Here is an 88,268-nt window from a genome sequence, read left to right as displayed (position 1 = left end):
GTCTGGGGCCTGCGCTCACCAGAACCGGGCGAGCGAGCTCTCCTGGAACGGCAGGGGCGAAATGCTCAGGTCCCCCACGAAGGGGCGGTCCAGGACCAGGACCAGCAGGAGGCTGAACCCGATGAGTGCGGCGACCGAGCTGACGAACAGCATCCGGGCGGCCTGGCCGGGGACTCTGTACAGCAGGGCCAGCAGCAGGATCACCAGCGCGCCGCCGACGACCAGGACCCACAGCAGTCCGGGCAGTTCCTCCTGACTGGCCTCGATCCGGGCCCGGCGCTGCCCGACGGCGTCGTTCAGGCTGTCCAACGCCTTGGCGTAGAAGGCCTGTTGGGACTGGCTCCGGGGCTCGTAGGCGCGCAGCGCGGCGTAGATCGCGTCCACGTTCTGGCCGGTCGCTTCGAAGGTGCCCCGTCCGGTGCGCATCAGCGGCCACTGCTGCTCGACCACCGCGTGCACATAGCTGCCGACGGCGTCGTTCACGGCGGTCCGGGCGCTCGGTGGGAACGCCTCGGTGTCGCGGACGACCTGGGAGATCGAGGTGGCCTCCGCCGACACGACGTGTCGGGCGTCCTGCAACTGCGTCCAGAGGTTGACGATGACGAAGGCGAGGATGATCCCGTAGATCGCGCCGAACACCCCGAGCACCACACCGACCATCTCGTTGTTCTCACCGGACGCCAGCGAGGGGAGGCGGCGGTGCGCCAGCACACTGCCCGCCACGGCCGCCGCCGTGACCCCGCCGACCACCAGCACGGTCAGCACCACGGTCGGAAGGTGCTCCAGCAGCCACAGTCCCACGACAGCCCCGGCCTCTCCGTCGGCGTACGCTCCGGCTGCCTGCCGGACCGGTGCGCTCAGGGGAATCGAAGCAGACGACCCGCCCCGCTCCGTGGACCGTCACCCGCCGCGTGGTGCGGTCGCGGGGCGGGCGGGGACCGCCACCGCCCGTCAGGTCCGCGCCGGAACCGAGGCCGTGGAGTACCGCCTCGGCGAGGTCCGAGAAATCGACACCAGCAGATCGTGCAGGAATGTCCAAAAGTCCGAGGCACGCCCTGGGCACCCCCCGATGGCTTGCCCGCGGGCCGATCGTCGCGTTCTGATGAATACCCGGAGCCGCCGGGTCCCGAACGGAATGCGGAAAGCCATCGGCTGGGCATTTCCGGACGCATCGACCGGCGGGCCCCGAATTCAGAGAACCCGGGCCGTTCACGAGAACGCCCGAACAGAACACGGAACGAGGAAACACCATGAGCCTGACCGACCTGCGCACCCTGGGCTTCCCGGAGCTGGACGCCGCCGAGGCCGAGGCAGCGACCGGCGAGGGACTCAACGCGGCCCAGTGCGCCCACATCAAGGCGCTCAGCTTCACCAGCGCGGTCTTCTCCTGCGGCGGCAGCCCGACCGACTACATGGCCATCTACAACCGCGAGTGCAAGGGCAAGTAAGGCCGCCGGCACCAACCAGGGGACAAGGGGTTCCGCGGCCGGCCCGCACGGCCGGCCGCGGGGCCCCGGCAGAGGAACCAAGCAGTGAACTACCGGCGATTCCACACCCACCAGAGCGGCGACACCGACTGCGGCCCCGCCTGCGTACGCACCGTCCTGCGCCGACACGGTCGGCTCGTCGACACCGCGCTCCTGCGCGACTCCGTCGGACTGGGCCTGCGCGGCTCGAACCTCGCCCGCCTGCGCCGCGTCCTCGCGGAGTACGGCGTCGAGTCCGACCTCCTGCGCCTCGACGCCGGCCAGCTCGCCCGCGCCCTGGCCGTCGCAGGACCGGCGATCATCCGCGTGCACATCGACAGCCGCCCGCACTTCGTCGTCGTCCACGCCGTGGACGGCACCCGATTCACGGTCAGCGACCCGCTGTTCACCGGCCCCGTCACCATCGACGCGGCGGACCTCGCCGAAGTCTTCACCGGCCACGCCCTCGTCACCGGCCGTCCGCAGGCCGGCTCCTCCCGCCGGGAACGTCGGCGCGGGCCCCGCCCGCAGCCGGTCCTGCGCCCGTTGATCAGATCGCACTGGCCCGCACTGGCCGGTCTGCTGGCACTGACCACGACGGTGTCGCTGGTCGCCCTGCTGACCAGCCTCTTCCTGAAGGTCGGTGCCGACCTGGTGCTGCAGGAGGACTCCACCCGCTCGCTCGACCTGCTCGCGGCCGTCCTCGCCCTGGTGGTCATGGTCGCGGCCGGGGTCAACCACCTGCGCGGACGGATGAGCGTGCGGCTCGGACAGTCCCTCCAGCGCCGTCTCTCCGAGGACTACGTCCGCCGGCTGCTGCGCCTGCCGCTCGGCTTCCACCAGGGGCGGCGCGCCGGGGACCTGGTGAACCGGGTCGACGACATCGGGGAGATCCAGTCCCTGGTGGCGTCCTCCACGGTCCGGTCGACAATCGACCTGGGTGTCGCGCTGCTGACCGGCGGCTACCTCGCCCTGGACGACCCGCCGGTCCTGGGCGTCCTGGCGGTCTCCGCCGCGCTCAACCTCTGCTCCTCCTACCTGCTGTTCCGTCCGATCCGCACGGCTGCGGAGGAAGCCCTCCAACGCGACGCGACGCTCAAGGCGGAGCTGTTCAACGTCCTGCGCGGCTACGAGCACGTGGTGGCCCTCGCGGCCCGGGACTTCGCCGTGCGCCGCGTGCTGGAGCGGCTCGAACTGCGGATCGCCGCCGAGACGCGGCTGGGCCGGCTCGGCAGCACCAACACCGTGCTCAAGAGCCTGAACCTCGGTCTCACCACGCTGTTCGTGGCCTGGACGTGCCTGCACCAGAGCCACGCGGGCGCCCGGAGCGTGGGCGAGATCCTCGCCACCGTCGCCCTGTCCGGCTGCTTCCTCGCCGCCGTCGACTCACTCGCCACCCTCCAGGTCACCTTCCAGCACCTGGCGGCCGCCATCGGCCGCTACCGCGACGTGACGCAACAGCGTGAGGACCCCCGGCTCGCCGTCGCGCCCGACCCCGGCCGCCCGGCGCTCCAGGGCGCGGACGTGGACGTCCGCGGCCTGAGCGTCGCCTACCCCGAGCAAACCGCGCCCGTGCTCCGGGACTTCGACCTCACCATCGGCCCCGGGCAGCGGATCCGGCTGGCCGGGGCCAACGGACAGGGCAAGAGCACCGCGCTCAAGGCCCTCGCCGGGTTCATCGAGGACCACGGCGGCACGATCCGCATCGGAGGCCTGGACCTGGCCTCGCTGGGCGACACCGCACTGCGCGAGCGCGTCCTCTACCTGGGCGAGACCCCCCTGCTGCTGGCCGCGAGCCTGCGGGAGAACCTCGACTTCGGCCGGTCCGCCGACGACCGGGCCCGGATGCTGGCCTGTCGCACGGCCGGCTTCGACGAGGTCCTGGCAGGTCTGCCCGAAGGGCTCGACACACTGGTGCGCGAGGACGGCAGCGGACTGTCCCGCGGCCAGATCCAGCGCCTGGCCCTGGCCCGGGCCGTCCTGCGCCGGCCCGACGTCTACCTCCTCGACGAGGCGTTCAGCGGCATCGACCGCGCCACGGTCCAACGGATCTGGGCCAACCTGGCCGAACTCCCCGCCGCCAAGGTCGTGGTCTCGCACACCGCCGCCACCGACCTCGCCTTCGACCACGTCATCCGGCTCCCCGCCCGCGACAGTCGGGGCCCGCGTACCGAGGAGCGATCGGCGTGCTGATCCACGACCTGCTCGGCCCGACTGGCCACCCGGGCCCGCTGCGAACGGACCTCGCACTGATCGCCGGGATGTCCCCGGACCTCGCCTGCCGCCCGCTGCCCGCCGACACCGGACGACGGCGGGCTGCGCCCCGGATCACCGCGGTCGTCCTCACCCACGACGAGGAGCACGCGATCGGCGCCTGCCTGGACGCCCTCACCCGGGACGTCGACGAGGTCCTGGTCGTCGACTCCGGCTCCTCGGACCGCACCCTGGCCGTCGTGGCCGCGCACCCGCTGCGCACCCGGGTCGTCCACGCCCCCTGGCAGGAGGACTTCGCCCGCCAGCGCAACCTCGCCCTCGACCACGTCCGCGACGGCTGGGTCCTCATGGTCGACGCCGACGAAGTCCTGGACCCCGGCAGCGCCGGGACGATCCGCCGAGCCGCGGCCCTGCTGGACCGCCTCCTGCCCGGGACCGAGCTCGCGGCGTGCCCGCTGATCGTCGACGACCACGACCCCGGCGGCCGCTACCCGGACCTGCCGCGCCTCCTGCGGGCCCGCACGGCCCTGCGCTACCGGGGTCGTGTCCACGAACGCCCTTACGACACCGGCGGCAACGCACCCCCGACCGTCCACCTCACCAGTCTCCTGCGCCACCACGGCTACCACCCCGACGTCGTGAGCGCGAAGGGCAAGCACGAGCGCCACAGCAGGCTGATCGCGCTGAGCCTGGCCGAGGAGCCGGACAACCCGAAGTGGGCCTTCTACCAGGCGCGGGCCGAACTCCCCGGCTGCACCGGCCCCGACGCGGCCCGCTCCCTCTTCGGGCGGCTCGCCGCGGCAACGGCTCCCGACGGCCCCGCCGCCTGCGACTACACCCACGAACGCCGCCAGGACACCTGGGCCCTGCTGTGCGAACTCGCCCTGCGCTTCGGCGGAACGGACGAGATCGACACCTACACCGGGCTCCTGGAGGCCGGCGGGCGGGGCGCCGAGGCCGCCTACTACCGGGTCTTCGTGACGATGAGCCGCAGCCTGCGGGTGCTCGCCCGGCTCACCGACACCGCGGGCGGCGCCGTGCAGCGGGCGGCCCCGGCGGACGTCCGCACCCGTGGCCGCCTGCACGAACTGCACGGGCTGCTGGCCCTCGCGGCCGGCCGCTACGAGCACGTCCAGGCCGCCCTGCGGGCCGCATCCGGGCACGGCGCGGGGACGTACCTGGCGGCCGAGCTGGAACGGCTGCGGAAATCGATCGGCGCCGAGGCGCCGATCCACTGAGACCCGGCGCCGCGTCCCTCCGGCAGGAATCGGGAAATGCGCCGCCGTAGCATGGAAGAAATCAACGAAAAGGAGATATCGATGACGATCGGACCGGGCCTCGCCGGAATGCCGATGGATGAATGGAAGATCCGTACGGCGAAGGGAAAGGAATACGCCTTCGACACCGAGCAGGAAGCCCGTGAGGCACTTCCGGAATACGGAGAGGGAAGCACTCTCTGGAAGCGGAAGGCCTACCGGGGACTGGCCGGCATCACCATGTCCCCGGGCGGCTGGACCCAGGTCGATTGACGGACCGTGCGCACCGGTGCGCCTGCCGCACCGGCGGCGGACCGGTCCACAGGCGGTGGTGCGTCACGGCTCGGACCGCCCGTACAGGAGATCCTGGATCTCCGGTACGGGCAGCCGGCCGGCGTGCGGGGCCAGGAGGTCCCGGAACCGGTCGGCGACTCCCGGCGGCAGCGTGCCGGCCCGATCGACGGCGCGGCGGACGGTGGCCACGGCCTCCTCGATCCGGTCGGCGGCCAGCTGGGCTTCCACGACCAGGCACAGGTCGATGACCGCATAGGGAGTCGGGGGCCCGTCCGCGGAGGCGCCGTCGCCCGTCAGGGCGCCGAAGCAGGACAGCGCGCGCGCCGGCTGCCCCAGGTGCAACCAGGCGTGGCCGCGCGAGACGGTGAGGAAGCCCTCGTCGATGCTGCCACCCGTGGGCTCGGCTTCCGGGTCCCACTGCCGAGGGGCCGCGGCGAAGGCACGTTCGGCGTGCTCCAGGGCTCTCAGGCCGGCCGCGGGTTCGGCGAGCCGGGCGAGGGCCAGCGCCCGATGGGTGTGCAGGAGGACGGCCAGGCGGGGGGTGGTGCGGGAGACGACGGTGCGGGCCGCCCGGAGCAGGGAGAGCACGTCCTGGGGGCGGCCGCGGTGATGGTGCCTGAAGCAGAGCTGGGTGAGGAAGGCGGCGGCGTGGTGGGAGGCCCCTGCGGCGCAGGCGGCTCGGATCGCCGCCAGGTTGTAGCGCTCCGTCCGGGCCTCCTCTCCCAGGACGTAGCTGGTCCAGGTGCACAGGGTGGCGGTACGGGCGGCGAGCAGGAGCAGCCGGGTGCCGGTGGCGCGGTCGTACCCGTGGCGGGTCAGCAGGTCGCTGATCAGCCGGTGCTCGGTGCGCGCGGCGAGGTGGAGCGCGTCCGGGGGGATGGTGGTGCCCGCTTCGAGCTCCTCGAGGGCGCGGATGCGGCCCTCGGCCCAGAAGAGCGTTTCGGGGGCGATGCGGGGGCCGTCGCGCTCCGGCGGGCGTGAACCGCTGTCGAGGGCCGCGACGGCGCCACGGATCACGGTGTCGAGGGACGGTCCGGTGGCGATCGGCCCGGAGCCGCGCTCCGCCGCCGTGTCCGCGGCGGAACGGGAGACGGCAATGGCACCGCGCGGGGTCCACGGCTGCCGGAGGAGGCTGTGGTCGCCCGTGGCGGCCGTCAGCCACTGCGGCCAGCCCAGGCGGAGCACCAGCCCGCTGTCCACCTGGTGGATGCGGGCGATGGCGAGCTGGGCGCTGAACTCCGGGGCGATCCGGCCGGACTCCCAGCGGGACACCTTCTCCCTCCGCGCGGCCATCCGTCCGTGGCCGAGCTCCGCGTGGGTGCGGGCTATCAGTTGTGCGTAGGCGGCCTGCGAGAGGCCGGTCGAGGCTCTCAGCGCGGCGAGGGGGTGTGCTGCCATCTCGGTCCATCGGGTCTGCGCGCCACGCACCTCAAGAGAAGGTCGGCGATTGGTGAAGGTTTTGTAAAGACTGATGAACATAGCTGGCAGAGCCCGGGGCGTCAACGCGGAGCGGCCCGGACGTGGTGGTCATGGTGCCGGATGCCCACAAGGGCGTCGGGTTGTCCGTCGGGCAGGGTCCGGCGCAGACGCCGGGAGGGGTGGAAGGCGCACAGGTCGAGGACGCCGGGCGGCTCGGCGAGGCCGGGGCCGCCGGCCTCGACCCAGGCGGTGATGTCGCGGGCGGCGTCGGGATCGTTGACCGGGCCGAGCCGGACCGGGCGCCCGCCGGCCTTGCGGCCTTCGGCGCTGGGCCGGACGACGATCACGGTGGCCCGCTCGCAGGCGTCCAGGCAGTTGACGGGCCGCACGACCGAGCCGGCGACCGGGGTCGGCATGGAGCAGTCCGCCGGCTCCCGCCAACTGCGGTTGCTGCGCAGATTCCCGCTGCCCGGCGTGACTCGACCGGTGACCGGGCGGACGCTACGCCGAACCTTCCACCGCCATGACGCACACCACCGGAACAACGAGCACAGCGACGTCAACACGGACTACGGTGCCACGGGGGTGCTGCCTGAGCGGACCGAGGCGCCGGCCGCCGGGGTGACTGTCAATGCCTCACGATGTGTCAGGATCCTTGCGGGTCAGGGCAGTCGGCCGTTTCGGTGCAGCCGGTGCAGAGCCAGCGCCAGGTGGAGGCGGCTACGACCTGGTGCGGTCTCCGGTGGGAAGCCCAGCGCTGCCGTCAGTTGCGGCAGCCGCGCCTGCAGCGTCGAGTGGTGGACCCGCAGGGCCGCGGCGGCCTGCCTCAGGCTGCCGTACTCCGCGAGGGCGTCGAGGGTGGCGAGCGCACCGGGCATCTGGCGCTCGGCCTCTCGCAACGCCCGCACGTCGGGGACCAACGCCTCGTCGGGACTCAGCCGTTCCGTCAGCACGGTGAGTCCGCCCAACTCGTCGTGGCGCAGTTGCCGTGGCCCGGGTTCGGCCGCGGTGCCTTCCGCGGTCAGCCGCAGTGCGGCGAGCGAGCCCGCCCAGGACACCGGGAGCTCGTCCAGTGTGACCACCGGCCCCAGTCCGGCTCGTGCTCGGCCCACCGTCGCCCAGCCGGTTGTCCCGGGCACCACGGCTGCCGTGACCCGACCGATCCGCGCCCGCCACCGCCGCAGGGCCGTCGTCGGCTCGCCGGTCGGCTCGTCCAAGGTCGCCAGCACCCGCAGCGGCTGGTCGACGGGCAGAGCCAGCCGGTGTGCGGTGCGGCGGCGTATGGCGGAGTCGGCTTCCGTGCCGAGCAGCAGCTCGACGGCCGCCGGGTCGAAGGCAGGAGCCCGGCCGCGGGTGCGGTCCAGCACGACGCCGACACCGACGGCCAGACGCTCCAGCACCAGTGAGTCCAACTCGCCCGCCGGTTCCTCGCGTTCGATCCACACCCGGCCGTCGGAGGTGTCCCGTAGCAAGACGGTCGGCCAGCCGGGAGTGAACGGCGTCGGGTCCAGCCGGTGTCCGTCGGGGTGGATCCGCAGTTGCAGGTGCCGGTCCGGATCGTGCAGTCCGGCGGGCCGCCCGGTGAGTACGGCCGCGGCCCGCACGAACGGGTCCAGGCCGGCCCGGCCCGCCAGCAGTGCGTCGAAGTAGGCGATCGCGCGCACCGCGCTCTCGGCGCCAGGGTCCAGAGCCGAGAGGCGCTCCAGGAGTTGTTCCATCCCGATCCTTCCACTGGGCTGCCCGGCCCGGTGACTCTACCTCGGCCCCCGACCGCCGGATGGCGGGTGACCTGCATGGACTTCCGCCGGACGGCGGTTGGCGGGCTCGGTCGGGCGGGCCAGGATGGTGCCCGCCGAACGACGACCGCCCCGCGGCGTCCGTCCCGTTCGGGACCCGTTCCAGTCTGTCCGAGCCCGTCAGGAGAAGAGCACCGTGACCAGCAGTGAGTCCATCCGTCCGCCCTACGACCCCGAGCTGGGCGCGGTGCTCGCCTCGCTGCCGCCCGCCCTGCGCGCGGTCTGCTCCATCCGGCCCGAGGACATCCCGGTCTTCCGGGTGGTGAACAGCTCGATGCGCCCCGATCCGCTCGCGTTGGCCCGGGGCGGCGCGGTACGCGTCGAACAGCGCACCGTTCCGGGGCCGCCCGGGGCACCCGACCTGCCGGTGCTGATCCTGCGGCCGACTCGCGGGCCCGGGCCCTGGCCGGCCGTCTATCACGTGCACGGCGGCGGAATGGTCTCCGGGGACGAGTGGGAGCTGGCCGACACCCTCGCCGAGTGGGTGGACCTGCTCGGCGTGGTCGGCGTCGCGGTCGGCTACCGGCTGGCGCCCGAACACCCGCACCCGGCACCGGTGGAGGACTGCTACGCGGGGCTGCGCTGGACGGCCGAGCATGCCGAGGAGCTCGACATCGATCCGCAGCGGCTACTGATCTGGGGCTCCAGCGCGGGCGGGGGTCTTGCGGCAGCGACCGCACTGCTCGCCCGCGACCGCGGTGGCCCGGCGCTGGCGCACCAGATCCTGCAGTGCCCGATGCTCGACGACCGCGCCCGTACACCGTCCAGCCGGGAGCTGGACGGCGAGGGGTTCTGGGACCGCACCTCCAACGAGACCGGCTGGCGGGCCCTGCTGGGTGCGGCGGCCGGCGGCGTGGACGTCTCCCCGTACGCGGCCCCGGCGCGCGCCGCCGACCTGGGTGGGCTGCCGCCGGCCTTCATCGACGTCGGCCAGGTCGAAACCTTCCGCGACGAGGCACTGGAGTACGCGGCGCGGCTGTCCCGGGCCGGTGTCCCGGTGGAACTGCACATGTGGCCGGGGGCCTGGCACGGCTTCGCAGTGGCCGCGCCACAGGCCGCGCTCTCCCAACTCGCGATCGCGGCACGTTTCGCGTACCTGCGCCGAGTCCTCGGCTGAACGCGGCCCTACGCATACGGGGCCGGCCGACGAGCCGGCACGGGCACCGGAGCCGGCGGGCAGGCCCGGGCAGATGCCTGGCCAGTGCCCTGTACCTTGCTGCGGAACAGCTCGTGGTAGGCGGTGAACTGCACCGCCGGACCATCGAGGGCCGGAACCTCGACCACCAGCTCAAGGTCCGGCACCGTCATCACCGGTGTCCGGCCGCGCTGGTGGGTCCGGACTCTCCCCCAGCAGCACCAACGTCGAAGTCAGCGCGGACAACTCCACCCCGGCAGGCTGGTTACGACATGGTCGCGGCCACACTCGCGAGCATGATGATGGTATCCGGTCGCCCGAGGCGCCGGTGACGAGGACTCCGCCGTCTGCAGTGACAGCAGCGCGTGCGCCGACGGGCAGATCGAGGGGGAAGCGTTGCGTGGTGGGTACGGTGGCGTTCTTCATCGTGATGAGAGCGCTGACACCGCCATGGCGACGGACGCGGGTTGCGACATCGGCAGGGGCATCCGGCCGGTGTGGACGGTCCCGACGGCGGTGGGGCGGCCGGTGACGACCAGGCGGTGGAGCTGGTCGGCGAGCTGAGCGCGGTTCAGACGACACGGCGGCTTGCGGCTCCGCCTCGAACTCTGGTCAGGCCTCCGCGGACGACCTCGCGCGGGACCTTGCCGAGCTCGCCGCCGACTACCTCGCCGCCGGCGACCCCCCCCGAGGCCGCCACTGCCTGTCCTCGCGCGACCTGCTCCGGATTCACCAAGGGCCCGTCCCCTCACCGAGGGGGCGGGCCCCGGTCGGCGCCGGCAGCGTGACCACAGGGGGTGACGACGGGAGCCGAGGAGCTATTCCAGTGCCTGCCGGGGCGATCTGCAGCTGGAGCCCCCACGAGAATCTCGTGGGGGCTCCAGCGTCCAAACGTACTGGCATCCAGACGGAGGGACTGTCTGTCAGTGACAGCGGGAGAGGCTGTCCTGGCGAATGGCTTATTTCCCGCCGATACCTGGAGTTTTTCCGTAGTAGGGGCGGACGGTGCCGGCCAGCTTCCGCTGGATCGACCGAAGTGTCCTGATAGTCGACTCATCACTGAGTCCCGTGGTTGTCGACCATTCGACGCCGGAACCCATGAGGTCGCTTACGAAGACGATTTCAACAGCCAGGAGGATGCGAGCCCAGTCCGCCGGAGCGATTGGGGAATCATCCTTGAGTGCAGTCCGAAGCCTTCGGCATTGATCGAGCAGGTCCTGTACGTTCCCGAAGCCCATACCGGCGGCGAGTTGGTCACTGCACCAAGCTGGCCCGCCCCATTCCAGGAGCGCTCGTCCCAGGAGTTCAATTTCGCTCTGTTCGAGCAAGCTTCGCGCTGTGGCGTCAAGTTGTTGCATCAATTCAGCGTACTCCAATATTCTTCCAGCGTTTCCGGGTTTCGACGGAATATGGTACCGCCATCCGGGTGCATCGGGTCATGGATGACGATGGTTGTGCCGTCCTTTCCGAGGAAAGCCTTTCGGCCGCTTCCCAGTTCCTTGGTTCGTGCAGGATTCTTCATGACGCTCTCCGTGAGCTTGTGAAGATCGTCGACCGACAGCCCTGGGGTCTTGGTCGCATCCTCGACGGTTTTTGCCTGCTTTGCGATCGCGCGGAGCTTGAGGACCTTTCCGGCGGGGAAGGCCCCTGCGGCGATTTCTGCATAGGCACTGACGTTCTTCTGCTTGATGCACTCTTCGAAGCTATCCACGCCGGCAGCTGATTTGAAGAACTGCATCAGGCCCTTATTGAACTCCTCCTTGGTATCGATGACTACGGCCTTGTTTCCTCCCTTCATGAAGACGCACGCCGTCGTGGCTCCGGGGGCTGAACGCGCCACCGCTGTGGCAGGCGTTCTTCTCCTGACCCTTCGCGTCCTTCGCAACCTGCTCCAGATGTTCCCTGAGTACCCTTTCGAACTCCTTCTTGGCCTCCTCCTCGACCTTCTTGGCCTCGGCCTGGATGCCCGTTTCCTCAGCCTTCAGTGTGGAGAGCCCGGCGGTAGTGGGGTCACGGGTACCGGACTCCATGGCTTCATCGCTCTTGATCAGATGGCAGGCCTGGCTTGCTGGGTATCCCGTGGACGGACTGCCCGGTCGGGGTGGATGATCCGGTCATGCCGACTGAAGAAGAGCTCGATTCCATGGAGGTGCGCATCGCGGCCGCATCCATGGGTCCGTGGGTTCCCGTGCTGGAGACTCGCGGTGCAACCGGCGGGGCGAGCTGCATCCAGATCGCTCCGGCCACTGCCGTGGATGACGATGAGATGTATCTCAGTCGGTTCATCAACGGAGAAGGGGTTCAGGCCAGTCCAGACTCGCAACTGGATGCCGATCTTGATTTCATCGCTTCCGCGCGACAGGACATGCCCCGCCTGGTTGCTGAGGTGAGGCGATTGCGAGGCCTGCTGGAGGGGGACAGCGACCGGCGGCATGCTGCTTTCGTGGCGCTCCGTGAGCTCGGGCGAAGCCTCGACTACCGTGACCGGGCTGATGCCGGTCGTGGCCTGGCGGCCTTTGCCGAGATGCAGGAGGCCCTCGGGCCGCTGCTGGAGCTTGTGCTCGACCCGGGTGACACCTTCGTCACCCGGGTGACCGCGGAAGCCGTGCTTCGGCGAAAGGACAGGGCCGGGCTGACGATCGTCGCCTCCGCGATGGCAGTCGCCGACGCGAATCACAGCGATTGGATCCACAGCGCAATCGTGGATGTGTTCAGCGTCTTCTCCGAGGACCGGGACAAAGCGATGCAGTTGTGCGAGGAGATGCTGCAGGACACCGACGACCGCGTTGCCCTGGGGGCCCGTCAGCTGCACGACATCCTGGCCGAGATCGACCCCGTTCTTCGCCCCGCGTAGCTCGGATCAGCCTGCCGGAGCTGCGATCTGGGCTTCGAGGTCGGCGACGCGGCGGTTTTGGAAGCGGAGGTTGGAGCGGGCGGCCTTCTCCGTACCGACTCCGGAACACGACAGACATCCCGGTCCCGGTCGGTAAACGAGCCCATGACGTCCAGGTCACAGGCCCAGACGGACATCACGAACAGCACAACTCACGGTCGATAAAGAGACGATGGACCTCGGCGTTCATGACGACCCGGAGACCCGGACTGGCACGGCCGAGCGACGGTGTGGTGAAGGCGATCGCGGCCGGCTCCGGAGGCACCCAGATGATCCTCACCCGGTGGCCGCCCGAACCACTCGCCGACCGATCGCATCCAGGACCGGGGCCGGACTCGAGTCCAGGCCCGGTCCTACGCTCCGGCACAGCCACCAGCCGGAGGATCCTCCCGACGACCGCGCCAGGGTGACCGATCCCACAAGTCCTCGGGCCATGAGGCGGAACACGCAGGCCCGGGGGGAGACCCGTGCGGTCTAGCGGCGCCGGGTGGATTGGCCCCCGGCGGGTATGCCGCCGGGGCGGTCCTCCTACTCGCCGACCAGCAGATCAGCCAGCGCGGTCAGCGAGTTCACGGTCCAGTCCGCACTCGGCGCGCTGGTCGTGAGACCGATCGGGCCTCGGCGGAGGTGTGCGGCACGCAGCCCGGCGGCCTGGGCCGGTGCGACGTCGTTCGCGGGGTGATCGCCGACATACGCGATCTCGTGGGGCGCACCGGGCGCCCACTCCTTCACGCGTTCGAAGAAGGCCGGGCTCGGCTTGGACAGCCCCCACTCGCCGGAGGTGGCGATCGCGTCGGCCGGCAGGCCGAGGTCGCGTAGCAGCCCTGAGACCGCCGCGTTCTGATTGCCGGCGATTCCCACCCACATTCCCGCTGCCTGCAGCCGGGCCAGAGCGGGGCGAACGTCTGGGTACAGGTCGGACTCGTCGAGTGCGTCGCCGTGGCCGGTCGCCTGCCGGGCCTGCCACTCGGCGGCGACGTCCACGCCGGGCCTTGCGATGCGGATGGCGTCCGCGTTGTCACGGCCCTGCGCGAGGACTGCCCCGACCAGGGCAGACATCGTGTGTGTGGGTACGTCGAGCCAGCGGGCCCAGTCGCCCCAGTAGCGGGTGTCGCTGGTCAGGGTCTCGCCGATGTCGAACACCACGGAGCGCATGACGGCGAGCCTACGCCTGGCCGTTGGTCGCCCATGAGCCCCCAGGCGCACGGGTACGTGCGCGCGGTCGACCGCTGGCGGGACAACCCACCGCGCGGCATCGGACTGCGGCCTCGCCTCACAGACGTACCGGTGCTCGCGGTGCGCGTGTCGGGTCAATGTCCGGTCTACGTCGTGGTGGGTGGGCGCCTTCGACATGAGGATGGGTCTCCAGCAGGCCCGGCCGTCGGGGCCGTTGGCCGCAACCCCCTGGTGTCGCGCTTCGATGTCGGGGCCGACCCCTTGGGGGAAGCATGCACAAACATGGTTCGCCCCGTGAGCCAAGCCTGTACCCACTGCGCTCATCCTCTCGCCACCAGCGCGCAGTCCCCCAACATCCGCTTGCTGTCTTGATCCTCACCGCCATAAATTCCCGGTCGGTGTGTTGCCGGTAAGCGTGTGAGTGTCGTTCCCGGTCGCTAAGGTGCGGCGCATGCAATCGCTGATCACCGCCATCTACGAACACGCCGACGCCGCCCGTTTCCTCGCCTGGCCGGGCGACTTTGACCTCGACCGGGGAGACCACGGCGAGGACGTCCACCTCGCGTCGGGCGCGGCCCTGGAGGGCTTCGCGGGTGATGGAGCAGGAGGCACGTACTTCTTCTGTGGCGATGGCGGGGAGGAACGTCCGGTCCTGTACGCGGATTCCGGAGGTGGCGCGGCTCTGGTCGCGATCGGCCTGCCGGAACTCCTGCGGCTCCTCCTAGTCGCGCCCTGGTGGCGCGACTGCCGAGCGTTCACCGCGGAGGAGAGCGGTGAGCTGGCCGCCGAGTACGTGGAAGACATGCCCGACCTGGCAGTTCGGCGGGACCGTGCGGCCGAAGCTCTCGGCCTTGACCTTCCCACTGAGGCCGACGTCCTGGCCCGCCTGCGCGAGGTCGCGACCGATGCGGGCCAGGACTTCATCCTGATCCTCACGCCGGAGGATGAACCCTACGACCCGCTGATCAAGATCTGAGCGGCACGCCCGTCATCGCCCCGACCACATGCGACTCGGTTCTCAGGAGATGATCACTCGCCACTCGAAAAGCGGGCTGCGGATGGTGCCTCCCTGCCGCGCTCAGCCCTACTCGTGACCATCCCGCCCTTGTTCCTCGGCGCGTGCCGCGAGGTACTCGGCCCAGTCGCGTCGGGCGTAGGCGACCCAGCGGATGGCAGTGTGGCGGTGCATGCCGGTCAGATCGGCGAGGATGGGGCTGGGGAGGTCGGCGGCGAGCGCGGCGAGGGCGGAGTTTCGGGCCGCGCGGACCGCGATTCCGTGGCGGTTGAGCTTCTGCGTCATGGCGTGGGTCGAGATGGGCTTCCCAGGGACCAGGCCCGGGAACAGCAGCCGGGGCCTGGGCGAACAGGGACCGTGCGCCGGGCAGGGGCTCTTCCACCATCTGGTGCAGCAGACCGGCCAGTTGCGGGGGCAGCAGCGAGCCGGCCGGGCCGTCATCCTGCAGTTCGACCGGACGGAGGAGGCGACCGCCTGACCGCCGTGCTCCGCTCCTGCCCGTCCGGCCGCGCGAATCCGGAGAAGTCCGGGACGCGGGAGCCGGTGGGGCGCCAGGGTGGTGGCCATGACGAACGAGAGTGGGCTCGCAGGGTTCTCGGCGGCGCCGAACGGCTGGCGGGTGGCGATCGCCTCCCCCGAGGATTGTCAGATCATGGTCGTCCCGGTGATCGGCTGGGTGCCGATCGCCGAGGACTCCGGCTCGATCGCGGGCTCCTCCCTGGAGCCGGTGGTGCTCTTCGACAACGCCGGGGAACCGATCATCTCGACGGTCCACGCCTCCCTCGCCGCTTGGGACGACGGCTCCTCCGTGCACCAGGTGCTCGCGCCGGGCTTCGAGGTCCGCGAGCTTCCCGATGGCTGGAAGGCCGTGGAGTACGGCGACGACTGAATCCGTGGTCGGGGGGCTGGAACGGTGAGGATTCCTGTAGTTGGTCCCTGCCACAAAAGGCCAGGTCAGAAAGCATATAGGCCTGCCGTCAGGGACTGAAGGGACTCAACTTCCCAATGGTGATCAGCACTCTCAGGAACGTACCTACGCGCGCCTGCATACGAGCAGCACCCCCGGTAGCGCAAAGAACGCTTATAACGAGGAAGTTGAGTCCCTTCAACCCCTCGCCAGCAGTCAGAATGGCTTCTGAGCTGCGAAAATCAGGCAGGAATCGAAGCTGGATTCGGAAGGGACCCAAGGTCGACGGCCCCTCCCTTCCCACACGACAGTCCCTGTCGGCGAAGATCTCCCGCAGAGACTGCCGCCCCGGGGGTTGCGCTCATCGTCCGCCGGGTGGAAGCCGACCTCGGCCCCGCCGATCTCGACCCAGGCGTAGACCGCCCCGGTGTCGCTGACGTCCAGCTTTACAGGGACGTCCAGGAGCTCACCCCACCACCGGGCCGACGCCTCGGGGGCTGCGGCGAAGGTCATAACGGTACGTGCAGCCTTGAACACCGGACCACCTCCAGTAGTCCTGCACGCGGAACAGGGACAGCCGGATTCCCCAGCCGAGGAGCCCGGCCGCCGCCATGTCGGCCGTCCCCGAACGACTGCTTCTCATCCTTCCGGACGGCCTGGAATGTCAACCGCAACGTGCCCGCACCCCCGTCCACCGGTCCGGGCCCGCTCGGTGGCGCGAAGCCCGAGTGCCACGGTGGACGGCCGTGGCAGGATCGACATGGTCACGTTGAGAGAGGATCCCATGACTCCTGGCCATGACGAGTGGACGGTGCTGGAAGCTGCCGCCGAGGACTCCGACTGGCTGACCGGGAAGCTCCCATGGGAGCACCGGACTGCGGAGCACGGGTGCGCGCGTCGGCTCGTCAGGGCGAAGGTGTGCGAGCTCGCCGATCCCGAACAGCTCGACGCTCTCGCCGTCGGCGGAGGCCGGTCTCCTACCCGGGGTGGACGCCGACCTGCTCGGTGCGGCCCCGGACCGGGCGCGCCCGACGGAGGGCTCCAGCCGCCACAGCGTGGACGTCACCGGAGCCGAGCTCGTGGTGATCCTGCGGGTGTTCTCCCTGGAGTCCCTGCGCGGCGGCACGGCCGGCTATCACCGTGTCCTGCGTTCCTCGCCGCCGGCCGGCGCGTTGAGGCCCGACCGGGTGTCCCGCCCGGAGCCCGGGGTCGTGCGGGCGCACGCTGCCGGCTCCATGGTGCCGGCCGGCTGAGCTGACGGTCCGCCTGCGTCTGATCCGATAGTGCCTTGACCAGTAAGGAGCCTTGCCATGTCCGCCGAGCCATTCGAGGTCAGCATCACCGAAGCCGAGATCGCGGACCTGCGCGACCGATTGCGACGGACACGGTGGCCCGAGCGCGAGCCGGTGGACGACTGGTCACAGGGTTTGCCGCTGGCGTATGCGCAGGAGCTTTGCCGCAGCTGGGCCGAGGACTACGACTTCGGGTTCGCCGAGCGGCTGAACGTGTTCCCGCAGTACCGCGACACGATCGACGGGCTGGGCATCCACTTCCTGCACGTCCGCTCGCCGGAGCCGGACGCGTTCCCGCTCGTGCTCACGCACGGGTGGCCGGGTTCGGTGCTCGAGTTCCTGGAGGTCCTCGGCCCGCTCACCGACCCGCGCGCGCACGGTGGCGACCCGGCGGACGCGTTCCACGTGGTCGCGCCGTCGTTGCCCGGGTACGGCTGGAGTGACAAACCGTCGACAACCGGGTGGGGCATCACTCGCACCGCGCGCGCCTGGGACACGTTGATGGTCTCGCTGGGTTACGAACGGTACGGCGCGCAGGGCGGTGACTGGGGTTCGGCGGTGTCCGCGGTGCTGGGCGATGTGGCGCCCGGGCGAGTCGCCGGCGTGCACCTGAACCTGGGATCCGTGGCGGCGGGCACGTTCGACGACCCGACGCCCGCGGAGCTGGCGAATCTCGAGGCCGAGAAGGAGATGCGGCGCACCGGTCGGGGGTACTCGGCGATCCAGGCGACCCGGCCGCAGACGCTCGGCTACGGCCTCACCGACTCCCCGGCGGGGCAGGCCGCCTGGACCGCCGAGAAGTTCTGGGCGTGGACGGACAACGACGGCCATCCCGAGGACGCGTTGTCGCGGCAGACGATCCTCGACGAGATCTCGGTCTATTGGTTCACCGCGTCGGCCACGTCGTCGGCACGCCTGTACTGGGAGAGCTTCGCCGACTTCCGGCACAAGGTGACCGCGCCATCCGGGCTGTCGGTCTACCCGCGCGACATAACCCGCCCGTCGAGGCGGGAGGCCGAGCTGCGATTCACCGACCTGCGCTGGTTCGAGGAGCTACCGCATGGTGGCCACTTCGCCGCACTGGAGCAGCCGGAGTCGCTGGTCAAGCAGGTACGCGGGTTCTTCCGCCTGTTCCGCTGACTGTCCGTGCCACCCCTGGGAAGCCCGCGCCCAGGGGATGGTCCTGTCCGTCCCCGGGTCTTCTCGATCGCCACATCCAGCCCCACCGGCTTCTTCCCTGCCGTTCGCCCGGGCAACTCGCGGTAAGCCCTCGGCCAGACCGCCGACCGCAACGCCCCTGCGGACCGAGACCCGGGAGAAGCACGCCGCGACTACGCCCTCGGCCACGGCCTCGTCCGCCTCACCTGGCCAACCACCCCGAACATCCACGCCCTTGAACACCGCAGCCGCCTCATCGGCCGGACCGAAACCTACGACCACGACAACACGGTGCACAGCGCACGACACCGGAGCCATCTTGGCGGGTTTCCGGTATCGGGTGTCGACTTACCAGTGGTCCTCAGCCCGCCGGGTCTTCCAGAGTGGACAGCGAGCGAGCGCCGGCCCTTCGACCTCACGGCCGGCGCCGCGACGTACGCGCTCGGCGCGTACCGACCACTGTACGGATCATGAAGGGCTCGCACGCATGACTGAGACCCACGGCGACACGGCCGTCGTCATCATCGGGGCCGGCGTCGCCGGTCTGACTCTCGGAAACCTCCTGCTGCGCAACGGCGTTGACTGCGTCGTGCTGGAGAAGCACCCTCGCGCCTACGTCGAGAAGCGCCAGCGCGCCGGAACGATCGACACCTTCGGCGTGCGCCTCCTCCGCGAATGGGGCCTGGAGGAGGTCCTCGCAGGCGACCCCATCCCGTACAGCGAGGGCGGCTTCTACATCGACGGCCACGCGGTGCCGATCGACGTGGACGAGGACGACAACGAGAGCATGTACTGCCCGCAGCAGGTCCTGGTGCGCAACCTCACCGAGGTCTTCCTCCGCGAGGGCGGTGACCTGCGCTACGAAGCCGCAGACGTCACCCTGGAAAACCTCGCCCAGGGCCACCCCGTGGTGCGCTACCGGGACGCCGACGGCGCGGCGCGAGCCATCGACTGCGACTTCATCGCCGGCTGCGACGGCTTCCACGGCGTCTCCCGCCGCTCCATCCCCGCCTCCGCGCTGACCGAGTACTCCCACGAGTACGGCTACTCCTGGCTCAGCGTCCTGGCCGCCACCGAGACCAAGCCCTCGGGCATGGCGATCCACGAACTGGGACTGGCCGGGATGATCCCCCGCGGCCCCGAAGCCAGCCGGATCTACTTGCAGTGCGCGGTCGACGACACCCCCGAGCAGTGGCCGGACGAGCGGATCTGGAGCGAGCTGGAGGCCCGCTTCGGCACGCCGCCCTCGCGTGGGCAGATCCTGTCCAAGCAGATCGTTCCGCTGCGCAGTGTGGTGTTCGACCCGATGAGCTACGGCAACCTCTACCTCCTGGGCGACGCCGCGCACATCGTGCCGCCGATGAGCGCCAAGGGCATCCACCTCGCCCTGCACGACTCCGAGGTCTTCGCCCGTGCAGTGATCCGCCATGCCAAGGAGGGCGACTCCAGCCTCCTCGACAGCTACTCGCAGACCTGCCTGCCGCACATCTGGAACTACCAGGCGTTCGCGACGTGGATCACCGACGCCATGCACAACGCAGGCTTCACCGGCTACGAGGGCGAGTTCAAGAAGCAGATCGCCCGCGCCGAGCTCCAGCGCCAGTTTGCCTCCGAGGCGGCGAACAAACTGTTCAGCGAGCTGACCTCCGGCACCAACTAGTGCCGCATCAGACTGCGTTCGCCTCGTCGTGCTGGGCTGCTCGGTTGCCGCCCGGCAGCAACCGAGCGGTCAGAACGATCACGAGGCAGAGCGCGTGAGAGTGAGGCACCCCGATGACGGCGGGTGTGTCCGGTGGATGGCGCTGTCCCGTAGTCGGTGGTGACGAAGCGTCACCGGCGTTGTCGGCAGACCATTCGAGATGCCAACACGATGGTGGGGACGGTGTTCTCCGGTCTGTCGCCCCTGGTGAGCGGGAACGTGCTGGATGAGGGTGCGGCGATCCGGGCGGTGGCCCGGACGATGGACGGGCCGGTGCCCTGCCCGGTGTGCGGGGCACCGGCGGACCGGGCGCCTGGGTCCGAGTGGACCGGCCCGGGCAGGCGACACCGCTTCGAGCACCGCCCGCCCGGGCGGTGCATGAAGTGGAGGTGCGGGGGTAGCCGGAGGTCCGTGGGCAGGGCAGGCGGCGCGCGGGTTACCCCCCCGGACCCGGCGCGCCGCCCCCGCCCCGCCCCCGCCCCGCCTCCGGCCGGTCTCGCCGTCGCGAGGCCGGCCCCCCACGAGGTGGACGGCTGGGGCTACTCCGCCCAGTGGTGGCACCCGCCGGGCGGCGACGGGAAGGACTACTCCGCCCTCGGCATCCACGGCCAGTACATCTACGTCGACCCCGTCACCCGGACCGTGGTGGTCAAGCTCAGCGACTACGGCGACGAACAGGACGAACAGGAGACCTTCGACACCATCCGCGCCATCACCCGGGACCTGGACGCGTCGCACCCCGGATAGCGCGGCGTGCCGCGGACGGCACGTGCCTCACTCCGGCGGGACGCGGCCTTCGGCCAGCCGGGCCTCGTAGGCGATCAGCGCGGCCTGCGTGCGGTTGGCCACGCCCAACTTGGCCAGCAGCCGGGAGACGTAGGTGCGCACCGACGACGGGCTCATGTGCAGCGCGCCGGCGATGTCGTCGTTGGCCATGCCCCGGCCGATCAGGCCCAGGACCTCCCGCTCGCGACCGCTCAGCAGGGGGATCCGCTCCCGCTCCGCGGCGAACAGCCCCGGCGCGGTCTCCTGCACACGGGTCACCAGCCGGCGCAGGACGGACGCCACCAGCACCGCGTCCCCGGTCGCCGCCGAGCGGACCGCCGCGACCAGCTGCGCCGGGCGAACCGACTTCACCAGGTAGCCGCCCGCTCCGGCACGCATGGCCCGCAGGACGGAGGCGTCGTCCTCGAAGGCGGTGAGCACGAGCACCGACGGCGGATCCTCCAGGGCCCGGACGAGTTCGGTGGCCCGGACCCCGTCCATCCGCGGCATGCACAGGTCCATCAGCACCACGTCCGGCCGGAGCCCGCGCACCAGCCGCAGGACGTCGAGGCCGTCGGCGCCCTCCCCGACGACCTCGATGCCGCCCGCCTGTTCCAGGATCGCCCTGGTGCCCGCGCGCACGAGGTCCTGATCGTCGACCAGTACCACCCGGATCCCCGGGCCGGCCTCAGTCACCGGTTCCGGCCGGGAACAGGGGGAGTTCGGCCCGCAGCAGGTGCCCGCCGTCCGGCGTCGGCCGCGCCGTGAGGGTGCCGTCGAGGGCGGCGATGCGCCCGGCCAGCGCCGCGAGCCCGGTGCCGGTGCCGACACGGATGCCGGGGCCGCCCGGCGCGGTCGGACTCCGTTCGGGTGGAGCCGAGTTGAGGACCTCGACGACGAGTGTCCGGCGGTCGCGGTGCTCGGCGCAGTCGACCCGGGTCAGGGCGCCGGCGGCGTGGCGCAGCACGTTGCTCAGGCCCTCCTCGACCGACCGGTACGCCGCCTCCTGCACTTCCGGCGGCACCACCCGGCCCGGCGGCCAGTCGCACCGGAGATCGATCTCCTGCTCGTGCAGGCGGTAGACGTCCACCAGGGCGCCGAGGTCGGAGAGGCCCGGCCGCCCGGTCCGCCCGGCCACGGCCGACGGGCCTTCCCCCTCCCGCAGCACGCCGACCACCTGGGACAACTCGGCCATCGCCGCCTGCCCGGCCTCGAACACGACCCCGCAGCGGGCCCGGACGGTCTCCTGGCCGGGCCCCGCCGCCGACTCGATCGCACCGACCTGGAGCAGCATCAGGCTGATCCGGTGCCCGACCCCGTCGTGCGCCATCTCCGCGAGCCGCAGCCCCAGCCGCTGCGCCCGGTCGCGTTCGGCCAGCGCACGGAGTTCCTCCCGGGCCGCGGCCAGCTGCTCCTGGCGGTTGGCCAGCAGGGCCGCCAGCACCACCATGACGGTCTCGACCACCCCGTGAGCCACGTTCGAGGCCAGGGCGTCCGGCAGCATCAGCACGTTGACCCGGTCGTTGAGCAGGCCGCTGAGCGCGAGGAGCAGAGCCAGCGCCGAGCCGGTGCGGTACCGGCCGGAGCGCAGCAGAACGAAGATCGCCGGCATCAGCGGGAACGACACCCCGGACAGGACCGCGGCGGCCGTGGCCGCCCCCGCGAACGCCCAGTGGCGCCAACGGCCGAGCACCAGCAGGCCGGTGGCGATCGCCAGGGCGAGCATGGGCGGCCACTCGGCGCCGGGCAGCAGCAGGACCTCGTGGTGCTCCTGGAGGACGGCGTACGTCGCGGCGAGCAGGGCGAGGCTGAGCGCGAACGCGCCGACGCGGCACAACCGCACGTCCCCGTACCGCTCCGCGACATTCATGTTCGGTCCCCCACTGGTTCGGCCCGGCGTCGGTGCCTGTCCAGAATCGTGCCGGTTCGTCTCGATATCGACACGACACCCGACGAGTTGGGCAACGAGTGGATCACGTACCGGCCACGGTGCGACCGTGATCCGCTGCGGCCGAGCCGCCCGCGCCGCGGTCGGGCGATCACGCGGCTCCGGCGAGCGGCGCCGACGGCCGATCGTCAACATCCGTCCACAGCGGGGCCGATCCCGTCAACACCGGGCGACGAAGCGGGACCGCCGGGCCGGACAGACTCGCAGGCCTCGCAAGATCCGGATCCCCGAAGGAGCCCCTGTGATACGTCGCCACCGCCTGCCGGTCGTCCTCGCCGGTGTCGCAGCGCTGTCCGTCCTCGCGCTGCCCGCGCGGGCGGCGGCCGCCGCCGGACCGACCGGGCCGGCACCGACCGTCCCCGCTCCGGCGGACTCCACGGCGGCCGCGGTGGCGGCGGTCGTCGAACGGGCCACCGGCACCGCGGCGCTGGCCCCCGCTGCCGTCGGCCTGGCCGGGGTGCCGGAGAGCTCGGGCCGGCCCGCGACCGCGGTCGGCTCCACCGGCGTCACGGTGTCCATCGACCTCCCGGACACCCGGGACGTGCCGGGCGTCCGGGCCGGCCGGGGCACCACCGTGTACGTCGGTGCCGCCCCGGCCACCGACCTGGCCGTCCAGGCCACTGACGGCGGCGGCATCCGCGCGCTCACCGTCCTCAAGGACGCCACCGCCCCCCGCGAGTACCGCTACGGCATCGGCCTGCCCGAGGGTGCGCGCCTGGTGCCGCTCGACGGAGGCGCGGTGGCCGCCGTCGCAGCCGACGGCAGGACGGTCCTCGGCGGATTCGCGGCCCCCTGGGCCGAGGATGCCGACGGCCGGACCGTACCCACCAGATACCGCGTCGAGGGCGACACGCTCGTCCAGACCGTCGACGTCGGCCCGGGCACCGCCTTCCCCGTCACCGCGGACCCCTGGTACAACCCGCTGTCCTGGAAGCTGCCCGACTACGCCACGTGCGTCTCCAAGGAGGGCATGGCCGGGATGGCGACCGGGATGGTGGGCGGCGCCTTCGTCGGTGGCATCGGGGCCGGGCCCGGGGCGTTCGTCGGCGGGCTGAGCGGCATGGCCGGCGGCCTGGTCAGCTGCTGACGCCGTGAAGGACCGCAGGGAGACCATTCAGGCATTCGCCGGCGTGGCCGTTGGCGGCGTGGTCGCAGGGTTCCTCTCCACCTGCACCTCCGATCCTGTCCTGGCCTTGGCCATGGCCGTCGGAGTCGGCCTGCTCGTCGGCATCACGCTGTGGGTGCTCCAGGGGGCGAAGCGGCGGAGGTGAGTCGGTACAGGTGAACTGCCGGCGCCTCGTCGCCCGCTGCCCCGCGGTCGGCACCGCGGGGCAGCGGGCGTCGCCGGTGGTCGTCGCCGGTGGTCGTCGGCCCGGCCGGCGGAGGGCGCGCCGGTTCCACCGGGCCGGAACGGTCACGGGGGAGCGGCTCAGGTGCGGGGTTCCCAGCGGAAGCGGCGGGCCGCGATCCAGGCGAAGACGGCGGTCCAGGCCAGGGAGAGGGCGATCCGGGCGAGGGTGTCGAGGGCGGTCAGTTCGCCGGACCATCCGGACCGGACGAGGTCGACGGTGGCCGACAGCGGGGCGAAGAGGAGGAGGTCGCCGAGCGGGGCGGGCAGCACCTCGCGCGGCAGGTAGACGCCGGAGACCATCGGCAGCACGAACAGGGCGGGGAGGGTGGCCACCATCACGGACTCGGCGGTGCGGCAGAGCGCGGCGGTGGTCGCCGCCATGGCGGCCATCAGGGCGCAGCCGGTGAGCAGGCCCGCGAGCGCGGTGAGCGGCTGTCGGACGCCGGTGCCGGACATGACCGACACGGCGGCCGCCACGGCGGCGATCTGGGCGATGGTGACGACCACGTACATGGAGGCGCCGCCGGTCAGGATGGCGAGGTCGGAGACCTGCCCGGTCCTGAGCCGCTTGAGGACGAGTTCCTCCCGGCGGGCCACGTACAGGCCGGTGACGGACGAGTAGAGGGAGAAGATCAGCAGGATGCCGGTGGCCGTCGCCGCCATCACGGGCGCGGCGTTCAGGCCGTGGGCGGCGAGGTCGAGCTGATCGTGGACGAACCGCATCGCGACGATGATCATGAGCGGCGCGAACACGACGAAGACGTAGTTCCCCTTGATGCGCCGGAACAGCTTCCACTCGATGCGGAAGAGGGTCTTCATGTGCGCGAGGTCGACGCTCTTCACGTCAGGTCAGCTCCTGGTCGTCGTCATCGTTCCCGTGGGCGGCGGCGATGCGGATGAAGGCCTCCTCGAGGGAGGCCGGCCGCGCGGTGAAGCGCTCCAGGGTCACCCCGCGGGCCTCGGCCCAGGTCAGCAGCCGGGTGGCGTCCCGTTGCAGGTGTCCGGTGGCGAGGGTGATCCTGCCGTCCGCCGTCCCGGGCGGCGCGGCGGGGGACAGGCCGGGCGGAAGCTCCTCCCGCAGCCCGGCCGGCAGGCCGAAGGAGAGGGTCGCCGGGTGGTCGGCGACGATCTGCCCGACGGTGCCCGCGGTGGCGATGCGGCCCCGGTGCATGATCGCGAGCCGGTCGGCGAGGGTCTCGGCCTCGTCCAGGTGGTGGGTGGTGAGCACGACGGTGGATCCCCGCTCCCGCAACTGCCGGATCAGACGCCAGGTGGCCTGCCGGCCCTCCGCGTCCATGCCGGTGGTCGGTTCGTCGAGGAACAGCAGGTCCGGCTGGGCGAGGGTGGCGACGGCCAGGTCCAGCCGGCGGCGCTCGCCGCCGGAGAGGTTCTGCACCAGGACGTCCGCGCGACGGCTCAGTCCGGTCAGCTCCATGGCTTCGGTGGCGGCGCGGGAGCCGGCGGTGAGGTCGGCCCACATGCCGACGGTCTCGGCCACGGTCAGGTGGGAGATGAAGCCGCCCTGTTGCAGCATGGCCCCGGTCCGCGGACGGATGGCGGAGCGGTCGGCGACCGGGTCCAGGCCGCCGAACAGCCGGATGGCCCCCCGGTGCGGGCGGGCGAGTCCTTCGAGCAGTTCGACCGTCGAGGTCTTGCCCGCGCCGTTCGTGCCGAGCAGGGCGAACAGCTCGCCGCGCCGCACGGTGAAGCTGACGCCCCGCACGGCGTCGAACGCCCGCTTCCCCTGCCCGTAGCGGCGCCACACGTCCTGGACCCGAATGCAGTCCTCCGGGTCGTCCCGGGTCATCGGTCCCCTCCTCTGGATCGGCCTCCGGCGGCGTACCCGTCGAAACTATTGCCTCTTCTTGGGTTTGCCAACCCTTGGTAATGCAGTGGTAAAATGTGGCGCAGGTCACATGGATTTAGTTTGACGTCGTATCATTTGGCTGACTAGCGTCAAGGACCACACGGCGAGCCGCGTTCGGTGATCGAGGCGGGCGGATGCCGTGTCAACGGGGTGGGTCGATCATTTCCCTTCGGGGCTGCTTTCCCCGTTCCTGCGCGGCGGTTCCCGCCCCCGGCCTTTTCCGGGCCGGGCGGACGGCGCGGTTTGCTGAGGCCTGTTGCAGGCCGTCGTAGATTCCTTCAGGACCATTTCCATGGGAAAGGAACCAGCAATGTTCTTGCAGAAGATGAATTCCGACCCGTCGTTGACCGGGGCGCTCCGGCCCGGTTCGGCCGCGGGGGGCGTCGCACCGGTGATGGCCACGCCGGCCATCTTCGCCACGCCGGTCATCGCCAAGGCCGCGGGCGCCGTCGTCGGTGCGGGTGCCGTCGCCGGCGCGGCGTACGCCGCCTACAAGACCGCGGGCGGCTGACCGCCCCGCCGACAGCGCGGACGTACGGAAGCACGGAAGCACGGAAAGCGCGGACGGTTCGGAAGTCCGGAAGCGCGGAGAGTCCGGAAGCGCGAAAGGCGCGGGGCCCGTGCGGGTCTCGACGCCGGGCCCGGGCCTGGGCCGCTCCGGCCACCTGTGGACGCGGTGTCGGCAGACAATGGAAGTGTCTGCCGACACCGTGCCCTCCCCGATATACCAGATCAGTGGAGGAATCACGTCATGTCGGTCCTCATCGACAAGATCAACGCAACTGAGATCCCGGCGACCGGCGGCGCGTACGCGCCCGTCCTGGCCACCCCGGCAGCGTTCGTGGCGGGTGTGGTGGCGGGCGCCAAGGTGAGCGGCGCGCTGGTCGCCGCCGCCGGTGTCGGCGCGGCCGTGGCCTCGGCCAAGAAGTAGTGGCCGACCGGCGGGGGCGACGCCCTGTGGGAGGTCGCCCCCGCCGCAAGGTCAACAGCCGCGCGATCAGAAGGACATGATGCTGTCACAACTGCGCAGACTGACCCGGTCGGCGTGTGCGAACCCGCTGAGCACGGCCGAGCGCCTGTCCGCCGTCACCCACCTGCTCTCCAGCGTCGAGTACATGGTGCGCGGGACCGACCGCCGACGCGGCGGTCTCAACGACTGGACCCACACCCGGGCCCAGGTGCCCGCCAAGTCGAAGCCGCTGCAGGCCGTCAAGGACTTCGTCGCCCGGGAGCCCGTCACCCAGGCGCTGCACTGCTCCCGCGCCCTGGCCGCCGCCGTCCTGGTGTCGCCCGTGCGGCACAACAGGGTCCGGATGGCCGCCGACGCCTACCTGGCCGGCACCCAGATCCTGGTCTACCCCCGGCACCTGTTCGGCACCGACGGCTCCGACCAGGTCTCGTTCCTGGTGCAGACGGCCGCCGCGCTGGGGCGGGCCGGCGGGACCGACGCCTCCCGCAAGGCGGCCGTCCAGTTCATCGGCGCCCAGACCGTACTGGCCTACGGCGCCTCGGGCTGGGCCAAACTGCCCGGCGAGACCTGGCGTTCCGGTGACGCACTCGTCAAGATCATCCGCACCGAGACCTACGGCGACAAGTGGCTCTACCAGCAGCTCGAACGGCGCCCCGAGGCCTCCCGGGCGCTGTGCCACGCCGTGCTGGCCCTGGAGTGCTCCTTCCCGCTGCTGTTGCTGGGGCGCGGACGCCACCTGGACGCCGGCCTGCTGGCGATGGGGGCGTTCCACCTGGCCAACGCCCGGTTCATGGGCCTGTCCCGCTTCGCCTGGGCGTTCCTCGCCACGTACCCGTCGGTGCGGGCGCTCGCCCGGGGAACGGGGGAGGCCGGATGAGCGCCCCGACCTTCCCCCGCCTCGTCATGGCCGGGCTCGGCGCGTGCCTGGCCGCGGGCCTCGCCCACCAGGTCTACGCCACCGTCGCCACCCGGGCCGGCCACCAGGGCTTCGAACGCCGAACGGTGCGGTGCTCCAGCGGCAACCTCCTCACCGTCCACCTGCGCCCCGGCACCCCGGGGCGCGGCACGCTCGTGTGCGAGGCCGGACTGATGAACACCTCCGCCGCCTGGCTGCTGGTGGCCGACCACCTCGATCCCGGCCTGTCGCTCGTGCTGTACGACCGGGCCGGGTACCGGAGTTCCCTGCGCCGCTGCCCCGAGCAGTACTCCCTCCACGAGTCCGTGCAGGACCTGGCCGAGGTCGTCGGCGGTACGGTCACCGACTCCGGGCCGTGCGTCCTCGCCGGGCACTCCCTCGGGGGCCTGCTCGCCCACCGGGCCGCCGCGGTCTGCGACCGGGTCGACGCCGTCGTGCTGGTCGACCCGACCCACCCGGCCGAACTGATGAACTCCGCCAAGCAGCGCGCCGGTTCCCAGGGGATCGACATGACGATGAAGCTCGGACCGTGGTCCGCCTTCTTCGGGGCGGGGCTGCTCATCGACAAGGACGGCCTGTTCGCCTTCGCCGAGGGCAGTCCCCACCGCCGCACCCTGCGGCTGGAGAGCTCGGCCCCCACCACCTGGCGGGCGGCCCGACGGGAGTGGGGCTACTCCTACGCCCACATGCTCGACGCGGGAGGCCGGCCGCTGGACCGGCTGGGCGTTCCGGTCTCCGTCCTCGCGGCCGAGTCGACCCTGCGGGACACCCCCGAACACGCCGCGCTCTACGAGGAGTTCCTCGCCTCGGGCACCGGCGGTGAACTCGTCACCGCCCCGGGCAGCAGCCACCTGTCGATCACCTGTGGGCCCGAGTGCGCGCCGTTCACCGGCGGCTTCCTCGCCGAGGCCGTCGCCGGGGCGGTGCGCCGGAACCCGCAGTCCGCCCCGGGGCGCGGTGGACGAGAACTGGAGGAAGCATGAACGGCCCGTCCGTGCTGAGGAGTTGTGCGGCCCGGGCGTCCACGGTGGCCGGTCACGCCGTCCCGGTCGTGCTGGCCGGCTGGTTCGTGGCCTCCGTCCTGGGCCAGCACCCCGACCGCAGCTACGACAAGGTCCGCACCCTGGACCGGACCGGCGCCGGGATCCTGATCCCCAACTGGCGCTTCTTCGCGCCGAATCCGGCCGTGCAGGACCAGCACCTCGTCTACCGGCTGGCCAGCGCGGACCGCACCCGGCACACGCCGTGGCGCGAGGTCTACACCGTCACGCCGCGCCGGCTGGTGCACGCCTTCTGGTTCCCGGGCCGGCGCATGGAGAAGGCGATCTTCGACGTGGCCTCGACCCTGCTCCACAACCAGGGCGCGATGACCCCGCTCCACACCGACGCCAAGCAGTCCGCGTACCGGCTGGTCAACGAGTTCGTGCGCAGCAGGATCGTCGGCGAGCCGGACTTCCCGCTGTTCCAGGTGATGCTGGTCCGCTACTCCGGCCACGACCACAGCGAGGACCCGGTCTACGACATGGTCCTCGACTACGAGGAGGTGGCCGGGTGAACGCGCCGCCGCAGTACGGGACGGCCGTGGCCTCGGTCTACGACTCCCTGATCGGCTCCGCCGTCCCCGTCGGGCAGACCGTCGAGCGGCTGCGGCCGTACGTCACCGGCGCCCGGGTGCTGGAGATCGGCGTGGGGACCGGCCGGGTCGCCCTGCCGGTCTCGGCCCTGGCGGCCCGACTGGTCGGCCTGGACAACTCACGACCGATGCTCGACGAGTTCCGCCGCAAGGCGCCGCCGGCGAACGTCTCGCTGGTGGAGGCCGACTTCGGCCGGCCGCTGCCCCTCACCGAGCAGTTCGACACGGCCTACTCGACCATGGGGTCCCTCGCCTGCGTCCGCACGCGCGAGGAACTGACCGCCGCCCTCACCCACATCCGTGCGGTCCTGGTACCGGGCGCCCGCCTCTGCCTGGAGTACTACGCCGCGGAGGCGTACCGGCCGCTGGCCGAGCAGGGCACCTTCACCGTCCCCACGGTCAACCACCGCGGCTCGACCACCACGTTCACCGTCGCGCTCGACGCGGCCGACCTGCTCACCATGGACAGCCGGGTGGTCGAGCCGGACGGCACCTGCGTCGAGTTCACCGAACGGGTCCTGCTGATCGACCGTACGGAGGTGAGCAGGTGTCTGGCGGCCGCCGGGTTCGTCGTCGACGGCATCCGACCGGGTGGGGGCACGGACCCCTACGACTGGTACACCGCTCACCTCACCAGCTGACCGAGAAAGGCAAGCACTGATGCTGACCGCAAATCGAGTGGCCTGGTTCGCCGCCGCCTTCGTCTTCGCCGTCCCCGCGATGGTCCTCCTGTTCCGCTCCGAGAACGGACTGGAACCGGCGGACTGGGCGAAGGTCCTGCTGTTCTCCGGATCGATCGCGGCCGTCGTGGCGATCGTGCTGGGCAAGGGCAAGTAGTGGACATCGCCACCCTCGTCCGGCGGCACCGGCTGCTGCTCGGCCTGGGCGTCCTGCTGGGCCTGGCGGGCACCGCGGCGACCCTCCTCCAGCCGCTGCTGATCGGCGAGTTGATCGGCGCGGTGGCCGGCGGGGAGAGCCTGAGCGGGCCGATCCTGTGGGCCGGAGCGCTCTTCGCGGCGGACGCCCTGCTGGCGGCCGGCCACTTCTACCTGATCGGCCGGGCCGGCGAGAACATCGTCCTCGACCTGCGCACCACCCTCACCGGCAGGCTGCTGCACTCGCAGCTGAGGGCCTTCGACCGGCTGGAGCACGGCGACGTGTTCACCCGCAACGTCGCCGACACCTCGCTGGCCCGGGTCGCCCTCTCCTCGTCCGTGGCGCAACTCGTCACCGCCGGGTTCACCACCCTCGGGTGCATCGTGGTGATGGCCTGGATCGACTGGCAGTTGCTGCTCGCCACGGTGCTCTGCCTGGGCACGGCCTCCGCGCTGGCCCTGCTCGTCGCACGGTCGCTGCGCGCGGCGGCGGTCGCCAACCGCGAGGACACCAGCGCCTACGGATCCGCTCTGCTGCGCGCGCTCGGCGCCCTCACCACGGTCAAGGCCTCCCGGGCCGAGGGCCGGGAGGCCGAGCGGCTGCGCGGGCTGGCCGACACCGCGCGGCTCAGCGGGATCCGGGTGACCCGGCTGTCCGCCCTGCTCATGCCGGCCATGAACGTCGGCACCCAGGTCTCCCTGGCCGTGGTGATCGCCTGGGGGATGGCCCGCACGGCCACCGGCAGCCTGTCGGCCGCGGACCTGACCGCGTTCATCATGTACCTCTTCTACCTGGTCTCCCCGCTCGTGATGTTCTTCATGGCCCTCGGCGAGCTCCAGCAGGGCCGCGCGGCGATCAGCCGGGTCACCGAACTCGCGGCCATCGAGCAGGAACCCGAGCCCGGACCCCGGGAGCGGTCGGCCACGGCCCGGGTCACCACCGGCCCGGCCACGGCCGGGGCCACCACCGGCCCGGGCACGGCGATCGCCTTCGAGGACGTCACGTTCGGGTACGACCCGGCGGCCCCCGTCGTGCGCGGGATCTCCTTCGAGCTGCCCGCCACCGGGGTCACCGCGATCGTCGGACCGTCAGGAGCCGGCAAGACCACGCTGTTCCACCTCATCGAACGCTTCCACACCCCCACCGGCGGCACGATCCGCCTGGCGGGACAGGACACCGCCGCACTGGCCCTGGGCGACCTCCGGTCCCGCATCGGCCTCGTCGAGCAGGAGGCGCCCCTGATGCGCGGCACGATCCGGGACAACCTCACCTACGCCCGCCCCGACGCCACCGAACGGCAGCTGGCCGACGCGCTCGCCGCGGCCCACCTCACCGGCGTCGTCGACGCCCTCCCGGACGGCCTGGAGACCGAACTCGGCGAAGGCGGCACGGGACTGTCCGGCGGCCAGCGCCAACGGCTCGCCATCGCCCGGGCGCTGCTCACCGAACCCGACCTGCTGCTCCTGGACGAGGCGACGTCGAACCTCGACTCCGACGCCGAGACCGCCCTGCGCGAGGCGCTGAAGGAGATCGGCACCCGGTGCCAGGTGCTGACGATCGCCCACCGGCTGTCCACGAGCGCCGGCGCCGACCACATCCTCGTCATCGAGGGCGGCCGGCTGCGGGCCCGCGGCACCCACACCGAGCTGATGGCCGGCGACGTGACCTACCGGCGGCTCGCCGACCGCCAGCTCAGCCCCGTGGGAGCCGGCTGATGAGCGACGCCGCGGTCGTCGGCACCGGACCCAACGGCCTGGCCGCCGCCGTGACCCTGGCCCGGGCCGGACTGCGGGTCACGCTGTTCGAGATGGCCGACACCGTCGGCGGCGGCCTGCGCACCGAGTCGCTCTTCGACAGCGAGGTCGAACACGACGTGTGCGCGGCCGTCCACCCGATGGCCGTCGCGTCCCCGTTCTTCCGCCGCTTCGACCTGCCGGCCAGGGGCGTGCGCCTGCTGCAGCCCGACATCCCGTACGCCCACCCGCTGCCCGACGGCCGGGGCGCGGCCGCGTGGCGCAGCCTCAGCCGCACCGCCGAGCAGCTGGGGCCGGACCGGAAGCGGTGGACCCGGCTGATGGCGCCGCTGGTCGCCCGGTCCCGAGGGGTGGTCGACCTGCTGCTGTCCGACCTGCGGACCCCGCCCGGGGACCCGGCGGTGCCGCTGCTGCTCGGGCCCCGGGTGCTGGCCCACGCCCTGCCCCGCAGCCCGTTCGCGACCCAGGAGGCCGCGGCCCTGTTCACCGGGGTGGCCGCGCACGCCGTCGGCCGGCTGCCGACCCTCGCCTCGGCGGCGGTCGGGCTGCTGCTCGGGCACGCCGCGCACGCCACGGGCTGGCCCCTGCCGGAGGGCGGCAGCGGCCGGATCGCCGACGCCCTGGCCGCCGACATCACGGCCCACGGAGGCGTCTTCCACACCGGCCACCGCATCCGCGACCTCGCCGAACTCGACCGCTTCCCCCTGGTGATGCTCGACCTCGGGGCCAAGGAGTTCCTCGCCGTCGCGGGCGGCCGGCTGCCGTCCCGCTACCGCAGGGGCCTGGAGAACCTGCGGTACGGGCCCGGCGCGGCCAAGGCGGACTTCCTCGTCTCCGGCCCCATCCCCTGGCGCAACCCCCTGATGGGCCGGGCGGGCACCGTCCACCTCGGCGGCACCCACGACGCGATCACCCGGCAGGAGACCACCGTCGCGGGCGGCGCCCCCGGCGGCGTGCCGTTCACCCTGGTCGTCGACCCGGCGGTGACCGACCCCTCCCGCGCCGCCGGGGGCAAGCGCCCGGTCTGGGCGTACGCGCACGTGCCCCACGGGGACACCCGGGACCCGGTCCCGATGATCCTCGACCACATCGAGCAGTACGCGCCGGGCTTCCGGGACACCGTGCTCGCGGCCCGGGGGCGGCCGGCCGCCGCCTACGAGCGGTACAACCCCAACTACGTCGGCGGGGACATCGGCGCGGGCGCGATGACCGTCAGGCAGTCCCTGCTGCGCCCCACGGCCCGCTGGGACCCGTACCGCACCCCGCTGCCCGGGGTGTACCTCTGCTCGGCGGCGACCCCGCCCGGCCCCGCCGTCCACGGCATGTGCGGCTACCTCGCGGCCCGTTCGGCCCTGCGCCACCAGCACGGCATCCGCGTCCTCCCCGACCTCGGGCCGCAGGCCGGAGGCCCCATCGGGCGGCACCCGTCCGCCGCCGGCGGCAGCCCGGCGTGAACGGGCCGTGACGGCGACGGGAGCGGCACCGCCGGGCCCCGGGGCCGGGCCGGGGGAGTCAGCAGGTGGATCGGTAGGGGAGGCCCGGCGCGTAGGCGGACCAGTCCTGCGCGGTGAGGCCGCCGGCGGCGCGGGTGCAGGCGAGGGCGTGGGCGTGGGCGCGGAGGTCGTCGAGGGCGGTGAGGTCGTTGAGGTTGACGATCCTGTCCTCGGCGGCGGCGAGGAGGGTCCTGCCGTCCGGGGTGACCGCGACGGCGGTGATCGAGCCGGTGCGGGTGCTGGTGCCGCCGAGGTCGTAGGGCTGGACCGGGTTGGTCACGTCCCAGAGGATCACCGTGCGGTCGGCGCTGCCGGAGGCGAGGGTGTGGCCGTCGGGGCTGAAGGCCACGGTGCGGACGCCGCTGGTGTGGCTGGTCAGGGGTTGGCCCAGGCGGTGGGTCTCGGCCGGTCGGCTGGTGTCCCAGAGCATGACGGTGGCGTCCAGGCTGCCGGTGGCGAGGGTGTGGCCGTCGGGGCTGAAGGCCAGCGCGACCACCCAGTTGGTGTGGCCGTCGAGTTGGCGCAGTTGCTGGGCGTGGGCGGGGTCCTCGGTGTTCCAGAGGATCACCGTCCCGTCCCAGCCGCCGGTGGCCATGGTGTGCCCGTCGGGGGTGAAGGCCACGGCGGCGACGGTGTTGCGGTGGCCGGTGAGCGGCCGGCCGAGCGGCCGGGGCTGGGCCGGGTCGGTGGTGTCCCAGAGCTGGGCGGCGCCGTCGCCGCCGACGGTGCCGAGCAGGTGGCCGGTCCGGGCGAAGGCGAGGGCCTGGACCCCGCCGGAGTTGGCGGTGAACTGCCGTAGCTGCCGGGGGTGGCGGGGATCGGTGACGTCCCAGAGGATCACGGTGGCGTCGAGGCTCCCGGTGGCCAGCAGGTGTCCGTCCGGGCTGAAGGCCATGGCGTCCACCGAGGCCGACTGCCCGGTGAGGGCGGGGGAGAGCATGACCGGCTTCTCCCGGTCGCCGAGGTCCCAGAGCAGGGTGGAGCCCTCGGCGCCGCCGGTGGCCAGGGTGCGGCCGTCCGGGCTGACCGCGAGGGAGGCGACCGTGCCGCTGTGGCCGCCGAGGCGGCTGAGCAGCTTGGTCCGGGAGCCGGCTCCCTCGGCGGCCCAGAGGATCACGGTCCCGTCGGTGCTGCCGGTCGCGAGCAGTTGGCCCGCCGAGCCCTGGCGGCCCTGCGGGTCCGCCTGGTCCGCCGCCCTCATCCGGCCCCCCTGGTCCGACGGGGAGCTGAAGGCCGCCGCGAGCGACCAGTTGGTCCGGCCCAGGGTGGTGCCGCCGATCTGCCGGGGGTTCGCGGGGTCGGTGGTGTCCCAGGTGCTGGTGGTGTGGTCGCTCTCGGCGACGCCGATGGTGTGGGAGGTCACGCTCATCGCCCGCACCGGGGTGTTCCGGTCCGGGAGTTGGCCCAGGGGGCGGGGCGCGGCCGGGTCCTCGGTGTTCCAGAGCTGGACCTGGCCCCAGTCGTCGCCGACGGCCAGGCTGTGCCCGTCGGGGGTGAAACCGAGCGCGGTGACCTGGTCGCTGCGGCCGGTGAGCGGTCCGCCGAGGGCCCGGGGGGCCTTCGGGTCGCCCACGTCCCAGAGCAGGACGGCGGTGTCCGTCCCGCCGGCCGCCAGGACCCGGCCGTCCGGCCGGAACACCAGCGCGGCGACCTGGCCGGTGTGCCCGGTCAGCGGCTTGCCGAGGGACTGCGGCTGGTCCGGCCGGCCGACGTCCCACAACCAGACGCCGCCGTCGCCGCCACCGGCGGCCAGGGTGCGTCCGTCCGGGGCGAAGACGAGGCAGGCGACGCCGCTGGGGCCGGTGAGCGGGGCGCCGAGCGAGCGGGGCCGGTCCGGCGCGCCGACGTCCCAGAGCAGGACGCGGCCGTCCGCGCCGCCGACGGCCAGGGTGTGCCCGTCCGGGCTGAACGCGACCGCGTAGAGCCCGTTCGGGCTGACGGTCAGCGGCTCGCCGAGCCGGGTGGGGTGGTCCGGGTCGGCGGTGTTCCACAGGGTCAGGGTGCCGTCCTCGTCGGCGGCGGCGAGGAGCCGGCCACCGGGGGCGAACACGAGGCCGACGACCGTGCCGCGCGGGCCGGTCAGGGTGCCCGTGTACGGGGTGAGCAGGGTGCTGAGCAGGTTGGCGGTGCTCTGCGGGGTGTGGTGCAGGGCGTCGGCGGCGATGCCCAGCCGCAGGGCCAGCTGGGGGGAGTTGCCGCGGGCGGTGTCCGCCTGGCTGAGCAGGGCGAGCGCGGTGGCCTCGCGCTGGCGCTGGAGCGCCTTCTGCTGCCCCTGGTAGGCGAGGCCGGCCGCGATCAGTGCGATCACCGACAGGAGGGCCAGCGCCCCGGTGATGCCCGTGCGGATGCGCCGTCGGCGCTGGTCCGCGCGCACACTGGCGGCGAGGAACTCCCCGGTGAGACGGGCGGTTCCGCCGTTCGGCGCGGGGTCGCGCCGCTCCCGGGGGCCGACCGGTTTCCCGGCCGCCGGGCCGCCGTCCAGGCGCCGGGCGAGTTCGAGCGCGGCACCCCGGTAGAGCGCCCCGGCGTCCCGTCCGGAGCGCTGCCACTCCTCCGCGGCCTCCAGCAGCTTCTGTCGGACCAGCAGGTCGGCCCGGCCGCTGTCGATCCAGCCGCGCAGTCGCCGCCAGGCACGCAGCAGTGCCTCGTGGGTGATCTGGGCGGTGTCCCCGTCCAGGGTGATCAGGCGGGCCCGGGCGAGTGCGTCGCGGGCGGTGGCGATCGCGGCGGCCTCGGCCGGTGGGCGTTCGGCGCGCAGCGCCGCGAGGTCGAGGCGGCGCCGGGTGTCCTCGGTGGACTCGCCGATGCGGACCATCCGGAGCAGCATCAGCCGGGCGGCCTCCCGGGCCTCGGGGTCCAGCGCCTGGTAGGTGAGGTCCGCGTGCCGGGTGACGGCCTCCCAGATCCCGCCGGTGGCGCTGTACCCGGCCAGGGTCAGCGTGCGTCCGGAGCGGTGGCCCCAGGTGAGCCAGAGCGCGTACGCGAGCAGCGGCAGGGTGCCCCCGGAGAACTCGCTCCCGGCGAGGTCGCCGCCGGTCCGGAGGTCGCGCAGGAGGGTGTCGGCGAGGCCCGGCTCCAGGGTGAGGCCGGCGAGTTCGGCGGGCCGCTCGATCGCCTGGCGCAGTTGTCCGGGTGTCATCGGCTCGACCGTGACCTGGCGTTCCTTCAGCGCGTCGACGAGTTCGGGGTAGGCCATGCAGGCCGCGTAGAAGTCCGCCCGGATGCCGAGCAGGACGGTCGCCGGGGGGACGGCTGCCGTACCGGACCCCGCCGTACCGGAAGCTGCCGTACCGGGCTCCGGCGGACCGGCCGGTGGCCGGCCCGCCGCGGCGCACAGCGCGGTGACGAACGCCCGCCGCTCCGCCTCGTCCTGGCAGGCCGTGAACAACTCCTCGAACTGGTCCACCACCAGGAGCAGCCGGCCCCCGGGGACGTCCCGGCCGCCGGCCAGGCGGTGCAGGGCCCCGCGCACCAGTGCGGCCGCGCCGGCCGGGTCGGTGCGCAGGCCGCGCAGCACGTCGGCCCGGGGGAGGCCGGCCGGCTCCGCGAGCAGGCCGGCCAGGGCGTCCAGCGGGTGCTCGCCGGGGGTGAGGACCAGTTGCGGCCAGGTGCCGGCGCCGGGGACGCGCAGTTCGCCGCGTTTGACCGCGGGCAGCAGGCCGGCCCGCAGCAGCGAGGACTTCCCCGCGCCGGAGAGCCCCACCAGGGCGATCGGCCTGCCCGTGCTCGACCAGCCCGCGAGCTTGGCGAGCACCTCGCCGGTCAGTTCGCCGCGGCCGAAGAAGTACCGGGCGTCATCGGCCGTGAACGGCTCCAGCCCCGGATAGGGGCAGACCGGCTCGTCCACCGGGCCGGTGACCGGCGGGGCGCCGCCGGGCAGGACCGCCGGGGGCGGGGCCGCCGTCGGGTTGACGGCCAGGACCAGGTCCCCGGCGCGGCCGCTGAGTTGGCGCTCCGGCGCGGGCAGTCCGAGCAGCGGGAGAGTGCGGCGGAGGTGGCGGTAGCCGGCCTCCAGGGTGAGCTCGGGCGGTCCGCCCGGTTCGCCGTCCCGCAGGTAGCGCAGGAGTTCGCCGGTGAACGCGGTGTAGGGCTCGTCCGGGAGGCTGAGCGCCTGTTCGTCGCGCGAGGCCGAGGCGAGCAGGTACGTCCCGCCGAGCGCCGCGAGCGCGAACCCGTCGCTGGCCGCGGTGCCGAAGGAGCCACGGGCGCGCCCGGCGAAGCAGCAGTCCAGCACCACGATGATCGACCCGGCCCGGCAGTTGCTGAACGCCTCCCGCAGGGCCTGGTAGGGGAGCGCCTTGAACGCCAGCCCCTCGGCGACGTCGTCGGTGGCGGCGGTGGCCAGGTACAACTCGTTGCCGGGGCTGACCAGTCCGTGGCCCACGTAGTGGACCAGCAGGACGTCCTCGGCCGCCCGGGCCGCCGCCACCACGGCGTTGCCGAACTCGATCGGGTCGCGCGGGTCGATCAGCGGGGGGAGCAGGTTCTCCGGCCGCAGGCCGCAGGTCTCCACCAGGACCCGGCCGACCTCGCGGACGGTGGCGGCCACGGCGGGTACGTCGGGCAGCCGCGAACCGGGCGCGTGCCGTCCGGTGCCGATCAGCAGGGCCCGCGATCCCGGCGAGGAGAGCGCGGTGACCGGTGTCCGGGCGCCGGGAGCGCCCGGGGTCACCGGGCCGCCTGCTCGTCGTCGTGGTCGCCCCGGCTGCCGTCGGAGCCCGCTCCTGCGCCGGGCCCGGGGGAGGGCTGCGGACCGGTCGGCCCGGCGGCGTGGGTGCGGCCCGGCTCGGCGGCGGGGCCGGGGGCCTGGTCGAGCGATCGGGAGAACTCGGCCGCCAGCCGGCGTACTTCGGGTGCCTCCAGCCCGCTGACGTGGGTGGCGCTGAACTCGGCCGTGGTCCCGTCGGGCCGGGTCACCTTCACCGACACGTTGCCCCGCTGCCGGCGGACCCAGGAGATCAGCACGCTGGCCACCGCGGTGGCCACCCCGCCCGGTCCGAGGGTCACGGTCAGGGTGTCCAGGAGGGCGCCCAGCGTGCCCGGCGCCGGCGGCGCCTCGGCGAGCCGCACCCGGCCGCGCAGTCGGTCGTCCTCGACGAGCCACTGACGCAGCGAACGCAGGTCGTCGGCCGAGTCGGTGCCCTCGACCGTGACGCTGATCAGGTCGGCCATGGTGTTCCCCCGTTTTCCCTCGTCCTCGGTGACATTGACATCTTGTCAGGTACCTTCTGGCGGCAGAGGTCGAACGGGGGACTCCCGCCCGCCGGGGTCAGTCCTCGGTCGACAGGTGGATCCCCTCGTAGGCGAGCCACTGCGCGAAGGAGTGCAGCCCGTAGTCGAGGTCCACCTCGGGGTGCCAGTCCGCCGGTCCGTCCGGGGCGGACCCGGCGGAGGTGGGGGCGGGGACGGCCGGGGAGTCGGCGGGCAGCTCGACCGGGACCGGGCGGACCACCCGGTGGACGGTCTCGGCGAGGTCCCGGGTGGTGACGGCCTGCTTGTCCACGAGGGTGAACGGCCCGGTCCGCGAAGGGTCCCGGAGGATCAGGGAGAGCGCCCGTACCAGGTCCTTGACGTGCAGCGGGTGCAGCGGCGCGGCGGGATCGCCCGCCAGGACGACGGGGTGGCTGCGCAGGGCGTTCCAGACCATCCGTCCGATCGGCGAATGCCGGGTGCAGCCGGGGCCGTAGAGGTCCCCGACCCGTACGGTGCGCACCTCGGGGGCGGGCTGCCGCCCGGCGTCGCGGAGGGGGTCGCCGAGGGGGTCGCCGAGCGGGGAGAGCCGGAGCACCAGCGGCGCCGGGTCGGGCCCGACCCGGCGGGCGGCCGGCTCCGGGAGCAGCGGGCCGAGGTCGACCAGCGCGCTCAGCCCGGCGGGTCCGGCGTCCGGGTCGACGACGTGGTGTCCGTGGTCGCGCAGGCCGCGGACGATGTGCTCGCCCAGCGGTGAGGTGGCGCCGAGCACGCCGACGATGTCGGGCGGCCGGCGGTCCGCGGCGGGGCGGCGCCGGGGTGCGCGGACGTCCTCCTGGCCGGCCCGGAGGCCGTGCCGGGTGAGCGCGGCGAGGTCCTCCCGCACGGCGTCGATCGCCGCCGCGGTGCCGTTCTGGGACAGCCCGCCGGGGCCCAGGGTGTCCAGCGCCTCGGCGAGGACGGCCGGGTCGACGTCAATGTCGGCGGTGGAAGCGGTGGAGCGGGCGACCAGGCCGTCCCGGCGCTGCACCAGGCCCATGGTGTACGCCGTGAGCCAGGCCCCCCAAGCCGCCTGCGGGTCGATCCCCGGGCCGAACTCCGGCAGCCGGGACCGCAGTCGGCCGACCGGGACGCCCTCCCCCTCCAGGTACTGCTCGCACTCCAGGTGCAGCCAGCGCGGGCGGCCGGGCCCGGGCAGGCGCACGTCGCAGCGGGCGATGCCGTACTTGAAGAACGGGATCACCCGCAGCCCGCCCAGCTGCCGCCGTTCGTCGCCGGGCCGGTCCGACGGCAGGAAGCAGACCGACCGGCGGGGCCCGCGGAAGGCGTTGCCGGAGATGCTGCCCTGGTCGTCGTGCTCGGCCAGGTTGGGGACGGCGACGAAGCGCGGGACGTCCTCGGCGCGCAGGTAGCGGTCCATCAGGATGTCGTCGGGCCAGCCGAACAGGTGCCGGCCGGCGTACTCGACGTACCCCGCCGCGACGTCGCGCGGCAGGATGATCGCCACGCACGGGAAGTACTCGCCCACCGCGGCCACCCAGCGCGCTCCGGTCAGGGCGCCGAAACGGACGGCCGCGCCGTTGCGCGAGTCCCAGAGGGCGAACAGCGCGAGGGCGGCGTCCGGCATCGCCTCCACCGCCCGGCGGGCGCGCTCGAAGAAGGACTCGGAGAGGATCATGTCGTCCTGCACGACGAGGTGGTGGGTGGCGCCCTCCCCGATCGCCGACCAGGCGGCCAGCGCGGTGCGCAGCACGGAGGGCTTCCCGGTCGGGTCCGGGTCGACGACCACGGAGAGGGCGCCGGCCGGTGCGTCGGCGGCGAGTCGGCGCGCCGCGTCGAGCCGCTTCGGGTGGGTCATCACCGAGCCGCTCATCCGGTACGGCGTGCTGCTGGTCCCTGGCATCGCGGTGTCCTGTCCCTCCTCGGCGCCCGGTGCCCCGCGCGGCGGCGCGGAACGGTCGGGTCCGATCCGTGTGCTCGGCCCCGCGGACCGTACCGGCGCCTCCTGCCGTGCGACAAGGGCGCCTTGACGATCAGTCAGTTCCGTCCCAAGGCCATCTTGCCGCTTCCTGAGTCCGCCTGCATGCTTTCTTCGCCACCGCTCCAACGCAGAACCGGAGGGGAACAGATGACCGCGCACAGCGTTCAGGCAACACGTCCGGAAGCGGAATTCCCGGGCGCCGAATCCGAGGAGTCGCTGCTGCTGCGGCTGGGCAGACTGCGGGACGCCCGGGTCGCGGTGACCGGCGGGGGAGGCCTGGTCGGCAGCCGCGTCGTGGCGCTGGCGCGCCGGGCGGGCGCCGCCGTCACGGTGCTGGACCGCTTCGACGCCTACCCGGAGGACGTCCGTCCGTTGTTCGGCCTCGACCGGCACGGCGCCGACCTGGTGGTCGGGGACGTGTGCGACCGGGAGGCGGTGCGCCGACTGGTCCACGGCGCCGACTACGTGGTGCACGCCGCCGCCTACGCGGACGTCGCGGCCTGCACCCGGAACCCCGGCGTCGCCTTCGAGGCGAACGTCCGCGGCACCCAGACCGTGCTGGAGGAGGTCGCGGCCGCGAAGGTGCGCCGGCTGGTCTTCATCTCCTCGGCCGCCGTGTACGGTGACGGCGTCCCGGGGGTGGCGGGGCCCCAGGCGTTCCACGAGGACCAACTCCTCGTCCCGGTCTCGGTCTACGCCAACACCAAGCTGTGGGCCGAGCACCAGGCCCGGCTGATGCTGGGCGGCCCGGGTGCGGCCGAGTACACGGTGCTGCGCTACTTCTCCGTCTACGGCGACCCGCAGGTCCCCAAGCCCGGCAGCCACTCGTGGCTGGTGGCCTGGATGGCGATGCACGCCCACCTCGGGCTGCCGATCCGGCTCAACGGCGGCGGCGTCCAGGTCCGGGACCTGGTCCACGTCGACGACATCGCCGCCGCGACCGTGCTGGCGATGGTCGAGGAGCGGGCGGCCGGACAGACCGTCAACATCGGTACCGGAACGCCGACTTCGGTGCGCGAGGTGGCCGAGCTGATCGCCCCGTACTACCCGGGCTCGCGCCAGATCGTCACCCCGCGCCCGGAGGGCGATCCGCTGGGGGGCTACGCCTCGACCGAACGGATGCGTGAGGTACTGGAGTTCACGCCGCGGATCGGCGTTCGCGAGGGAGTCGCCCGGTACGTACGCTGGCTCTCCGGCAACCCGCTGGCCGTTCCCGGCTGGCTGGCCGCCACGGCCGAGGCCACCACGGCGGCCGCAGCCGCGGCCAGGGCCGCCGTGGACGGCCGGACCGCGTGAGCGGACCGGGTCGAACGACGAGGGAGAGCACGTGAGTTACGTCGGCTCGTACGTCTGGAAGCTGCGCCGGAAGGTGGGCAGCCAGTTGCTCCTGCTGCCCGGGGCGCAGGTGCTGCTGCTGGACGGGGAGGGGCGCTGTCTGCTCCAGCAGCGACGGGAGAACGGCCTCTGGGAGCTGCCCGCCGGGGCGTGCGAGGAGGGCGCCACCTTCACCGACACGGCGGTGCGGGAACTGGAGGAGGAGACCGGTCTGCGGGTCGACCCGGAGGACCTGGTCCCCTTCGCCTCGCTCTCCGACCCGGAGTTGCACACCCTGACCTACCCCGGCGGGGACGTGGCCCAGTGCTTCGCGCTCTGCTTCGCCGCCCACCGCTGGTCCGGGGAGCTCTCGCCCGGGCTCGACGAGGTGGTCCGGGCCGACTTCTTCGACCCCCGGAATCCCCCCGAGCCGCTGTACCGGGCCACCGGCGCGGTCCTGGAGCTGTACGAGCGCTTCCGCAGCACCGGAAGGTTCCAGGCCCGGTGACCGCCGACCGGGGGATACGCGCGGTCGTCCCGTGCCGGGCCTGCCTGTCCGGGGAGGACCTGGACTGGCTGGGCGGCCGGTCGGTCAGCGTCGCGCTCGACCTGCCGACGACGGTGGAGGTGCGGCCGGAGCCGTCAGCCCCGGACGCGGCCGGGGGCACCGCGCCGGTCGGCGGCTGGGCCGACGAGGTGTGGGCGTACCTGGGCGACCGGCTCCCCGGGCTGGCGGGCTCCGTCCGTCCGCCCGTCCGGGTCAGCAGTGAGGCGCCGGCCGCCAGCGGCCTGTCCTCCTCCACCGCGCTGATCGTGGCACTGTTCGAGGCCTACCTCGCCGCCGCCGTCGGCCGGGTCGGCGAGGTCGACGTCGACACCGTCACCCGCTGGGCGTACGAGTTCGAGTTCGCGGTCTTCAACGGCGGCGGGATGGACCAGGTCGCCGTGGTCCAGGGCGGTGCGCTGCTGCTGTCGGGCCGCACCACGGGCCTGCCGGTGATCCAGGAGCGGGCGGACTTCCCGGACGACTGGACGGTGCTGGTGGTGGACTCCGCCACGGCGAAGTCCACCGGCGACCACATCCGCACCGTGCGCGCCCAGGTCGCGGCCGGGGACCCGCTGCTGGCCGAGTACACGGCCACCGCCGACGCCACCTCGGAGGAGGCCTGGAAGGCCGTGGTCGGGCGCGACCTGGACGTCCTGCGCGGCGCGATGGGCCGGGCGCACGAGGCGATGCGCGACCTCCAGCGGATGTCGACCCCGCTGCTGGAGGACCTCCGGGACCTCGCGCTGGCCCGGGTCGGCCTGCCGCTGAAGCTCAGCGGGGCCGGCGGCGGCGGTGCCCTGGTGGGCGTCTGCCCGGCGGCGGAGGGCGAACGCACCGCCGCCCGGCTGCGGACCGCCCTGCACGGGCGCCACCCCGACGCGCGGGTGCTCGCCGTGCGGGCGGCGGGGGCCCGGACCCGGAACGACCTGGGGTGAGCCCGCGTGTCGTCCCGCTTCCCGCCTCCGGGGGGAAGCGGGACGACACGGTCAGATGAACGGGTCGTAGTCGGCGTCCAGGACGGGTCCGCCCCGGCCCTCGCCGATCTCCTCCAGCTCCAGGTTGGAGGCGTGGCGCGCGCAGTGGAACTTGCAGTCCGCGCTCGGGTTCACCAGACCGCGGTCGGAGTCGCGCCAGATCTCGGTCAGGCTCTGGGTGACGGCGTCCCCGATCCGCGCCTTCTCGTTGCCGCGGTGGTACGCGCAGGTATAGACCCCCGAGGGGGTGACCAGCGTCCGCAATTCCGCGATCCGGCAGCGTTCGTACTGCTTCGGCTGCACCGGCCCGCGGTGCGCCCGGAGGGAATGCAGCGTGGAGGAGTTGACGATCTGGAAGGTTTCGCTCTGCAAACGGGCGGCCCGGGTCAACTGTTCCTCGACGGAGGTGAGCAGGGAATCGGCGACCGGGATGATGTGGTGATCGTCGTCGAACATCGCCTTGACCTCGAAGTAATCGCAGCCGATGTCATAGGCCAATTCGGCGGCGGTGAGCACTTCGTGATGGTTGCTCACCGTTTTCCCATCGGCCTCCCGGCGGGACATCAGGAGGAAGGAGTAGCCGAGGGCTCCGCTTTTCGCCTCGGCGAGCAGCCGCATGTTGGCGATCACCCGGTCGAAGACGCTGGCGCCCTTGCGGTCGGGCCGGAACACGCCGTACGTGGCGCTGGTCCCGGCGTCGATCGAGACCCGGACCCAGGAGGCGTACGCCGCCAGCTCCTCCAGGTTCTGCCTGATCAGCGTGCCGTTGGTGACCACCCCGACGGCGATGCCGGCCTCGCCGAGGACGCGCAGCACCTTCTTGGTCCCGGAGTGCGCGAGCGGCTCCCCGCCGCCGATGAGGATGACCGCCCGGACGGACATCTCGACCAGCTCGTGGGCGAGTTCGGACAGGCGGTCGGCGGTGAATCGGCCCTGATTCAGGAGTTTTCCGCTGATGCACTCAGGGCAGGCCAGGTCGCAGAAGGTGGTGGGGTCGAGGTCGACCACGAGTGGTGCGGTGGAACGGGATCCGGCGGCCACCTCCAATATCCTCGGCCAGCCTGACGGCTGGTAAAGCTTGGAGACCAGGTCGAGACGATCGGCAGCCATGGTTCTCCTTCGTGGGGCGGGGCGAATTGGCCTCTCCTACCCTGCCCGTAAAGGCCTGGGCTAGGCGTCGAGTTCCGGACACCTTGCCCGCGTCCACGATTCGGACGGCCAATTTCCGGTCGTTTTCCCGGGCGGTCCGCGAGCGGTCCGGCCGGCGTCTGCCACCATCGGTCCCCGGTCCCCGGTCCCGCCGCACTCCCGAGCGTCCGAGCGTCCGCGCGTCCGGGAGCCCGAGCGTCCGAGCGTCCGAGAGTCCGAGCGTCCCGCCACCCGACGAAGGAGCCCCCGAGATGACCGCCGTGCCCCGCATCAGCGCCTCCGTGATGACCCACCCGGTGCGCCGGGCCCAGGCCGAGGAACTGGCGGCCCACCTCGGCGTCGGCAACGTGGCGGTGGACCCCCGGCCGGACGAGGGCCCCTCGGCCCTGCGGACCGCGCTGGTGGCCTGGGGGCAGGCCGCCCCCGACGCCACCCACCACCTGATGGTGCAGGACGACGTGGCCGCCCCCGCCGCGCTGCTTGACCTGGTGGCCCGGGCGGTGGCCCGCTTCCCGGAGGAGGCGCTGGTCTTCTACACCAACTGGCACGCGCGCAACGGCGCGCTGACCCGGCTGGCGGCGCTCGCCGGTGCGGGCTGGGTGCGCGGCGTGCCGCAGGAGTTCACGCCCACCCTGGCCGTCTGCCTGCCGGTCGGGCTGGTGACGGAGTACCGCCGGTTCGCGGGCCGGAGCGAGGACCGCCACGACGACGAGGTGCTCTCCGCGTTCCTGCGCCCGCGCGGGCGGATGGCGCTGCTGGCGGTGCCCGGCGTGGTCGAGCACATCGGCACCAGCAGCATCAACGGACACGCCGCCCAGGGCGTGCGCCGGGCCGCCTGCCCGCTGGGCGAGGCGGACGCCCGGCCGCTGCTCGCCGGGGGCTGGGTGCTGGAACGGCCGGACTGGCTGCCCTACATGCGCAACGGCGAGGGCTTCCTCCAACTCTCCTGGGCCCCGGAGCCGGCCGGCCACCTCCCCTGGCGGGAGGCGCTGCCGCACACCGGCCTGACCGAGCGGGCGCTGTCCGCGCTCGAACGCGCCCACCGGCCGGCCGACACCGCCGCGGAGGTCGGCCGCCGCTTCGGCGCCCGCTACGCCGACGAGCTGTGGCTGCACGGACTGCTGCTCGGCGCCCAGGCGGCGGCCACGGCCCGGCGGCAGGGCGGCGGTGCGGCCGGGCCGGAGCACGAGCGGCTGCGGACCAGCGCGGTCTCGACCCTCGGCGTGGCGAGCCTCCCGGCGGAGCGGCGCCCGGAGGTGACGCCGGACCGGGCCGCGCTGCTCGCCGACTACGCGTGGAGCGCGATCCGGTGCGGGAGCCTGCTGCTCAGCGACGCCGGGCGTCGTGGGTGACCCAGACCCCGGGCTCCCAGTAGGTGCCGAGGTCACGGCCCCGGTCGATGTGCACCGGGGCCAGGCCGGCCGGGAAGACGTAGTCGCCGTCCTCGGGGAACGCGAGCCCGGTCCAGGACTCCCACTCCGCGACCGTGCCGGTGATCCGCGAGGACCGCGCCACGCCGTGCCCGAGCACGCCGCCGACCCCGACCTGGGTGCGGACCCAGGGGTCGAAAGGTGTGCCGTCGTCCCTGGTCCAGGCGGCATAGCGCTCGATCGGGACGAGCGGGTAGCGGTCCTTGTGGGTGGGCCGGACCGGGACGATCACCGTGTCCAGGCCCGCGGTACGGGCGAGCGCGGTCAGCTCCCGCAGCAGCACCTTCGACAGGCCCCGGCCCTGGTGGGCGGGGGAGACCTCCACGCCGAGGGCGCAGAGCGCGGTCGGGGCCGTCCCGGCGTCGCGGTCGCGGAAGGCCGCCGCGATGGAGTCGTCCAGGCCCGGGCCGAGCCCCTCGGGCGAGCCGTCCCAGCCCCGGGGGAGCGAGCGCCCGGTGCCGAGGACGGTACCGCCCTCCTCGTCGTACAGCAGGAACTGGTACGCCGGGAACTCCGCGAACAGCCGGTCCCAGTAGTCGTCGGCGATGTCGCCGTGCAGGTTGTACTCCGGGACGACCCCGGCGAAGTCGGCCGGGATGCGGTCCCACAGCTCCGGGCGCTCGCTGTAGCGCACCACCGTCCAGGACGGCCGGGTCACGACGGCACCACCGCCTCCCAGACCACCATCAGCGGGAGGCCGTCCCAGGCGGCGCGGGCCGCGTCGGCGACGAACTCCTCGTAGCCGCCCGGGGCGAGGCTGCCGTTGAACACCGGCTCGTGGCAGCCGCGGACCTCCAGCCCGGCCGCGGCGAAGGCGTTCAGGTAGGCGCCGGGCAGATGGAGGTGGTTGCGGACGAAGCCGAGCCGGCCCTCGTCGCGGACGAAGATGCACTGGCCCTGCAACGCGACCACGAAGGGGTGCAGATCGGAGACGACCAGCCGCCCGCCCGGGCGCAGCACGCGCGCGAACTCGGCGATGGCCCCGGTGAGTTCGGGGAGGTGGGTGAGGGCCATGCTGCACACGGCGAGGTCCACCGAGGCGTCGTCGAGCGGCAGCGCCTCCAACTGCCCGATCCGGAACCCGGCCTCCGGGGCCCGCTCCCGGGCCCGGGCGATCATCTCCGGCGACTGGTCCACCCCGATGGTGCGGTGGCCGCGGGCGAGCAGTGCGGCGGTCTGCCGGCCCGTGCCGCAGGCCGCGTCGAGCGCGACCCCGGCCGGAAGGCCGTCCAGGAGGCCGTGCAGCACCGGCTCCTCCACCTGGATGAACGCGCTGGGCAGGGAGTCGTACCGCTGCGCCCACTCGGCGTAGCCGTCGGCGGGGCCGAGTTCGCGGATCTCCGCGTCGGCGTCCGGCATGGGTTCGTCGTCCTGGGTGGCGAACCTGCGGATCTCCTCGACCCGGGCCTTCAGAAAGGCCTCGTCGCCGCCGACCGCGTTGCGCAGCAGGGCCATTCCCTCGATGCCCAGGATGAGTTCACGGACGCGGAGTCTGTTGTCCATCGTCTTCTCCCTCCGGTTTCCCCCGACGGGGACGTGGGTGTGGCAAACCGATGTGGTGTGGCGACCCGAGTGGGTGTGGTAACCCGCGTGGCTGTGGCAGCCCGAGTGGGTGCGGCAACCCGATTTCCGCTACCCGGGCCGGGGGTACGGCAGACCGGCCCGGATCCGCATGTCCGGAAGAGCGCGCCGACTGGCCGAACCACGGCCCGTGGAAAGCGGACCGGCGGCCGCGCTAGCGTGACCGTCCGATCATTCGGACAATGCCGGGAGCAGCATGATCGAGGGATATTTCGACCGGGAGAGCGTCATTGCGGGGGACACCCTGGCCTTCCACGTCTCGACCGACGCCGCGGCCTTCCGGGCCTGCATCTACCGGCTGGGGGAGAGCGTGGAGTTCGTCGCCCGGACGGGCTGGCACCCGGGGGTCCACCGCCCCCCGCCGCCGCACCCGGACGGCGTCGCCGGACACGCCTCCCCGGCCGAGGACTGGGGGTGGCCCCGGTACGCCTTCGCCGTCCCGGCGGACTGGGCGCCGGGGATCTACGTGGCACTGTTCCTCGAACGCGGCGGTCCGGACGACGGGGCCGTGCCGGTGCTGGACGGTGCGAGCCTGGAGGGCCCCGAGCGGGAGTTCTTCGTGGTCAGGCCCGCGCGGCCGGGCCGGCACGCCCGCATCCTGTACAAGAAGTCGACCTTCACCCGGCACGCCTACAACCGGGCCGACCACCCGGCGGCCGAGCGCGCCGCCAGCCTCTACGACAACCCGGTGTACCAGGACGGCGCCGACGGCCGCCCGCGCGGCCACAGGCTGAGCCTGCACCGGCCCGGCGGAATCATCGACCTGGCGTACTGGGACGCCCCGTTCATCGGCTGGCTCGAACGCAACGGCTATCCGGTCGAATACTGCACCGACCTGGACCTGCACGAGAATTCCGCCCTCCTCTCCGACTACGACCTGCTGCTCAGCGTCGGCCACGACGAATACTGGAGCGAGGCGATGCGCCGGCAGGCGGAATCCTTCATCGCAGGGGGCGGGAACGTGGCCTTCCTGAGCGCCAACACCTGCTGGTGGCGAATACACCCGACGGACCGGAACACCGCCTTCGTCTCGGACACCGACCACCAGGTGGGCGACGCCTATCCCCACCTCCCGGCGACCGATCTGTGGTGGGCGGAAAAACCCGAGGGCGTGGGCGAACCGGAGAATTCGCTGACCGGTGTGAGTTTCCGCAACGGCGGCATGTGGCCGGGGGAGTGGCCGGGCGACCGGCCGCTGGACGGCTACACCGTGCAGCACGCCGACCACTGGCTCTACCGGGGCACCGGGCTGCGCGACGGTTCGGACGGCGGCCCGGCCGACGCCCTGGGCGCCGGCACCCCGCTGGTCGGGTACGAGTGCGACGGCGCCGCCATCGCCTACGGCCCGGACGGCGTGGCCCGGGCGACCGGTGCGGACGGCACGCCCGCCTCCTTCGTGGTCCTCGGCGTCCACCTCCTCCGGCCGGTCAACGAGGACTTCCACACCCTCGCGTGGGGCCACTGGAACTGCCCGCAGCGCGAACCGGACGCCACCGGCCCGCGGGCCGCCACGATGGGCCTGTACACCCGGGGCGGCACGGTCTTCACGGCCGGCACCACCGACTGGCCGGTGGTCGTCGGCCGCGGGCTGGACCCGGCGGTCGAGCAGGTCACCCGCAACCTGCTCGACCGGCTGCGCCACCGGGTCACGGAGGATCGGCCAGCAGCTCCGCCACCGCCGCCAGGCCGGTGATCCGCACGGCCCCGCCGTGCACCGGCGGGGCCTCGCCGTCCACGGCCCGGTCCGGCCGCCACAGGTGGGCGGCCCGCATGCCCAGGGCCAGCGGGCCCTCGACGTCCGGGCCCCAGGCGTCCCCGACGAACAGGGCCTCCTCCGGCCGCAGGCCGCACTCGGCGAGCACCGTCCGGAAGATCCGGGGGTGCGGCTTGCGGGCGCCGGCCCGCGCCGAGGTGACCACCGCGTCCAGCAGGTCGGTGAGCCCGACCTGCGCGACGGCCCGGTCCAGGTCCCAGTACCAGTTTGAGCAGAGCGCCACCACCAGCCCGCGCCGGCGCAGCCCGGCCAGGGCCTCGCGGACGTCGTCGAACAGGGCCAGCCGGAGCGACTTGGTGGCGGCGTCGAGCTCGGCGGCGAGCCCGTCCAGCTCCTCGGCGGGCACCCCGCAGGCCCGGGCCCTGGTTCTGAGGCGCTCCAACTCCCAGGCCAGGTAGGCCTGTTCGCTGACCGAGTGGGCCGCGTGCTGCTCGCCGTCGGCGGGCCCGACCGACCACTGGTCGCCCCACCGGGCCGCGGCCGCGCCCAGCCCGCGTCGCTCGAACACCGACGCGTGGCTGGGCGGCAGCGGGTCGACCATCCGGACCAGCGTCCCGTAGAAGTCGAAGATCACACCCCGGATGCGCGCCATCGGGGTCAGTACCTCCCGTACCGCCGGGGGAAGTAGTCCTCCAGCCCGCCCTCGCGCTCGATGTCCACGGTCGAGCAGTGCAGTCCGCCGCCGAAGGGGCCGACCGCGCGGAACGGGACCGGGACGATCTCGAAGCCGTACTGCGCGAGCTGGTCGGCCAGCCGGACCTCGTTCTCCTCGATGCACAGGGTGTTGTGGTCGAGGTTCAGCATGTTCGCCGCCAGCCAGGGGCTGCAGAAGGACAGCTTCGGCGGGTGGTCCCAGCTGGCCGGCTGGACGGCCTCGACGATCTCCCAGTCGTTGAGCTTGAAGAACTCCATCAGCTCGGGGTCGGCGAGCCGCTCCCCGCAGTGCAGGACCAGGCCCGGCCGCAGCGGGACCCAGGTGGAGTCGATGTGCAGCGGGTGGGTGTTGGTGGAGGTCACCGCGTGCACCCGGTGGTCGGGGAAGTGCCGCTTGAGCCAGTCGTACCCGCTGCGGTTGGTGACGAAGGACAGCTGGACGAAGAGGTCCTTGCCGAACCGGGCCACGTCGGCGGCGTCGAACAGCGGCTCGGCCTCGGTGAGCACCAGGTCGTAGTCGCGCACCCGGGCGAGCTGCTCCTCGGTGGTCTGGGTGTTGAAGGTGTCCCAGAACCCGGCGTGGTACGAGGCGTCGGTCAGCCGGGGCTTGGGCGCGGCCTCCCAGCGCATCCGCTTGTCCTCGTCGAACAGGCGCTGCAGGACCGGCCGGTAGCACAGGTACTCGAACCAGCGGCTGCGGTAGGACATGGTGGCCTCGAGGACCTCGTTGCCCACGGTGAGCAGCAGGTCCCGCGGCGGCATGCAGCCGAACATCGAGGGCTGGGTCCACTCGGGGGTGGCGACCGGCGCGCCGAAGTCGATCGGGGTCGGGCGGTCGACCCGGATGCCGCGCCGGCGCAGCAGCGCGGCGAAGTTGTCGAGCTCCTCGTTGGCCGCGGCCGTCATGTCCTCGGGCATCGGGCCGTAGGTGCCCAGCGGGAAGCCGTCGTCCGGGTAGTCCCGCCGGACCGCGAGCTCCGGGGCCTGGACCATGGTGCCGTCGGCACGGCCGACGATGACGTGCCGGAGGGGGTCCCAGCCGTTCCAGGCGTTGACCCTGAGGGGGCGGGTGTTCGGGTCCGTGGTCTGCGCGCCGAGCTCGGTCACGTGCGCATCCTTCGGTAGGGGGTGTGTGTGCTGCCAAGGTGCAACCGGGGGCCGTCACCGTCAAGAGTTGCCCGATTGCCGATGGTGACCTTTGCGTCATTGTTGAAGTTGACGGGGTGGGGTGACCGGTGGCGTCTGCGGAGGGATCGGCCCATGTGTCGATAGCATTGATCTGACATCCAGTCAGTATTCGACTGATCGTGCGATGGCCGAAAGTCGGTTCCCACAGCGTGAGTTGAGGTTCAACGGGTATTGGCGCCCAGCAGATCGGCGGATGAGGAGGGGCCATGGCGAGAGGGTTGCGCGGCATCGTCGCGACCGCGTCGGCCGTCGCGGTGCTGGCGGGCGCGACGGCGTGCGAGAGCGGCGGGGGTGGATCGGCGAAGGGCGCGCAGCGGCTCACCGTGTGGCTGACCGTCGACGCCCAGGAGAGCTGGCCGGACCTGGTGGACTCCACCAACACGCGGTTCGCGCAGCAGCATCCCGGGGTGAACGTCTCCGTCCAGTACCAGCAGTGGACGACGAAGAACCTGAAGCTGGACGCCGCCCTGGCCGGCCGCGACGTGCCGGACGTGGTGGAGATGGGCAACAGCGAGGTCGTCAACTACATCGTCAACGACGCCTTCACCACCGTCGATCCGGCGAAGTACGACCACTCCGCCGAGTGGCTCGGCGCCCTCCGGGAACCCTGCGAACTCAACGGCCACACCTACTGCGTGCCCTACTACGTCGGCGCCCGGGTCGGCATCTACCGGACGGACCTGTTCCAGCAGGCCGGTCTGACCAAGGCCCCGGAGACCTACCCGGAGCTGACCGCGGACCTCGACGCCCTGAAGGCCAGGTTCGGCAGCCAGGACCCGGCCTTCTCCGCGCTCTACCTGCCCGGCCGCTACTGGTACGCCGCACTGCCGTTCGTGAAGGACGCCGGCGGCGAGATCGCCGTGAAGACGGACGGCCGCTGGCAGAGCGCGCTGTCCACGCCCAAGTCGGTGGCCGGGCTGAAGGCCTGGAAGGCGCTGCTGGACGCCTACTACGTGGGGGACCGCTCCAAGGACAACGGCGACGAGCCCGCCGTGGTCGGCCAGGGCAAGGTCGCGATGTTCTACGGCAACACCTGGGAGGCCGAGGCCGCCGCGGACCCGCAGTCCGGCGGGGACCCGGCGCTGAAGGGCAAGTTCGCCACCTTCCCCTTCCCGGGCCCCTCGGGCGGACCGCTGCCGCCCTTCCTCGGCGGCTCCGAGCTGGCCGTCCCGGCGAAGTCGACCAACCAGGAGCTGGCCCAGGACTGGATCCGGCTGTTCACCGACCGGACCTCCCAGCAGCGCCTGATCAAGGCCAACACCCTGCCCAACAACACCGCCCAGCTCGCCGACGTGGACCCGGCCGGGGTCAACGGCTCCGCGGCCAAGGCCGCCACCCGGGGCTGGGTCACCCCGCCGGCCCCGGGCTGGGTGGCGGTCGAGAAGGCCAACATCCTCCAGGAGATGCTGGAGGACATCGCCACCGGCAAGCACACGGTCGAAGAGGCGACGAAGACGGCGGACGGCCGGATCGACGCCGTCATCAACAAGAACTGAGGTGGCACGATCCCCCGGGGCCACGACATGACGAGCACCGCGCCCGCGCCCGCACCCGCAGCCACCTCCGGACCCGGGCCCGCGCACCGGCCGGGACGCCGCCGCCGGGCCCGCCGGGCCACCCCGTACCTGCTGATCGCGCCGATGATCGGCACGCTCCTGCTGGTGCTCGGCTACCCGCTGGTCGACATGGTCCTGCTCTCCTTCAAGGACATGACCCGCAAGCAGCTGTTCGCGGGCACCGCGCCGCCCTGGGTCGGGCTCGACCAGTACCGGACGGTCCTCTCGGACGGCTTCTTCTGGGTGGTGGTCGCGCGCACGGTGGCCTTCGCGCTGGTCTGCGCCGGGCTGACCATGCTCTGCGGCCTGGCGCTCGCCCTGCTGATGCGGGGCGTCTCGGCCTGGGTGCGGGCGGTGCTGGTCGGGGTCCTGGTCGCGGTGTGGGCGATGCCCTTCATGGTCGCCGCCTCGGTCTTCCGCTGGCTCTCGGACGCGGACTACGGCGTGGTCAACTGGCTGCTCGGCGAGGTCACCGGCGGGGACTTCCGGGGGCACAACTGGTTCAGCGACCCCTGGCAGGGCTTCGCCGTGATCGTCGCGGTGGTGGTGTGGGGGGCGATCCCGTTCGCCGCCATCACGCTGCACGCGGCGCTCACCCAGGTTCCCGCCGAACTGGAGGAGGCCGCCCGGGTGGACGGCGCGCGGGGCGCCACGCTCTTCCGCCACGTCACCTTCCCGATGATCAGGCCGCTGTTCACGGTGGTCGCGGCGCTGTCGGCGATCTGGGACTTCGGCGCGTTCAGCCAGATCTGGCTGATGCGCGGCGGGCAGCCGGAGCGGGACTACTACCTGCTCGGCGTCTACTCCTTCATCGAGTCGTTCGCGGTCAACCGCTACAGCGCGGGCGCGGCGATCGCGCTGGTCACCGTCGTCCTGCTGCTCGGCGGATCCGCGGTCTACCTGCGCCAGGTGCTGCGGACGGGAGAGGTCGAGTGACCGGGGACCGGAGACGGCGCCGCAACCGGCGCGTCGCGAACACCGTCGGCCTGCTCGCCGCCGCCGTGATGGCCTTCCCGGTGTACTGGATGGTGCTGACCGCCTTCCGGCCCGCCAGCCAGATCCTGCACGTGCCGCCGCAGTTCTGGCCCGGGCCGTTCACCCTGGACAACTTCCGCCGGGCGGTGAGCTCGGACGGCTTCTGGGCCAACGTCCGCTCCAGCGTGGTGATCGGGGCGGGGACGGTGCTGATCTCCCTGGTCATCGGCACCCTCGCGGCGTTCGCCGTGGCCCGGTTCGCCTTCGCCGGCCGCCGGGCCCTGGTGCTGGCGCTGCTGTGCGTGCAGACCATCCCGCTGATCGCCCTGGTGATCCCCGTCTACCTGCTGCTCAACGACCTCGCCCTGACCGACACCCTGACCGGCGTGATCCTCACCTACCTGGCCTTCGCGCTGCCGTTCACGGTGTGGATGCTGCGCGGGTTCATCGTCGCGATCCCGCCGGAGCTGGAGGAGGCCGCCATGGTCGACGGCTGCGGCCGCCTGGGCGCCTTCCGGCGGGTCACCCTGCCGCTGCTCGCCCCCGGCCTGGTGGCGACCTCGATCTTCGCGCTGGTGCAGGCCTGGAACGAGTACGTGCTGGCGTACGTCCTGCTGTCCAGCAACGACAAGCGGACGCTGCCGATCTGGCTGGTCTCCTTCCAGACCAGCTTCGGTACGGACTACGGCGGCCTGATGGCCGGGGCGACCCTCACCGCGCTGCCCGTGGTGGTCGCCTTCCTCCTGGTCCAGCGCCGGATCGCGGCCGGTCTGGCCACCGGCGCCATCCGGGGCTGACGGACCGTCAACTTCGGCTTCCGGCTGCGGGGGAGCGGGCCTCAGTCCGGGAGTTCGACCGAGAGGGCGTGCCGGAACACGTCGCGCGGGTCCCAGCGGGCCTTGACCCGCTGGAGGCGCGGGTAGCCGTCCTTGTAGTAGAGGGTGTGTCAGGGGACGCCGGAGGTGTTCCAGGCCGGATCGGCGAGGTCGACGTCCGGGTAGTTGATGTACGAGCCGTCGCTCACCTCGCCCGGCACGGGCACGCCGCCGGTGTCGGCGTAGACGTCCCGGTAGAGCTCGCGCACCCAGGAGAGGTTGGCCGCGTCGTCCCCCGGGTCGGCCCAGACGCTGTGGTACACCGCCTTCATCACGACGTCGCGCTGGGCCACCGCGGTGGCGCCGGGCTCCACGGCGCGGACCTGCCCACCGTAGCCGACCACCAGCAGGCCGCACTCGGGGTTGCCCCCGGCGTTGATCAAGTGTCGGTAGACGGTGGCCAGTTGGGTATCGGTGAAGGAGCGGCGGAGGTAGCCGGCCTTGCCCTTGTAGCGGCGGGTGATGATGTCGCCGGCCTCGCCGTTGCCCGGCCAGGTCATCGGGTAGAGCCAGGGGACGGTCTTGCCGCCGCCGCCGGCGTCGAGGCCGGTGCCGGCGTTCACCCGGTCGACGAAGTCCTGCACCAGCGCGGCCGCGCCGGGGAGGTCGGCGTCGATCTGGACCACCATCGAGAAGCCGGTCGCCGACCAGTGGTTGAGCCGCAGCACGGCGTACAGTCCGGCGCCGGGCGAGCCGGGGTCGCTGTTGCGCTCGTGCCACGCGCAGAAGTTGCGCAGCAGGGTGGTGAGCGCCCGCTCGGTCGTCCTCGCCCGGTCCCAGGGCCACTCCACCAGCCGCTCCAGCATGTGGGCGGGCGACGGCGGCAGCAGCCGGCCCGGGTCCGGCGCGGCCGACCGGGCCTCGGCGTCGGCCTGCGGCGAGCGCAGCCAGTACCTGGTCACCACGCCGAAGTTCCCGCCGCCACCTCCGGTGTGCGCCCACCACAACTCCCGTGCGGGGTCGTCCGGTTCACGGGTGGCGACGACGGCGCGGGCGGTGCCGTCGCGGTCGACCACCACCACCTCGACCCCGTACAGGTGGTCCACCACCGAGCCGTAGCGCCGCGACAGCGGCCCGTACCCGCCGCCGACCAGGTGGCCGCCGGCGCCCACCTCCGGGCAGCCGCCGGCCGGCAGGGTGACGCCCCAGCCCTTGAAGAGCGTCCGGTACACCCGGCCGAGGGTGGCACCCGGCTGGACCTCGAAGGCGCGCCGCACCGGGTCGTAGCCCACCGCGTCCAACGCCGAGAGGTCCAGCAGCAGCCGGATCGCCGGGTCGGCGGTGAGGCCCTCGAAGCAGTGGCCGCCGCTGCGCACGCCGATCCGCCGCCCGGAGCGGACCGCGGCCTGGACCGCCCGCACCACCTGCGCGGTACTGCCGGCCACCAGGATCTCCTCCGGGCGTCCGACGAAGCGCTGGTTGTCGCCCAGCAGCAGCGCGTCGTAGCGCGGGTCGCCGGGCCGCACGGCGGCCGGGCCGAACGGCCCCGGCCCGCCCGGCCCGCCCGCCCGGGCCGGGTCCGCCACGGCGGGGGCGGCGGCGGCGGACCCGGCCAGCCCGGCGGCCAGGCCCCCCGCGGCGGCGAGCAGGCTGCGGCGGCCCGGACGGGCGGCCGGTCGGTCACGGTGACTCATCATCAGCTCCCGGACGGTGGCGGGCGGTCGTCCCCGTAGCATGCCCGCGCCCGCGGGGCCCTGCCCAGGGGGCGGGCGCCCGTGTCGCCGACCCACCCGGCACGTCGCCGGACCCGACGCGCCGACGGACCCGGCGCGCCGCTTTCCCGTCAGGAGCCGCGCAGGTCGAGGACGAGGTCGCGGGGCAGTCCGTGGGTGTCGTGGAGGTAGTGCAGGTCGTCCTCGCTCAGCGGGCCGCGGAACCGGGGGCGGGAGAGCACCCGGCGGCCGCGGTCCAGGAGCAGGTCGAACCGTCGCTCCTCGTCGAGCAGCACCCGGCGGACCACCTCCGGGGGCAGCTCCTGGTGGAAGTGGTCGAGGGTGTGCCGCAGCAACTCCTCCGGCAGGTCGCCGAGTCCGCGCCGGGGGTCGTCCCGGCGCAGGACGGTGAGCACCCGGCGGAGCAGCCGGCGCAGCACGTAGCCCCGGCCGGTGGTGGACGGGCGGACGCCGTCGCCGATCACCACGAGGGCGGAGCGCAGGTGGTCGCAGACCAGCCGCAGGGAGGGCTCGTCCAGTGGCCACAGCGGCGGCAGCAGCCGGCGCCAGGGGTCGAACACGTCGCATTCGAAGACCGAGGTCCGCCCCTGCAGCAGTGAGGAGAGCCGTTCCAGGCCGAGCCCGGTGTCCACGTTGCGCTGGGGGAGGGGGACGAGCGAGCCGTCGTCGAGCCGCCGGTGGCGCATCATCACGTGGTTCCACACCTCGACCCAGCGGTCGTCCCCGGTGGGGGTCGACTCCGGCGGGGTGTCCCCGGTCCACAGGAAGATCTCCGAGTCGGGGCCGCACGGGCCGGTCGGCCCGTTGGACCACCAGTTGTCCTCGACGGTGAGCTCGACCGGGACGCCGAGGCCCTGCCACAGCTCCAGCGAGCCGGTGTCCGGGCCGACCTGCTCGTCCCCGCCGAAGACGGTGACGTGCAGCCGGCCCGGATCGACGCCGAAGCCGTCGGTGAGCAGCCGGTAGCCCCAGTCGAGGCTCTGCGGGCCCTCGTAGTCGCCGAGCGACCAGCTGCCGAGCATCTCGAAGACGGTGAGGTGGGTGAGGTCGCCGACCTCGTCGAGGTCGGTGGTGCGCAGGCAGCGCTGCACGTTGACCAGCCGGCGGCCGAGCGGGTGCGGGCGGCCCTCCAGGTGGGGCGTGAGGGGGTGCATCCCGGAGGTGGTGAACAGCACCGGGTCTCCGGGCGGGGGGATCAGGGTCGAGCCGGTGATCCGGTGGTGGCCGCGTTCCTCGTAGTACTCCAGGAACGTGCGGACGAGCTGGTCGGTGTTCATGGCGGTGGCTCCTTCGCGGGGAGGGAGGCGCCGGAGAACGGGCCGCGCGAGCACCGGGACCGGGCGGGAACGCCTCGGAGCCACCACCGGCGGACCGTTTCCGGTCGCCGGGGGGGGGGAGGGGGTACGTCAGGCGGCGGCAACCGGCGAGCTGGTCGCTCGCGCGGCTGCGGTGGTGCTTTGGTCCATGACGTCCATGCGGTCGAGGGTAACGCGGTGTCCGCGGGAAGGCGAACGGTTTACCGGCGCCCCTGGCCGACCGGGCCGACTTGGCCGACCGGGCCCGGTTCCCGGCGCGGCGCGGGGCCGAACTCGCCCGCCCGGCGGAGCAGGACGAGGGCCTCCTCGTCGGGGGAACCGGCCGGCGCGGTGTGGACGACGAGTGCCTGCTCCGCCGGGCCGCTGATCGACAGCATCTGCTGGGTCACCGTCAGCGGGCCCACCACGGGGTGGTGCAGCCGGTGCACGGCGCTGTCGCACGGGGTGACCCGGTGGTCGGCCCAGAGGGCGACGAACTCCGGGCTCTTCATGGTCAGTTCGCCGATCAGCTCGGCCAGCAGCCGGTCCTCCGGGTGCCGGCCGACGGCGGTGCGCAGGTTCCCGACCACGGCCCGGGCCTTGCGCGGCCAGTCCGCGTACAGCTCCCGGGCGTGGGCGTCCAGGAACAGCATCCGGTTGAGGTTCGGGCGCCGCGCCGGGTCGTCCGGGCTGTCCCGGTCCAGGTGGCCGGCCAGCAGGGCGTGGCCGAGGGCGTTCCAGGCCAGTACGTCGGTGCGGTGGCCGAGCACCACCGCCGGGACGCCGTCGAGGGCGCGCAGGAGCTCACGGGCGCTGTCCGTCGGCCGTTCCGGCCGGGGGCGGCGCAGCCGGGGTGCGTGCCGGGCCACGGCTGCGAGCCGGTCGAGGTGCCCGCGCTCGTGGTCGCCGAGCAGCAGGGCACGGGCGATCGCGTCCAGCACCTCGGCCGAGGCGCCCCGGGACAGCCCCTGTTCCAGCCGGGTGTAGTACGAGACGCTGACGCCCGCCAGTTGGGCCACCTCCTCCCGGCGCAGCCCGGCCACCCTCCTGCGGGGCCCGAACTCGCGCAGGCCGACGTCGGCGGGCCGCAGCCGCGTCCGCCGGGCCCGGAGGAAGTCGCCGAGAGGTCCTGGTCCGTCCATCCCCCCAGTATTCGCCGGACGGCCGGGCCGCAGCCACACCCTGCGAGGGGTAGGAAAGGGCGGGTCTGGCCCCCGCCGCCCGCGCCGCCGAGGCTCGGTCCTGCGGTCAGCGGCCGAGCTCCCGGCCCCGGGAGTCCGACCGCGGACCACGTCGGCGCGCCCGCCCCGGGCGCGCCCCGGACCGGAGGAGGGAACCATGGCGCACCACCCGGAACAGCTCGTCCTCGGCGACGTCACCGTCACCAGGATCAAGGAGTTCTACGGCCCGGTCGGGCTGACCCCCGGGGAGTTCTTCCCGGACAGCCCCGACGGCGCCTGGCAGCGGAACCGGGACTGGCTGGCGCCCGACTTCTGGGACCCGGCGACCGACCAGTGCCGCTCGGCGATCCAGACCTGGCTGCTGCGCAGCGGCGGCCGCACCATCCTGGTCGACACGGGGGTGGGCAACCACAAGGAGCGGCCGCACGCCCCGGTGTGGCACCACCTGGAGACGGACTTCCTGGCCGGGCTGGCCGCCGCCGGGGTGCGGCCCGAGGACGTCGACCTGGTGGTCAACACCCATTTGCACGTCGACCACGTGGGCTGGAACACCCGGCTCGACGGCGGGAGTTGGGTGCCGACGTTCCCCAACGCCCGTTATCTGATGCCCCGCCGCGACTTCGAGTTCTGGGACCCGGCCAACGGCCACCGCAGCGTGCTCGGCGAGGGCAACGGGAACGTCTTCGAGGACAGCGTCGCACCGGTGCACCGGGCCGGGCTGGTGCAGCTGTGGGACGGGAGCCACCGGATCGACCGCGACCTGCGGTTGGACCTCGCACCCGGGCACACCCCCGGAACCTCCGTGCTCACCCTGGACTCCGGCGGCGAGCGGGCCCTGTTCGTCGGGGACATCCTGCACACCGCCCTCCAAGTCGTCGAACCGGACACCAACTCCCGCTTCTGCGAGGACCCGGCGCAGTCCCGGGCGACCCGGCGCCGGCTGCTCGGCGAGGCCGCCGACCGGCACGCGCTGCTCCTCCCGGCGCACTTCGGCGGCAGCGGCGCCGTCCGGGTCGCGCGCCGGGGGCAGGGCTTCGCGGTCGCGGAGTGGGCGGACCTCCCCCGCATCTCCTGACCGCCCGCCGGACACCAGTGGACCATCCAGAGAGGAACCGATTTCCGTGCCCCGACAGTCAGAACCGGCCGGCCGCACCGAGCCGCCCGCCCGTACCGGACCGGCCGCCCGTACCGAACCCGTCGTCGCGACCCCGGCGGGAGCCGTCCGCGGCACCCGCGAACGGGCCGGCGAGCGCTACCGCGCCGTCCCCTACGCGGCGGCCCCGACCGGCGCCGGCCGCTTCGCCCCGCCCGTACCGCACCCCGGCTGGTCCGGCGTCCGCGACGCCACCCGGCCCTCGCCCACCGCCCCGCAGCCGGCCCGGGTCTTCGACGGGCTGGACGTGAGCCCCTACTTCGGGCCGGGCTGGGTGCCCGGCGCGGAGTACCTCACCGTCGACGTCCACACGCCCGCTGCCGACGGCGGTCGCCGCCCGGTGATGGTCTTCGTGCACGGCGGCGGCTTCATCACCGGCTCCAACCGCGCCGCCCTCTACGACGGCGGCGCCTTCGCCCGGGACGGCGTGGTGCTGGTGACGGTCAACTACCGCCTGGGCATCCCCGGCTTCCTCGACCTGCCGGGCGCCCCGCCCAACCGGGGCGTGCTGGACGTGCTCGCCGCGCTGCGCTGGGTGCGCGACACGATCGCGGCCTTCGGCGGGGACCCCGGCAACGTCACCGTCTTCGGGGAGTCCGCGGGCGCCACGCTCACCTGCGCGCTGCTGGCGCTGCCGGAGGCCCGGAGGCTGTTCCGGCGGGCGATCGTCCAGAGCGGCAGCGGCACCGGCGCGTTCACCCCGGAGCAGGCCCGGCGGGTGACCGCCGCCGCGGCCGCCGTGCTCGGCGTCGCGCCGACGGCCGAGGCGTTCGCCGCCGTCCCGGACGAGCGCCTGGTGGCCGCCCTGCCCGCGCTGACCGGCCTCGACCTGCGCACCGACACCGCCACCGACCCGCTGGCCGGGTTGAGCCCGCTGGGCCTGGTGCTGCCCGTGCAGCCGGCGGACGCGCTGGCCGCCGGCCCGGCCCGGGACGTCGACCTGCTGATCGGCACCAACACCGAGGAGGCGCACCTCTACCTGGTGCCGCAGGGCGCCCTGGAGTCCACCACGGAGGCCGACCTGGCGGCCGCCGCGGCCCGCCTGCTGCCCGATCCCCCGGAGGTGCTCGCCGCCCTGCGCGCGGCCCGGCCGCACGCCACCCCGGGCGAACTGCGCTCCGCGGTGCTCGCCCACGCCCTGTTCGAGGCCGGGTCGACCCGGATCGCCGACGCCCACGCCGCGGTCACCGGCGGCGGCCGCACCTACCGCTACTCCTTCGGCCACCGCTCCACGGCCCTGGACGGCCGGCTCGGCGCCGCCCACACGATCGAGCTGCCCTTCGTGTTCGACCTGGCCGACGAGCCCTGGCTGCACGGGCCCGACGGCCTGCTCGGCCCCGACCCCGCGCCGCCCGGGCTCGCCGCCCGGGTGCACGGCGCCTGGACGGCCTTCGCCGGCACCGGCGACCCGGGCTGGGCGCCGTACGCCCCCGGGCGCCCGGTGACGGAGCTGCTCGGCGGCTGAGCTCCCGCGGCGCCCGCCCGCCGTCCTACCCTGGACGGCATGGACGCGCTCGGGACGCCCCCCGCCGCCACGGCGGCCGACGCGGCCGGTCTGGCGGTGCTGGTGCGGCTGCTGGCCGGGCGCGGGGCGGTGGTGCTCAGCGGGGCCGGGCTGTCCACGGAGTCCGGCATCCCGGACTACCGGGGGGAGACCGGCAGCCGGCGGCGGGGGACGCCGATGACCTTCCAGGAGTTCACCGGGAGCGCGGCGGCCCGGCAGCGCTACTGGGCCCGCAGCCACGTCGGCTGGCGGGCGATCGCCGGCGCCGAGCCGAACGCCGGGCACCGGGCGGTGGAGCGGTTGCGCCGGTCGGGGCACGTGTCGGCGGTGATCACCCAGAACGTGGACGGCCTGCACCGCGCGGCCGGCACCCGCACGGCGGTGGAGCTGCACGGCGGGCTGCACCGGGTGGTGTGCCTGGCCTGCCGCCGGACCGGCCCGCGCGCCGCGCTGGACCGGCGGCTGGAGGAGCTGAACGGCGGGTTCCGGGACACCCCGGCGTGGGTCAATCCGGACGGCGACGCCGAGTTGGCGCCGGAGCTGGTGGCCGCCTTCCGGGTGGTGGACTGCCCGGCCTGCGGGGGAGTGCTCAAGCCCGACGTGGTCTTCTTCGGTGAGAGCGTGCCCCGGCCGAGGGTCCAGCGCTGCTTCGAACTCGTCGACGCGGCCCAGGCGTTGGTGGTGCTGGGCTCCTCGCTGACGGTCATGTCGGGGCTGCGCTTCGTCCGCCGGGCCGCCCGCGCGGGCACGCCGGTGGTGATCGTCAACCAGGGCGCGACCCGCGGGGACGACCTGGCCGAGGCCCTGGTCGGGCTGCCGCTGGGAGCGGTGCTGACCGAGGCGGCCCGGCTGGTCAGGGCTTCGTAGCGGGCGCCGGCCGGGCGGCCGTGCGGGCCCGGTCAAGCGGGTCGGGGTCCTACGGCGGCGTCGCCGGCCCCGGGACCGGCCGGGGGTCGCCGGGGTCCGTCCGGTCGGCCGGGTGGTGCGCGGGCGCCTCCGCCACCGGGATCCGCGGCAGCGCGTACGGGTGCCGGTCGCGCAGGTAGCCGATCAGGTGCTCGCGCAGCCGGCAGCGCAGTTCGAAGGCGTCGCCGCCGTCGGCCGCGGTGGCCAGCACCCGGACGACGATGGTGGTCGGGGTGGTGTCGACCACCTGGAGGGCGCTGCCCCGGCCGTCCCAGAGCTCGCACTTGGCCAGGTACTCCTCGAACTCCTCGCGCAGCAGCCCGATCGGGGCGTGGTGGTCGAGGTGGAGCAGTGCGGTGCCGGTGATCCGGCTGGAGCGGCGGGACCAGTTCTCGAACGGGCGCCCGACGAAGTACGACATCGGCATCATCAGCCGCCGCTGGTCCCAGGTCTCGATCACCACGGTGGTCAGGGTGATCTCCTCCACCGTCCCCCACTCGCCGGCCACCACCACGACGTCGCCGATCCGAGCCAGGTCGCCGAAGGCCAGCTGCACCCCGGCGAAGACGTTCGCCAGCGTGCTCTGGGCGGCCACACCGGCCACCACGCCGACCAGCCCGGCGGAGGCCAGCAGGCTGGTGCCGACGCCGCGCACCGCCGGGAAGGTCATCAGCACGGCGCCGAGCGTCACCAGGGCGACCACCGCCTGGCAGATCCGGCCGAGCAGGCTGGCCTGGGTCCGGGCGCGGCCCGCCCAGGCCGGGTCCCGGCGGTGCAGGGCGAGCCGGGCGGCGCCGTCCACCAGGATCGCCACCAGGCGGCCGCACAGCCAGCCGCCGGAGCCGATCGCCAGGATCACCGCCAGGTGCCGCAGCCCGTCGCGGGCGGCGGGCGGGGCGGCGATCCACGGCAGCGCCGCGGAGAGCAGCAGGCAGGCCGTCAGCGCCAGCACCGGGTGACGGCACTTGCGCAGCACCTCCGGGACGCCGTCGGCGCCCCACGGCGCGGGCAGCCGCCCCGTCACCGCCCGGACGGCCCGGTCGAGGCCGTAGGTGACGAGGGCGGCCGCGACGCCGACCACCGCGAGGCGGAGCAGGCTCCACCACATCTGCTGGGCTCCTTTCCGCTCCCGGCCGGGGGCCGGGGTCGACGTCGGGGGCGGGCGCGGGGCCCGGCCCCGGGGGGCGGGCCGGTCGGGTCAGTCAGTCGGGCGGCTCGACGGGGTGGGGGTGGCCCGGGTGCGGGGTGGCCGGCGCGGGGGTCGGCCGGGGCAGCGGCCGCGGGGTCGGCGGGAGCACGGGCGAGCCGGGCGGGGGCGGCGGGTCGGGCACCAGGGGCGGCCGCGCCGGCTCGGGGGGCTCCGGGGCCGGGGGCAGCGGCAGACCGGGGTGGGCGGGGGCGGTGGTCATGGCGGAACGCTCCTCTCGTCGGGTGCGCCGCCGCTCGCGCTGCGGGGCAGCGCGGGGCGGGACGGCGCAGGGCGGGGCGGGGTGGGGCGGGCAGGGCCCGGCACGGAAGGTCAGGTCAGGCCAGGGCGCCGGTTCAGGCGGCCAGGAGGTCCCGGAGGTCGCGGTCCCAGTCGATCCGGCCCTGCTCCTGCCCCGGCGGGACGAGCCGGACGGTCCGGTCCAGGAAGTCGGCGACGGCCGCCGAGGGCGCCGCGAGCAGGGCGACGCCCTCGGCGCCGGCCAGCGCGATCAGCAGCCGGGTGTCGTCGAACGGCGAGACGTGCACGTCCCCCTCGCCGGACGGCGTGTGCAGGCCGGCCAGCAGCAGGTCGCGGGAGAGCGACCACACCGCGTCCGGCTGGTAGGAGCTGAAGTCCAGCTCCGCCGCGTGGGGTTCGTCGTCCCGGTAGGACCAGTCGACGTCCAGGTCCCGGCTGCGTTCGTCGCCGGTCAGCAGGCGCATGGTGATCCGGGTGGTGAGACGTTCCATGGCGGGGTTCCCCTTTCCCGGGTGGTCGGGACGGGGCGGCCGCGGGCCGCTCCCGTCCCTTCGTGGGTGGTGTCGGTCGTGCTGTCGTGCTCCGGTCGCCCGGCGCGTCACCGTCCTCCGGCTGCCCGGTCAGAGGATCCGGCCGCCGTAGTACGGGTCCCAGTAGGGCCCGAAGCGGCCGCGGGTGTCGTCTTCCTGGTCGGGGTCGCCGGCGTCGAGGTCGGGGCTGTTCCTGATCTCGTCCCTGGTGCGGTCGACGTAGACCTTCTGCTCCCCGATCTCGATCCGGGTCACGGTGCCGGCCGGGAGCAGCACGCGCCGGCCGAGGATCCACGGTCCGGTGTCGACGACCAGGTACTGCTCGTCGACCTCCTCGGACAGCTTGTCGACCCGGCCGATGGCTCCGTCGGTGGCCTCGACGTGGAAGCCGATGAGGTCGGTGCCGGCGGTGTGCCCGGCTTCGGTGCGGAACTCCCAGATGGTGCGGCGTGCGGTCATGACTGCCTCCGTTCGTCTCGTCTCGTTCGGTCCGTCAGGGCTCGGCTGCCCCCGATGCGGGCGTTCATGCACCCGGATCCGCAACCTGCCCGTCGTTCTGCGCGCTGCCGTGCCCGCCGTCCTGCTCGACGTGCCGCTTGAAGTCCCGGAGGTCGTCGATGACCCGGCGGTCGACGAAGCCGAGCGCTTCGGCGAGGTGCGCCCAGAGGCCGTGCGGTTCGACCTCCAGCTGGAGCATGACCCGGGTGGTGCGGTCGTCCACCCGGTGGAAGGTCACCACGCCGCTGTGCCGCTCCGGGCCGGTCCCGCCGTCCCAGGCGACCCGCTGACCCGCCACCACCTCCGTCGTCACGGCCTCGAACTCCCTTCGGCCGCCCGCGGTTTCGACCACCCAGGTGCTGCCGCCGGTACCGCCGGAGACGTCCACGCTGACCACGCCGCGCATGAAGTGCGGGAAGTCCTCGCAGTGGACCCACTGCCGGTAGACCTCGTCGGCCGGCGCCGCTATCTCGACCGATTCCTCGATCCGTCCCATCGTCCGGTCCTCCTTCTGCTCCACGGTCCGCGGTCCTGCATCCGGTCCGGGTGCCCCGATCCCCGCGGGGCATGCACGGCGGGTGCCCGGGGACGGCGCGACGACGGGCCGGCCGTTCGTTCACGCAATCCTCACAACCGGATCCGGCATGGAACCGGGCAGGGCGGGTACCGGGGGACGGACCGTACGCCGAGGGGAAAGGACCGACATGGCCACGACCAGTGACGAACTCCTCCACCGCGTGACCGCCCCGCGCCCGGACGAGGCCTCGACGGTCGACGCGCCGGCCGCCCACCGCGCCGCCGTCCCGCAGCCCGCCGGACACCCGGAACTGCCCGAACTCGCCGGCATCGAGGACCCGAGCCGGGTCGCGCCGGAGAACGCCCGGGAACTGACCCGGGTGCTGCTGACCCGGCTCGCGACCCTGGAGGAGGGCACCCGGGAGTACTCCTACGTCCGGGCCACGCTGATCGAACTCAACCTGTCGCTGGTGCGGTACGCGATCCGCCGGATCGGCAACCGCCGGGAGCCCGAGGAGGACCTGATCCAGGTCGGCTCGGTCGGCCTGATCAAGGCGATCGACCGCTACGACCCCGACCACGGCGCCGAGTTCGTGACCTTCGCGCTGCCGACCATCCTCGGCGAGATCCGCCGCCACTTCCGCGACGCCACCTGGGCCGTCCATGTGCCGCGCCGCCTCCAGGAGTTGCGCATCTCCCTGGCCAAGGCCCGGGACGTGCTGTTCCAGCGGTTGGGCCGGGCCCCGACGGTGGCCGAACTGGCCGCGCACCTCGACCTGTCGCAGGAGGAGGTGATCGAGGGGCTCACCGCCGCCAACGGCCACACCGCCGGCTCCCTGGACGCCCCGGTGACCGAGAGCGAGGAGGACCCCGGTCCGCTCGCCCAGCGGTTCGGCGAGGAGGATCCGCGCTACGACACGGTCGAGAACCTGATCGTCCTCAAGCCGCTGGTCGCCGCCCTGCCGGAACGCGACCGGCAGATCCTGTCGATGCGCTTCGGCGAGGAGCTCACCCAGTCGCAGATCGGCGCCCGGCTCGGGCTGTCCCAGATGCACGTCTCCCGTCTCCTCAGCCGCACCCTGAAGCACCTGCGCGCGGACCTCACCGCCACCTGAGCGCCGCCCGGCCACCGGGAGCACCCGCAGCGCCGCGCACGCCACCCGCCGTCCCGGGCCGGGCCACCCCCGGCCTGGCCCTGGGCCGGGTGGTGTGCGTACGCTCGTGGAGCACACCCGTGGAGGGAACACGACGACGATGCCAGCCGAGAAGACGATGCCCGCAGAGAACGAGTCCGTGACCGTGCCGCCGACCACCGCACCCTCCGATCCCTCCCGGACGGGCACCCCGTCCGGGCCCGACCTGGCCGTGCACACCTGGTACACCGACAGTCGGGCGGCCGTCTGCGCCCTGGCGGGCGACCTCGACATCGAGACCCTGGCCCCGGCCCGGAGCACCCTCGACCGGCTGGTCGAGGAGCGCCCGCCGCTGCTCGTCGTCGACCTCGCCCAGGTCGGCTTCTGCGACTCCTCCGGCCTCAACCTGCTGCTGCAGATCCGGATGGCGGCCGCCGCGGCGGACGTGGGCTTCCGGCTCGCGGCGCCGTCCGACCCGGTGCGGCGGCTGCTCGAACTGACCTGCACGGACACCGTCTTCTCGCTCCACCCGACCGTCGAGGACGCCTCCGCCGCACCCCGGTGAGTGTCGCGGCCGGGCGGCGGCACGCATAATTCGGCAGTGGTCGGGAAACCGAGCAGACAACGGCGGAACACAGCGGACCACAGCGCCGGAAGCGAAACCGAAACCGGAACGGAACCGGAACCGAAGGGGAACCCGTACATGACGACCAGCCGGGCCACCCTGGACGGCGACCGGCCGGGCACCGGCCCCACCCTGCCGCCCGGCGGCCAGCGCCGCCGCCTGCACCTGGCCGGACTGCCCAAACCGGTCGCCCGCGCCCGGACGTACGCCGCGCAGGCCCTCGCCGACTGGTCCTGGCCGACCGGCCCGGACGGCGGCCAGGACGACATCGTGCTGCTGGTCGCCGAACTCGTCGCCAACGCGCTGCTGCACGCCGGCGGCCCCGTCGACCTCGTGCTGGACGCCTCCGAGGCCCGGCTGCGGATCGAGGTCACCGACCGGTCCACCGACCTGCCCGTGCCGCGCCGCCCGCACCGCCCCGGGCTGCCCGGCGGCCACGGGCTGTTCATCGTGCAGCGGGCCGCCGACCGTTGGGGCGCGGTGCCGCACGACGACGGCAAGACGGTCTGGGCCGAGATCGACGCCCCGCGCCCGCCGTCCGGCGGCTGACCCGCGCGGACACCGGCGGCTCGGGTTGACGGTGCATCGAATGGCGCACGGTCAGCGGCCGACCGTTCGCCCGCGATGGAACCCTCACCGAGGATGGGGAGGGCCGAAGGGCTCCCCGCCGTGCGGGGACGTCCGGCCCGGAGGCACCCCACCCGACGAATGAGGAGAGCCTCCGTGGTCGTGTTCGCAGGCCCGCCGAGATGGCGGCGCGGTGCCCGGTTCGCCCTGCTGGTCCCCGGGGTCGCCACCGCGCTCCTGGTCCCGTTCGCCGCGCCGGGCAGCGCCGCCGACGGCGCCGGCGACGGCGCGGATGCCGCCGCCGGCACGCCGCCGAAGCCGCCGGTGGCCCAGGCCTTCGACGGGGACCGGCCGCTGGGCTCCGTCCAGGAGGTGACCGCCCTGTGCGCGAAGTCCGCCACGGCGTGCAGCTTCCGGATGTACGACAAGGCGCCGCGCGAGTTCATGAGCGCCGTGCTCTCCGTCGGCAACGCGGCGATCAACTGCACGGACTCCGACATGCAGATCGACCGGACCGTCACCTTCGTCACCAGCAGCACCGACAACATCAGCGGCGAGATCTCCGGCACGGCCACCCTGGAGGGCGGCGTGGACACCACGGTCACGGCCGCCGCCTCCGCCACCGTGAAGCCGAGCGTGAACAACAGCGTCAACCAGGTCGGGCCGAACAAGGACAAGGGCCCGTACACCGAGGACAAGACCGGCAACACCGTCGAGCTCCCGGTCACCGTCGGCGGCTCCAACGCGCTGCACCTGGGCGCCAAGGCGACCTACGCGGCGGCCTTCAAGGCCTCCTTCTCGCGCGAGTGGCAGGTCCAGAGCACCGAGACCACCCAGGTGACCTTCACGGTCAGCCCCGGTGACGAGCTGCAGTTCGGGGTGCTGAACGCCGCGGCCCGGACGGTCGGGGAGCTGAAGGTGAACGACAGCGGCAAGCTGATCAAGAACGTGACCGTGGACAGCCCCTCCACCGTCAACGTCAGCTCGGTGGTCGCCCAGACCTTCGCCCGGCCGGACAAGTGCCTCTCGCTGCGCCCGGGTTCGGGCAACGGCGGCGGCCCGGGGCCGGGCAACCGCGCGCTCGGCGGCGGCGGTGGGCCGGCCGAGACCGCGCCGGAGCGCCCCGGGCGGGTGCCGGACGCCGTGTACGTCCGGACCGCGCAGGGCACCTGGGAGCGGCGGTGAAGCGCCGGACGGGGTGGGTCGTGCCGTACCGGTCGCTGGTCCTGTCGGCGGCGCTGGCCACCCTGCTGACGTACGCCGGGCCGGTGGCCCTGGCCGACGACGGAGCCGACGCCCAGGGCGTGGCCCAGGCCTTCGACGGGGACACCCCGCTGCCGGACGCGCCCGCCGTCGCGCACGGCTGCGGGCAGGACCACGGCTGCTCCTTCCGGATCCTCCCGGGGCTCACCAAGGAGCGCACCACGGCGGTGGTCTCGGCCGGGAACGCGGTGATCAACTGCACCAACAAGCCGATGACGGTGACGCGTTCGGTGGCCCTGGAGTCCAGCACCACCGACAACATCGCGGGCGAGATCTCCGGCAGCGCGACGCTGGAGGGCACGGTGGACAACACCACCAAGGTCGAGGGCAGCGCCGGCGTCAGCAACACCACGGACGTCAGCCACACCGACCACGGCCCGCAGGCGGACAAGGGCCCCACCACGGACACCGTCAACGGCGCCGCGGTGAACGTCGGCGGCACGGTCTCCGGCTCCGCCGAGCTCAAGCTCAGCGCCCGGGCCAGCTTCGCGCTGGCCTTCCAGGCGAAGTACGCGCACACCTGGAAGCGGAGCGTCAGCGAGACCACGGAGGTGAAGTTCACCGTGAAGTCCGGCGACGAGCTGCAGTTCGGGGTGCTGAACGCGATGACCCGCACGGTGGGCGAGTTGAGGGTCGACGGCACCGGCAAGCTGGTGAAGAACATCGTGGTGGACAGCCCGTCCACGGTGAACGTCAGCACCGTCGTGGCGCAGACCTTCAGCGCCCTGAACTACTGCCTCACGGTGCGCCCGGGCTTCACCCCCGCCCCGGCTCCCAGCCCGGGCCCGGGGAACCGCGCGGCGGTCGGCGGCGACGGGGGCGGGCTGATCGAGCTGCCGCCGGGCCACGGCGGCGACCAGCCGACCGCCCGGTACCGGCTGACGCCCGAGCGGACCTGGGCGCCGCTGGGCTGACCCTTCCGCTGCCCGCCCCTGCCCGCGCCACGGGCAGGGGCGGCGTCGGCTACGGCAGGAGGGCGGCGCGGACGTGCGCCAGATAACCGTCGGGGCCGCCGTGCGGCCGGTCCTGGGCCCCGGGCCGGTGCAGGTCGACCCGGCCGTCCGGGTGCAGGCGCAGGGTCGTGGTGGCCGCCCGGGGCGGGCCGTCGGAGTCGCCGGCGGCGCCGACGGCTCCCAGGACGGGCACGGCCGCCGGGAACATCGCGAGCGCCTCGGCCGCCGTCGCCGCGGGCGGGCGGCCGGTGCGGTTGGCGCTGCTCACGTACAGCACCGGGTGGTCCGCGAGCAGCGGCAGCAGGGGCGTCCAGCGGGCGCCGAAGAGCAGGGTCCAGCCGTCCCGGGTCGCCGGGGCCAGCCAGTCGGGCGGGGCGGCGCCGGGGCGCAGCGGGAGCAGCAGGGTCACCCGCTCCTCGGTGAGCAGCCGGTGGGCGGCGACGGCGAGCCCGGGGGAGAGGTCGAGGGCGGCGCCGAGGGCGGCGAGGGTGCCGGGGTCGTGGGCCCAGAGCGCGACGGCCTGGTCGGCGGGGCGGCCCTTGGCGATGTTGACGGCCTGTGGGTCGGTGCCGGCGACCACGTGGGTCAGCGGCGCGGGGTTGGGCAGCACCACCGCCGTGCCGCGCCGCAGGGCGCTCCGCGCGGCGTCGAGGTCGACGGTGCGGTGTTCGACGGTGCCGGGTTCGACCGTGGGGTGTTCGACGCTCATGCCGTCACCGCCTCCGGGCGCACGCGCAGCCCGGTCAGGTAGGCCGCGAAGTCCGCGTCCTCGACCACGGCCCGGCCGGTGCGGTAGGCCCGGGTCTTCACCCAGGCCAGGGCCGCGCGCGCCTGCCGCTCGTCCAGCTGGTGGCCGAGCCGGTCGGCGACGGCCCGGACGACCCGGACGCTGGCGAGCTGGGTGAGCACCGTGCTCGGGGCGATGCCGAGCAGTTCCTCGGGGTCGAAGGGCTGGAACAGCTGCGGGTGGACGAACGGCGTGCCGGTGGAGATGGTGCCGACCCCGGTGCCCACCACGGGGGTCGTGACGGTGAGCGGCACGCCGGTCTCCTCGGCGACCAGCCGGGCGAGCCGCGGCAGTGCGGTGAGGTCCGGGGCGGTCCACCAGGCGGGGGTGTCGGCGGCCAGCAGCCGGGCGGCCCGGGCCGGGTCGTGGGCGAGCAGGAACAGCAGTTGCTCGGTCGCGGCCATCCCGCTGCGCTCGGCTATGCCCAGCCAGGAGGCGGCCACCACCCGGACGCCGGCCCGCAGCGCCTCCAGGGTGTTGGCCAGGCCGAGGCCGAGGTCGTTGTGCAGGTGGGAGGCCAGCACCACCCCGGGGTCGGCCGTCGCCCGTATTCGCTCGAACAACCCGGCGGCCTCGAAGGGCAGTTGGCAGCCGACGGTGTCGGCCAGCACGATGGTGCCGGCCCCGGCGGCGGTGAGGGCGCTCGCGCCGTCGGCGAGCAGGGCGTGGTCGGCGCGGGAGGCGTCGGCGAGGCAGATGTCGACGGCGATCCGGTCGTCCACCGCACGGGCCTCCCGGATCAGGGCCGCCGCCGACTCCAGGGCCTCCCGGGCCGGACGGTGGGTCATGGTCCGCGCCATCGGCTCGGAACCGGGGACGACCAGCATGACCCGGGCGTGCGCGGTGCCCCGGACGGCGTCGACCGCCTGCCGGACGTCCTCCGCCCGGCCCCGGCAGACGGCGGCCACGCTGACCGCGCCCTCGGCCTCCACGGCGACCCGGCGCACCGCCTCGAACTCCTCGCGGCACACCGCCGGGAAGCCGGCCGCGAACACCACGTGCCGGGGGCCGTCCGCACCGAACATCCGCCCCTGCTCGCGGGCCAGGTGGACCCGGAACGCGGCCGACATCAGGGTCTTGGCCTGGGCGCCGTCGCGCGCCGACTCCTCCCACAGCACCACCCGGCCCGCCCGTGCGGACTCCCGTACCACGTCCTGCTCGATCACCGTGACCCCCGAACCGCCCTGGTCCTCCACCGGCGGAGGACCGTCCGGACCGGACTCTAGGCGGCCCGGGGCGGCGGGTCGGGGGAACCGTGCATTCCGGACCGGAATTCGCGATCCCGCTTGCGGGGAAGGGTTACTCGGGGGTAGAGGGGTTTCAGGGTCCGAGCGGTACCGTCCTGGTGGGCACCCCGGCGGGCGGGGCGTCGACGGCCAGCAGCCGCTTGTCCGGGCCCGCGCCGTTGTCGGGGGTGTTGGCGGTGGGACGGGCGGAGCCGCAGCGCTGGAGCTCGACGTCGGTGAGCGGGCCGGTGCGCTGGTACCAGCGGTCCGGCAGGGAGACCGCCGGGACGTCGAAGGTCGCGTCCAGCCGGTACGCGTTGCGGGCGTTGGCGAAGGTGCCCGCCACCCGCTCCCGGGCGGGCTGCACCTCGATCCAACTCACCTCGCCGGGCTGGATGGTGGGGTTGATCCCCTTGGTGGCGGTCCGGCTCCAGGTGAGCGGGTTGCTGGTGGCGACGGCCGCCGGGTTGCCGCCCGCCGCGCTGAACCCGGCGGCGGCCTGGGCGGCCAGGTTGGGCCGGCTCTGCGAGAGGTCGGAGCGGCTGGGGGTGAGCGGGGTGCCCTTGAGCGCGTAGTACTGGGTGAGGTTGTCGTACGGGGGCTCGGTGACCTCCAACCGGCGGTCGTCGACCACCGCGTTGCGGCTGCAGTTGATGTAGACCTCGCCGACGATCCTGGTCTGGCCGTAGTACCGGTACGAGGAGCCCTGGTCCACGGTGAAGGTGCAGTTGGTCGCGGAGCCCTCGCAGTCGTCCACCGCGATGCCCGGCTCCAGCGGCTCGTTGCCCTTGTAGGCCTTGGGGCCGGGCAGTTGCTCCTTGCGGACCTTCTGGTCGACCGGGGCCGGGGTCTGCTTGGCGGTGACGTTGGTGATCAGCGGGCCGCAGGAGAGCGAGTCGCGCTTCTCGGCGGAGTCGAAGGAGACCATCGGGTTGTCCTCGGGGGCGTCGAAGCCGAAGGTCCGTCCGGTGGTCCAGTTGGCGGTGCCGACGGTGTCGCTGCCCTTGGTGGTGATCTGCGGGTCGGGCGGGTTGCCCGGGGCGATCAGCGAGACGTTGTACTGCTGGCCGTCCTTGAGCTGCTCGGCCGTGCAGCGGCGGTCCACCCCCGGGCTGTCGTCCCAGCTCAGGGTGGTGTGGGAGCCGGCCTTCACGCCCCACAGCCGGGTGCGCAGCGAGAGCGCGGCGCCGTTCCAGTTGAGCGAGGCGGCCTGGTAGCCGGCCGGGTGCTGGGCGAGGGTCTTGCCGAAGACCACCCCGTTGTTCTCCGGCGACCAGCCGGTGTGCCCGGCGGCGGTGCCGTTGTCGGGGGCCTTGGGGGAGGCGAAGGTGCCGTTGACGACCGGGACGTCCACGGTGTCGGCGGCCCCGGCGGGCGGGGCGGCGGCCAGCGCCAGGCCCGCTGCCAGCACGGGGGATCCGGCGCGCAGCAGGAGCGGCCGCCGCATCAGCAGAGCCACCAGTCGTGCGGAGGGACGACCGTGTCGCCGGGTGGGACCCCGTCGGTCAGCGCGTCGGGCAGGGTGCAGAGGTCGGAGGAGGCCTGGTTCGGGTCCTCGTCGCGGGGGACCTTGCCGAAGTCGTCCACGGCCTGGGTCTCCTTGGCGATGCCGTCGTTCTGGGCCTTGCCGTCACCGGCGACGCTCGCCAGGCAGTCCTTGTTGTTGGGCGGGCACTTGGAGATCTGGGTCTTGTTGTCGGCGACGTCCTTGCAGGCCGGGCTGCTCGCCGCGTCGCCCGCACAGGGGTCGTTGTCCTTGGACGGCTTCGGCGGGCCCAGGGGTGGGGCGGTCTGCTTGGCGGCGACGTTGGTGATCAGCGGTCCGCAGCCGGGGTTGTCGGCCACGGTGGAGGTGAAGGTGAGCTCCGGTGCGTCCTCGGCTGCGGTGAAGGAGTAGGTTCGACCGATGAACCAACTCGCCTTGCTGACAGGGTTGTTGGTGGTGAAAGAGCCGGTCTGGTCGGAATCCCCGGCGACCGTCACGGTGTAGGTGCGTTTGGCGTTGCCCGTTCCCACGCAGCTGTCGGGGTTGTCGTCCCAGGTGAGCGTCACGGTGGCGCCGGCCCGGACCCCGCGCACCCGGGTGCTGAGCGGGACGGACTTGCCGTTGTTGCTGGTCAGCGCGGCCTGGTAGCCCTGGGGGTGGGCGGCCCGGGTCGCCGAGGCGACACCGGCGCCGGTCCAGCCGTCCACGGTGAAGGCCCAGGTCTGGCCGCTCGGCACCGTCGGAGCGGAGAACGTCCCGTTCGTGACCACTGCCGGTTCGGTGTCCTCCGCCCCCGCCGGGGTCGGGGCCGCCAGGGCGATGGCGCCACTGAGGGTGACGGCTAGAAGTCTGGCTCGTTGCGCTCGCAGCACGGTCTCTCCACAGAAGTCGGCGGACGTGGCGGGTAGTTGCGATCGACGATCCTCGGTGATCACCGGCCCCGGCGGTCCATGCTTCGGGGGTTAGTCACGGTCCGCAACAACTGACGGTCCGATAGGGCGACGACGAACGATCCGGCTGGGCCAACAAGGTGGAAGGCCGTTCGAAAACGCACGAGCGTTCTGATCATGGGGCAGATATGCCGATGATCCTCCTTTCATGACCCGTCAGGGCCGCGCGGCCATGCTGCCGTGCGGCCCGCACCACGAGGGACCCCCATGTCACCCCACCCCGGATCGGCCCGCGCCCTGAGGGCCGGCGCCCTGCTCCTCGCCCTGCCGCTGCTCGGCGTCTCCCCGGCCGCTGCGGCCGTCCCCGCCCCGCGCCCGATGGCGCCGTGCGCCGACGGCACCGACGGCGCCCAGCACGTCCACCACCGGCCGCTGCCGCCGCCGCCGGCCCTGGTCGTCGGCGGGCCGGTCCGCCGCAGCCCGGCGCGGCCCTGCCCCTGACGCGTCGCCACCCCTCCCCGACGACGGCACCCGTCCTGCCGTCGCCGGGCCTCCCCCTGCCCCCGTCCGAACGTGAGGAAGAGATGCACCCGCTGCACCGCAAGCTCCGCCGCGTGCCCGTGACCGCCGTCCCCGCGCTGGTCGCCAGTCTGACCCTGCTCGGATCCCTCGCCCTGCCCACCTCCGCCGCCTCCGCCTACGACCTGCGGCTGCGCTCCTGGGGGCTGAACACCAGCGGCCAGCTGGGCGACGGCACCAAGACCCAGCGGCTCACCCCGACCTCCGTGGTCGGCCTCTCGGGCGCCGAGCTCACCGCCGTCGCCGCCGGGGGCACCGGCGGCTCGACCGGCTCCGGCTTCGGCCTGGCGCTGCTCGCCAACGGCACCGTCGAGGCCTGGGGCAAGAACGACAAGGGGCAGCTCGGCAACGGCGCCACCAGTACCACCGACGAGTGGGCGGTGCCCGGCCTGGTCGCCGGGCTGGGCGGGGTGGACGCGATCGCCGCGGGCGGCGCGCACTCCCTCGCGCTGCTCAAGGACGGCACGGTGATGTCCTGGGGCCTCAACGACAAGGGGCAGCTGGGCGACGGCACCACCACCAACGCCAACCTCCCGGTGACCGTCGCCGGGCTCGCCGACGTCAAGGCGATCGCCGCCGGTGACGCCTTCAGCATGGCGCTGCTCAAGGACGGCACGGTGAAGACCTGGGGCAACAACGACAAGGGCCAGCTCGGCATCACCGCCAAGCCGGCCAGCTCGACCACCGCCCCGCCCGCGCCGACCCCGGCCACCCGCACCACCGCCATCACGGTGCCCGAGCTGACCACCGTCAAGGGCGTCACCGCCGGTGCCTCGCACGCCCTGGCGCTGCTCGCGGACGGCACGGTGATGTCCTGGGGCCTGAACGACAAGGGCCAGCTCGGTGACGACAGCGTGGTCAACAAGCCCTACCCGGTCACGGTGTTGGAGCTCAAGAACGTCACCGGCCTGTCCGCGGGCGCATCGCACAGCATCGCCCTGCTCCAGGACCACACCCTGCGCGGCTGGGGCAACAACGCCAACGGCCAGGTCGGCGACGGCACCCTGACCCAGCGCAACACCAGCGTGCCGATCCTCGGCGTGACCGGCGCGATCGGTGTCGCCTCCGGCGCCAACCACAACCTGGCGGTGCTCTCCGACGGCACCGTCCAGTCCTGGGGCCTGAACGACAAGGGCCAGCTCGGCGACGGCACCCTCGTCCAGCGCCCCACCCCGGTCCAGGTGCTGGCCAAGTCCGGCAGCGTCTCCATGGTCGCGGCGCCCTCCAACGGCAGCTTCAGCCTGGCGCGTTGACCTCCCCGTCCCTCCCGCAGGAAGGCAGCACATGACGAACTCCCGCACCGCGCGCCGCAGTCGGCTGCGCCCAGCGCTCGCCGCAGCCGTCGCCGCGCTGACCGCGCTCGGTCTGGCCGCGATGCCGGCCGGCACCGCGCACGCCCAGGAGAAGCGGCTCAAGTCCTGGGGCAACAACCGCTCCGGCCAGCTCGGTGACGGCACCTGGACGGACTTCCGCACCACCGCCACCACGGTGCTCGGGCTGACCAGTGCCGAGGTGGTCAAGATCGCCGCCGGCGGGTCCAGCCCCACCGTCGGCCATGGGCTGGCGCTGCTGACCGACCGTACGGTGCAGTCCTGGGGCGCCAACAGCAACGGCCAGCTCGGGGACGGCACGGTGTTCAGCCACAACGCGCCGGGCCAGGTGGTCAACCTCAACAACGCCACCGACATCGCGGCGGGCGGCCAGCACAGCCTGGCCCTGCTGGCCGACCAGACGGTGGTCGCCTGGGGGAAGAACAACTATGGCCAGCTCGGCAACGGCACCAACACCGACAGCAGCGTGCCGGTCCGGGTCGAGGGCCTCAACAAGGTGATCGCGATCGCGGGCGGCCTCAACCACAGCATCGCGCTGCGCGAGGACGGCACCGTCTGGGCCTGGGGCTACAACATCAACGGCCAGCTGGGCGACGGCACTTCGGCCAGCCGCAACGTGCCCTCCCCGGTCAGCAACCTGACCGGGGTGACCCGGATCGCGGCCGGCTGCAACCACAACCTGGCCCTGGTCGGCCCGCCGAGCGGCCCCAACAAGCCCACCAGCGGCAACGCGGTGAAGGCCTGGGGCTACAACGCCACCGGTCAGCTCGGTGACAACAGCACCATCAGCCGCTACACCCCGGTCGACACCCAGGGCATCTGGCTCGGCGGGGTCTCCCAGGTCGCGGCCGGCTGCAACCACAGCCTGGCGGTCACCGACAGCGACAACAAGTTGAAGGCCTGGGGGCAGAACACCTCCGGTCAGCTCGGCGACGGCACGACCGACTACCGGATCACCCCGGTTCCCGTCCCGGGCATCACCGGCGTCCAACTGGTGGCCGGCGGGCGCGAGCACACCATCGCGCTGCTCGGCGACAACACCGTGCGGTCCTGGGGCGCCAACGGCTCCGGTCAGCTGGGCAACGGCACCACGACGGACAGCAGCACCCCGGTGACCTCGCTCACCGCGCTGACCGGGGTGGACAAGATCGCCGCCCCGGTGGGCGGGGACTTCAGCCTGGCCAACTGACCGGACGGCAGGCGCGGCCGACCGCCGGCTCCGACGGGACCGCCGTCGGAGCCGGACGGGTTGTCGGCCCCGGTCGGTCCCGGCGTAGATAACCGGGCTGCCCGGTCGTCAGGTTCCTTGTACCATCTGCGGGTTCGGACTCGGCCGTGCGGGCCGGGCGCGCGGGGACGGGGGAGCGGGGCCGTGGCGGGAACCATCACACTGTGGGTGTTCGGACTGCTCTGTTTCGTCGTGGCCTTCGCGAAGGAGGCCGCGAGCGGGGCGGGGATCAGTCTGCCCGGTCCGAAGAGCGGGGGAGCCCGGGCCGGGGTGGTCGCGGTCGGGGTGCTGGCGCTGATCCTGGGGACGGCCGTCAAACCGGGTGGGGGCGAGCCCTCGGCCCCGGCCGCGGCGGGCCCGGCGGCGCCGGGGACGACCGTCGGTGGGTCGAACCGGCCGGCCTCCGCGCCGGCGGCCCAGGACCCGGCCGCCCAGAGCCCTTCCGTCCAGAACCCGCCGCCCTCGAACCAGGCCACGCCCGGTCCGGTGGTGGCCTGGAGCGGCCAGGTGGCCGTCTCGATGGAGGGCGGGGCCGACTTCGACCTCACCCCGCCGGGGCGTCACCCCGGCTTCCCCCAGGGCATCTACGCGACCGGGTTCACCGGCACCACGGCCGTGCTGAAGGACGAGATCCAGTCGGAGCCCGACAGCTTCGGCATCTGGACCGGCCAGGCACCGCCCTCCGGCGCGGCCTGTGCGGACTGGGCGGCGAGCCATTCGGGCACCTCGGCCCACGTCGAGATCGGCACGATGGTCTGCCTGCGGACCCCCGGCGGGCGCACCGCACTGATCAGGATCGACTCCATCGCCCCGGCGGACTACCAGCTGGCGGCCACCGTGACGGTCTGGGCGGCCGGGAGCTCCTGAGCCCGAAGGTCATGAACGGGCAATGTCCTGCGGGCGCGCGGTGTGCTTCCCGGGCGCCCCCGGAGAGCTGATCTAGATTGCCCGACCATGAGCGAAAATGTCGGAATCAGTCGTCGATCGATGCTCAAGTCGCTCCCCGCCGCCGTCCTGGCCGCGGCGACCGACGGGATCCTCCCCCCGCAGCCCGCCGCGGCGGCGCCCGCGGCCCTCCGCCAGCCGATCGTCCGGACCGCCCACCGGGGGGTGCTGGAACAGACGCTGGACGTGCGGTTCACCGACACCGTCGTCCCGGGCCACGGCACGGTCACCACCCGCACCTACGACGGCACGATCCCCGGGCCGACCCTGCGCCTGCGCGGCGGCGACACCCTGCGGCTGACCCAGGTGAACGGCCTGCCGCCGAACGCCCCCCACGACGGCGGGCACAACCGGCCGCACGGCTTCAACAGCTTCAACCTGCACACCCACGGCCTGCACGTCGACCCGACCGGGGACGCCGACAACGTGCACCGGGTGTTCGCGCCGCGCACCGCCGAGGAGGTCGAGGCGGGCGCGCCGGAACCGCGCTACGAGACCGTCATCGACATCCCGGACGACCACCCGGCCGGCACCTTCTGGTACCACCCGCACCTGCACGGCGCGACCTCCGTGCAGATCGTCGGCGGGATGGCCGGGGTGCTCATCGTCCGGGGCGACGTCGACGAGGTGCCCGAGATCGCGGCCGCCGCCGACCTGGTGGTCTGCGTCAACGAACTGCGGCTCAAGGACGGCACGGTGCCCGACTTCGACACCGGCGGCGCGCTGGCCGCCGTCCCGCCGGTGCTGACCGTCAACGGGGCGGTCAACCCGACCCTGACCCTGCGGCCGGGCGAGGTGCAGCGCTGGCGGCTGGTCTGCGCGACGGCCTTCACCGCGCTGCCGCTGCGGCTCACCGGGGACGGGGCGGACCTCACGTTCCACCAGATCGCCCAGGACGGGGTGACCTTCCCGGCCGTGGTCGCCACCGACACGGTCCGGCTGGCCATGGGCAACCGGGCCGACGTGCTGGTCCGGGGCGGCGAGCCGGGCCGCTACCGGCTGCGGGCCGACGGCCTCGCCGCGCCGCTGCTGACGGTCGAGGTGACGGGCGAGCCGGTGGAACCCCCGATGGACCTGCCGGTCGAGCTGCCGGCCGGCAAGCCCTTCCTCGACGAGGACGACCTCACCGACCCGGACGCCGACCGCGCGGTGGTGTTCCACGTCGACCCCGGCGTCTTCGCCGGGCCGTTCCCCAACGCCTTCCGGATGCTGGGCACCCAGGCGACCCCGGCGGCGGACCCGGACGGCGATCCCGCCCGGGACCCGGCCCACGGCCTGTTCGACCCCGACGTCGTCAACCACACCCTGGAACTGGACACCGTCGAGCGCTGGACCCTGCGCACCGACGACACCAACCCGCTCTTCCACCACCCGTTCCACCTGCACACCAACCACGTCCTGGTCACCCACCGCAACGGCGACCGGCTGGACCCTCCGGTCTGGCAGGACACCGTCGACCTGGCGGGCGGCCGGCCCGGCGACACCGTCACCTTCCTGGTCCGGTACACGGACTTCACCGGCCGGGCCGTCGCCCACTGCCACCAGCTCCAGCACGAGGACCTCGGCATGATGCAGACGGTCGAGTACGTCGAGTCGCGACGCCCGGGGCCGCGCCGGGCGCCCCGCCGCTGACCGGCGACGGGGCACCCCGGGCTCACCTCCCGGCGTGGGCCGGGGTCGGCCGGGCCGGCTCGGCCGGGGCCGGGACGGCCGCCTTGCGGACGTGCAGGACGGCGGCGCCCAGCGGCAGCGGCGCGTGGTCCAGCAGGTGCAGCCCGGCGTCGGCGAGCAGCCGGGCGTAGTGCTCGGCGGTGCGTTCCCGGCCGCCGGTGTTGCACATCATGTGGAGGTCCCAGGCGGTGGCCAGCGAGGCCGAGCCGTCGGCGGGCAGCAGCCGTTCGACGATCAGCAGGTCGGCATGGGCGGGCATCGCGCGGGCGCAGTGGCGCAGGATCTCCCGGCAGCGCTCGTCCTCCCAGTCGTGCAGCACCCGGGACAGCAGGTAGACGTCCGCGTCCGCGGGGACGTCGGCGAAGTCGCCGGCCACGTAGCCGCAGCGCTCGCCCAGCCCGGCGGCGTCCAGCTGGCGGCGCGCCGCCTCGACGGCGTGCGGGCGCTCCAGCAGGACCCCGCGCAGCCGGGGGTGGGCGGCGAGCAGGCGGCCGAGCAGTTCGCCGTTGCCGCCGGCGATGTCGACCACGGTTCCGCCGGTGCCGGTGCCGGTGCCGGTGCCGGTGCCGCGGGCGGCGGCGGTGACGACCGGGTGCGCCGGGAGCGGCTCGAACATCCGCGAGCTGGCCGCCATCGACTGGTCGAACAGCTCGGCGAGCTCCGGGTCCCGGGCGAAGTGGTCGAAGTGGTTCTCGCCGAAGAGGTGGTCGAAGGCGGCGTGCCCGGTGCGCACGGTGTGCTCCAGCTCGCCGAAGGAGCGGTAGAACGGGCCGCCGTACATCAGCGCCAGCGGCCGCAGCGACCCCGGGGCGTCGGCGCGCAGCAGGGCGCCGGTCGCGGTGAGCCGGTAGCCGTCCGGGAGTTCGGTGACGGCGCCCAGCATGGCGAGGTAGCGCAGCAGGGTCACCAGGCTCTGCGGGTCGGCGCCGAGGTCGCGGGCCAGCACCTCCGGGGCCGTCGGGGCGGCGGTGTCCAGGGCGTCGGGCAGGCCCAGCCGGGCGGCGACGGCCAGGGCCTGGGTGGTCCACGCGCCGGTCAGCTGGAGCAGCAGGGCCTCGGCGGGCTGCCGGGCCGGGGCCGCGCCGAGGTGGTCGGTGAGCACCGCGCGGTGGTCGCCGTGGGCGTACAGCTCGACCCGCCGGAAGCCGGTGCGGGAGCCGCTGGGGGCGGTGAAGTAGAGGACGGTGGAGTCCTCGTGCGGGTTGTACCCGCCGCCGTCGGGGGTGGCGCCGTGCCGGGCGAGCAGGGCGCAGAGGCCGCGCAGGGCCAGCGGCTCGGGCCGGGTGAGCTCGAAGGCGAGGTGCGCCTCGTGCTGGTGGGCGCGTTCGTGCGCGGCGAGGTCGGCCAGGTCGGAGCCGGGCGGCACGGTCAGGGCGAACACCTCGACGGTGCGTTCGCCCTGCGGGCCCGGCACCGTCGGGCGCAGGATGCTGACGTCGAGGTCGGCCTCGGCGCGGCCGTGCCGGCGGGCGAGCCGGCCGCGGACCACCACGCTGGGTTGCGGTGGCGCGTCGAAGCGCAGGCCGCAGGCGGCGAGTTGGGCGTGCAGGGTGGCGTGGTCCGGGGGCAGGACGAGCAGGGCGGCGTGCGAGAAGCGGAAGCTGTCGGCGAGGGCCTGGTGGTCCGGCCCGTCGAGTCCGGGCAGCAGCAGCGGGAGCAGCGTCGTGGTGTCGTGCTCCCTGACGAAGTCGGCCGTCGCGCGCAGGCGGGCGGTGTCGTCGAGGGGTGTCGCGGTCATGGGGAGGGAGTCCTCGTTCCGGTGGGCAGGGCGTGTTCCGGCGGGCAGGGCGGTCAGAGGCCGACGTAGTTCTCGGCGAACCAGTCCTGGTGGGTGCGCGAGGTGCGCAGGGATTCGATGCGGGAGCGCCGCATGGCTTCGTGGAAGAACGATTCGTCTTCCGGCCGGGCGGTCGGGGCGAGCAGCGGGGAGTGCAGGAACTGGATCATCCAGTGCGCGAACTCCTGGGCGCGCCATATGTGCTGGAGGCAGCGCTCGGAATAGCGGTCGAGCGCGCGGGAGTCGCCGTGGGCCAGTTCGTCGACCAGGGCCTCGGCGAGGAGTTCGGCCTCCAGGACGGCGAGGTTGGCGCCCTTCGCGGCGGCGGGCGCGGGCAGGCTCGCGGCGTCCCCGGCGAGCAGCAGCGAGCCGTGCCGCAGCGGTTCGATCACGTCGGAGCGCAGGTCGATGACGGAGCGCTGGAGGATCCGGCCGTGGTGCAGCGGTCCGTGGTCGGCGGTGCGCATCCGCCGGTCCAGCTCCGCCCAGATCCGCTGCTCGGACCAGGCGTCGGCGGGGGCGCCGGGCGCGTACTGGAGGTAGTAGCGGGTGAGGTCGGCGGTGCGGGGCATGTGGCCGGCGAAGCCGTCGGGGTGCAGTGCGTAGCCGACCGCGTCCAGGCTCGGGGGCGCCTCGGCGATCAGGCCGAGCCAGGTGACGCCGTGGTCGCGGTGGTGCCGGAGGGTGCCGGGCGGGAGCGAGCGCCGGGCGGCGCCGTGGCGGCCGTCGCAGCCGGCCACGTAGCGGGCCCGCCAGTGGGCGGGGCGGCCCTCGGCGTCACGTACGGCGACGACGGCGGAGGGGCCGGCGGCGTCCTGCACGGCCTGGGCCTCCGTCCCGAAGGCGATCCGGCCGCCGGCCTCCAGGTAGTGGGTCAGGAGGTCGGTGACGAGGTCCTGCTGGGGGTAGACGGTGTGCTGCTCGCGGCGGCCGAGGGCACCGTAGTCGAGCCGGAAGGTGCCCTGGTCGGTGCGGAACTCGCAGGTGCCGTGCGGCTGTCCACGGCGGTGCAGGCCCTCGGCCAGACCGTGGCGGTCGAGGACCCGCACGGTGTTGGCGGCGAGGAAGCCGGCCCGGGCCCTGGTCCGGACGCGCTCCGGGTCGGCGCGTTCGAGGACGACGCAGTCGATCCCGGCGGTGTGCAGGAGGTTCCCGAGGGTGAGCCCGGCCGGCCCGGCACCGAGGATGACGACGTCGGCTTCCTGGGCTGTTCGGTTTGTCTGACGTTCAGTCACAGTACGGGGAGCTTAGCCACCGCTGGATACACGGCAAGGCCGAAATAGCTCGGACTAGTGAATAGCGTGATGATCTTCACCAGTGCTTTGCGAGTTCGCGACAGTCGACCGCCGGCGGGCTGCTCGAAGCTGATCGGTTCTGCGCACTCTTGCGCAGTGCTCCACCGCGGGGCTATACATCGATCAGCGTCACGCATGTTCGTGCAGCCTTGCGCAGGAGGACCTCATGGCCCACGTGGACGAAGAGATCGCCAGTCAGCCCGAATGCTGGCAGCGCGCCCTGGAACTGACCCCGCGGCACCTGCCCGCGCCCGGCGAGCGGACGGCCGTGATCGGCTGCGGCACCTCGCTCTACATCGCCCAGGCCTACGCGGTCCTGCGCGAATCGCTCGGGCACGGCGAGACCGACGCCTACCCGGCCTCCGAGTTCCCGGCCGCCCGCCGCTACGACCGGGTCGTGGCGCTCTCCCGCTCCGGCACCACGACGGAGGTGCTCGACGCCCTCGCCCGGACCCCGGCCGAGACGGTGGCCCTCACCGCCGACCCGGGCGCCCCGATCGGCGTCGCCGCGCGCCACCTGGTGGCGCTGGACTTCGCCGACGAGAGGTCCGTCGTGCAGACCAGGTTCGCCACCACCGCCCTCGCCCTGCTGCGCGCCCACCTGGGCGCCGCGCCGGCCGACCTGCCCGAGCAGGCCCGCGCGGCTCTGGCCGCACCGCTGCCCGAAGGGGCGCTGGAGGCGCGGCAGTTCACCTTCCTCGGGACGGGCTGGAGCTGCGGGGTGGCGAACGAGGCCGCGCTCAAGGTCCGGGAGGCCGCCGCCTCCTGGACCGAGGCCTACCCGGCGATGGAGTACCGGCACGGCCCGATCAGCGTCAGCGGCCCGGACGGCCTGGTCTGGTTCCTCGACGCCCCGCCGGCCGGCCTGGTCCGGCAGGCCGAGGAGACCGGGGCGGCGGTCAGCGTGCCGCGGCTCGACCCGCTGGCCGAACTGGTCCGGGTCCAGCGCCTGGCCGTCGGCCTCGCCGTCCGGCGCGGGCTCGACCCGGACCGGCCGCGCCACCTGACCCGCTCGATCGTGCTGGACCGGCCGTGACCCGCCGCCGCGCGGCGGCCTGCTCCTGAGGCTCCGGCTCCTGGGCGCAGCCGGGAACGGCGGCCCGCGCGATCGTGCGCGAACCTGGACGAACCTGTGCGAAGGAAGGGAGAGTCGATCACGTGTGCGCAGGGGTTCCTCGCCGTCGGGCGACCGAAACGGGCCACGGACGAGGGCGGGTGCGCGCCGACCGGTCCGCGACCCGGGCTGAACTACACTCCGTCCATGCTCAAAGCTGATCGCGCCGCCAGGATCGTGTCGCACATCGCCGAGGCCGGGAGTGCCGATGTGCGGACGCTCTCCGACCTGCTCGGGGTGTCGGACGCGACCGTGCGCCGGGACCTCCAGGAACTGCAGGACCAGGGGCTGCTCCAGCGCACCCGCGGCGGCGCGGTGACCGGCGCGATCAACCTGGAGATCCCGCTGCGGCACCGCGGCGACCAGCAGCAGGAGGAGAAGCGCCGGATCGCCCGGGCCGCCGCCGAACTGGTGCCGGACGGCGCCGTGGTGGGCCTCACCGGCGGCACCACCACCACCGAGCTGGCCCGGGTGCTGGCCGAGCGCGGCAACCTCACCGTGGTCACCAACGCGGTCAACATCGCCGCCGAGCTGATCGTCCGCCCCGAGGTCCGGCTGGTGGTGATCGGCGGCCTCGCCCGCTCGGCCAGCTACGAACTGGTCGGTCCGGCCGCCGAGCGGATGCTGGAGCAGTACCACCTGGACCTCGCCTTCATCGGAGTGGACGGTCTGACCGTGCAGCAGGGCTGCACCACCCACGACGAGATGGAGGCGCAGACCGACCGGGCCTTCCTGCGCAGCGGCGCCCACACCGTCGTGCTCGCCGACCGGACGAAGGTCGGCCGGGTCACCTTCGCCTCGATCTGCCCGCTCACCGACGTCCACGACCTGGTGACGGACGCGGGGCTGCCGGACGCCCAGGAGCAGGCCATCGCCGAGTGCGGCGTCCGGGTGCGCCGGGCCTGAGCCGGCCGGGGCCTGAGTCCGTCCGGCCCCGCCCGGTCGGTCGGCCGGGGCCGCCGGCGCCGCCGCCGTCCCGGGACGGTGCCGGGGACACGGCGGGGACGGCGAAGCGTGGTGGACCGGGGCGCGGCGCTCCTAGCGTGGCAGCCGTCCGGCCCGCCGCAGCGCGGGCCCGCCGTCCCGTCCGAGGAGCACCCCGCCGCCCCTGCCGCCGCGCCGCCGGCGGGCCCGGGCCAGGGGTCCGTCCGTCTCCTCCCGGCCCCGAAGGACCAGGTGACCCCGTATGAACCCCGTCGACCCGGCATCCGCCCCCGCCTCCGCGCCCGTCGGCCCCGGCCGTCGCACCTTCCTGACCGGCGCCCTCGCCGTCGGCACCGGCGCGCTGCTCGGCCCCGCGCTGTCCGCCGGGGCGGCCCGCGCGGCCACCGGCCCGGTGATCGCCGACACCTCCGTCTGGGGCGCCCGGCCCGCGAGCAGCCCGCTCAACGTCCTGGCGGGCGCGCCGGACAAGGTGATCGTGCACCACACCGCGACGCCCAACGTGACGGACTACTCGCAGGCCGCCGCGTTCGCGCTGGCCCGGTCGATCCAGAGCTACCAGATGGACAGCGAGCACTGGATCGACACCGGCCAGCACTTCACCATCAGCCGCGGCGCCTACATCACGGAGGGCCGGCACAGCAGCCTGGCCACCCTGCGCGGCGGGACCCAGCACATCGAGTCGGCCCACTGCACCGCGCAGAACACGGTGGCCATCGGCATCGAGAACGAGGGCACGTACACCACCGTCGACCCGCGCAGCCAGCAGTACGCGGCGCTGGTCGACCTGATCACCTACATCTGCCGGCAGTACGGGCTGCGCGCCTACCAGGTCTACGGCCACCGGGACTTCAACAGCACCGAGTGCCCCGGCGACCGGCTCTACGCGCTGATCCCGCAGATCCGCCGGGACGTCGCGGCCCGGATCGGCGGCGACCCGACCGGGCCGGTCTGGCCGGTGCTCAGCAGCGGCGCCTCGGGCGAGAACGTACGGACGCTGCAGTACCTGCTGGTCCAGCGCGGCCAGACGCTGACCGTGGACGGCTCGTACGGGCCCGCCACCCAGGCCGCCGTCACGGCCTTCCAGAACACCACCCACGCCTCGGCCGACGGCGTGGCCGGCAACCAGACCTGGAGCCAGGCCGTGGCGCCGCTGGCCCTCGGCGCCGCCGGCAGCGCGGTGCAGGGCGTGCAGAGCCAGCTGGTGGCACACGGCATCCAGGTGAGCGTGGACGGCGCGTTCGGGCCCGGCACCCAGGCCGGGGTGACGGGCTTCCAGACCTCGGCGGGGCTGCCCGCCGACGGCGTGGTGGACGCCCGGACCTGGAGCCGACTGCTGGCCTGAGCCGCCTCCTCGCCTGAGCCGCCCGAACCTCCCCGCCGGTGACCGGCCCGCCCCGCCCGGGCGGGCCGGTCACCGGCCGTCGCGCACCGCCCTCCGCCGACCGCCCGGCGGCCGTCCCACCGCGTCCCGGGGACGTCCCCGCTGCTGCCGAACCCCCTGCGGGACGGCCGACCGCCCCCGAGAGTGGGCGGCACCGCCTGATCATCCGACAGGCACCTGAGGGGATGGGATGACCGTGAAGAAAACCTCGGCCCTGCGCGGACTCGCCGCGGCCGTGCTCGCCTTCGTCGCGCTGGCCCTGCTGCCGGCCCAGGCGCAGGCCGTCGACAGCACGACCTGGGTCCAGCGCAACCTGGTGGGCATCGGCTACCTGGCGAGCAGCGGCGTCGACGGCGCCTACGGCCCGCAGACCACCGCGGCCGTCCGCAGCTTCCAGCACGACAACGGCCTCGACGAGGACGGTGTGTACGGCGCCCGCACCGAACTCGCCCTGCACAACAAGGTCGCCGAGGTCCAGCGGGCGGCCGGCGCGGGCGCGGACGGCGCCTACGGCTCCGGCACCACCGGCTCGGTCAGCGACTGGCAGCGCAACCACAACCTGAGCGCGGACGGCATCGCCGGCCCGGCCACCATGAACGCGATGGGCGTCGCCCGGACCGTGCAGATCACCGCCCAGTGGAAGTTCCCCGGCCACGGCTGGAGCGTCAGCGGCCAGTTCGGCTGCCTGGACCAGATCTACAACCACGAGAGCGGCTGGAAGGTCTACGCGACCAACCCCTCGTCCGGGGCGTACGGCATCCCGCAGTCCCTGCCGGGCGACAAGATGGCGAGCGCCGGCTCCGACTGGCAGACCAACCCGGCCACCCAGCTCCAGTGGGGCCTGGACTACATCAAGGGCCGCTACGGCGACCCGTGCTCGGCCTGGAGCTTCTGGCAGGCCCACAACTGGTACTGACCGGACCCGGGCGCCGGAACGGCCCCGACGGGCCCCGCACCAGGGGCCCCGACGGGCCGCCGGCCCCGTCCGGCCACCTCCCCGCCGCGAACCATCGAAGGAGCACGTCGTGAGCAGCTCTTCCCTCGACCGCCGCGCGCTGCTGCGCTACGGCACCGGCGCGCTGGCCGCGGCCGGCCTCGCCGCCGTCGCCGACCTCGGCCTCGCCCGCCCCGCGGCCGCCTACGGCTGGTCCGGCAACCTCGGCCAGGGGTCCTCCGGTTCGGCCGTGGCCGAGCTCCAGATCCGCGTCGCCGGCTGGGCGGCGGACTCCGCCTCGCAGACCTGCGTGGCCGTGGACGGCTCCTTCGGGCCGGGCACCGCCGCCGCGGTGCGCCGCTTCCAGGCCGCCTACGGGCTGAGCGCGGACGGCGTGGCCGGTCCGCAGACCTTCGGCGCGCTCAACGCGCTGGAGAAGTCCGACGGTTCCACCGCCCACTTCAACTGGTCGGAGTTCACCAGCCACGACGGCTCGGGCTTCGGCGGCGGCAACGTGGGCGCGGACGAGGTCAAGGAGAACGTCCGCCGCACCATGTACAAGCTGGAGGCGCTGCGCAAGAAGGCCGGCGACCGCGCGGTCACCATCAACTCCGGCTTCCGCAGCACCTCGTACAACGCCTCGGTGGGCGGTGCGGGCAACTCCATGCACACCTACGGGGTGGCCGCCGACACCGCGGTCTCCGGCCTGTCGACGCTCGACGTCTACCGGATCGCCGAGACCTGCGGGTTCTCCGGCCTGGAGACCCACACCGTCTCCTGGCAGCACGTGGACAGCCGGATCGAGCACACCAACTACGGCTCCGGCTTCTGGTGGTGGCAGGACGGCGTCGCGTAACCGCGGACACCGGACCGGACCCGGCACCGCGCCCTCCCCACGGGTGCAGGTGGCCGCCTCCAGCATCTTCTTCTCCTTCATCGGCCTGGACGCCGTGT

The 88,268-nt window shown here is 73.5% G+C and carries 83 protein-coding genes and 2 pseudogenes; 50 read left to right on the top strand and 35 right to left on the bottom strand.

Features of this window, described 5'->3' with window-relative positions; genetic code table 11:
* Positions 1–15: 15 nt before the first annotated feature.
* Positions 16–801 carry a DUF4239 domain-containing protein gene (locus AB0O91_RS28780; RefSeq protein ID WP_363438919.1) on the bottom strand — a complete coding sequence of 262 codons (786 nt, stop codon included), beginning with the start codon at positions 799–801 and terminating at the stop codon, positions 16–18.
* A 449-nt stretch (positions 802–1,250) separates the two neighbouring features.
* On the opposite strand from AB0O91_RS28780, the gene AB0O91_RS28775 reads away from it, so the two are divergent.
* From AB0O91_RS28775 to AB0O91_RS28760, 4 genes are all read left to right on the top strand, one after another.
* Complete coding sequence (locus AB0O91_RS28775; protein WP_363438917.1) at positions 1,251–1,448, top strand: hypothetical protein; 198 nt, start codon at positions 1,251–1,253, stop codon at positions 1,446–1,448.
* A gap of 84 nt (positions 1,449–1,532) precedes the next feature.
* Positions 1,533–3,659 carry an ATP-binding cassette domain-containing protein gene (locus AB0O91_RS28770; protein ID WP_363438914.1) on the top strand — a complete coding sequence of 709 codons (2,127 nt, stop codon included), beginning with the start codon at positions 1,533–1,535 and terminating at the stop codon, positions 3,657–3,659.
* The gene (locus AB0O91_RS28765) at positions 3,653–4,918 is read left to right on the top strand and encodes a glycosyltransferase family 2 protein (protein ID WP_363438911.1); all 1,266 of its coding nucleotides are present in this window, start codon (positions 3,653–3,655) and stop codon (positions 4,916–4,918) included. Before AB0O91_RS28770 ends, AB0O91_RS28765 begins: the two co-directional genes overlap by 7 nt.
* An 81-nt stretch (positions 4,919–4,999) precedes the next feature.
* Complete coding sequence (locus AB0O91_RS28760; protein ID WP_363438909.1) at positions 5,000–5,209, top strand: hypothetical protein; 210 nt, start codon at positions 5,000–5,002, stop codon at positions 5,207–5,209.
* Positions 5,210–5,272: 63 nt separating this feature from the next.
* Here the strand turns inward: AB0O91_RS28760 and AB0O91_RS28755 are convergent, their stop codons facing one another.
* The 3 genes and pseudogenes from AB0O91_RS28755 to AB0O91_RS28745 all read right to left on the bottom strand — a co-directional run bounded on the left by AB0O91_RS28755 (position 5,273) and on the right by AB0O91_RS28745 (position 8,367).
* The gene (locus AB0O91_RS28755; RefSeq protein ID WP_363438907.1) at positions 5,273–6,628 is read right to left on the bottom strand and encodes a hypothetical protein; all 1,356 of its coding nucleotides are present in this window, start codon (positions 6,626–6,628) and stop codon (positions 5,273–5,275) included.
* Positions 6,629–6,729: 101 nt separating this feature from the next.
* Positions 6,730–7,044: pseudogene (locus AB0O91_RS28750) on the bottom strand (hypothetical protein); the annotation flags it as partial.
* Between the two features lie 267 nt (positions 7,045–7,311).
* A complete protein-coding gene (locus AB0O91_RS28745) occupies positions 7,312–8,367 on the bottom strand; it encodes a helix-turn-helix domain-containing protein (protein ID WP_363438905.1) in 1,056 nt (351 codons plus the stop codon).
* A 214-nt stretch (positions 8,368–8,581) separates the two neighbouring features.
* Between AB0O91_RS28745 and AB0O91_RS28740 the strand changes: the two genes are divergently transcribed.
* A complete protein-coding gene (locus tag AB0O91_RS28740) occupies positions 8,582–9,562 on the top strand; it encodes an alpha/beta hydrolase (protein WP_363438902.1) in 981 nt (326 codons plus the stop codon).
* 977 nt (positions 9,563–10,539) lie between these two features.
* Here the strand turns inward: AB0O91_RS28740 and AB0O91_RS28735 are convergent.
* Entirely contained in the window at positions 10,540–10,938 is a 399-nt protein-coding gene (locus AB0O91_RS28735; protein ID WP_363438900.1) for a hypothetical protein, read from the bottom strand.
* Positions 10,938–11,378 (bottom strand): hypothetical protein, encoded by a 441-nt coding sequence (locus tag AB0O91_RS28730; RefSeq protein ID WP_363438898.1) that lies wholly within the window; start codon positions 11,376–11,378, stop codon positions 10,938–10,940. Before AB0O91_RS28730 ends, AB0O91_RS28735 begins: the two co-directional genes overlap by 1 nt.
* 318 nt (positions 11,379–11,696) lie before the next feature.
* Here AB0O91_RS28730 and AB0O91_RS28725 point away from each other — a divergent pair, with 318 nt between their 5' ends.
* A complete protein-coding gene (locus tag AB0O91_RS28725) occupies positions 11,697–12,434 on the top strand; it encodes a hypothetical protein (protein ID WP_363438896.1) in 738 nt (245 codons plus the stop codon).
* Between the two features lie 567 nt (positions 12,435–13,001).
* Here AB0O91_RS28725 and AB0O91_RS28720 read toward each other — a convergent pair.
* On the bottom strand, positions 13,002–13,628 hold the full coding sequence (locus tag AB0O91_RS28720) for an HAD family hydrolase (protein ID WP_363438894.1): 627 nt from the start codon (positions 13,626–13,628) through the stop codon (positions 13,002–13,004).
* Between the two features lie 472 nt (positions 13,629–14,100).
* Here AB0O91_RS28720 and AB0O91_RS28715 point away from each other — a divergent pair, with 472 nt between their 5' ends.
* A complete protein-coding gene (locus AB0O91_RS28715) occupies positions 14,101–14,625 on the top strand; it encodes a hypothetical protein (RefSeq protein ID WP_363438893.1) in 525 nt (174 codons plus the stop codon).
* 108 nt (positions 14,626–14,733) lie between these two features.
* Here AB0O91_RS28715 and AB0O91_RS28710 read toward each other — a convergent pair whose 3' ends face one another.
* Complete coding sequence (locus AB0O91_RS28710; protein ID WP_363438891.1) at positions 14,734–14,949, bottom strand: hypothetical protein; 216 nt, start codon at positions 14,947–14,949, stop codon at positions 14,734–14,736.
* Here AB0O91_RS28710 and AB0O91_RS28705 point away from each other — a divergent pair.
* The 6 genes from AB0O91_RS28705 (at position 14,948) to AB0O91_RS28680 (ending at position 20,467) form a co-directional block, all read left to right on the top strand.
* The gene (locus AB0O91_RS28705; protein WP_363438890.1) at positions 14,948–15,142 is read left to right on the top strand and encodes a hypothetical protein; all 195 of its coding nucleotides are present in this window, start codon (positions 14,948–14,950) and stop codon (positions 15,140–15,142) included. The genes AB0O91_RS28710 and AB0O91_RS28705 overlap by 2 nt on opposite strands.
* 87 nt (positions 15,143–15,229) lie before the next feature.
* A complete protein-coding gene (locus AB0O91_RS28700) occupies positions 15,230–15,553 on the top strand; it encodes a hypothetical protein (protein ID WP_363438887.1) in 324 nt (107 codons plus the stop codon).
* A 1,004-nt stretch (positions 15,554–16,557) separates the two neighbouring features.
* Positions 16,558–16,824 carry a hypothetical protein gene (locus AB0O91_RS28695; protein WP_363438885.1) on the top strand — a complete coding sequence of 89 codons (267 nt, stop codon included), beginning with the start codon at positions 16,558–16,560 and terminating at the stop codon, positions 16,822–16,824.
* A 57-nt stretch (positions 16,825–16,881) separates the two neighbouring features.
* A complete protein-coding gene (locus AB0O91_RS28690) occupies positions 16,882–18,003 on the top strand; it encodes an epoxide hydrolase family protein (protein ID WP_363438882.1) in 1,122 nt (373 codons plus the stop codon).
* Positions 18,004–18,508: 505 nt separating this feature from the next.
* A complete protein-coding gene (locus AB0O91_RS28685; protein WP_363438879.1) occupies positions 18,509–19,681 on the top strand; it encodes a 4-hydroxybenzoate 3-monooxygenase in 1,173 nt (390 codons plus the stop codon).
* Positions 19,682–20,245: 564 nt separating this feature from the next.
* A complete protein-coding gene (locus AB0O91_RS28680) occupies positions 20,246–20,467 on the top strand; it encodes a hypothetical protein (RefSeq protein WP_363438921.1) in 222 nt (73 codons plus the stop codon).
* Between the two features lie 27 nt (positions 20,468–20,494).
* Here the strand turns inward: AB0O91_RS28680 and AB0O91_RS28675 are convergent, their stop codons facing one another.
* Together AB0O91_RS28675 and AB0O91_RS28670 are read right to left on the bottom strand one after the other, a co-directional pair.
* Positions 20,495–21,181, bottom strand: coding sequence for a response regulator transcription factor (locus AB0O91_RS28675; RefSeq protein WP_363438877.1), 687 nt, complete (start codon positions 21,179–21,181; stop codon positions 20,495–20,497).
* Positions 21,174–22,355 carry a histidine kinase gene (locus AB0O91_RS28670; RefSeq protein ID WP_363438874.1) on the bottom strand — a complete coding sequence of 394 codons (1,182 nt, stop codon included), beginning with the start codon at positions 22,353–22,355 and terminating at the stop codon, positions 21,174–21,176. Before AB0O91_RS28670 ends, AB0O91_RS28675 begins: the two co-directional genes overlap by 8 nt.
* Before the next feature lie 319 nt (positions 22,356–22,674).
* Here AB0O91_RS28670 and AB0O91_RS28665 point away from each other — a divergent pair, with 319 nt between their 5' ends.
* Positions 22,675–23,520: a hypothetical protein gene (locus AB0O91_RS28665; protein ID WP_363438872.1), complete on the top strand. Its 846-nt coding sequence runs from the start codon at positions 22,675–22,677 to the stop codon at positions 23,518–23,520.
* A gap of 4 nt (positions 23,521–23,524) precedes the next feature.
* Positions 23,525–23,704, top strand: coding sequence for a hypothetical protein (locus AB0O91_RS28660; protein WP_363438870.1), 180 nt, complete (start codon positions 23,525–23,527; stop codon positions 23,702–23,704).
* 158 nt (positions 23,705–23,862) lie between these two features.
* On the opposite strand, the gene AB0O91_RS28655 is transcribed toward AB0O91_RS28660, so the two are convergent.
* Complete coding sequence (locus AB0O91_RS28655; RefSeq protein WP_363438869.1) at positions 23,863–24,627, bottom strand: ABC transporter permease; 765 nt, start codon at positions 24,625–24,627, stop codon at positions 23,863–23,865.
* Position 24,628: 1 nt separating this feature from the next.
* Entirely contained in the window at positions 24,629–25,591 is a 963-nt protein-coding gene (locus AB0O91_RS28650) for an ABC transporter ATP-binding protein (RefSeq protein WP_363438866.1), read from the bottom strand.
* 370 nt (positions 25,592–25,961) lie between these two features.
* On the opposite strand from AB0O91_RS28650, the gene AB0O91_RS28645 reads away from it, so the two are divergent.
* From AB0O91_RS28645 to AB0O91_RS28605, 9 genes are all read left to right on the top strand, one after another.
* Positions 25,962–26,162 carry a hypothetical protein gene (locus AB0O91_RS28645; protein ID WP_363438863.1) on the top strand — a complete coding sequence of 67 codons (201 nt, stop codon included), beginning with the start codon at positions 25,962–25,964 and terminating at the stop codon, positions 26,160–26,162.
* A 240-nt stretch (positions 26,163–26,402) separates the two neighbouring features.
* Entirely contained in the window at positions 26,403–26,582 is a 180-nt protein-coding gene (locus tag AB0O91_RS28640; RefSeq protein WP_363438859.1) for a hypothetical protein, read from the top strand.
* A gap of 76 nt (positions 26,583–26,658) precedes the next feature.
* Positions 26,659–27,498, top strand: coding sequence for a hypothetical protein (locus AB0O91_RS28635; RefSeq protein WP_363438856.1), 840 nt, complete (start codon positions 26,659–26,661; stop codon positions 27,496–27,498).
* The gene (locus AB0O91_RS28630; RefSeq protein WP_363438853.1) at positions 27,495–28,520 is read left to right on the top strand and encodes an alpha/beta hydrolase; all 1,026 of its coding nucleotides are present in this window, start codon (positions 27,495–27,497) and stop codon (positions 28,518–28,520) included. Before AB0O91_RS28635 ends, AB0O91_RS28630 begins: the two co-directional genes overlap by 4 nt.
* On the top strand, positions 28,517–29,092 hold the full coding sequence (locus tag AB0O91_RS28625) for a hypothetical protein (protein ID WP_363438850.1): 576 nt from the start codon (positions 28,517–28,519) through the stop codon (positions 29,090–29,092). Before AB0O91_RS28630 ends, AB0O91_RS28625 begins: the two co-directional genes overlap by 4 nt.
* Complete coding sequence (locus AB0O91_RS28620; RefSeq protein WP_363438848.1) at positions 29,089–29,811, top strand: class I SAM-dependent methyltransferase; 723 nt, start codon at positions 29,089–29,091, stop codon at positions 29,809–29,811. Before AB0O91_RS28625 ends, AB0O91_RS28620 begins: the two co-directional genes overlap by 4 nt.
* Before the next feature lie 19 nt (positions 29,812–29,830).
* Positions 29,831–30,007, top strand: a complete 177-nt coding sequence (locus AB0O91_RS28615; RefSeq protein ID WP_363438845.1) for a hypothetical protein — start codon at positions 29,831–29,833, stop codon at positions 30,005–30,007.
* The gene (locus AB0O91_RS28610; protein ID WP_363438842.1) at positions 30,007–31,761 is read left to right on the top strand and encodes an ABC transporter ATP-binding protein; all 1,755 of its coding nucleotides are present in this window, start codon (positions 30,007–30,009) and stop codon (positions 31,759–31,761) included. The genes AB0O91_RS28615 and AB0O91_RS28610 overlap by 1 nt, the downstream gene beginning before the upstream one ends.
* On the top strand, positions 31,761–33,254 hold the full coding sequence (locus AB0O91_RS28605; RefSeq protein WP_363438839.1) for an NAD(P)/FAD-dependent oxidoreductase: 1,494 nt from the start codon (positions 31,761–31,763) through the stop codon (positions 33,252–33,254). The genes AB0O91_RS28610 and AB0O91_RS28605 overlap by 1 nt, the downstream gene beginning before the upstream one ends.
* A gap of 58 nt (positions 33,255–33,312) precedes the next feature.
* On the opposite strand, the gene AB0O91_RS28600 is transcribed toward AB0O91_RS28605, so the two are convergent.
* From AB0O91_RS28600 to AB0O91_RS28590, 3 genes are all read right to left on the bottom strand, one after another.
* The gene (locus tag AB0O91_RS28600; protein WP_363438836.1) at positions 33,313–37,965 is read right to left on the bottom strand and encodes a hypothetical protein; all 4,653 of its coding nucleotides are present in this window, start codon (positions 37,963–37,965) and stop codon (positions 33,313–33,315) included.
* Complete coding sequence (locus AB0O91_RS28595; protein WP_363438833.1) at positions 37,962–38,465, bottom strand: hypothetical protein; 504 nt, start codon at positions 38,463–38,465, stop codon at positions 37,962–37,964. Before AB0O91_RS28595 ends, AB0O91_RS28600 begins: the two co-directional genes overlap by 4 nt.
* 97 nt (positions 38,466–38,562) lie before the next feature.
* Positions 38,563–40,386 (bottom strand): hypothetical protein, encoded by a 1,824-nt coding sequence (locus AB0O91_RS28590; protein ID WP_363438830.1) that lies wholly within the window; start codon positions 40,384–40,386, stop codon positions 38,563–38,565.
* Positions 40,387–40,611: 225 nt separating this feature from the next.
* On the opposite strand from AB0O91_RS28590, the gene AB0O91_RS28585 reads away from it, so the two are divergent.
* Genes AB0O91_RS28585 through AB0O91_RS28575 form a run of 3 tightly spaced genes read left to right on the top strand, consistent with a single transcriptional unit; the run spans position 40,612 to position 43,260 of the window.
* On the top strand, positions 40,612–41,760 hold the full coding sequence (locus tag AB0O91_RS28585) for an NAD-dependent epimerase/dehydratase family protein (protein WP_363438829.1): 1,149 nt from the start codon (positions 40,612–40,614) through the stop codon (positions 41,758–41,760).
* A gap of 31 nt (positions 41,761–41,791) precedes the next feature.
* Positions 41,792–42,286 carry an NUDIX domain-containing protein gene (locus tag AB0O91_RS28580; protein WP_363438827.1) on the top strand — a complete coding sequence of 165 codons (495 nt, stop codon included), beginning with the start codon at positions 41,792–41,794 and terminating at the stop codon, positions 42,284–42,286.
* Positions 42,283–43,260 carry a galactokinase gene (locus tag AB0O91_RS28575; protein ID WP_363438824.1) on the top strand — a complete coding sequence of 326 codons (978 nt, stop codon included), beginning with the start codon at positions 42,283–42,285 and terminating at the stop codon, positions 43,258–43,260. Before AB0O91_RS28580 ends, AB0O91_RS28575 begins: the two co-directional genes overlap by 4 nt.
* A gap of 51 nt (positions 43,261–43,311) precedes the next feature.
* Here the strand turns inward: AB0O91_RS28575 and AB0O91_RS28570 are convergent, their stop codons facing one another.
* Positions 43,312–44,409: a radical SAM protein gene (locus AB0O91_RS28570; RefSeq protein WP_363438821.1), complete on the bottom strand. Its 1,098-nt coding sequence runs from the start codon at positions 44,407–44,409 to the stop codon at positions 43,312–43,314.
* A gap of 290 nt (positions 44,410–44,699) precedes the next feature.
* On the opposite strand from AB0O91_RS28570, the gene AB0O91_RS28565 reads away from it, so the two are divergent.
* Entirely contained in the window at positions 44,700–45,800 is a 1,101-nt protein-coding gene (locus AB0O91_RS28565; protein WP_363438818.1) for a hypothetical protein, read from the top strand.
* On the opposite strand, the gene AB0O91_RS28560 is transcribed toward AB0O91_RS28565, so the two are convergent.
* Together AB0O91_RS28560 and AB0O91_RS28555 are read right to left on the bottom strand one after the other, a co-directional pair.
* Positions 45,775–46,536, bottom strand: a complete 762-nt coding sequence (locus AB0O91_RS28560; RefSeq protein WP_363438815.1) for a GNAT family N-acetyltransferase — start codon at positions 46,534–46,536, stop codon at positions 45,775–45,777. The genes AB0O91_RS28565 and AB0O91_RS28560 overlap by 26 nt on opposite strands.
* Positions 46,533–47,381, bottom strand: coding sequence for a class I SAM-dependent methyltransferase (locus AB0O91_RS28555; RefSeq protein ID WP_363438812.1), 849 nt, complete (start codon positions 47,379–47,381; stop codon positions 46,533–46,535). The genes AB0O91_RS28560 and AB0O91_RS28555 overlap by 4 nt, the downstream gene beginning before the upstream one ends.
* A 274-nt stretch (positions 47,382–47,655) precedes the next feature.
* On the opposite strand from AB0O91_RS28555, the gene AB0O91_RS28550 reads away from it, so the two are divergent.
* Complete coding sequence (locus tag AB0O91_RS28550) at positions 47,656–49,152, top strand: N,N-dimethylformamidase beta subunit family domain-containing protein (protein WP_363438809.1); 1,497 nt, start codon at positions 47,656–47,658, stop codon at positions 49,150–49,152.
* On the opposite strand, the gene AB0O91_RS28545 is transcribed toward AB0O91_RS28550, so the two are convergent.
* A complete protein-coding gene (locus AB0O91_RS28545; RefSeq protein ID WP_363438806.1) occupies positions 49,106–49,825 on the bottom strand; it encodes an HAD family hydrolase in 720 nt (239 codons plus the stop codon). The two genes, AB0O91_RS28550 and AB0O91_RS28545, sit on opposite strands and share 47 nt — an antisense overlap.
* 5 nt (positions 49,826–49,830) lie before the next feature.
* Positions 49,831–50,994, bottom strand: a complete 1,164-nt coding sequence (locus tag AB0O91_RS28540; RefSeq protein WP_363438803.1) for a serine/threonine protein kinase — start codon at positions 50,992–50,994, stop codon at positions 49,831–49,833.
* Between the two features lie 287 nt (positions 50,995–51,281).
* Here AB0O91_RS28540 and AB0O91_RS28535 point away from each other — a divergent pair, with 287 nt between their 5' ends.
* From AB0O91_RS28535 to AB0O91_RS28525, 3 genes are read left to right on the top strand one after another with little or no spacing between them, the layout of a single operon-like run.
* Positions 51,282–52,571, top strand: a complete 1,290-nt coding sequence (locus AB0O91_RS28535; RefSeq protein WP_363438800.1) for an extracellular solute-binding protein — start codon at positions 51,282–51,284, stop codon at positions 52,569–52,571.
* A gap of 27 nt (positions 52,572–52,598) precedes the next feature.
* The gene (locus AB0O91_RS28530) at positions 52,599–53,567 is read left to right on the top strand and encodes a sugar ABC transporter permease (protein ID WP_363438797.1); all 969 of its coding nucleotides are present in this window, start codon (positions 52,599–52,601) and stop codon (positions 53,565–53,567) included.
* Entirely contained in the window at positions 53,564–54,403 is an 840-nt protein-coding gene (locus AB0O91_RS28525; RefSeq protein ID WP_363438795.1) for a carbohydrate ABC transporter permease, read from the top strand. The genes AB0O91_RS28530 and AB0O91_RS28525 overlap by 4 nt, the downstream gene beginning before the upstream one ends.
* A 41-nt stretch (positions 54,404–54,444) precedes the next feature.
* Here the strand turns inward: AB0O91_RS28525 and AB0O91_RS28520 are convergent.
* The 4 genes and pseudogenes from AB0O91_RS28520 to AB0O91_RS28505 form a co-directional block, all read right to left on the bottom strand.
* A pseudogene (locus tag AB0O91_RS28520) lies at positions 54,445–54,537 on the bottom strand (BBE domain-containing protein); the annotation flags it as partial.
* 15 nt (positions 54,538–54,552) lie between these two features.
* Positions 54,553–56,115, bottom strand: coding sequence for an FAD-binding protein (locus AB0O91_RS28515; protein ID WP_363438793.1), 1,563 nt, complete (start codon positions 56,113–56,115; stop codon positions 54,553–54,555).
* A gap of 149 nt (positions 56,116–56,264) precedes the next feature.
* Complete coding sequence (locus tag AB0O91_RS28510; RefSeq protein WP_363438790.1) at positions 56,265–57,431, bottom strand: alanine--tRNA ligase-related protein; 1,167 nt, start codon at positions 57,429–57,431, stop codon at positions 56,265–56,267.
* Positions 57,432–57,670: 239 nt separating this feature from the next.
* Positions 57,671–58,591: a helix-turn-helix transcriptional regulator gene (locus AB0O91_RS28505; RefSeq protein WP_363438788.1), complete on the bottom strand. Its 921-nt coding sequence runs from the start codon at positions 58,589–58,591 to the stop codon at positions 57,671–57,673.
* A gap of 196 nt (positions 58,592–58,787) precedes the next feature.
* On the opposite strand from AB0O91_RS28505, the gene AB0O91_RS28500 reads away from it, so the two are divergent.
* From AB0O91_RS28500 to AB0O91_RS28490, 3 genes are read left to right on the top strand one after another with little or no spacing between them, the layout of a single operon-like run.
* Positions 58,788–59,705 carry an MBL fold metallo-hydrolase gene (locus AB0O91_RS28500; RefSeq protein WP_363438786.1) on the top strand — a complete coding sequence of 306 codons (918 nt, stop codon included), beginning with the start codon at positions 58,788–58,790 and terminating at the stop codon, positions 59,703–59,705.
* A gap of 46 nt (positions 59,706–59,751) precedes the next feature.
* Positions 59,752–61,248, top strand: a complete 1,497-nt coding sequence (locus tag AB0O91_RS28495) for a carboxylesterase family protein (RefSeq protein ID WP_363438783.1) — start codon at positions 59,752–59,754, stop codon at positions 61,246–61,248.
* 39 nt (positions 61,249–61,287) lie between these two features.
* Entirely contained in the window at positions 61,288–62,154 is an 867-nt protein-coding gene (locus AB0O91_RS28490) for an NAD-dependent protein deacetylase (protein WP_363438781.1), read from the top strand.
* Between the two features lie 49 nt (positions 62,155–62,203).
* On the opposite strand, the gene AB0O91_RS28485 is transcribed toward AB0O91_RS28490, so the two are convergent.
* From AB0O91_RS28485 to AB0O91_RS28465, 5 genes are all read right to left on the bottom strand, one after another.
* Positions 62,204–63,301: a mechanosensitive ion channel domain-containing protein gene (locus AB0O91_RS28485; protein ID WP_363438778.1), complete on the bottom strand. Its 1,098-nt coding sequence runs from the start codon at positions 63,299–63,301 to the stop codon at positions 62,204–62,206.
* A 94-nt stretch (positions 63,302–63,395) separates the two neighbouring features.
* Positions 63,396–63,602: a hypothetical protein gene (locus AB0O91_RS28480; protein ID WP_363438775.1), complete on the bottom strand. Its 207-nt coding sequence runs from the start codon at positions 63,600–63,602 to the stop codon at positions 63,396–63,398.
* 133 nt (positions 63,603–63,735) lie between these two features.
* Complete coding sequence (locus AB0O91_RS28475) at positions 63,736–64,131, bottom strand: SsgA family sporulation/cell division regulator (protein WP_363438772.1); 396 nt, start codon at positions 64,129–64,131, stop codon at positions 63,736–63,738.
* A 129-nt stretch (positions 64,132–64,260) separates the two neighbouring features.
* The gene (locus AB0O91_RS28470; RefSeq protein WP_363438769.1) at positions 64,261–64,629 is read right to left on the bottom strand and encodes a PRC-barrel domain-containing protein; all 369 of its coding nucleotides are present in this window, start codon (positions 64,627–64,629) and stop codon (positions 64,261–64,263) included.
* 64 nt (positions 64,630–64,693) lie between these two features.
* Positions 64,694–65,188, bottom strand: coding sequence for an SRPBCC family protein (locus AB0O91_RS28465; protein ID WP_363438766.1), 495 nt, complete (start codon positions 65,186–65,188; stop codon positions 64,694–64,696).
* A 184-nt stretch (positions 65,189–65,372) separates the two neighbouring features.
* Between AB0O91_RS28465 and AB0O91_RS28460 the strand changes: the two genes are divergently transcribed.
* The 5 genes from AB0O91_RS28460 (at position 65,373) to AB0O91_RS28440 (ending at position 69,686) form a co-directional block, all read left to right on the top strand.
* Positions 65,373–66,299 (top strand): RNA polymerase sigma factor SigF, encoded by a 927-nt coding sequence (locus AB0O91_RS28460; protein ID WP_363438764.1) that lies wholly within the window; start codon positions 65,373–65,375, stop codon positions 66,297–66,299.
* A gap of 139 nt (positions 66,300–66,438) precedes the next feature.
* Positions 66,439–66,882 carry an STAS domain-containing protein gene (locus AB0O91_RS28455; protein WP_363438761.1) on the top strand — a complete coding sequence of 148 codons (444 nt, stop codon included), beginning with the start codon at positions 66,439–66,441 and terminating at the stop codon, positions 66,880–66,882.
* A 138-nt stretch (positions 66,883–67,020) separates the two neighbouring features.
* Complete coding sequence (locus AB0O91_RS28450; RefSeq protein ID WP_363438759.1) at positions 67,021–67,491, top strand: ATP-binding protein; 471 nt, start codon at positions 67,021–67,023, stop codon at positions 67,489–67,491.
* Positions 67,492–67,665: 174 nt separating this feature from the next.
* Complete coding sequence (locus tag AB0O91_RS28445) at positions 67,666–68,694, top strand: hypothetical protein (RefSeq protein WP_363438756.1); 1,029 nt, start codon at positions 67,666–67,668, stop codon at positions 68,692–68,694.
* A complete protein-coding gene (locus AB0O91_RS28440) occupies positions 68,691–69,686 on the top strand; it encodes a hypothetical protein (protein ID WP_363438753.1) in 996 nt (331 codons plus the stop codon). The genes AB0O91_RS28445 and AB0O91_RS28440 overlap by 4 nt, the downstream gene beginning before the upstream one ends.
* Before the next feature lie 49 nt (positions 69,687–69,735).
* Here the strand turns inward: AB0O91_RS28440 and AB0O91_RS28435 are convergent, their stop codons facing one another.
* The 4 genes from AB0O91_RS28435 to AB0O91_RS28420 form a co-directional block, all read right to left on the bottom strand.
* The gene (locus tag AB0O91_RS28435; RefSeq protein WP_363438751.1) at positions 69,736–70,434 is read right to left on the bottom strand and encodes a hypothetical protein; all 699 of its coding nucleotides are present in this window, start codon (positions 70,432–70,434) and stop codon (positions 69,736–69,738) included.
* Positions 70,431–71,708 carry a 2-isopropylmalate synthase gene (locus tag AB0O91_RS28430; protein WP_363438748.1) on the bottom strand — a complete coding sequence of 426 codons (1,278 nt, stop codon included), beginning with the start codon at positions 71,706–71,708 and terminating at the stop codon, positions 70,431–70,433. The genes AB0O91_RS28435 and AB0O91_RS28430 overlap by 4 nt, the downstream gene beginning before the upstream one ends.
* A 124-nt stretch (positions 71,709–71,832) precedes the next feature.
* Positions 71,833–73,197: a hypothetical protein gene (locus tag AB0O91_RS28425; protein ID WP_363438745.1), complete on the bottom strand. Its 1,365-nt coding sequence runs from the start codon at positions 73,195–73,197 to the stop codon at positions 71,833–71,835.
* A complete protein-coding gene (locus AB0O91_RS28420; RefSeq protein ID WP_363438743.1) occupies positions 73,185–74,096 on the bottom strand; it encodes a hypothetical protein in 912 nt (303 codons plus the stop codon). Before AB0O91_RS28420 ends, AB0O91_RS28425 begins: the two co-directional genes overlap by 13 nt.
* Positions 74,097–74,381: 285 nt before the next feature.
* Between AB0O91_RS28420 and AB0O91_RS28415 the strand changes: the two genes are divergently transcribed.
* The 5 genes from AB0O91_RS28415 to AB0O91_RS28395 all read left to right on the top strand — a co-directional run bounded on the left by AB0O91_RS28415 (position 74,382) and on the right by AB0O91_RS28395 (position 79,829).
* Positions 74,382–74,615 (top strand): hypothetical protein, encoded by a 234-nt coding sequence (locus AB0O91_RS28415; protein WP_363438740.1) that lies wholly within the window; start codon positions 74,382–74,384, stop codon positions 74,613–74,615.
* A gap of 83 nt (positions 74,616–74,698) precedes the next feature.
* On the top strand, positions 74,699–75,946 hold the full coding sequence (locus AB0O91_RS28410; RefSeq protein ID WP_363438737.1) for a hypothetical protein: 1,248 nt from the start codon (positions 74,699–74,701) through the stop codon (positions 75,944–75,946).
* A gap of 31 nt (positions 75,947–75,977) precedes the next feature.
* Positions 75,978–77,213, top strand: coding sequence for a hypothetical protein (locus AB0O91_RS28405; protein WP_363438734.1), 1,236 nt, complete (start codon positions 75,978–75,980; stop codon positions 77,211–77,213).
* A gap of 183 nt (positions 77,214–77,396) precedes the next feature.
* A complete protein-coding gene (locus tag AB0O91_RS28400) occupies positions 77,397–78,119 on the top strand; it encodes a hypothetical protein (protein WP_363438732.1) in 723 nt (240 codons plus the stop codon).
* Between the two features lie 87 nt (positions 78,120–78,206).
* Positions 78,207–79,829 carry a multicopper oxidase domain-containing protein gene (locus AB0O91_RS28395; protein WP_363438729.1) on the top strand — a complete coding sequence of 541 codons (1,623 nt, stop codon included), beginning with the start codon at positions 78,207–78,209 and terminating at the stop codon, positions 79,827–79,829.
* Positions 79,830–79,851: 22 nt separating this feature from the next.
* On the opposite strand, the gene AB0O91_RS28390 is transcribed toward AB0O91_RS28395, so the two are convergent.
* Together AB0O91_RS28390 and AB0O91_RS28385 are read right to left on the bottom strand one after the other, a co-directional pair.
* Complete coding sequence (locus AB0O91_RS28390; RefSeq protein ID WP_363438726.1) at positions 79,852–81,606, bottom strand: methyltransferase; 1,755 nt, start codon at positions 81,604–81,606, stop codon at positions 79,852–79,854.
* 53 nt (positions 81,607–81,659) lie between these two features.
* Positions 81,660–82,880 (bottom strand): 4-hydroxybenzoate 3-monooxygenase, encoded by a 1,221-nt coding sequence (locus AB0O91_RS28385; RefSeq protein WP_363438723.1) that lies wholly within the window; start codon positions 82,878–82,880, stop codon positions 81,660–81,662.
* A gap of 226 nt (positions 82,881–83,106) precedes the next feature.
* Here AB0O91_RS28385 and AB0O91_RS28380 point away from each other — a divergent pair, with 226 nt between their 5' ends.
* From AB0O91_RS28380 to AB0O91_RS28360, 5 genes are all read left to right on the top strand, one after another.
* Positions 83,107–83,976 carry a sugar isomerase gene (locus AB0O91_RS28380; RefSeq protein WP_363438721.1) on the top strand — a complete coding sequence of 290 codons (870 nt, stop codon included), beginning with the start codon at positions 83,107–83,109 and terminating at the stop codon, positions 83,974–83,976.
* A gap of 225 nt (positions 83,977–84,201) precedes the next feature.
* On the top strand, positions 84,202–84,960 hold the full coding sequence (locus AB0O91_RS28375) for a DeoR/GlpR family DNA-binding transcription regulator (RefSeq protein ID WP_363438719.1): 759 nt from the start codon (positions 84,202–84,204) through the stop codon (positions 84,958–84,960).
* 280 nt (positions 84,961–85,240) lie between these two features.
* Positions 85,241–86,341: an N-acetylmuramoyl-L-alanine amidase gene (locus AB0O91_RS28370; RefSeq protein WP_363438715.1), complete on the top strand. Its 1,101-nt coding sequence runs from the start codon at positions 85,241–85,243 to the stop codon at positions 86,339–86,341.
* 229 nt (positions 86,342–86,570) lie between these two features.
* Positions 86,571–87,296 carry a peptidoglycan-binding protein gene (locus AB0O91_RS28365; RefSeq protein ID WP_363438713.1) on the top strand — a complete coding sequence of 242 codons (726 nt, stop codon included), beginning with the start codon at positions 86,571–86,573 and terminating at the stop codon, positions 87,294–87,296.
* 109 nt (positions 87,297–87,405) lie between these two features.
* On the top strand, positions 87,406–88,170 hold the full coding sequence (locus AB0O91_RS28360; RefSeq protein WP_363438710.1) for a D-Ala-D-Ala carboxypeptidase family metallohydrolase: 765 nt from the start codon (positions 87,406–87,408) through the stop codon (positions 88,168–88,170).
* Positions 88,171–88,268: the final 98 nt, after the last annotated feature.

Source organism: Kitasatospora sp. NPDC089797 (assembly GCF_040684795.1).
Lineage (GTDB): Bacteria > Actinomycetota > Actinomycetes > Streptomycetales > Streptomycetaceae > Kitasatospora.
Note: the sequence above shows the minus strand (reverse complement) of the source record. Positions and strands in the feature narration are given on the sequence as shown.

Bases quoted from the DNA above. Each gene is read 5' to 3' on its own strand.
- AB0O91_RS28775 (WP_363438917.1), top strand. From the start codon at position 1,251: ATGAGCCTGACCGACCTGCGCACCCTGGGCTTCCCGGAGCTGGACGCC.
- AB0O91_RS28760 (WP_363438909.1), top strand. From the start codon at position 5,000: ATGACGATCGGACCGGGCCTCGCCGGAATGCCGATGGATGAATGGAAG.
- AB0O91_RS28755 (WP_363438907.1), bottom strand. From the start codon at position 6,628: ATGGCAGCACACCCCCTCGCCGCGCTGAGAGCCTCGACCGGCCTCTCG.
- AB0O91_RS28745 (WP_363438905.1), bottom strand. From the start codon at position 8,367: ATGGAACAACTCCTGGAGCGCCTCTCGGCTCTGGACCCTGGCGCCGAG.
- AB0O91_RS28735 (WP_363438900.1), bottom strand. From the start codon at position 10,938: ATGCAACAACTTGACGCCACAGCGCGAAGCTTGCTCGAACAGAGCGAA.
- AB0O91_RS28730 (WP_363438898.1), bottom strand. From the start codon at position 11,378: ATGAAGGGAGGAAACAAGGCCGTAGTCATCGATACCAAGGAGGAGTTC.
- AB0O91_RS28725 (WP_363438896.1), top strand. From the start codon at position 11,697: ATGCCGACTGAAGAAGAGCTCGATTCCATGGAGGTGCGCATCGCGGCC.
- AB0O91_RS28720 (WP_363438894.1), bottom strand. From the start codon at position 13,628: ATGCGCTCCGTGGTGTTCGACATCGGCGAGACCCTGACCAGCGACACC.
- AB0O91_RS28715 (WP_363438893.1), top strand. From the start codon at position 14,101: ATGCAATCGCTGATCACCGCCATCTACGAACACGCCGACGCCGCCCGT.
- AB0O91_RS28705 (WP_363438890.1), top strand. From the start codon at position 14,948: ATGGCGTGGGTCGAGATGGGCTTCCCAGGGACCAGGCCCGGGAACAGC.
- AB0O91_RS28710 (WP_363438891.1), bottom strand. From the start codon at position 14,949: ATGACGCAGAAGCTCAACCGCCACGGAATCGCGGTCCGCGCGGCCCGA.
- AB0O91_RS28700 (WP_363438887.1), top strand. From the start codon at position 15,230: ATGACGAACGAGAGTGGGCTCGCAGGGTTCTCGGCGGCGCCGAACGGC.
- AB0O91_RS28690 (WP_363438882.1), top strand. From the start codon at position 16,882: ATGTCCGCCGAGCCATTCGAGGTCAGCATCACCGAAGCCGAGATCGCG.
- AB0O91_RS28685 (WP_363438879.1), top strand. From the start codon at position 18,509: ATGACTGAGACCCACGGCGACACGGCCGTCGTCATCATCGGGGCCGGC.
- AB0O91_RS28670 (WP_363438874.1), bottom strand. From the start codon at position 22,355: ATGAATGTCGCGGAGCGGTACGGGGACGTGCGGTTGTGCCGCGTCGGC.
- AB0O91_RS28650 (WP_363438866.1), bottom strand. From the start codon at position 25,591: ATGACCCGGGACGACCCGGAGGACTGCATTCGGGTCCAGGACGTGTGG.
- AB0O91_RS28645 (WP_363438863.1), top strand. From the start codon at position 25,962: ATGTTCTTGCAGAAGATGAATTCCGACCCGTCGTTGACCGGGGCGCTC.
- AB0O91_RS28640 (WP_363438859.1), top strand. From the start codon at position 26,403: ATGTCGGTCCTCATCGACAAGATCAACGCAACTGAGATCCCGGCGACC.
- AB0O91_RS28635 (WP_363438856.1), top strand. From the start codon at position 26,659: ATGATGCTGTCACAACTGCGCAGACTGACCCGGTCGGCGTGTGCGAAC.
- AB0O91_RS28630 (WP_363438853.1), top strand. From the start codon at position 27,495: ATGAGCGCCCCGACCTTCCCCCGCCTCGTCATGGCCGGGCTCGGCGCG.
- AB0O91_RS28625 (WP_363438850.1), top strand. From the start codon at position 28,517: ATGAACGGCCCGTCCGTGCTGAGGAGTTGTGCGGCCCGGGCGTCCACG.
- AB0O91_RS28615 (WP_363438845.1), top strand. From the start codon at position 29,831: ATGCTGACCGCAAATCGAGTGGCCTGGTTCGCCGCCGCCTTCGTCTTC.
- AB0O91_RS28605 (WP_363438839.1), top strand. From the start codon at position 31,761: ATGAGCGACGCCGCGGTCGTCGGCACCGGACCCAACGGCCTGGCCGCC.
- AB0O91_RS28595 (WP_363438833.1), bottom strand. From the start codon at position 38,465: ATGGCCGACCTGATCAGCGTCACGGTCGAGGGCACCGACTCGGCCGAC.
- AB0O91_RS28590 (WP_363438830.1), bottom strand. From the start codon at position 40,386: ATGCCAGGGACCAGCAGCACGCCGTACCGGATGAGCGGCTCGGTGATG.
- AB0O91_RS28585 (WP_363438829.1), top strand. From the start codon at position 40,612: ATGACCGCGCACAGCGTTCAGGCAACACGTCCGGAAGCGGAATTCCCG.
- AB0O91_RS28570 (WP_363438821.1), bottom strand. From the start codon at position 44,409: ATGGCTGCCGATCGTCTCGACCTGGTCTCCAAGCTTTACCAGCCGTCA.
- AB0O91_RS28565 (WP_363438818.1), top strand. From the start codon at position 44,700: ATGACCGCCGTGCCCCGCATCAGCGCCTCCGTGATGACCCACCCGGTG.
- AB0O91_RS28555 (WP_363438812.1), bottom strand. From the start codon at position 47,381: ATGGACAACAGACTCCGCGTCCGTGAACTCATCCTGGGCATCGAGGGA.
- AB0O91_RS28550 (WP_363438809.1), top strand. From the start codon at position 47,656: ATGATCGAGGGATATTTCGACCGGGAGAGCGTCATTGCGGGGGACACC.
- AB0O91_RS28545 (WP_363438806.1), bottom strand. From the start codon at position 49,825: ATGGCGCGCATCCGGGGTGTGATCTTCGACTTCTACGGGACGCTGGTC.
- AB0O91_RS28535 (WP_363438800.1), top strand. From the start codon at position 51,282: ATGGCGAGAGGGTTGCGCGGCATCGTCGCGACCGCGTCGGCCGTCGCG.
- AB0O91_RS28530 (WP_363438797.1), top strand. From the start codon at position 52,599: ATGACGAGCACCGCGCCCGCGCCCGCACCCGCAGCCACCTCCGGACCC.
- AB0O91_RS28515 (WP_363438793.1), bottom strand. From the start codon at position 56,115: ATGAGTCACCGTGACCGACCGGCCGCCCGTCCGGGCCGCCGCAGCCTG.
- AB0O91_RS28510 (WP_363438790.1), bottom strand. From the start codon at position 57,431: ATGAACACCGACCAGCTCGTCCGCACGTTCCTGGAGTACTACGAGGAA.
- AB0O91_RS28505 (WP_363438788.1), bottom strand. From the start codon at position 58,591: ATGGACGGACCAGGACCTCTCGGCGACTTCCTCCGGGCCCGGCGGACG.
- AB0O91_RS28500 (WP_363438786.1), top strand. From the start codon at position 58,788: ATGGCGCACCACCCGGAACAGCTCGTCCTCGGCGACGTCACCGTCACC.
- AB0O91_RS28490 (WP_363438781.1), top strand. From the start codon at position 61,288: ATGGACGCGCTCGGGACGCCCCCCGCCGCCACGGCGGCCGACGCGGCC.
- AB0O91_RS28485 (WP_363438778.1), bottom strand. From the start codon at position 63,301: ATGTGGTGGAGCCTGCTCCGCCTCGCGGTGGTCGGCGTCGCGGCCGCC.
- AB0O91_RS28480 (WP_363438775.1), bottom strand. From the start codon at position 63,602: ATGACCACCGCCCCCGCCCACCCCGGTCTGCCGCTGCCCCCGGCCCCG.
- AB0O91_RS28475 (WP_363438772.1), bottom strand. From the start codon at position 64,131: ATGGAACGTCTCACCACCCGGATCACCATGCGCCTGCTGACCGGCGAC.
- AB0O91_RS28470 (WP_363438769.1), bottom strand. From the start codon at position 64,629: ATGACCGCACGCCGCACCATCTGGGAGTTCCGCACCGAAGCCGGGCAC.
- AB0O91_RS28460 (WP_363438764.1), top strand. From the start codon at position 65,373: ATGGCCACGACCAGTGACGAACTCCTCCACCGCGTGACCGCCCCGCGC.
- AB0O91_RS28455 (WP_363438761.1), top strand. From the start codon at position 66,439: ATGCCAGCCGAGAAGACGATGCCCGCAGAGAACGAGTCCGTGACCGTG.
- AB0O91_RS28450 (WP_363438759.1), top strand. From the start codon at position 67,021: ATGACGACCAGCCGGGCCACCCTGGACGGCGACCGGCCGGGCACCGGC.
- AB0O91_RS28435 (WP_363438751.1), bottom strand. From the start codon at position 70,434: ATGAGCGTCGAACACCCCACGGTCGAACCCGGCACCGTCGAACACCGC.
- AB0O91_RS28415 (WP_363438740.1), top strand. From the start codon at position 74,382: ATGTCACCCCACCCCGGATCGGCCCGCGCCCTGAGGGCCGGCGCCCTG.
- AB0O91_RS28410 (WP_363438737.1), top strand. From the start codon at position 74,699: ATGCACCCGCTGCACCGCAAGCTCCGCCGCGTGCCCGTGACCGCCGTC.
- AB0O91_RS28405 (WP_363438734.1), top strand. From the start codon at position 75,978: ATGACGAACTCCCGCACCGCGCGCCGCAGTCGGCTGCGCCCAGCGCTC.
- AB0O91_RS28395 (WP_363438729.1), top strand. From the start codon at position 78,207: ATGAGCGAAAATGTCGGAATCAGTCGTCGATCGATGCTCAAGTCGCTC.
- AB0O91_RS28390 (WP_363438726.1), bottom strand. From the start codon at position 81,606: ATGACCGCGACACCCCTCGACGACACCGCCCGCCTGCGCGCGACGGCC.
- AB0O91_RS28380 (WP_363438721.1), top strand. From the start codon at position 83,107: ATGGCCCACGTGGACGAAGAGATCGCCAGTCAGCCCGAATGCTGGCAG.
- AB0O91_RS28375 (WP_363438719.1), top strand. From the start codon at position 84,202: ATGCTCAAAGCTGATCGCGCCGCCAGGATCGTGTCGCACATCGCCGAG.
- AB0O91_RS28370 (WP_363438715.1), top strand. From the start codon at position 85,241: ATGAACCCCGTCGACCCGGCATCCGCCCCCGCCTCCGCGCCCGTCGGC.
- AB0O91_RS28365 (WP_363438713.1), top strand. From the start codon at position 86,571: ATGACCGTGAAGAAAACCTCGGCCCTGCGCGGACTCGCCGCGGCCGTG.